Source organism: Streptomyces sp. NPDC056580, assembly GCF_042793175.1.
Classification (GTDB): domain Bacteria; phylum Actinomycetota; class Actinomycetes; order Streptomycetales; family Streptomycetaceae; genus Streptomyces.
Genome location: NZ_JBHTVE010000002.1, coordinates 340,636 through 448,214, shown reverse-complemented (window position 1 = coordinate 448,214; position 107,579 = coordinate 340,636). Strand labels below are relative to the sequence as shown.

The 107,579-nt window shown below is 73.2% G+C and carries 112 protein-coding genes, 1 tRNA gene, 1 other RNA gene, 1 pseudogene and 1 riboswitch (1 of these 116 running past the window's edge); of the genes and pseudogenes, 64 read left to right on the top strand and 51 right to left on the bottom strand.

Features of this window, described 5'->3' with window-relative positions; genetic code table 11:
* Positions 1-79 carry the end of an ABC transporter permease gene (locus ACFQ9Z_RS05780; RefSeq protein WP_383011203.1) on the top strand. The gene continues 797 nt to the left of window position 1, outside the view, so 79 of the gene's 876 nt are visible here — the last part of the coding sequence; its start codon lies beyond the left edge, outside the window; it ends in the stop codon at positions 77-79.
* Between the two features lie 11 nt (positions 80-90).
* Here ACFQ9Z_RS05780 and ACFQ9Z_RS05775 read toward each other — a convergent pair whose 3' ends face one another.
* Positions 91-3,390: a BTAD domain-containing putative transcriptional regulator gene (locus ACFQ9Z_RS05775; protein WP_383011200.1), complete on the bottom strand. Its 3,300-nt coding sequence runs from the start codon at positions 3,388-3,390 to the stop codon at positions 91-93.
* A gap of 14 nt (positions 3,391-3,404) precedes the next feature.
* Entirely contained in the window at positions 3,405-3,884 is a 480-nt protein-coding gene (locus tag ACFQ9Z_RS05770) for a DUF6578 domain-containing protein (protein ID WP_383011197.1), read from the bottom strand.
* 107 nt (positions 3,885-3,991) lie between these two features.
* Between ACFQ9Z_RS05770 and ACFQ9Z_RS05765 the strand changes: the two genes are divergently transcribed.
* Positions 3,992-4,792, top strand: coding sequence for a site-2 protease family protein (locus tag ACFQ9Z_RS05765; RefSeq protein ID WP_383011194.1), 801 nt, complete (start codon positions 3,992-3,994; stop codon positions 4,790-4,792).
* Here the strand turns inward: ACFQ9Z_RS05765 and ACFQ9Z_RS05760 are convergent.
* Together ACFQ9Z_RS05760 and npdG are read right to left on the bottom strand one after the other, a co-directional pair.
* Positions 4,782-5,024, bottom strand: a complete 243-nt coding sequence (locus ACFQ9Z_RS05760) for a hypothetical protein (protein ID WP_383011836.1) — start codon at positions 5,022-5,024, stop codon at positions 4,782-4,784. The genes ACFQ9Z_RS05765 and ACFQ9Z_RS05760 overlap by 11 nt on opposite strands.
* Positions 5,025-5,048: 24 nt before the next feature.
* Positions 5,049-5,762, bottom strand: coding sequence for an NADPH-dependent F420 reductase (gene npdG, locus ACFQ9Z_RS05755; RefSeq protein ID WP_383011190.1), 714 nt, complete (start codon positions 5,760-5,762; stop codon positions 5,049-5,051).
* A 141-nt stretch (positions 5,763-5,903) separates the two neighbouring features.
* On the opposite strand from npdG, the gene ACFQ9Z_RS05750 reads away from it, so the two are divergent.
* Entirely contained in the window at positions 5,904-6,497 is a 594-nt protein-coding gene (locus ACFQ9Z_RS05750) for a hypothetical protein (protein ID WP_383011187.1), read from the top strand.
* A gap of 62 nt (positions 6,498-6,559) precedes the next feature.
* Positions 6,560-7,837 (top strand): MFS transporter, encoded by a 1,278-nt coding sequence (locus tag ACFQ9Z_RS05745; RefSeq protein WP_383011184.1) that lies wholly within the window; start codon positions 6,560-6,562, stop codon positions 7,835-7,837.
* Between the two features lies 1 nt (position 7,838).
* Here the strand turns inward: ACFQ9Z_RS05745 and ACFQ9Z_RS05740 are convergent, their stop codons facing one another.
* Positions 7,839-8,075 carry a hypothetical protein gene (locus ACFQ9Z_RS05740; RefSeq protein WP_383011181.1) on the bottom strand — a complete coding sequence of 79 codons (237 nt, stop codon included), beginning with the start codon at positions 8,073-8,075 and terminating at the stop codon, positions 7,839-7,841.
* 58 nt (positions 8,076-8,133) lie between these two features.
* On the opposite strand from ACFQ9Z_RS05740, the gene map reads away from it, so the two are divergent.
* Both map and ACFQ9Z_RS05730 read left to right on the top strand, forming a co-directional pair.
* The gene (gene map / locus ACFQ9Z_RS05735) at positions 8,134-8,991 is read left to right on the top strand and encodes a type I methionyl aminopeptidase (protein WP_383011178.1); all 858 of its coding nucleotides are present in this window, start codon (positions 8,134-8,136) and stop codon (positions 8,989-8,991) included.
* Between the two features lie 178 nt (positions 8,992-9,169).
* Positions 9,170-9,838 carry a heme oxygenase (biliverdin-producing) gene (locus ACFQ9Z_RS05730; protein WP_383011175.1) on the top strand — a complete coding sequence of 223 codons (669 nt, stop codon included), beginning with the start codon at positions 9,170-9,172 and terminating at the stop codon, positions 9,836-9,838.
* Here ACFQ9Z_RS05730 and ACFQ9Z_RS05725 read toward each other — a convergent pair.
* Positions 9,835-10,524 (bottom strand): PhzF family phenazine biosynthesis protein, encoded by a 690-nt coding sequence (locus ACFQ9Z_RS05725; RefSeq protein WP_383011172.1) that lies wholly within the window; start codon positions 10,522-10,524, stop codon positions 9,835-9,837. The genes ACFQ9Z_RS05730 and ACFQ9Z_RS05725 overlap by 4 nt on opposite strands.
* 185 nt (positions 10,525-10,709) lie before the next feature.
* Between ACFQ9Z_RS05725 and efeO the strand changes: the two genes are divergently transcribed.
* The 4 genes from efeO to ACFQ9Z_RS05705 all read left to right on the top strand — a co-directional run bounded on the left by efeO (position 10,710) and on the right by ACFQ9Z_RS05705 (position 15,095).
* On the top strand, positions 10,710-11,846 hold the full coding sequence (gene efeO / locus ACFQ9Z_RS05720; protein WP_383011169.1) for an iron uptake system protein EfeO: 1,137 nt from the start codon (positions 10,710-10,712) through the stop codon (positions 11,844-11,846).
* A 16-nt stretch (positions 11,847-11,862) separates the two neighbouring features.
* A complete protein-coding gene (efeB, locus tag ACFQ9Z_RS05715) occupies positions 11,863-13,137 on the top strand; it encodes an iron uptake transporter deferrochelatase/peroxidase subunit (RefSeq protein ID WP_383011166.1) in 1,275 nt (424 codons plus the stop codon).
* Positions 13,138-13,140: 3 nt separating this feature from the next.
* Positions 13,141-14,013, top strand: a complete 873-nt coding sequence (gene efeU, locus ACFQ9Z_RS05710; RefSeq protein ID WP_383011163.1) for an iron uptake transporter permease EfeU — start codon at positions 13,141-13,143, stop codon at positions 14,011-14,013.
* 89 nt (positions 14,014-14,102) lie between these two features.
* Positions 14,103-15,095, top strand: a complete 993-nt coding sequence (locus ACFQ9Z_RS05705; RefSeq protein ID WP_383011160.1) for a hypothetical protein — start codon at positions 14,103-14,105, stop codon at positions 15,093-15,095.
* Between the two features lie 31 nt (positions 15,096-15,126).
* Here ACFQ9Z_RS05705 and ACFQ9Z_RS05700 read toward each other — a convergent pair whose 3' ends face one another.
* The 5 genes from ACFQ9Z_RS05700 to ACFQ9Z_RS05680 form a co-directional block, all read right to left on the bottom strand.
* Complete coding sequence (locus ACFQ9Z_RS05700) at positions 15,127-15,855, bottom strand: bifunctional DNA primase/polymerase (protein ID WP_383011157.1); 729 nt, start codon at positions 15,853-15,855, stop codon at positions 15,127-15,129.
* Positions 15,856-15,971: 116 nt separating this feature from the next.
* Positions 15,972-16,586, bottom strand: a complete 615-nt coding sequence (locus ACFQ9Z_RS05695) for a TetR/AcrR family transcriptional regulator (protein WP_383011154.1) — start codon at positions 16,584-16,586, stop codon at positions 15,972-15,974.
* A 26-nt stretch (positions 16,587-16,612) separates the two neighbouring features.
* Positions 16,613-17,608 (bottom strand): small ribosomal subunit Rsm22 family protein, encoded by a 996-nt coding sequence (locus tag ACFQ9Z_RS05690; RefSeq protein ID WP_383011150.1) that lies wholly within the window; start codon positions 17,606-17,608, stop codon positions 16,613-16,615.
* 74 nt (positions 17,609-17,682) lie between these two features.
* Entirely contained in the window at positions 17,683-18,858 is a 1,176-nt protein-coding gene (locus ACFQ9Z_RS05685; protein WP_383011147.1) for a serine hydrolase domain-containing protein, read from the bottom strand.
* Entirely contained in the window at positions 18,810-20,105 is a 1,296-nt protein-coding gene (locus ACFQ9Z_RS05680; RefSeq protein ID WP_383011144.1) for a multidrug effflux MFS transporter, read from the bottom strand. The genes ACFQ9Z_RS05685 and ACFQ9Z_RS05680 overlap by 49 nt, the downstream gene beginning before the upstream one ends.
* Positions 20,106-20,191: 86 nt before the next feature.
* Between ACFQ9Z_RS05680 and ACFQ9Z_RS05675 the strand changes: the two genes are divergently transcribed.
* Both ACFQ9Z_RS05675 and ACFQ9Z_RS05670 read left to right on the top strand, forming a co-directional pair.
* Entirely contained in the window at positions 20,192-21,208 is a 1,017-nt protein-coding gene (locus ACFQ9Z_RS05675; RefSeq protein ID WP_383011140.1) for a Gfo/Idh/MocA family protein, read from the top strand.
* Between the two features lie 59 nt (positions 21,209-21,267).
* Positions 21,268-22,026 (top strand): SDR family oxidoreductase, encoded by a 759-nt coding sequence (locus tag ACFQ9Z_RS05670; protein WP_383011137.1) that lies wholly within the window; start codon positions 21,268-21,270, stop codon positions 22,024-22,026.
* Between the two features lie 245 nt (positions 22,027-22,271).
* Here the strand turns inward: ACFQ9Z_RS05670 and ACFQ9Z_RS05665 are convergent, their stop codons facing one another.
* The gene (locus tag ACFQ9Z_RS05665; RefSeq protein WP_383011134.1) at positions 22,272-23,546 is read right to left on the bottom strand and encodes a D-alanyl-D-alanine carboxypeptidase family protein; all 1,275 of its coding nucleotides are present in this window, start codon (positions 23,544-23,546) and stop codon (positions 22,272-22,274) included.
* Between the two features lie 124 nt (positions 23,547-23,670).
* Here ACFQ9Z_RS05665 and ACFQ9Z_RS05660 point away from each other — a divergent pair.
* Positions 23,671-23,894: pseudogene (locus ACFQ9Z_RS05660) on the top strand (ABC transporter permease); the annotation flags it as partial.
* A 78-nt stretch (positions 23,895-23,972) separates the two neighbouring features.
* Here the strand turns inward: ACFQ9Z_RS05660 and ACFQ9Z_RS05655 are convergent.
* Positions 23,973-24,299, bottom strand: a complete 327-nt coding sequence (locus tag ACFQ9Z_RS05655) for a nuclear transport factor 2 family protein (RefSeq protein ID WP_143631714.1) — start codon at positions 24,297-24,299, stop codon at positions 23,973-23,975.
* 127 nt (positions 24,300-24,426) lie between these two features.
* Between ACFQ9Z_RS05655 and ACFQ9Z_RS05650 the strand changes: the two genes are divergently transcribed.
* Together ACFQ9Z_RS05650 and ACFQ9Z_RS05645 are read left to right on the top strand one after the other, a co-directional pair.
* Positions 24,427-24,972 carry a DoxX family protein gene (locus ACFQ9Z_RS05650; protein ID WP_383011130.1) on the top strand — a complete coding sequence of 182 codons (546 nt, stop codon included), beginning with the start codon at positions 24,427-24,429 and terminating at the stop codon, positions 24,970-24,972.
* A 77-nt stretch (positions 24,973-25,049) separates the two neighbouring features.
* Complete coding sequence (locus ACFQ9Z_RS05645; RefSeq protein ID WP_383011127.1) at positions 25,050-25,406, top strand: MazG-like family protein; 357 nt, start codon at positions 25,050-25,052, stop codon at positions 25,404-25,406.
* A gap of 306 nt (positions 25,407-25,712) precedes the next feature.
* Here the strand turns inward: ACFQ9Z_RS05645 and ACFQ9Z_RS05640 are convergent, their stop codons facing one another.
* Positions 25,713-25,925, bottom strand: a complete 213-nt coding sequence (locus tag ACFQ9Z_RS05640; RefSeq protein ID WP_383011124.1) for a hypothetical protein — start codon at positions 25,923-25,925, stop codon at positions 25,713-25,715.
* A 165-nt stretch (positions 25,926-26,090) separates the two neighbouring features.
* On the opposite strand from ACFQ9Z_RS05640, the gene ACFQ9Z_RS05635 reads away from it, so the two are divergent.
* The 3 genes from ACFQ9Z_RS05635 to ACFQ9Z_RS05625 are packed head-to-tail and all read left to right on the top strand — an operon-like array spanning position 26,091 to position 27,441.
* Positions 26,091-26,618 carry a DUF2795 domain-containing protein gene (locus ACFQ9Z_RS05635; RefSeq protein WP_383011121.1) on the top strand — a complete coding sequence of 176 codons (528 nt, stop codon included), beginning with the start codon at positions 26,091-26,093 and terminating at the stop codon, positions 26,616-26,618.
* A 1-nt stretch (position 26,619) separates the two neighbouring features.
* Positions 26,620-26,871, top strand: coding sequence for a hypothetical protein (locus ACFQ9Z_RS05630; protein WP_383011118.1), 252 nt, complete (start codon positions 26,620-26,622; stop codon positions 26,869-26,871).
* 9 nt (positions 26,872-26,880) lie between these two features.
* Positions 26,881-27,441, top strand: a complete 561-nt coding sequence (locus tag ACFQ9Z_RS05625; RefSeq protein WP_383011833.1) for an erythromycin esterase family protein — start codon at positions 26,881-26,883, stop codon at positions 27,439-27,441.
* Positions 27,442-27,706: 265 nt separating this feature from the next.
* Here the strand turns inward: ACFQ9Z_RS05625 and rnpB are convergent.
* Positions 27,707-28,111: RNase P RNA component class A (gene rnpB / locus ACFQ9Z_RS05620), an RNA gene on the bottom strand.
* Between the two features lie 54 nt (positions 28,112-28,165).
* Complete coding sequence (locus ACFQ9Z_RS05615; protein WP_383011830.1) at positions 28,166-28,744, bottom strand: Uma2 family endonuclease; 579 nt, start codon at positions 28,742-28,744, stop codon at positions 28,166-28,168.
* Between the two features lie 274 nt (positions 28,745-29,018).
* Between ACFQ9Z_RS05615 and yaaA the strand changes: the two genes are divergently transcribed.
* Both yaaA and ACFQ9Z_RS05605 read left to right on the top strand, forming a co-directional pair.
* Positions 29,019-29,801, top strand: coding sequence for a peroxide stress protein YaaA (yaaA, locus tag ACFQ9Z_RS05610; protein WP_383011115.1), 783 nt, complete (start codon positions 29,019-29,021; stop codon positions 29,799-29,801).
* Between the two features lie 85 nt (positions 29,802-29,886).
* Complete coding sequence (locus ACFQ9Z_RS05605) at positions 29,887-30,576, top strand: bifunctional 4-hydroxy-2-oxoglutarate aldolase/2-dehydro-3-deoxy-phosphogluconate aldolase (RefSeq protein WP_383011112.1); 690 nt, start codon at positions 29,887-29,889, stop codon at positions 30,574-30,576.
* Between the two features lie 36 nt (positions 30,577-30,612).
* Here the strand turns inward: ACFQ9Z_RS05605 and ACFQ9Z_RS05600 are convergent, their stop codons facing one another.
* The 3 genes from ACFQ9Z_RS05600 to ACFQ9Z_RS05590 are packed head-to-tail and all read right to left on the bottom strand — an operon-like array spanning position 30,613 to position 33,599.
* Positions 30,613-31,938, bottom strand: coding sequence for a bifunctional RNase H/acid phosphatase (locus tag ACFQ9Z_RS05600; RefSeq protein WP_383011109.1), 1,326 nt, complete (start codon positions 31,936-31,938; stop codon positions 30,613-30,615).
* Positions 31,939-31,950: 12 nt separating this feature from the next.
* On the bottom strand, positions 31,951-32,694 hold the full coding sequence (locus ACFQ9Z_RS05595; RefSeq protein WP_383011827.1) for a zinc ribbon domain-containing protein: 744 nt from the start codon (positions 32,692-32,694) through the stop codon (positions 31,951-31,953).
* Positions 32,691-33,599 carry a Nif3-like dinuclear metal center hexameric protein gene (locus ACFQ9Z_RS05590; RefSeq protein WP_383011106.1) on the bottom strand — a complete coding sequence of 303 codons (909 nt, stop codon included), beginning with the start codon at positions 33,597-33,599 and terminating at the stop codon, positions 32,691-32,693. Before ACFQ9Z_RS05590 ends, ACFQ9Z_RS05595 begins: the two co-directional genes overlap by 4 nt.
* A 186-nt stretch (positions 33,600-33,785) precedes the next feature.
* Between ACFQ9Z_RS05590 and ACFQ9Z_RS05585 the strand changes: the two genes are divergently transcribed.
* A complete protein-coding gene (locus ACFQ9Z_RS05585; RefSeq protein WP_383011102.1) occupies positions 33,786-34,994 on the top strand; it encodes a hypothetical protein in 1,209 nt (402 codons plus the stop codon).
* A 94-nt stretch (positions 34,995-35,088) separates the two neighbouring features.
* The gene (locus ACFQ9Z_RS05580) at positions 35,089-35,247 is read left to right on the top strand and encodes a hypothetical protein (protein WP_383011099.1); all 159 of its coding nucleotides are present in this window, start codon (positions 35,089-35,091) and stop codon (positions 35,245-35,247) included.
* 79 nt (positions 35,248-35,326) lie between these two features.
* Here the strand turns inward: ACFQ9Z_RS05580 and ACFQ9Z_RS05575 are convergent, their stop codons facing one another.
* Positions 35,327-36,184 (bottom strand): MaoC/PaaZ C-terminal domain-containing protein, encoded by an 858-nt coding sequence (locus ACFQ9Z_RS05575; protein ID WP_383011096.1) that lies wholly within the window; start codon positions 36,182-36,184, stop codon positions 35,327-35,329.
* A 243-nt stretch (positions 36,185-36,427) separates the two neighbouring features.
* Here ACFQ9Z_RS05575 and ACFQ9Z_RS05570 point away from each other — a divergent pair, with 243 nt between their 5' ends.
* The 6 genes from ACFQ9Z_RS05570 to ACFQ9Z_RS05545 all read left to right on the top strand — a co-directional run bounded on the left by ACFQ9Z_RS05570 (position 36,428) and on the right by ACFQ9Z_RS05545 (position 43,354).
* A complete protein-coding gene (locus ACFQ9Z_RS05570) occupies positions 36,428-37,729 on the top strand; it encodes a histidine kinase (RefSeq protein WP_383011093.1) in 1,302 nt (433 codons plus the stop codon).
* 156 nt (positions 37,730-37,885) lie between these two features.
* Positions 37,886-38,524 (top strand): response regulator, encoded by a 639-nt coding sequence (locus ACFQ9Z_RS05565; RefSeq protein WP_383011090.1) that lies wholly within the window; start codon positions 37,886-37,888, stop codon positions 38,522-38,524.
* Between the two features lie 168 nt (positions 38,525-38,692).
* Positions 38,693-40,435, top strand: a complete 1,743-nt coding sequence (locus ACFQ9Z_RS05560; RefSeq protein WP_383011087.1) for an MFS transporter — start codon at positions 38,693-38,695, stop codon at positions 40,433-40,435.
* 247 nt (positions 40,436-40,682) lie between these two features.
* Positions 40,683-41,333, top strand: coding sequence for a class I SAM-dependent methyltransferase (locus tag ACFQ9Z_RS05555; protein ID WP_143631765.1), 651 nt, complete (start codon positions 40,683-40,685; stop codon positions 41,331-41,333).
* 90 nt (positions 41,334-41,423) lie between these two features.
* On the top strand, positions 41,424-42,383 hold the full coding sequence (locus tag ACFQ9Z_RS05550) for an N-acetylmuramoyl-L-alanine amidase (RefSeq protein ID WP_383011082.1): 960 nt from the start codon (positions 41,424-41,426) through the stop codon (positions 42,381-42,383).
* Positions 42,384-42,544: 161 nt separating this feature from the next.
* A complete protein-coding gene (locus tag ACFQ9Z_RS05545) occupies positions 42,545-43,354 on the top strand; it encodes a hypothetical protein (RefSeq protein ID WP_383011079.1) in 810 nt (269 codons plus the stop codon).
* A gap of 144 nt (positions 43,355-43,498) precedes the next feature.
* On the opposite strand, the gene ACFQ9Z_RS05540 is transcribed toward ACFQ9Z_RS05545, so the two are convergent.
* The 4 genes from ACFQ9Z_RS05540 to ACFQ9Z_RS05525 form a co-directional block, all read right to left on the bottom strand.
* Positions 43,499-44,062 (bottom strand): hypothetical protein, encoded by a 564-nt coding sequence (locus ACFQ9Z_RS05540; RefSeq protein WP_383011076.1) that lies wholly within the window; start codon positions 44,060-44,062, stop codon positions 43,499-43,501.
* A gap of 161 nt (positions 44,063-44,223) precedes the next feature.
* Positions 44,224-45,294, bottom strand: a complete 1,071-nt coding sequence (locus ACFQ9Z_RS05535; RefSeq protein ID WP_383011073.1) for a prenyltransferase/squalene oxidase repeat-containing protein — start codon at positions 45,292-45,294, stop codon at positions 44,224-44,226.
* Positions 45,291-46,043 (bottom strand): class I SAM-dependent methyltransferase, encoded by a 753-nt coding sequence (locus tag ACFQ9Z_RS05530; protein WP_383011070.1) that lies wholly within the window; start codon positions 46,041-46,043, stop codon positions 45,291-45,293. The genes ACFQ9Z_RS05535 and ACFQ9Z_RS05530 overlap by 4 nt, the downstream gene beginning before the upstream one ends.
* A complete protein-coding gene (locus ACFQ9Z_RS05525) occupies positions 46,037-47,455 on the bottom strand; it encodes a glycosyltransferase family 4 protein (RefSeq protein WP_383011067.1) in 1,419 nt (472 codons plus the stop codon). The genes ACFQ9Z_RS05530 and ACFQ9Z_RS05525 overlap by 7 nt, the downstream gene beginning before the upstream one ends.
* Before the next feature lie 220 nt (positions 47,456-47,675).
* Between ACFQ9Z_RS05525 and ACFQ9Z_RS05520 the strand changes: the two genes are divergently transcribed.
* From ACFQ9Z_RS05520 to ACFQ9Z_RS05475, 10 genes are all read left to right on the top strand, one after another.
* On the top strand, positions 47,676-48,317 hold the full coding sequence (locus ACFQ9Z_RS05520; protein ID WP_383011064.1) for a TetR family transcriptional regulator: 642 nt from the start codon (positions 47,676-47,678) through the stop codon (positions 48,315-48,317).
* Positions 48,318-48,639: 322 nt separating this feature from the next.
* A riboswitch (cobalamin riboswitch) is annotated at positions 48,640-48,715 on the top strand.
* A gap of 133 nt (positions 48,716-48,848) precedes the next feature.
* Positions 48,849-50,078 carry a prenyltransferase/squalene oxidase repeat-containing protein gene (locus ACFQ9Z_RS05515; RefSeq protein WP_383011824.1) on the top strand — a complete coding sequence of 410 codons (1,230 nt, stop codon included), beginning with the start codon at positions 48,849-48,851 and terminating at the stop codon, positions 50,076-50,078.
* Positions 50,075-50,725, top strand: a complete 651-nt coding sequence (locus ACFQ9Z_RS05510; protein ID WP_383011061.1) for an SCO2322 family protein — start codon at positions 50,075-50,077, stop codon at positions 50,723-50,725. Before ACFQ9Z_RS05515 ends, ACFQ9Z_RS05510 begins: the two co-directional genes overlap by 4 nt.
* Before the next feature lie 2 nt (positions 50,726-50,727).
* Entirely contained in the window at positions 50,728-51,996 is a 1,269-nt protein-coding gene (locus ACFQ9Z_RS05505; RefSeq protein ID WP_383011058.1) for an energy-coupling factor transporter transmembrane component T, read from the top strand.
* Positions 51,993-53,720, top strand: coding sequence for an ABC transporter ATP-binding protein (locus tag ACFQ9Z_RS05500; protein ID WP_383011055.1), 1,728 nt, complete (start codon positions 51,993-51,995; stop codon positions 53,718-53,720). Before ACFQ9Z_RS05505 ends, ACFQ9Z_RS05500 begins: the two co-directional genes overlap by 4 nt.
* Positions 53,717-54,568 carry an ECF transporter S component gene (locus ACFQ9Z_RS05495; protein ID WP_383011052.1) on the top strand — a complete coding sequence of 284 codons (852 nt, stop codon included), beginning with the start codon at positions 53,717-53,719 and terminating at the stop codon, positions 54,566-54,568. Before ACFQ9Z_RS05500 ends, ACFQ9Z_RS05495 begins: the two co-directional genes overlap by 4 nt.
* Positions 54,569-54,905: 337 nt before the next feature.
* The gene (locus ACFQ9Z_RS05490; RefSeq protein WP_383011049.1) at positions 54,906-55,082 is read left to right on the top strand and encodes a hypothetical protein; all 177 of its coding nucleotides are present in this window, start codon (positions 54,906-54,908) and stop codon (positions 55,080-55,082) included.
* Positions 55,083-55,157: 75 nt separating this feature from the next.
* The gene (locus ACFQ9Z_RS05485) at positions 55,158-55,844 is read left to right on the top strand and encodes a YoaK family protein (protein WP_383011046.1); all 687 of its coding nucleotides are present in this window, start codon (positions 55,158-55,160) and stop codon (positions 55,842-55,844) included.
* Between the two features lie 330 nt (positions 55,845-56,174).
* Positions 56,175-57,548 carry a glycine betaine/L-proline transporter ProP gene (gene proP / locus ACFQ9Z_RS05480; protein ID WP_383011043.1) on the top strand — a complete coding sequence of 458 codons (1,374 nt, stop codon included), beginning with the start codon at positions 56,175-56,177 and terminating at the stop codon, positions 57,546-57,548.
* A gap of 196 nt (positions 57,549-57,744) precedes the next feature.
* A complete protein-coding gene (locus tag ACFQ9Z_RS05475) occupies positions 57,745-58,413 on the top strand; it encodes an O-methyltransferase (protein ID WP_383011040.1) in 669 nt (222 codons plus the stop codon).
* Between the two features lie 31 nt (positions 58,414-58,444).
* Here ACFQ9Z_RS05475 and ACFQ9Z_RS05470 read toward each other — a convergent pair whose 3' ends face one another.
* Entirely contained in the window at positions 58,445-58,837 is a 393-nt protein-coding gene (locus tag ACFQ9Z_RS05470) for a hypothetical protein (RefSeq protein ID WP_383011037.1), read from the bottom strand.
* Between the two features lie 134 nt (positions 58,838-58,971).
* On the opposite strand from ACFQ9Z_RS05470, the gene ACFQ9Z_RS05465 reads away from it, so the two are divergent.
* Positions 58,972-59,406, top strand: coding sequence for a DUF1992 domain-containing protein (locus ACFQ9Z_RS05465; RefSeq protein ID WP_383011034.1), 435 nt, complete (start codon positions 58,972-58,974; stop codon positions 59,404-59,406).
* Between the two features lie 25 nt (positions 59,407-59,431).
* Here ACFQ9Z_RS05465 and ACFQ9Z_RS05460 read toward each other — a convergent pair whose 3' ends face one another.
* On the bottom strand, positions 59,432-60,178 hold the full coding sequence (locus ACFQ9Z_RS05460) for a hypothetical protein (RefSeq protein ID WP_383011031.1): 747 nt from the start codon (positions 60,176-60,178) through the stop codon (positions 59,432-59,434).
* 3 nt (positions 60,179-60,181) lie between these two features.
* Entirely contained in the window at positions 60,182-60,847 is a 666-nt protein-coding gene (locus tag ACFQ9Z_RS05455) for a hypothetical protein (protein WP_383011028.1), read from the bottom strand.
* A 155-nt stretch (positions 60,848-61,002) separates the two neighbouring features.
* Between ACFQ9Z_RS05455 and ACFQ9Z_RS05450 the strand changes: the two genes are divergently transcribed.
* Positions 61,003-61,512 carry a GNAT family N-acetyltransferase gene (locus ACFQ9Z_RS05450; protein WP_383011025.1) on the top strand — a complete coding sequence of 170 codons (510 nt, stop codon included), beginning with the start codon at positions 61,003-61,005 and terminating at the stop codon, positions 61,510-61,512.
* Here ACFQ9Z_RS05450 and ACFQ9Z_RS05445 read toward each other — a convergent pair.
* The gene (locus tag ACFQ9Z_RS05445) at positions 61,499-63,538 is read right to left on the bottom strand and encodes a DHA2 family efflux MFS transporter permease subunit (RefSeq protein WP_383011022.1); all 2,040 of its coding nucleotides are present in this window, start codon (positions 63,536-63,538) and stop codon (positions 61,499-61,501) included. The genes ACFQ9Z_RS05450 and ACFQ9Z_RS05445 overlap by 14 nt on opposite strands.
* Before the next feature lie 180 nt (positions 63,539-63,718).
* On the opposite strand from ACFQ9Z_RS05445, the gene ACFQ9Z_RS05440 reads away from it, so the two are divergent.
* On the top strand, positions 63,719-64,858 hold the full coding sequence (locus ACFQ9Z_RS05440; protein ID WP_383011018.1) for a peptidoglycan-binding protein: 1,140 nt from the start codon (positions 63,719-63,721) through the stop codon (positions 64,856-64,858).
* Positions 64,859-65,038: 180 nt separating this feature from the next.
* On the opposite strand, the gene ACFQ9Z_RS05435 is transcribed toward ACFQ9Z_RS05440, so the two are convergent.
* Together ACFQ9Z_RS05435 and ACFQ9Z_RS05430 are read right to left on the bottom strand one after the other, a co-directional pair.
* On the bottom strand, positions 65,039-65,707 hold the full coding sequence (locus ACFQ9Z_RS05435) for an HAD-IA family hydrolase (RefSeq protein WP_383011015.1): 669 nt from the start codon (positions 65,705-65,707) through the stop codon (positions 65,039-65,041).
* Between the two features lie 185 nt (positions 65,708-65,892).
* Complete coding sequence (locus ACFQ9Z_RS05430) at positions 65,893-66,474, bottom strand: TMEM165/GDT1 family protein (RefSeq protein WP_383011012.1); 582 nt, start codon at positions 66,472-66,474, stop codon at positions 65,893-65,895.
* Between the two features lie 376 nt (positions 66,475-66,850).
* On the opposite strand from ACFQ9Z_RS05430, the gene ACFQ9Z_RS05425 reads away from it, so the two are divergent.
* Positions 66,851-67,495 carry an HNH endonuclease family protein gene (locus tag ACFQ9Z_RS05425; protein ID WP_143631833.1) on the top strand — a complete coding sequence of 215 codons (645 nt, stop codon included), beginning with the start codon at positions 66,851-66,853 and terminating at the stop codon, positions 67,493-67,495.
* 142 nt (positions 67,496-67,637) lie between these two features.
* Here the strand turns inward: ACFQ9Z_RS05425 and ACFQ9Z_RS05420 are convergent, their stop codons facing one another.
* The 3 genes from ACFQ9Z_RS05420 to ACFQ9Z_RS05410 all read right to left on the bottom strand — a co-directional run bounded on the left by ACFQ9Z_RS05420 (position 67,638) and on the right by ACFQ9Z_RS05410 (position 69,597).
* Positions 67,638-68,261: a DedA family protein gene (locus ACFQ9Z_RS05420; protein WP_383011008.1), complete on the bottom strand. Its 624-nt coding sequence runs from the start codon at positions 68,259-68,261 to the stop codon at positions 67,638-67,640.
* A 222-nt stretch (positions 68,262-68,483) separates the two neighbouring features.
* Positions 68,484-68,939, bottom strand: coding sequence for a DoxX family protein (locus ACFQ9Z_RS05415; RefSeq protein ID WP_383011005.1), 456 nt, complete (start codon positions 68,937-68,939; stop codon positions 68,484-68,486).
* Positions 68,940-69,363: 424 nt separating this feature from the next.
* Entirely contained in the window at positions 69,364-69,597 is a 234-nt protein-coding gene (locus ACFQ9Z_RS05410; protein ID WP_143631842.1) for a DUF2277 domain-containing protein, read from the bottom strand.
* Between the two features lie 92 nt (positions 69,598-69,689).
* Here ACFQ9Z_RS05410 and ACFQ9Z_RS05405 point away from each other — a divergent pair, with 92 nt between their 5' ends.
* On the top strand, positions 69,690-70,724 hold the full coding sequence (locus tag ACFQ9Z_RS05405) for a ketopantoate reductase family protein (protein ID WP_383011001.1): 1,035 nt from the start codon (positions 69,690-69,692) through the stop codon (positions 70,722-70,724).
* Between the two features lie 72 nt (positions 70,725-70,796).
* Positions 70,797-71,147: a hypothetical protein gene (locus ACFQ9Z_RS05400; protein WP_383010998.1), complete on the top strand. Its 351-nt coding sequence runs from the start codon at positions 70,797-70,799 to the stop codon at positions 71,145-71,147.
* A gap of 106 nt (positions 71,148-71,253) precedes the next feature.
* Here the strand turns inward: ACFQ9Z_RS05400 and ACFQ9Z_RS05395 are convergent.
* Positions 71,254-71,328: transfer RNA gene (locus ACFQ9Z_RS05395), tRNA-Val, on the bottom strand.
* 245 nt (positions 71,329-71,573) lie between these two features.
* Between ACFQ9Z_RS05395 and ACFQ9Z_RS05390 the strand changes: the two genes are divergently transcribed.
* From ACFQ9Z_RS05390 to ACFQ9Z_RS05380, 3 genes are all read left to right on the top strand, one after another.
* Positions 71,574-72,971: a hypothetical protein gene (locus ACFQ9Z_RS05390; protein ID WP_383010995.1), complete on the top strand. Its 1,398-nt coding sequence runs from the start codon at positions 71,574-71,576 to the stop codon at positions 72,969-72,971.
* Between the two features lie 423 nt (positions 72,972-73,394).
* Complete coding sequence (locus tag ACFQ9Z_RS05385) at positions 73,395-74,000, top strand: DUF4383 domain-containing protein (RefSeq protein WP_383010992.1); 606 nt, start codon at positions 73,395-73,397, stop codon at positions 73,998-74,000.
* Positions 74,001-74,030: 30 nt separating this feature from the next.
* On the top strand, positions 74,031-74,246 hold the full coding sequence (locus ACFQ9Z_RS05380) for a zinc ribbon domain-containing protein (protein WP_383010989.1): 216 nt from the start codon (positions 74,031-74,033) through the stop codon (positions 74,244-74,246).
* Here ACFQ9Z_RS05380 and ACFQ9Z_RS05375 read toward each other — a convergent pair whose 3' ends face one another.
* Genes ACFQ9Z_RS05375 through ACFQ9Z_RS05365 form a run of 3 tightly spaced genes read right to left on the bottom strand, consistent with a single transcriptional unit; the run spans position 74,247 to position 78,721 of the window.
* Complete coding sequence (locus ACFQ9Z_RS05375) at positions 74,247-75,077, bottom strand: HAD family hydrolase (RefSeq protein ID WP_383010986.1); 831 nt, start codon at positions 75,075-75,077, stop codon at positions 74,247-74,249.
* A complete protein-coding gene (locus ACFQ9Z_RS05370; RefSeq protein WP_383010983.1) occupies positions 75,077-77,533 on the bottom strand; it encodes a phosphoribosyltransferase in 2,457 nt (818 codons plus the stop codon). Before ACFQ9Z_RS05370 ends, ACFQ9Z_RS05375 begins: the two co-directional genes overlap by 1 nt.
* A 21-nt stretch (positions 77,534-77,554) precedes the next feature.
* Positions 77,555-78,721, bottom strand: a complete 1,167-nt coding sequence (locus ACFQ9Z_RS05365) for an HpcH/HpaI aldolase/citrate lyase family protein (protein WP_383010980.1) — start codon at positions 78,719-78,721, stop codon at positions 77,555-77,557.
* A gap of 178 nt (positions 78,722-78,899) precedes the next feature.
* On the opposite strand from ACFQ9Z_RS05365, the gene ACFQ9Z_RS05360 reads away from it, so the two are divergent.
* Positions 78,900-79,703 (top strand): TerD family protein, encoded by an 804-nt coding sequence (locus ACFQ9Z_RS05360; RefSeq protein ID WP_383010977.1) that lies wholly within the window; start codon positions 78,900-78,902, stop codon positions 79,701-79,703.
* Positions 79,704-79,707: 4 nt separating this feature from the next.
* Here ACFQ9Z_RS05360 and ACFQ9Z_RS05355 read toward each other — a convergent pair whose 3' ends face one another.
* The 6 genes from ACFQ9Z_RS05355 to ACFQ9Z_RS05330 all read right to left on the bottom strand — a co-directional run bounded on the left by ACFQ9Z_RS05355 (position 79,708) and on the right by ACFQ9Z_RS05330 (position 84,350).
* On the bottom strand, positions 79,708-80,445 hold the full coding sequence (locus ACFQ9Z_RS05355; protein WP_383010974.1) for a Tellurium resistance: 738 nt from the start codon (positions 80,443-80,445) through the stop codon (positions 79,708-79,710).
* A gap of 178 nt (positions 80,446-80,623) precedes the next feature.
* On the bottom strand, positions 80,624-81,763 hold the full coding sequence (locus ACFQ9Z_RS05350) for a DUF475 domain-containing protein (RefSeq protein ID WP_383010971.1): 1,140 nt from the start codon (positions 81,761-81,763) through the stop codon (positions 80,624-80,626).
* 179 nt (positions 81,764-81,942) lie between these two features.
* Complete coding sequence (locus tag ACFQ9Z_RS05345; RefSeq protein ID WP_383010968.1) at positions 81,943-82,521, bottom strand: TerD family protein; 579 nt, start codon at positions 82,519-82,521, stop codon at positions 81,943-81,945.
* 116 nt (positions 82,522-82,637) lie between these two features.
* On the bottom strand, positions 82,638-83,213 hold the full coding sequence (locus tag ACFQ9Z_RS05340) for a TerD family protein (protein ID WP_383010965.1): 576 nt from the start codon (positions 83,211-83,213) through the stop codon (positions 82,638-82,640).
* Between the two features lie 114 nt (positions 83,214-83,327).
* Positions 83,328-83,786 (bottom strand): peroxiredoxin, encoded by a 459-nt coding sequence (locus ACFQ9Z_RS05335; RefSeq protein WP_383010962.1) that lies wholly within the window; start codon positions 83,784-83,786, stop codon positions 83,328-83,330.
* Positions 83,787-83,912: 126 nt separating this feature from the next.
* The gene (locus ACFQ9Z_RS05330; protein ID WP_174266299.1) at positions 83,913-84,350 is read right to left on the bottom strand and encodes a DUF3052 domain-containing protein; all 438 of its coding nucleotides are present in this window, start codon (positions 84,348-84,350) and stop codon (positions 83,913-83,915) included.
* A gap of 407 nt (positions 84,351-84,757) precedes the next feature.
* On the opposite strand from ACFQ9Z_RS05330, the gene aceE reads away from it, so the two are divergent.
* Both aceE and ACFQ9Z_RS05320 read left to right on the top strand, forming a co-directional pair.
* Positions 84,758-87,505, top strand: coding sequence for a pyruvate dehydrogenase (acetyl-transferring), homodimeric type (aceE, locus tag ACFQ9Z_RS05325; protein WP_383010958.1), 2,748 nt, complete (start codon positions 84,758-84,760; stop codon positions 87,503-87,505).
* An 86-nt stretch (positions 87,506-87,591) separates the two neighbouring features.
* A complete protein-coding gene (locus tag ACFQ9Z_RS05320; protein WP_143631893.1) occupies positions 87,592-88,344 on the top strand; it encodes a potassium channel family protein in 753 nt (250 codons plus the stop codon).
* A 328-nt stretch (positions 88,345-88,672) separates the two neighbouring features.
* Here the strand turns inward: ACFQ9Z_RS05320 and ACFQ9Z_RS05315 are convergent, their stop codons facing one another.
* Both ACFQ9Z_RS05315 and ACFQ9Z_RS05310 read right to left on the bottom strand, forming a co-directional pair.
* Complete coding sequence (locus ACFQ9Z_RS05315) at positions 88,673-88,981, bottom strand: small hydrophobic protein (protein WP_174266320.1); 309 nt, start codon at positions 88,979-88,981, stop codon at positions 88,673-88,675.
* Between the two features lie 236 nt (positions 88,982-89,217).
* Entirely contained in the window at positions 89,218-90,837 is a 1,620-nt protein-coding gene (locus tag ACFQ9Z_RS05310; RefSeq protein WP_383010954.1) for an MFS transporter, read from the bottom strand.
* A gap of 114 nt (positions 90,838-90,951) precedes the next feature.
* On the opposite strand from ACFQ9Z_RS05310, the gene ACFQ9Z_RS05305 reads away from it, so the two are divergent.
* The 3 genes from ACFQ9Z_RS05305 (at position 90,952) to ACFQ9Z_RS05295 (ending at position 93,808) form a co-directional block, all read left to right on the top strand.
* Positions 90,952-91,578 carry a TetR family transcriptional regulator gene (locus ACFQ9Z_RS05305; protein ID WP_383010951.1) on the top strand — a complete coding sequence of 209 codons (627 nt, stop codon included), beginning with the start codon at positions 90,952-90,954 and terminating at the stop codon, positions 91,576-91,578.
* Positions 91,579-91,669: 91 nt separating this feature from the next.
* Complete coding sequence (locus ACFQ9Z_RS05300; protein ID WP_383010948.1) at positions 91,670-92,887, top strand: alpha/beta hydrolase; 1,218 nt, start codon at positions 91,670-91,672, stop codon at positions 92,885-92,887.
* Between the two features lie 66 nt (positions 92,888-92,953).
* Entirely contained in the window at positions 92,954-93,808 is an 855-nt protein-coding gene (locus tag ACFQ9Z_RS05295) for a DUF4429 domain-containing protein (RefSeq protein WP_383010945.1), read from the top strand.
* Between the two features lie 21 nt (positions 93,809-93,829).
* Here the strand turns inward: ACFQ9Z_RS05295 and ACFQ9Z_RS05290 are convergent, their stop codons facing one another.
* The gene (locus ACFQ9Z_RS05290) at positions 93,830-94,285 is read right to left on the bottom strand and encodes a MerR family transcriptional regulator (RefSeq protein ID WP_383010942.1); all 456 of its coding nucleotides are present in this window, start codon (positions 94,283-94,285) and stop codon (positions 93,830-93,832) included.
* A gap of 97 nt (positions 94,286-94,382) precedes the next feature.
* Here ACFQ9Z_RS05290 and ACFQ9Z_RS05285 point away from each other — a divergent pair, with 97 nt between their 5' ends.
* A complete protein-coding gene (locus ACFQ9Z_RS05285; RefSeq protein ID WP_383010939.1) occupies positions 94,383-94,853 on the top strand; it encodes a GNAT family N-acetyltransferase in 471 nt (156 codons plus the stop codon).
* Between the two features lie 18 nt (positions 94,854-94,871).
* Positions 94,872-95,693: a serine hydrolase domain-containing protein gene (locus ACFQ9Z_RS05280; RefSeq protein WP_383010936.1), complete on the top strand. Its 822-nt coding sequence runs from the start codon at positions 94,872-94,874 to the stop codon at positions 95,691-95,693.
* 21 nt (positions 95,694-95,714) lie between these two features.
* Here the strand turns inward: ACFQ9Z_RS05280 and ACFQ9Z_RS05275 are convergent, their stop codons facing one another.
* Entirely contained in the window at positions 95,715-96,368 is a 654-nt protein-coding gene (locus tag ACFQ9Z_RS05275; RefSeq protein ID WP_383011821.1) for a pirin family protein, read from the bottom strand.
* Between the two features lie 75 nt (positions 96,369-96,443).
* On the opposite strand from ACFQ9Z_RS05275, the gene fasR reads away from it, so the two are divergent.
* The 5 genes from fasR (at position 96,444) to fabF (ending at position 101,414) form a co-directional block, all read left to right on the top strand.
* On the top strand, positions 96,444-97,649 hold the full coding sequence (gene fasR, locus ACFQ9Z_RS05270; RefSeq protein WP_383010933.1) for a fatty acid biosynthesis transcriptional regulator FasR: 1,206 nt from the start codon (positions 96,444-96,446) through the stop codon (positions 97,647-97,649).
* An 89-nt stretch (positions 97,650-97,738) separates the two neighbouring features.
* Complete coding sequence (locus ACFQ9Z_RS05265) at positions 97,739-98,686, top strand: ACP S-malonyltransferase (protein WP_143631919.1); 948 nt, start codon at positions 97,739-97,741, stop codon at positions 98,684-98,686.
* Between the two features lie 17 nt (positions 98,687-98,703).
* Positions 98,704-99,735 carry a ketoacyl-ACP synthase III gene (locus tag ACFQ9Z_RS05260; RefSeq protein ID WP_383010929.1) on the top strand — a complete coding sequence of 344 codons (1,032 nt, stop codon included), beginning with the start codon at positions 98,704-98,706 and terminating at the stop codon, positions 99,733-99,735.
* Positions 99,736-99,815: 80 nt separating this feature from the next.
* Positions 99,816-100,064 (top strand): acyl carrier protein, encoded by a 249-nt coding sequence (locus ACFQ9Z_RS05255; RefSeq protein WP_018545314.1) that lies wholly within the window; start codon positions 99,816-99,818, stop codon positions 100,062-100,064.
* Between the two features lie 87 nt (positions 100,065-100,151).
* On the top strand, positions 100,152-101,414 hold the full coding sequence (gene fabF / locus ACFQ9Z_RS05250) for a beta-ketoacyl-ACP synthase II (protein ID WP_383010926.1): 1,263 nt from the start codon (positions 100,152-100,154) through the stop codon (positions 101,412-101,414).
* A gap of 103 nt (positions 101,415-101,517) precedes the next feature.
* Here fabF and ACFQ9Z_RS05245 read toward each other — a convergent pair whose 3' ends face one another.
* Positions 101,518-102,012, bottom strand: coding sequence for a DUF3145 domain-containing protein (locus tag ACFQ9Z_RS05245; RefSeq protein WP_383010923.1), 495 nt, complete (start codon positions 102,010-102,012; stop codon positions 101,518-101,520).
* 257 nt (positions 102,013-102,269) lie between these two features.
* Here ACFQ9Z_RS05245 and ACFQ9Z_RS05240 point away from each other — a divergent pair, with 257 nt between their 5' ends.
* Together ACFQ9Z_RS05240 and ACFQ9Z_RS05235 are read left to right on the top strand one after the other, a co-directional pair.
* Positions 102,270-103,172: an SGNH/GDSL hydrolase family protein gene (locus ACFQ9Z_RS05240; protein ID WP_383010920.1), complete on the top strand. Its 903-nt coding sequence runs from the start codon at positions 102,270-102,272 to the stop codon at positions 103,170-103,172.
* Between the two features lie 14 nt (positions 103,173-103,186).
* Positions 103,187-104,158: an aldose epimerase family protein gene (locus tag ACFQ9Z_RS05235; protein WP_383010917.1), complete on the top strand. Its 972-nt coding sequence runs from the start codon at positions 103,187-103,189 to the stop codon at positions 104,156-104,158.
* 167 nt (positions 104,159-104,325) lie between these two features.
* Here the strand turns inward: ACFQ9Z_RS05235 and ACFQ9Z_RS05230 are convergent, their stop codons facing one another.
* Genes ACFQ9Z_RS05230 through ACFQ9Z_RS05220 form a run of 3 tightly spaced genes read right to left on the bottom strand, consistent with a single transcriptional unit; the run spans position 104,326 to position 105,957 of the window.
* On the bottom strand, positions 104,326-104,658 hold the full coding sequence (locus ACFQ9Z_RS05230) for a YrdB family protein (protein ID WP_383010914.1): 333 nt from the start codon (positions 104,656-104,658) through the stop codon (positions 104,326-104,328).
* Between the two features lie 49 nt (positions 104,659-104,707).
* The gene (locus ACFQ9Z_RS05225) at positions 104,708-105,499 is read right to left on the bottom strand and encodes an EI24 domain-containing protein (protein WP_383010911.1); all 792 of its coding nucleotides are present in this window, start codon (positions 105,497-105,499) and stop codon (positions 104,708-104,710) included.
* Between the two features lie 20 nt (positions 105,500-105,519).
* Positions 105,520-105,957, bottom strand: coding sequence for a MarR family winged helix-turn-helix transcriptional regulator (locus ACFQ9Z_RS05220; protein WP_383010908.1), 438 nt, complete (start codon positions 105,955-105,957; stop codon positions 105,520-105,522).
* An 89-nt stretch (positions 105,958-106,046) separates the two neighbouring features.
* Between ACFQ9Z_RS05220 and ACFQ9Z_RS05215 the strand changes: the two genes are divergently transcribed.
* Entirely contained in the window at positions 106,047-107,045 is a 999-nt protein-coding gene (locus ACFQ9Z_RS05215; protein ID WP_383010905.1) for an NADP-dependent oxidoreductase, read from the top strand.
* Between the two features lie 99 nt (positions 107,046-107,144).
* Positions 107,145-107,567, top strand: a complete 423-nt coding sequence (locus ACFQ9Z_RS05210; protein WP_383010902.1) for an organic hydroperoxide resistance protein — start codon at positions 107,145-107,147, stop codon at positions 107,565-107,567.
* The last annotated feature ends 12 nt before the right edge of the window (positions 107,568-107,579 follow it).

The window sequence follows — 107,579 nt, the reverse complement described above, 5'->3', positions numbered from 1 at the left end:
GGTGACGCTGATCTGGTCGGTGGGGCTCACCGCGGTGATGGCCCCGGTCGCCATCCACAAGTTCCGCACCAAGAGCTGACGCCGGCGATGTCACACCAGGGCGGTGGCCTCCGCGAGGGAGAGGCCACCGCCCTCGGCGTACGCGGCCTCGAACGCCGCCCTGCCGAGGACGGCGAGGACGGCCCCCTCGGCGTGGTCGCGCGTCGCCCGCTCGGCGGTCGTGGTGACATGGCCCGCGGGCAGCAGCGCGTGGGCGGCGCCCAGGCAGCGGGCGGCGTCGGCCGCGCGGCCGCCGCCGTCGGCCTCGGCGAGGGCGGCCGAGGCGATGGTCAGGTACAGGGGCTGCAACTGCGGGGCGATGGCCAGGGACAGCGGGTCGCGGGCGCGCGCCAGCGCCCCGCGGATCCGGCCCAGGGCGTCCTCGGCACGGCCGTCGAGGATGTCCACCCAGGCCTCCTGGCCGAGGATGAGGGCGTCGAAGACGACGAAGTGCGCGATGCCGAAGCCCTCGCGCAGCAGCCGCAGTTGTTCCCGCGCCTCCGCGACCCGGCCGCTCAGGCAGAGCTGGGAGGACAGGAAGAGGCGCGCCATGGGCAGCGCCTCGCTGTTGGTGCCGTCCGTGCGCTCGATGATCTCGCGCAGCAGGCGCTCGCCCTGCTCCGGCTCGCCCGTCTCCAGCAGCGTGGCGCCCAGGCGGATGGCGAGCACCGCCGTCTGGGCGCGGGCGCCGAGGCGCTCGGCGTGCGCGATGGCCGCCCGGAAGTCCGCGGCGGCGGCCTCGTACTCGCCCTTGCGTTCGCGTGACTCGCCGCGTGCGGAGAGCGCCTCGGCGGCGCCCCAGGCGTCCCCGAGGCGCTCGAAGATCTCCAGCGCCTCGTCGGCGTCGCGGGTGGCGTCGCCCGCCCACTCGGTGCGGTTGGCCAGGATGTTGGCGCGCATCTGCAGGGTGCCGGCCAGTTCCCACTCGAACCCGGGGGTCTCCCGGCACGTGCGGACGCAGGAGTCGAGGATGGTGCGCAGCCGGTCGGCGCCGCCGGTCAGCAGCTCGGCGAAGAACCAGAGCATGCCCGGGGCGCGGCAGGTCTGCGGCATGCCGGGTTCGTAGACCTGGGTGATGGCGCGCAACTTGGCCTGGGCCGCGGGGGTCTGCCAGGTGTCCAGTTCCGTGTCCATGCAGGCCAGATGGGCCAGGTGCAGCCCGCGCCGGGCCTCGTCCAGCAGTTCGCCGGTGTAGGGGGGCGGGGTGTCGGTGCAGCGCTGCCACACCGGTGCGGCACGGCGCACGGGCTCCTCGAACGGGTCGGGGCCCAGCGCCATGACCTCACGGCACAGGTTGCGGGCCTCGACGCGCAGGTCGCGCATCTGCCAGTACCAGATCAGGCCGTGGATGATGCAGAGCGCCTCCTGCTCGTCCCGCCCGGCGATGGCGTGCCGCAGGGCGGTGCGCACGTTCTCGTACTCGAGCTGGAGCCGGTCGACGGCGGCGCGCTGCTCCGGGCCGCGCAGCAACGGGTCGGTGGTGCGGGCGAGTTCGCGGTAGTACGTCAGGTGGGCGCGTTCGGCCTCGTCGCGGCGCCCGGTCTCGTCCAGCCGTTCGGCCGCGTACTCGGCGACGGTCTCCAGCAGGCGGTAGCGCATCTGGCCGTCCGCCGAGGGCGCGGCCACCACCAGGGACTTGTCGACCAGGGAGCCGAGCGCGTCCAGGGCGACCGGGCCGCAGACGGCCTCGGCGGCGGCCAGGTCGCAGCCGCCCGCGAACACCGAGAGCCGGCTGAGGACGTCGCGCTCGTCGGTGTCGAGCAGGTCCCAGGACCAGTCCACGACGGCGCGCAGGGTCTGCTGGCGGGGCAGCACGATGCGGCTGCCGCTGGTGAGCAGCCGGAAGCGGTCGTCGAGCCGGTCCGCTATCTGGCGGGGGGTCAGCATGCGCAGCCGGGCGGCCGCCAGCTCGATGGCGAGGGGCAGTCCGTCGAGGCGCCGGCAGATCTCGGCGCACGCCTCCGGGTCGTCCTCGACACGGAACCCGGGCCGCGCCGCCGCGCCCCGGTCGGCGAGCAGCCGCAGCGCGACCGGCTCGGGCAGCGGCTCCACGGGCCGTACCAGCTCGCCCGGCACGCCCAGCGGTTCCCGGCTGGTGGCGAGCAGGGTCAGCCCCGGGCAGTGCGCGAGCAGGCGCCCGGCGAGCCGGGCGGCGGCCTCGACGACGTGCTCGCAGTTGTCCAGGATCAGCACCATCCGGCGCCGGGCGCAGTGCTCCACCAACCGCTCGACCGGGTCGTCGTGCCGGTCGGCGACGGCGCGCATGCTCTCGGCGCCGGCGCCGTGCAGCACGGTCTCGCGGGCGCCGATCGCGGTCAGCACGGCCTGCGGTACGGCGTCCGGGTCGTCCACGGGCGCCAGTTCCGCCAGCCACACCCCGTCCCGGGCGGTGTGCCGCACCGACTCCGCGGCCTCCTGGGACAGCCGGGTCTTCCCGGCTCCGCCGGGCCCGAGCAGGGTCACCAGCCGGGCGGAACCCAGATCGGCGCCGATGGCCGCGATGTCCGGCTCGCGGCCGACGAAGGAGGTGAGCCGGGCCGGCAGGTTGCCGAGCGCGGCGGCGGGCGGCGTGCGGCCGGGTTCCGGCGCTGCGGCGGGCGCCGCGGCCCCGGTTTCGGCGCCCTCGCTGAGCAGCAGCGCGGCGTGGAGCGCGCGCAGCTCGGGCCCCGGGTCGGAGCCGAGCCGGTCGGCGAGCAGTTGCCGTACCTCGTCGTAGGCGGCCAGCGCCTGGGCGGGGCGGCCCAGGTCCCTGAGCGCCCGCAGCCGCAGCGCCTGCAGCGGCTCGTCCAGAGGGTGGCTGTCGCACAGCGCGGCCAGCTCGGGCAGCGACCGCTCGGCGTGGCCGAGGGCGAGGGCGGCGGTGTGCCGGGCGCGCAGGGCGTCCAGGCGGCGGGTCTCCCAGCGGGCCGCCTCGGCGGTGCGGTCGGGCAGGTCGGCGAGGACGGGCCCGCGCCACAGGGCGAGCGCGTCGTCCAGGACGGCGGCGGCCTTGGCCGGGTCGCCGTCGGCCAGGGCGCCGAGCCCCTCGCCGGTCAGCCGGTCGAAGCGGTCGAGGTCGACGTCGTCGGCGGTGGCCACGAGCCGGTAGCCGCCCTCGGCGGAGGCCACGGCGGAGGCGCCGAGCGCCCGGCGCAGCCGGCCGATCAGCGCCTGCAGCGCGCCGGCCGCGTCGGCGGGCGGGTCGGCGCCCCACACCTCGTCCACCAGGACGCCCGCGGGTACGGTACGGCCGGCCCGCAGCGCGAGCACGCTGAGCAGGGCGCGCAGCCGCGCTCCGCCGACCGGGACGGGCGTGCCGTCGGGGCGGAGGGCCTGGGTGGTTCCGAGGAGGCGATAGCGCACGGGGTCCATTCTCTCCGGAGGGCTCAGCGCCGGTCACCGGGTGCACGCGGTGCGCCGTCCGGCACCTCCAGGGCGACGAGGGCGCCGAGTACCCGCCGCACGCGGTGCGGGCCCTGGGGCGGTGCGTAGTCCTCCTCCTCGAACCACTTCGGGCAGTGGTCGACGGGCTCGAACGTCACCGAGCCGGGCACCGGCCGCGGGGAGCTTCCCGAGGGCAGGAGGGTGACCTTGCCGTACGGCGGTGCGGCGCGTCCGAGGTCGCGCAGGTCCAGGTCGACGGTGAACTCCTGGTGCACCAGGTCGATGGCGCGGACCCGGCCGGTGGTGAGGCGGGTGGTGTCCCCGTGGTTCTCCACCCAGGCCTCGGCGCCGTGGCGGCCGCCGTCCCGCGGCCGCTCCTCGTCGAAGGCGACCAGCGGCCAGCGGATCTCGTCGCCCACCGAGAACGGCTCGCCGCAGCAGCCCATCTGCCATTCCTCGTAGAACACCCTCTTCAGTGCCATTCGTCCACCATCCAGGAACCCGACGACGGCCGCTAAGCGTTTTCCCGGCGTGTCCGCCGCCCGGTACGGTCGGCCTTCCCGACCGCCCCGTTCCACAGGAGCCGCCCATGACCACCGCCACCACCAGCCGCGGCGAGCGCCGCGTCAGTCCCGTCTTCGTCGGCATCCTGGCCGTGACGGCGGTGACCGGCTGGGCCACCTGGACCGGCTTCGCCGAGCAGCCGGGTGTCGCGGTGTTCCTGTTCGTGACGGCGGCCTGGATCGTCTCCCTGTGCCTGCACGAGTACGCGCACGCCCGCACCGCGCTGCACTCCGGCGACGTCTCGGTGGGCGAGAAGGGCTACCTCACCCTCAACCCGCTGAAGTACACGCACGCGCTGCTGAGCATCGTGCTGCCCGTGGTGTTCGTGATCATGGGCGGGATCGGTCTGCCCGGCGGCGCGGTGTTCATCGAGCGCGGCCGGATCCGGGGCCGCTGGCGGCACAGCCTGATCTCGGCGGCCGGCCCGCTGACGAACGTGCTGTTCGCCGCGGTGTGCACGGCGCCCTTCTGGCTGCACGCGCTGGACGGCGTCCCCCGCGACTTCCGGTACGCGCTGGCCTTCCTCGCCCTGCTCCAGGTCACGGCGGCGATTCTGAACTTCCTGCCGGTGCCGGGCCTGGACGGCTACGGGGTGATCGAGCCGTGGCTGTCGTACGGCGTGAAGCGGCAGGTGGAGCCGTTCGCCCCGTTCGGGCTGCTGTTCGTGTTCGCGCTGCTGTGGGTGCCGTCGGTGAACATCGCGTTCTTCGACGCCATCGACGCGATCCTGCGCGGCCTCGGGGTCGACGACTTCTCCCAGGCGTGCGGCCGCGAGCTGTACCGCTTCTGGCGCGAGACCCCGGAGCTGTGCGTGATCAGCTCGTGACCGACTTGCCCTGCCCCGCGGCGGCGCGGCCGCGCTTGACGTAGTACCAGGTCATGTTGGACGAGAGGCCCGCCAGAAGCACCCAGACGACGCCCAGCCAGCTGCCCTGGACGAACGAGACGACCGCGGCGGCGACGGCGAGCACGCAGACGACGAGGGTGTACAGGGCGATGCGGGGCATGGGGGTCGGCTCCTTGCGGGGGACACTGCTACGACCACCAGTGTCCCCCACGCCCGTCACGGCTCTCGCGTCGGCTCACACGTCGGTGACGCGGAGCCCTGCGTGCGCCTTGTACCGGCGGTTGATGGAGATCAGGTTGGCGACCAGCGACTCCACCTGGTGGGCGTTGCGCAGCCGCCCGGCGAAGACGCCGCGCATGCCGGGGATGCGGCCGGCCAGCGCCTGCACGGTCTCCACGTCGGCCCGGTCCTCGCCGAGCACCATCACATCGGTGTCGATCCGCTCGATCTCCGGGTCCAGGAGCAGCACGGCGGACAGGTGGTGGAAGGCGGCGGTGACCCGGGAGTCCGGCAGCAGCGCGGCGGCCTGCTCGGCGGCGCTGCCCTCCTCGGGCTTCAGGGCGTAGGCGCCCTTCTTGTCGAAGCCGAGCGGGTTGACGCAGTCCACGACGAGCTTGCCGGCCAGCTCCGCGCGCAGCGACTCGAGGATATCGCCGTGGCCCTCCCAGGGCACGGCGACGATCACGATGTCGCTGCGGCGCGCGGTCTCGGCGTTGTCGGCGCCCTCGACGCCGTTCCCCAGTTCCCCGGCGGCGGCCCGGGCCCGCTCGACGGCCCGGGAGCCGATGATCACCTTCTGGCCGGCCCGGGCGAGCCGGTGGGCGAGGCCCTTGCCCTGCGGGCCGGTGCCGCCGAGCACGCCGACGACCAGCCCGGAGACGTCGGGCAGGTCCCAGGGGTCCTTCGCGGGGGCCTTGGCGGGAGTCTGTGCGCTGTCGGTAGAGGTCATGGGCCGACTCTACGTCCGCACGGGCCACGGCACCGGCCCGGGCGAGTCACAGGAGGGCGGCCGGCCGCCGTGTCCCCGGGTCGGGCGAATCAGGGGCGAACTACGGGTGACGGGCCGAGGGTTGCGGCAGGATGCGGCCGCATGGACGCCGTACGTGTCGCGTTGCTGCGCGAAGTGCTCGCCGGGACCGAGTGGCTGGGGGCGACCCGGCGGTTCGCGGGGGTGCTGCGCGGGTCGGTGGTGTCGCACGGGGGCGGGCTGCTGCTGGTCGGCACGCCGGAGTACGAGCCCTGGCACCTGGCCGCGCACCTGGTGGACGAGGCCGCCTGGTCGGGCACGCCCGAGCTGGCCCCCACGCTGGTCCGGCACCACGCACGCCCCGCCGACCCCGCCCACCTGGCCGTCGGGCCCGGCCGGATCGAGGCGGCCCGGCGCGGCGAGACGCTGCTCGTGGTCGCCCCCGAGGAGCCGGCGGATCTGCTGGAGCGGGTGCACGAGGCCCGCCGGGCCGGGGTGACGGTGCTGGCGCTCGGCGCGGGCGACGGCGAGCTGGCCGCGATGGCGCACGACGCGCTGGCCGTGCCCGAGGGCGCGGAACTGGACCTGGACAGCGTGCAGCACCTGGTGAGCGCGGCGGCAGGCGAGAACACCTCGCCGCGGGTGCGGCGCGGGTTCCGGGACCGGCTGTCCCGGCTGGCGGACATCCTGACGGCGCCGCCCGCCGCTCCCTGGTGAGGCGGACCGGGCCGGCGGAAAACCGGTTGCCCACCGGCCCGGCCCCCGCGCAGCATGCCCGGGTGCCCAAAGCTCTCCTCCCCGATCTCGCCCCCTGGAAGGCCTCCGCCGACTTCCGCAGGCTCTGGGCCTCCGGCCTGGTCAGCAACTTCGGCAGCTTCCTGACCTTCGTGGCGCTCCCGGTCCAGCTCAAGGACCTCACCGGCTCGGCGGCGGCCGTCGGCGCGATCGGCGCCGTGGAACTGGTGCCGCTGATCGTCTTCGGCCTGTACGGCGGCGCGCTCGCCGACGCCCTCGACAAGCGCCGGCTGATCGTGTGGACGGAGGCCGGCCAGGGCCTGCTCAGCGCCGCCCTGCTGATCGACGCGCTCCTGCCGCGCCCCGCCGTCTGGCCGCTGTACCTGATCGCCGCCCTGTCCTCCGCGCTCGTCTCCGTCCAGCGCCCGGCCCTGGACTCCCTGCTCCCGCGGATCGTCGCCCACGAACACCTGCCGGCCGCGGCCTCGCTGAACTCCCTGCGCTGGACGGTCGGCGGGGTGGCCGGCCCGGCGGTCGCGGGCGTGGTCGTCGCCTACGCGGGCCTCGGCTGGGCGTACGCCGCCGACCTGCTGACGTTCGCCGTGTCGCTGGTGTTCGTCGTCCGCATCGCCCCCTCCCCCGCCTCGCACCAGGCGGCGAAGCCGGATCTGCGGGCCGTCGCGGAGGGCGCCCGCTACGCCTGGAGCCGCAAGGAACTCCTCGGCACCTACGCGGTGGACCTGGCGGCGATGTTCCTCGCCATGCCGCTCGCCGTGCTGCCGTTCCTCGCCGACGAACTGCACGCCGAGTGGGCGCTCGGGCTGATGTACGCCACCTTCCCGCTGGGCGCGCTGCTGGTCAGCCTGACCAGCGGCTGGACCTCACGGGTGCACCGGCACGGCCGGATGGTGGTGCTGTCGGCGGCCCTGTGGGGCCTGGCGGTCGCGGCCGCGGGAATGGCGGGCGAGGTCTGGCTGGTGCTGCTGCTCCTGACCGTCGCGGGCGGCTGCGACATGGTCAGCGGGATCTTCCGGGGGGCGATGTGGAACCAGACGATCCCCGACGAGCTGCGCGGCCGGCTCGCCGGCATCGAGCTGCTGTCGTACTCGGTGGGCCCGCAGCTCGGGCAGGTGCGCTCCGGCGGCCTCGCGGCATGGGCGGGCGTGAGGGCGTCCGTGTGGTCGGGCGGGGTGCTGTGCGTGGGCGCGATGGGGCTGCTGGCCCTGTGCCTGCCGGGACTGACGGCGTACGACGCCAGGACCAACGAGCACGCGGTGCGGCTGCGCGAGCAGCGCGCAGCCACCGCGTCGGCGCCGGTGTGAGTCAGTCCTCGTCGGCGTCCCGGCCGCCCGCCGTGGCGTCGTGCCAGCGCGGGTCGTTCTCCCATTCGAGGTTGCGCTCCTGCGCGGTCTCCATCGCGCGCTGCGCCTCCTGCGGGCCGGCGTAGGGCCCGAAGCGGTCCTTGCCCGGGCAGTCCGGGCCCTCCTCGACCTTCTTGTGCTCCAGGCAGTAGTACCACTCGCCCGGCTTGCCGGCGGTGCGCTTCTTGAACAAGGCCATGGACGGCTCCTCTCGCCACGCTCATATTCCCCGATGTCCGCTGGATAGACTCGCTGGCATGTCTGGCCAGTCGCTGCTCGTACCAGGGGAGCTCTCCCCCACCCGTCCGGTACCCGGGAACATCCGCCGACCCGAGTACGTCGGCAAGCCCGCGCCGGCGCCGTACACCGGTCCGGAGGTGCAGACCCCCGAGACGATCGAGGCGATGCGCGTCGCCGGGCGCATCGCCGCGCAGGCGATGGAGGAGGCCGCGAAGCTCATCGCGCCCGGCGTCACCACCGACCTGCTGGACAAGGCCGCGCACGAGTACATGTGCGACCACGGCGCCTACCCCTCGACGCTCGGTTACCGCGGCTTCCCCAAGTCCCTGTGCACCAGCGTCAACGAGGTCATCTGCCACGGCATCCCGGACTCGACGGTCCTCAGGGACGGTGACATCGTCAACCTGGACGTCACCGCGTACATCGGCGGGGTGCACGGCGACAACAACGCCACGTACCTCGTCGGGGACGTGGACGAGGAGTCGCGGCTGCTGGTGGAGCGGACCCGGGAGTCCCTCAACCGCGCCATCAAGGCGGTCAGGCCGGGCCGGCAGATCAACGTCATCGGGCGGGTCATCGAGTCCTACGCCAAGCGCTTCGGCTACGGCGTGGTGCGGGACTTCACCGGTCACGGCATCAGCTCGTCGTTCCACTCCGGCCTGATCATCCCGCACTACGACAGCCCGCACGCGACCACGGTGATGCAGCCGGGCATGACCTTCACCATCGAGCCGATGCTGACGCTGGGGACGCACGAGTACGACATGTGGGACGACGGCTGGACCGTCGTGACCAAGGACCGCAGGCGCACCGCGCAGTTCGAGCACACCCTGGTGGTGACCGAGACGGGCGCGGACATCCTGACCCTGCCGTGACCCGGACCGCCCGGACCCCCTGAAGGCCCGCCCCCACCTGGTGAGGGCGGGCCTTTCGCCGTCCGGACGCTCCCGCCGCCGCTTCCTCCGGCCCGCCGGCGCCTTTCCGACACCCTGTCGGTAACCTTGCCGACAACAGGTCGGCAAAACGCCGCCTGCCGGAGTCCGGGGAGTGTCCATGGAGCCGTTCTCGACCGTCATCCGCACCGCCTCGCACCAGCAGCACGTGGCGGCGGAGACCTCGTCGTTCATGGGCGACCTGCTCGGCGGCCGGCTGGGCGTGGCCGCGTACGCGCGCTACACCGAGCAGCTCTGGTTCGTCTACGAGGCACTGGAGAGCGCGGCCGGGCGGCTGGCGGCGGACCCGGTGGCCGGGCCCTTCGTCCGGCCCGAGCTGCTGCGGCTGCCCGAGCTGGAGCGCGACCTGGCGCATCTGCGCGGCCCGCGCTGGCGCGAGGAGGCGTCCGCCCTGCCCGCGACCGAGGCGTACGCGGAGCGGGTCCGGGAGTGCGCCGAGCGCTGGCCCGGCGGTTACGTAGCCCACCACTACACCCGCTACCTGGGCGATCTGTCCGGCGGTCAGATCATCCGGGACCGGGCGGAGCGGACCTGGGGTTTCGCGCGCAAGGGCGACGGGGTCCGCTTCTACGTCTTCGAGGACATCCCCAACCCCGCCGCGTTCAAGCGGGATTACCGGCAGCGGCTGGACGGGGTCGACGCGGACGAGCTGGAGCGGCAGTGCATCGTGGCGGAGTGCAAGCGGGCGTTCGCCCTCAACACCGCCGTCTTCCAGGCCCTGGGTGAGGAGTTCGCGCGCAGCGCCCAGGGCCTGTCGGACAGCCCTTAGTGTTCGAGGACGACCCGGCCGCCGACCTCCACCCAGCCGTGCGGCTGGGGCGCGGTGAGGATCTGGGAGCCCCTGCCCTGGGTGATGTTCAGGGCGCGGCCCAGTTCCTCGGTGAGCAGCAGCGCCGCGGCCCCCGTCGCCTCGTCCTCGTCGATGCCCCCGGTGCACGCACCGGCTCCACCGGAGCGGCTCCCGCCGCGCTCATCGATTCGCCCGGGGAAGGCGCGGGCCCGGACCCGGCCGGCCGCCTCGTCCTCCCAGGCCCAGGCGTAGATCCACTCGCCGGGCGGCGGCACGTCCAGCGCCTCCACCTCCGCGGCGGTGCCGTACCGGCGCAGGGTGCGCGGCGGGGCCCACTCCGCGCGGGCCTCGATCCAGGTGAACTCGCCGTCCAGCCGGGCGCCCACCACCCCGGCGGGCGTGACGAGTTCGGGCACGTCCAGCAGCCAGGCCGTGCCGACGCAGGGGTGACCGGCGAAGGGCAGGCGCAGGGTGGGCGTGTAGATGTCGATCACCCCGCGCTCGGGGTCGTCCACGAACACGGTCTCGCTGAAGCCGAGTTTGGCGGCCAGCGCCTGCCGGTCGTCCCGCTCGGGCAGCACCGATCCGTCCCGGACGACACCCAGTTCGTTGCCGTAGCCGCCACCGGGTCCGCAGAAGACGCGGAGTACGTCGTAGTCAGTCACGAGGAGATTGAATCACCCCTTGACCTGCCCTTTACCTTCCGATGGCATCCCGTTCGATGTGCCGAGACCAAGCCGTGCCTGTGATCCTTCCGTGAGAGCCGAATCACGACCCGGGTGTGTATCGCTGAGGTAAGCCTCAGTTATGTTAGGTCAGCCTCACCACACCAGATCCGCCTGGAGCCTGCATGCGAGCCGTCCGACCGACCGTCACCGCCGCCGCCACCGTGGCCGCCCTGACCGCGCTCTCGGCCTGCACCGCCAAGAGCGACTCGGGGGACGGCAAGGCCATCGAGGTCACCGCCGCCGACTCCCGATGCGACACCTCGGCCAAGTCCGTGCCGGCCGGCCACGTCACGCTGAAGATAGAGAACAAGGGCTCCAAGGCAACCGAGGTCGAGATCGTCTTCCCGGACGACCGGATCGTCTCCGAGAAGGAGAACATCGGCCCGGGCACGAAGTACACGCTGACCGCCGAGGTGAAGGCCGGTACGTACGAGATCGCCTGCCGCCCCGGCATGAAGGGCCACGGCGTCCGGCAGAAGCTCACCGTCACCGGCGGCGGCAGGACGGCCCAGCGCGACCCCGGGCTGGACAAGGCGGTCGCCGACTACCGCCAGTACGCGCAGGACCAGGCCGACGAGACGCTGCCGCGCGTCGAGACCTTCGTGAAGGCGGTCAAGGCCGGCGACATCGAGGCCGCCAGGAAGGCGTACCCGCTCTCCCGCCTCGGCTGGGAGCGCACCGAGCCGGTCGCCGAGTCCTTCGGCGACATCGACCCCAAGGTCGACGTCCGCGAGGACGGCCTCGAGGAGGGCCAGAAGTGGACCGGCTGGCACCGGCTGGAGAAGGCCCTGTGGAAGGACAGGAAGATCGGCGCCGAGGAGAAGACCCTCGCCGATCAGCTCGTCACCGACCTCGAGGACTGGCAGAAGCGGGTCGGCAAGGCGGAGATCACCCCGTCCTCCATGGCCAACGGCGCCAAGGAGCTGCTGGACGAGGTCGCGACCGGCAAGGTGACCGGTGAGGAGGACCGTTACGCCCACACCGACCTGGTCGACTTCAAGGGCAACGTCGAGGGCGCGCAGAAGGCCTACGAGCTGCTGAAGCCGGTCGCCGCCAAGAACGACCCGGCGCTGGCCAAGGAGCTGGACAAGCAGTTCACCGCCCTGAACGGCGTGCTCGACAAGTACCGCTCCGGCAAGGACTCCTACGAGTTCACCTCCTACGACAAGGTCACCGGCGAGCAGCGCAAGGAGCTCTCGGACGCGGTGAACGCGCTCGCCGAGCCGCTGTCCAAGCTCGCCGCCGCGGTCGTGAAGTGAGCGGGGTGACAGGGCGATGACCGAGACCCAGGAGACCCCGCAGGAGCACGAGGCCGGCGGCGGCAGCCCGTCGCGCCGGGCGCTGATCGGCTGGGGAGGCGCCGGGCTGGCGCTCGGGGCCGCCGCGGCCGGCGGCGGGATGGCGATGGCCAAGGCGGGCGACGACGGCGACCCCGCCGCCGAGTCGGGCGGAGCGGTGGAGTTCCACGGCGCCCATCAGGCCGGCATCGCCACCCCCGTGCAGGACCGGCTGCACTTCGCCGCCTTCGACGTGAAGACCGACGACCGCGAAGCGTTCGTGCAGCTGCTGAAGGACTGGACGGCGGCGGCCCGGCGGATGAGCGCCGGGAAGACCGTCGGCGAGGGCGCCTTCGGCGGGCTCGCCGAGGCGCCGCCCGACGACACCGGCGAGGCGCTCGGACTGAAGCCGTCCCGGCTGACCCTGACCATCGGGTTCGGGCCGTCCTTCTTCGAGAAGTTCGGCCTGCGCGACCGGCGCCCCGAGGCCCTGGTCGACCTGCCCGCCTTCCCCGGCGACAACCTGGACAGGTCCCGCACCGGCGGCGACCTGTGCATCCAGGCCTGCGCGGACGACCCGCAGGTCGCCGTGCACGCCATCCGCAACCTGGCCCGGATCGGCTTCGGCAAGGTCGCCATCCGCTGGTCGCAGCTCGGCTTCGGCAAGACCTCCTCGACCACCCCGGGCGCCCACACCCCGCGCAACCTGTTCGGGTTCAAGGACGGCACCCGCAACATCGCGGGAACCGAGGGCGACCGCCTGAAGAAGTTCGTCTGGGTCGGCGACGGCGACGGACCGGACTGGATGACCGGCGGGTCCTACCTGGTCGCCCGGCGCATCCGCATGAACATCGAGACCTGGGACCGGACCTCGCTGCAGGAGCAGGAGGACGTCTTCGGCCGCGACAAGCGCGAGGGCGCCCCGGTCGGCAAGGCCAAGGAGCACGACGAGCCGTTCCTGAAGGCGCTGAAGCCGGACTCGCACGTGCGGCTCGCGCACCCCGACTCAAACGACGGCATCACCATCCTGCGCCGCGGTTACTCCTTCACGGACGGCACCGACGGCCTCGGGCGCCTGGACGCGGGCCTGTTCTTCCTCGCCTACCAGCGGGACGTGCGCAAGGGGTTCATCCCGCTGCAGCGCAGGCTGTCCGCGCACGACGCGCTCAACGAGTACATCCAGCACGTGGGTTCGGCGGTCTTCGCGGTACCCCCCGGCGTCCGGGACTCCGGCGACTGGTGGGGGCGCTCGCTGTTCCAGAAGGAGGCGTAGCCCGTGTTCTCCAACTACCTGATCGGTCTGCGGGAGGGCCTGGAGGCGTCGCTCGTCGTCTGCATCCTGATCGCCTACCTGGTCAAGACCGGCCGCAGGGACGCCCTGAAGCCGATCTGGATCGGCATCGGCATCGCCATCGCCATCGCGATGGGCTTCGGCTTCGCCCTCGAGTTCGGCTCCCAGGAGATGACGTTCCAGGCGCAGGAGGCGCTCGGCGGCTCGCTGTCCGTCATCGCCGTGGGCCTGGTGACCTGGATGGTGTTCTGGATGCGGCGCACAGCCCGGCACCTGAAGTCGGAGCTGCACGGCAAGCTGGACGCCGCCCTCGCGATGGGCACCGGCGCGCTGGTCGCCACCGCGTTCCTGGCCGTCGGCCGGGAGGGCCTGGAGACCGCCCTGTTCGTGTGGGCCTCGGTGCACGCGGCGAGCGACGGCACCCCGCGCCCGCTGGTCGGCGTGGCCCTGGGCCTGGCCACGGCCGTCCTCCTGGGCTGGTTGTTCTACCGGGGCGCGCTGAAGATCAACCTGGCGAAGTTCTTCACCTGGACCGGCGGCATGCTGGTCGTGGTCGCGGCGGGCGTGCTGGCGTACGGCTTCCACGACCTGCAGGAGGCGAGCTGGATCCCGGGCATCAACCACCTGGCCTTCGACATCAGCGGCGCCATCCCGCCGGACAGCTGGTACGGCACCCTGCTCAAGGGCGTGCTCAACTTCCAGCCGGACCCGACGGTCGTGCAGCTCACGGTGTGGGCGCTCTACCTGGTGCCGACGCTGGCCGTCTTCCTGATCACGCCGGAGTTCCGCGCCCGGCTGCGGGGCGGCCGGAGCGCCGCGCCGGCCGCCGCCGGCGGCAAGGTGCCGGCGTCCGAGTAACGGGACGGCACGGCAGGGGAACCGGCCGTCCGCGCGCCTTCCCGTCCCGGTAGGGTTCGCCTCCGGGAAGGGGAGGGTGAAGGCACCTCATGAGCAGGGATCGCAGTCGTCGCGGGCTTCGCAGGCGTGACCGGAACGCACTGATAGCGGCCTCGCTGACCGCTTTGTCGCTGACGGCGAGCGGATGCATGGTGGTGCACGGGGAGCGCGAGGTGCTGCCGGCCGCCGGCCGCGCCGAGGCCGCCCGGGCCCTGCGGCAGTTCACGGACGCCTACAACAGGGCCGACAAGGCCTACGACCGCTCCCTGGACGCGAAGCACGTCACCGGCGCCCTCGCCGACATCGACGGCGCCCGGCTGACGGCGGGGCACGCCAACAGCCCGTCGGGCAACGCGAACCACTCGCCGCTGGAGCTGACGGACGCGAAGTTCACCATCCCGAAGAAGGCCGGGTGGCCGCGCTGGTTCGTGGCGGACGCCAAGGCCAACAAGGGCGGCGACGCCCGCTGGCTGCTGGTGTTCACCCGGAACGCCCTCGCCGAGCCGTGGCAGGTGGCGTACCTGACGCTGGTCGCGCCCGGTGACGTACCGGAGTTCAAGAAGGACGCGGACGGCTGGGCAGAGGCCGTGCCGGCCGGCGCCAAGGGCCTGGCCGTGCCGCCCGCCGAGCTGAGCAAGGGCTACGCGAGCCATCTGAAGAGCGGCGGGAACGCCTTCGCGGACGGCCCGTACACCAGCACCCTGCGCGCGAACCGCAAGAAGCTGGCGAAACGGCCTGGTCTGGTCCGGCAGTTCATCGACGAGCCGCTGACCGGCGGGGACTACGCGCCGCTCGCGCTGCGCACCGCGGACGGCGGGGCGCTGGTGTTCTTCACCACGCACCACTACGAGAAGCAGACCGCGGCCGCGGGCACGTCGGTGCCGGCCCCGAACCGCGATGTGCAGGCCCTGACCAAGGGCGAGATCAAGCAGTCGCTGACGCTGGAGATCGTCGCCAACGAGGCCGCCCTGGATCCGGCGGGCGGCGGCCGGGTGTCGGTGCTGGGGCGGGTCCAGGGGCTGACGGCGGCGCAGGGCGAGTAGCCGGCCGCACGGCCGCGGACGCCGCGCGGGCTCAGTGCCGCGGGGGCCAGGCGGTGCCCGCGGGGTCGCCGGTGTGGCGGGCGCAGGCGTCGGTCAGCACCTCCAGCAGGCTCAGCGGTTCCGGCAGCGGGTGCTCCGGGCCGCGCAGCCAGCGCAGCCCCCGCTCCCCGTCGCCGGGCAGCCTGGCGGGCGGCACGAGGACGTAGGAGCCGCGGCAGTGCCAGCGCAGGCCGGGGTGCTCGTCCATGGTCTCGGGATGGCAGTCCAGCTCGCAGGGCCACCACTCGTCCTCGTCCTCGGGGGTGCCCCGGGTGAGGGTGAAGAACAGCATGCGGCCGTCGTCGCTCTCGGCGACCGGCCCGACCTCCACACCGGCGTCCAGCAGCCGCTCCAGCGCCTCCCGGCCAGCCTCCAGGGGCACGTCCAGGACGTCGTGCACCATGCCGGTGGCGGTGATGAAGTTGGCCTGCGGCTGGTCCCGGGCCCAGCGCTCGATCTGGGCGCGGTCGGTGGTGGACTGGGTCTGCCAGGCGAACGACACCGGGTGCCGGGCCGGGGTGGGACAGCCGACGCGGTCGCAGGAGCAGCCGTAGCCGGCCCCCGGGTGCGCGGCGGGCGCGAGCGGCAGGCCCGCCGCGGCGGCGGAGAGCAGCAGGGCCTCACGGCCGCCGGGGTCGGCGGTCTCCTTCGGGCGGCGTCCACGCAGCCACTGGGTGAGTCTGCCCTGCCGGCCGCCATGGCCGCCGAACGTCGCGCTCATCTGTCCCCTTCGCCTCGCCTGGTGCGGACAGCATGCCTCATCGCCCCATTCTCCCGCTCTTCGGGGTGTCACCGGGGCCTTCCGGAGAAACCGGACGAGACGCACCGCACAGGAGGTCAGCGCGGGGCCAGGCCGTGCAGTGCGTAGTCGACGAGGGTGTCCGTGTAGTCATGGGTGATCGGGCCGGTGCGCTGCAGCCAGCGCTGGGCCAGCGGGGAGACGAAGAGCTCGAGGCCGATGCGCGGGTCGACGTCGGGGCGTACCGCGCCGGTCTCCTGCGCCGAGCGCAGCCGGTCGACGTAGAGCTGGAGCTGGGGTTCGAGGAGCTTGCCGACGAACTCGCGGCCGAGCTGCTCGTCGACCAGGCCCTCGGCGGCCAGCGCGCGGGCGGGGGCCTCGAAGCGCGGGTCGAGCAGCTCGTCCACGGTGGCCCGCAGCACCGTCTTGAGGTCGGCGGCGAGGTCGCCGGTGTCGGGGAGGGTGTACGGCTGCTGGCCGGCCGCCTGCGCCGCCTGCTCGCCGAGGTCCAGGAACGCCTCCAGCAGCACGTCCGCCTTCGACGACCACCACCGGTAGATGGTCTGCTTGCCGACCCCGGCGCGGGCGGCGATCCCCTCGACGGTGGTCTTCCGGTAGCCGGCCTCGCCGACGAGGGCGAGGGCGGCGGCGTAGATCGCCCGGCGGGACTTCTCGCTGCGGCGGGTGGCGTCGGGGGCGGGCTTCTTGACCATGGGCTGACGCTAACAAGTCCGGGAGGTCAGGCGGCGGGGTCCCGGGGCGGCCAGGCGTCGCCCCAGTCGGTGTCCCGGGCCGCCCGGTACAGGCCGCCGTGGCGCTTGGTGACCGTCGTGCGGCCCAGCCGCTCCTCCGTCTCGCAGAGGTCGAGCAGTACCTGCCCCTTGCGGATCTGCGGGCGCCGGACCACCCGGTTCGGGGCCGGCTCGGCGGGCAGCCGGGTGGCGGCCACGTAGCTGAACTTCTCGTCCTCGTACGCCAGGGAGCCCCCCTTGACCTGCCGGTGCAGCGAGGAGCGGCTGACCCGGGCGGAGAAATGGCACCAGTCCGTGCCGGGGGCGATGGGGCAGGCGGCGCTGTGCGGGCAGGGCGCCGCCACCCGGAACCCGGCGCGGATCAGGCGGTCGCGGGCCTCGATGACGCGCTCGTAGCCCGCCGGGGTGCCCGCCTCCACGATGACGACGGCCTGGGCGGCGGCCGCGGCGGCGTCCACGAGGGCGGTCCGGTCAGCCTCGGCGAGTTCGTTGAGGACGTAGGACACGGTGACGAGGTCGGCGGGGCCGAGGCTGAGCGCCGTGCCGATCCGGGCCCGCTCCCAGCGGGCGTCGCGCAGGGCCGGGTTGGCCGCGGCGATCTCCCGGCCGAGGGCGAGCGCGGGTTCGGCCCAGTCGAGCACGGTCACCGGCCGCGTCCCCTCCCAGGTGGCGGTGACCGCCCAGGTCGCCGCGCCGGTGCCGCCGCCGACGTCCGTGTGGCTGCCGGGCGCCCAACCCGGCACGGTGTCCGCGAACGCCTCGAGCGCCGAGCGGACCGCCTCGAAGGTGGCGGGCATCCGGTAGGCGGCGTACGCGGCCACGTCGGCGCGGTCGCGCAGGATCGGGGCGTGGGTGGGGGTGTCGCCCCGGTAGCTGGCGATCAGCCGTTCCACGGCCGCGGCGGCCTGCGTGGGCGGAAGCCCGTCGAGCAGCGCGGCCACGGAGGCGCGGAGGGCGTCGGCTGGGGAGGCTGGGGCGTTCACCCGGCGATTCTCTCAGCTGTCCGGAGGGGGCCCGCCCGGGGACGGCGGGTCCGCGGCGGGCGCCCGGGGAGGGCTCAGGCCCCGCGGACGGCTCTCGACAGGTGGGTCGCCATGACCGCCCTGGGTCTGCTGTCCGGCAGCCGCCGACGGGGGTGGACCGTGTTGGCCAGCAGCACCAGGAAGGTGTCCGTGGCCGGGTCCAGGACCAGGGAGGTCCCGGTGAACCCGGTGTGGCCCGCCGCGCCCCGGCCCGCCAGCTCGCCCATGAACCAGGGCTGGTCCACGGCGAAGCCCAGGCCGGGCGGGGTCAGCAGGAGTTCCGTGAAGTCGGGGCCGAGGATGCGGGCGGGACCGTAGGCGCCGCCCGCCAGCAGGGCCCGGCAGAGGACCGCGAGGTCCGGGGCGGTGGAGAACAGGCCCGCGTGGCCCGCCACCCCGCCGAGCGCCCAGGCGTTCTCGTCGTGCACCTCGCCGCGCAGCATCCCCCGGTCCGCCTTGGCCCAGGGCCGCCGCTGGTCCTCGGTGGCCGCCGCGCCGGGACGCGGGCCGAAGCCGGTCGCCGTCATCCCGAGCGGCCGGGTGATGCCGTCCTCGATCAGCACGTCCAGGGTCCGGCCGGTGATCCGCTCCAGCACGAACGCGAGCAGGATCATGTTGAGGTCCGAGTAGAGGTAGGTGCCGGGCGCCGCGGCCGGCGCCTCCGCCCGCAGCATGGCCAGCCGGGCGGCGGCGTCCGGGCGGTCGTACAGCGGGAGCTCGGGGCGCAGCCCGGAGGTGTGGGTGAGCAACTGCCGCACGGTGATGCCGTGTTCGGCGGCGGCGGTGAACTCGGGCAGGTAGGCGCCGACCCGGGCGTCCATGCCGAGGGTGCCGCGCTCGATCTGCTGCACGGCGGCGACGGACGTGAACAGCTTGGTCAGGGACGCCAGGTCGAAGGGGGTCCGGACGTCGGCCGGGACCCGTTCGGCGGGCGGCAGCTCGACGCCGGCGCCGGTCTCGGGGTCGTAGCGGGCGTAGCGCACGGCCCAGCCGGCGGCCTCGGCGACGGCGACCACCGGTCCGCGTCCGGCCAGCACGACGGCGCCGGCCGCCCAGGGGCGCACTCCGGCGGTCAGGGCGTGCACCTCGTCGGCCAGGTGCCCGAGTTCCGTGGGGTCGAGCCCGGCTCGTTCGGGTGCGCCGGAGCGCAGTCGCGGCGTGCTCAGTTCCGCTCTCCCTCCGGCCCCGTGGACGGCCTCCAGGGACGGCACAGTCCCACGAAACAGGCCACCGCGACCAACGCACCGGCCAGTTGGACGAGCGCCATGGGCACGGCGGTGTGCTCCCCGGCGACGCCGACCAGCGGGGAGGCGACCGCGCCGATCAGGAAGGAGGAGGTGCCGAGCAGCGCGGAGGCGGAGCCGGCGGCGTGCCGGGTGCGCAGCAGGGCGAGGGACTGGGCGTTGGGCAGGGTGACACCCATCGCCGACATGAGCACGAAGAGCGCGGCGGCGACCGGGACCAGGCCGACCTCGCCGAAGGCCCCGGCGGACATCAGCAGCAGGGCGGCCGCCGCGAGCACGGTCACGGCCAGGCCGGTCGCGAGCACCTTCTCCAGCGCCACCCGGCCGACCAGCAGCTTGCCGTTGACCTGGCCGGTGATCATCAGCCCGACCGAGTTGAGGCCGAAGAGCAGGCTGAAGGTCTGCGGGGAGGCGCCGTAGATCTCCTGGACGACGAACGGCGAGGCGCTCACGTAGGCGAACAGCGAGGCGAAGGCGAAGCCGCCGGCCAGCAGGTAGCCGCTGAACGGCGCGTCGGCGAGCAGGCCGCGCATCGCGCGCAGCGCCTCCCCCACCCCGCCCAGGTGCCGGCGGGCGGGTGGCAGAGTCTCCGGCAGCCGCGCCCAGACCAGGGCGGTGAGCGCGGCGCCGGCGACGGTGAGGACGACGAACACGCCCCGCCAGTCCGTCACCCGCAGGATCTGGCCGCCGATCAGCGGCGCCACGATCGGGGCGACGCCGGAGACCAGCATCAGGCTGGAGAAGAAGCGGGCCATGGCCAGGCCGTCGTACAGGTCGCGCACGACGGCCCGGGCGATGACGATCCCGGCCGAGCCGGCGAGGCCCTGCGCCAGCCGCAGCGCCACCAGGGTCTCGACGTCGGGCGCCAACGCGCACAGCGCGGTGGCGACGAGGTACACGGCGAGGCCGGTCAGCAGCGGCCGGCGGCGTCCCCAGCGGTCGCTCATCGGCCCCACGACGAGCTGTCCGAGGGCCATGCCGGCCAGGCAGGCGGTGAGGGTGAGCTGGACGGTGGCGGCGGGGGCGTGCAGGGTGCGGGTGACCTCCGGCAGCGAGGGGAGGTACATGTCCATCGCCAGCGGGGTGGTGGCGGTGAGGCCGCCCAGGAGGAGGACGAGGAGCGGGCCGGCGGGCCGGGCGGGGCCGTCCGCGGGCCGCATGGCGGCGGACGGGTGCGCCCTCTGGGGTGTCGGTGCCGCCGCGTCCTCGCGCATGTGTCCCTCCCTCTCGCACAGTTCCGGCACCTATGCTCTCAGCTCGTACACACTGCCGAGGTACACATGAGCGAGGGCGGGGCGGGATGGGGCAGCGGAGCGTGCGGTGGGGGATCCTGGCGACGGGCGGCATCGCGGCGGCCTTCGCCGCGGATCTCGTGGACCTGCCGGACGCGGAGATCGTCGCCGTGGCCTCGCGCCGGCCGGAGTCGGCGGAGGCGTTCGCCGAGCGGTTCGGGGTGACCCGGGCCTACGGCGACTGGGAGTCGCTGGCCGCGGACCCGGACGTCGACGTCGTGTACGTCGCCACCCCGCACTCGGCGCACCGGGCCGCCGCCGGGCTGTGCCTGACGGCCGGGCGGAACGTGCTGTGCGAGAAGGCGTTCACGGTCAACGTCCGCGAAGCCGAGGAACTGGTGGCGCTGGCCAAGGAGCACGACCGCTTCCTGATGGAGGCGATGTGGATGTACTGCAACCCGCTGGTACGGCGGCTGAAGGCGCTGGTGGACGACGGGGCGATCGGCGAGGTCCGCACGGTGCAGGCCGACTTCGGCATCGCGGGCCCTTTCCCGGCGTCGCACCGGCTGCGCGACCCGGCGCTCGGCGGCGGCTCGCTGTTGGACCTCGGGGTGTATCCGGTGTCGTTCGCGCAACTGCTGCTCGGTGAGCCGGACTCCGTCACCGCGAGCGCGGTGCTCTCGGCGGAGGGCGTCGACCTGCAGACCGGCGCCCTGCTCTCCTGGGAGAGCGGTGCGCTGGCCTCGCTGCACTGCTCCATCGTCGGCGGCACCGGGACCACCGCGTCGGTCACCGGCTCCCTGGGCCGGATCGACGTACCCGGCGGCTTCTTCCACCCCGAGCGCTTCGTGCTGCACCGGGACGGCCGGGACGGCGAGGAGTTCACCGCGGACCCGGCCGACGGGCCGCGCACCAGCCTGCGGCACGAGGCGGCCGAGGTGATGCGGGCGCTGCGGGCGGGCGAGCGGGAGTCGCCGCTGGTGCCGCTGGACGGCAGCCTCGCGGTGATGCGCACGCTGGACGCGATCCGGGAGCGGATCGGTGTGCGGTACCCCGGGGAGGCGGTGACCGCGGTCGCGCATTAGCAACCGTATGGCGGACAACCGATTCCGCATCGCGGACCCGCCGCCTACGCTGCGGAGCCATGACTGACAGGGAATCGAAGATCGCGGTGGTGACCGGCGCCGGTTCCGGCATCGGGCGGGCCGTCGCCGTGGAACTGCTGCACGCAGGCTGGTCGGTGGTCCTGGCCGGCCGGCGCACCGAGACGCTGGAGGAGACCGCCGCGCTGGCGCCCGAGGGCCCGTGGCTCGCGGTGCGCACCGACGTCTCCCGGCCCGGGGACGTGGAGGCGCTGTTCACGGCCGCCGTCGAGCGGTTCGGGCGGGTGGACATGCTGTTCAACAACGCGGGCACCTTCGGGCCCGGCGGGGTGCCCGTCGAGGACCTGCCCTACGAGGCCTGGCGGCACGTGGTGGACACCAACCTCAACGGGGCTTTCCTGTGCGCTCAGGCGGCGTACCGGCGGATGAAGGAGCAGGACCCGCAGGGCGGCCGGATCATCAACAACGGCTCCGTCTCCGCCCACACGCCCCGGCCGATGTCGGTCGCCTACACGGCGACCAAGCACGCGCTGACCGGCCTGACCAAGTCGCTGTCGCTGGACGGACGGCCGTACCGGATCGCCGTTGGCCAGCTCGACATCGGCAACGCGGCCACCGACATGACGGCCCGGATGCAGACCGGCGCGCTCCAGGCCGACGGGCGTACCGCCCCGGAGCCGGTGATGGACGTGGCGGACGTGGCGCGCACCGTGCGGCACATGGCCGAACTGCCCCTGGAGGCGAACGTGCAGTTCGCGACGGTGCTGGCGACCGCGATGCCCTACATCGGGCGCGGCTGACGCGAGCCGCGCGAACGGCGTCCGGGCATCCGCGGTCTTGCGGCCCTACTGCCGCCTGTGCTCAACTCTCCTTCACAGGAGCTTCACACTTGGGGTGCTGGGGTTCCGCAGCCAAACCGAGGGGGGAGGCGGCAGCCGTTCCACCGGCCGCGGCTCGGGGGTGGACCTGGCGGGCGACCGCGGGGTGCGCACCGGCCGGCGGAGCGGCTGCCGCGATTCGTCCCACGGCCCCGGCGGCAGGGGGTTCAGACCCGGCGGCGCCCGCCGGATCCGCTCTCCGGCCGCGCCTGCGCGGAGGCCGCCCTGCCCCGGGTCAGCCGCCGGCGCACCGCCCAGGCGCCCGCGCCCAGCAGGGCCGCCGAGCCGGCGGCGCCCTCCAGCAGCCGCCACGACGAGGTGTGCCCCGGCCCCGAGCCGGGAGCGCCCGCCGCGGCCTGCGCCGCCCTGCGGGCCGTGCCGGGCGCCGGACTCGCGCTCGCCCCGCCCGCACTGAGCGGTTCCACCAGCGCGCCCACCGCCTGCGCCGAACCGCCGCGCCCGAAGCCCCAGTCGAGCAGCGCGGCGGTCTGCTCGTAGACCGCGTTGCCGCCGACGTGCGGGTGCATCACGGTGACCAGCAGGGTGCGGCCGCCCCGGGTGGCCGCACCGGTGAAGGTGTTCCCGGCATGGCTGGTGTAACCGTTCTTCACGCCGATCAGGCCCTCGTACACCTCGAGGCCCCACGCCCCGGTGAGCAGGCGGTCGGTGTTCTGGATCTGGAAGGTCTTCTTGCCGCCCGCCGGGAAGTCGGCGGTCCTGGTGCCGCAGTAGCCCCGGAAGTCGGCGTCCTTCAGACCGTTCCGGGCGAACAGCGTGAGGTCGTAGGCGGAGGAGAGCTGGCCCTTGTGGTCGAAGCCGTCCGGGCTGACCACCCGGGTGTCCAGGGCCTGCAGGTCCGCCGCCTTGGCCTGCATCTCGGCGACCGTCTTCGCGATGCCGCCGTTCATGTGCGACAGCACGTGCACCGCGTCGTTGCCGGAGCGCAGGAACACGCCCTGCCACAACTGCTCGACGGTGTAGGTGATGCCGGGCTTGATGCCGACCAGGCTGGAGCCGGCCGGGACGTCGGCCAGGTCCTCGTCGGTGACCCGGTACCGCTCGGTGCGGTCGAACTTCTTCAGCACGGTGTCCGCGAAGAGCATCTTCAGCGTGGACGCGGGGGCGAGGCGCCGGTGCGCGTTGAACGAGGCGAGCACCTCGCCGCTGTCGCCGTCGGCGACGAGCCACGCGCGGGCGTCGAGCTTCCTGGGCAGTCCCGAGGCGCCACGCACCTGGACCCCGCCACGCGCCAGCCGCTCACCGCCCACGACGGTGGCGGCGGCGGCCGGGGCGGCCACGGAGAGGGGAAGGGCGGCGGCCGTCAGCCCGAGGGCGGCACGCCGGCTGAGCCTTGAACTATCACGCACCCCGGGACCGTACACCGCGTCGAACAGGGGTTTGTCCGCGGGAGCCGGGGAGACGACCGGAATTTGCCGTCCCATGAGAATGCGGTGAGTCACCCGTCTTCCCAGCCCTTGCACATCCTTTACCCAGGGCTCCTCCAAGGTTCCTCCCCGGCTTGGGGCCGCGCCCGCAGCGGGCGCCGAAAGCCTCTTGGGGAAGGGGATGTTCGGCATCTGTCCCGAGCACGGGCCGAGCCGCCGCAGGAAGGCCGCTCTGGTGTGATCGCGATGGGCCTGGCGCTCGGTATCGCGCTGGTCATCACCGTCAGCTCGGTGTCGGCCGGCATGACGCAGGCTCAGGACAAGGTCCGGAAATCGCTGTACGGCCTCGGCACCGACATGACGGTCACCGGGGCGCGTTCGGCTCCCGGGGCGGGCAGAGGGGGCTTCTGCCGTCATGCCCGTTGACGACAGAAAGCTGAAGCGCACACGAGGACGGGCCCCGGAGACGGCGCCGGCCGCCGGCTACGCCTGCCCGGTCTCGAACCGCGAGATCCGCCCGTCGTCCCCGACGGTGAAGGTCCACCTGGTGCGCATCTCGCCCCAGGTGTCGTTGCGGTAGCGGGCGAGGAGGGTGTGGCCGCCGTTGGACTCGTTGTCGACCTCCATGTGGCCGTGCGAGGAGAAGATCTCCCGGTCGATCCAGTCGGCGAGGTCGCGGTCCGAGCCGTCGTCCGCCATGGTCGCGTCGGGCGCGAGGAGCGACAGGAAGCCCTCGCGGTCGTGGGCGTTCACGGCGTGCACGAACGCCCGGACGGCAGGATCGCGCAGCTTCGCCGGCTGAATGGTCATGGCGTCAGGCTCACACCGGCCCCCCGCACCCGCCACCCGAACGCCATCCAGGACGGGCCCGGCGGGGTGAGGGATGCGACGGTGGGAACGCGGAGGGGGACCTGTCGCCTGCTGATGGAGAGTCACCGTGACGTGTTACGACCGACGCGACGTGGGCCTGCTGCTGCTCCGGCTGGGAACCGGCGGGGTACTGGCCGCGCACGGCGCGCAGAAGCTGTTCGGCTGGTTCGGCGGGCACGGCCTCGAGGGCACCGGCCAGTTCATGGAGTCCGTCGGCTACGCGCCGGGCAAGGCGAGCGCGACGGCGGCCGGCCTGGCGGAGGCGGGCGGCGGCGCGCTGCTGGCGCTGGGCCTGGCGACCCCGGCGGCGGGCGCCGCGGCGGCGGGCGCGATGGCCGGCGCGGCGGCGGTGCACATGCCCAACGGCTTCTTCGCCCAGGAGGGCGGTTACGAGCACGCGGCGTCCCTGGGCCTGACCGCGGCCGGCCTGGCCGTCACCGGCCCCGGCCGCCTCTCCCTCGACCACGCCTTCGGCCACGTCCTCGACCGCGGCTGGATGGTGCCGGTGGCCCTGGGCGTGACGGCGGCGGCGACGGCCGTGGTGGTGGGCGCGCGGAACCGGCGGCTGCGGCAGCGCAAGGAGGGCGAGCAGGAGACCCTGTTCGAGGAGTAGGACTCCTACGAGCGGTCGGGGCCCTGTTCCCGGAACAGCGGGGCGGCGCCGCGCGGCGGCATGGCAGTCTGCGCGGCATGACCCGTCAGGACACCACCAACACCGCCGGCACCGCCCCCGCCCTCTGGCCCGCCGTGGACGAACTCTGGTCCCGTCTGGAGGCCACCAGCGGGCACCCGGGCCCGGAGGGCGTGCTGCTGCGCATCCTCAAACTCTCCGAGGAGGTCGGCGAGGTCGCCGAGGCGGTCCTCGGCACGACCGGCCAGAACCCCCGCAAGGGCGTCACCCACACGTGGGACGACGTCCAGTCGGAACTCTGCGACGTGGCCATCACCGCCCTGGTCGCCCTGCGCACCCTGACACCGGACGCGCAGGGCGTCTTCGAACGCCACCTGACGCGGGTACGCGAGCGGCCGCTGGAACCGCCGGTGTGAGCCGACGGTCTCGGACCGGCACGGCCCGCACACCCGCCGGCCCGCACGCTGGAGCGGGGGCGTGGCGGAGCCCGGGAGTCGTATCCAGCTCCCGGGCCCCTTGGGGTGCCACCCAATTGCGCACGCCGGCGGCGTTCAAGAGGACGGATCAGACATCATGCGGTCGTGTTCTTCCTTTGAACTACCGCAGCACGTGAGAGCTGCAGGCGAGATTCGAACTCGCATCCGACGGCGTTCGTCCGGCCCCGTTCGATCCCGTGATCGAATTCCCGACGCGACCCTGGCGGCCGGTGCCGGGAGCACCGGTCACCGCCCGTCCTCTTCGCCTTCCTCGGTAAAGGGGCGCACCGCCTCCAGCAGAGCCGTCAACGCACCGGTGAGCGTCCCGACCTCGGCGACGCACCGGGCGTACGGGTCCTTCGGGTACTGCCGCTCGGCCTGCTCGGCGGCGTTCGCCAGGATCTGCTCGGCGGTCTGAACCGCGGCGCGCAGGACGGCACGTTCGATATTGCCGGGCATGTGGTCTCCCCTGGATTCCGCCGTGCCGGGCACAGGATTCCCCGGAATGCTTCGATGTCCCCATCAGCCGGTTCTGCCGGGAACGCCACGGGTGGCACGATCCGGTGCGAAGTGGCCCGGAACAACAGCCGAGGAGGAGGCATGTCTTCCACAAGCGTACGGGAGGTGCTGGACGCGCTGCAGGACGTCGACTTCCCTGCGGGCAAAGGGGAGCTGGTCCAGGCCGCCGAGGATTCCGGAGCGCCGGAGGAAGTGGTCAAGGCGCTTCGCGCCGTTCCCCCGGTCGAGTACGGCAACCGGGATGAGGTGGCCAGGTCGATGCGCGTCGACCCGGCATCCGACCTGGACCTGAGCGCGGCGCAGCGCGCGGAGCAGGCCCGGCGCGGCGGCCGCCCCGGGCAGTCGCAGCACCTGCGTGACGTCCCCAAGCCGCCGGTCCGGGGCGAACTCGGCCAGTCCGGATCCGCCCCGCACGGCCGGGTGGACACGGCGGCGGCGTTTTCACCGGAGGGGAGCCCGCGGCCTGCGGGTGTCAGCCGACAGGGCGATCGGGCGTCGGGAGTCACCGTGGCACCGGCAACGGCTCGCCTGGGGCGTCGTCAGGAAAGCGGCGGCCCTCGCGGTACGCACAGCGCCGGGAACCGGACATGTGCCCGGCGGGCGCGATCGCGGGTCTCGTGCCTATGGTCTTGATATGTCTGTCTTCATCAAGCTCGCAGAGGTTGGGAATCCCGACGGATACACCGACCGCACCATCTGGGACGTCGCCTACGAAGATGTGGTGGACGAACTCAGCTACGCCTACGACCTGCACCCCAGCGGAGCTCTGAGGGTGGTCCGGGTGCCGGTCGGACTGCCGGTGGCAGTGGAGTCCGTGTTCAGTCCCGGAGTGTGGTTCAGGGTGCAGGGCCTCTGGCACGGGGCGGGCGGCTCCGGCGCCTCGTGAGGGCGGCGGCTGTCATACGGCGAACGGGTAGGTCTCGGGGACCTCGCCTTCCCGCCACTCGGCCGTGCGCTCCAGGGGTTCGACAGCCACCAGCGGAGCAGCCCCGCCAGGATCGTCGTGTGGGAGCACAACTCCCACCTCGGGGAGGCCCGGGGCACGGAAGCCGCGCTCCGCGGCGAGCTCAACGTCGGCCAGTTGGTGCGGCAGGCGCACCCTGATGACTGCTGCCTGCTGGGCTTCACCACCTACACCGGCACGGTGACAGCCGCGGACGACTGGGGAGGACCGGTCATGCGCAAGGCGGTGCGCCCGGCACTCGTTGACAGGTTGGTCCACGACCTGCCGCTCCCAGGTCTCACCCGCTCCGAAGGCGGCCTCGAACCCCCAGGCCTGGGCGTCGCCGTCGGTGTTGTAGTGATCGAAGCAGGCGTAGCGCTCGCGGGCCCGCTTCGCCGCCTCCGGATCGACGCGCTTCCGAGTGGGGCACCCAGGGCCGTGGCGACCTCGTACGCCACCGGAACACCGCCGCGCGGCAGGCCCAGCGCGATCACATCGGGATCGCCGCGGTAGCGTTCCAGGAGCTTGGCGCCCGATGCGCGGCTCCCGGGATCACGGCGAGCAGGGCACGGGGTCGTCATCGGTGTGTTGAGGTCATGCCCCCAGGTCGTAGGCGCCCTCCGCACCTGTGCGCCAGGGGCTTTTCAGGGACTTTCAGCGGTGCCCGAGGGACTTCCGAGGGACTTTTCGCGGCCTGACACGGCAAGCCCTCGAAAGACCGGAGAGGGCCTCCGACGCAGGTCAAAGGCCCTTTCCGAGGTGAAGCCGCAGGTGGCGGCAGACGAGTCGGGCTGTACGCCGGGTTCTGTTCCCCGGGGTCCTCGCGGGCCCCGGGGCGACGGCCATCCATCTAGGGCCGGTGTTGCCACCGGCCTCGTGCGGTCTACCCGCGGACTCGGGCGGGCAGCCCTCGAACGTCCGCGCAGAGCGCTTTTCACGGCGCTCCTTTTGACCTTGCTCCGGGTGGGGTTTACCTAGCTGCCCAGGTCACCCTGGGCACTGGTGGTCTCTTACACCACCGTTTCACCCTTACCGAGGGCCGGAGCCCCCGGCGGTCTGCTTTCTGTGGCACTGTCCCGCGGGTCACCCCGGGTGGCCGTTAGCCACCACCCTGCCCTGTGGAGCCCGGACGTTCCTCGGGAAGCCCCTCGCGGGAACTTCACGCGGCCGTCCGCCCGGCTCGTCTGCCGTGCCGACCATGGTACCGGGCGCACGGGGCGACCGTTTCCGCCGCCGGTCAGACGAGGTCCGTGGTGTCGAGCTCGAAGGCGAACGGCTCGGGCAGCGACAACGGATCGCCGAAGGAGCGCCGGACCAGCCGCAGGTAGTCCTCCTTCTCCGGCTCGCTGAACAGCGTCACCATGCCGGTCTCGCGGTCGACGAGCAGGTACGCCGGGATGCCCGCGCGGGCGTAGCACCGGCGTTTGGTCTCCCGGCCGGCCTCCGGCTTGCCGGACGTCACCTCCAGGACCATGGCGATGCCGTCGCAGGGCGTCCAGGAGTCGGCACCCCCGAAGAGATCGAGGTTCAGGGCCCCGAACGCGGCGTCCGGGATGACGTGGTTCCTGGGACACGCGCCCCCGCTCTTCAGCCGCAGCCCCTTGTTCCCGGAGAAGTCCATGTCGACCCGCGACCGCTTGATCACTTGCCGCACGATCCGGCTGATGTACTTCTCGTGGTCCCCGTCCGGCGGCGGTGTCACGACGATCTCCCCGCCGATCAGCTCGGCCCGGAAGCCCTCCGGGGTGTCGAGGGACAGGAAGACGTCCAGCAGGCCCTCGGCCGGCGTGGTGGGCTCATGTGCCACGGCGGTCATGTCGCGCCCCGCCTTCGGCCGGTCGCCAGACTGGGACATCCCAAGATCACCTGTCCGAGAGATCGGGAACCGTTCCCTCGATCGTGGCACAGGGGCGGCGCCCTCGTCAGGCGCTGGGCCGTACGCCCGGCGAGCCTGGTGAGAGCGGCCCCGAAGTCCGGACTCCGGGGCCGCCGGGCCCCCGGGTCCCGCGGCCGGGCATGTGGTGTGCGCGGGGCGATGGGGGGTGTGCGGCACCCCGTACGCTGGCGCTGAACCGATCGAAGGAGTACGCGTGCTTGTCCTGCTGCCGCCCTCGGAGGGAAAGGCGTCCTCGGGCCGTGCCGCCCCGCTGAAGCCGGAGTCGCTGTCCCTGCCGGGACTGGCGCCGGCGCGGGAGGCGGTGCTGGCGGAGCTGGTCGAGCTGTGCGCGGCCGACGAGGAGAAGGCGCGCGAGGTGCTCGGGCTCAGCGAGGGACTGCGCGGCGAGGTGGCGAAGAACGCCGGGCTGCGCACGGCCGGGGCCCGCCCGGCCGGGGAGATCTACACCGGCGTGCTGTACGACGCCCTGGACCTCGCCTCGCTGGACGCGGCCGCGAAGAAACGGGCGGCGCGCTCGCTGCTGGTCTTCTCCGGGCTGTGGGGCGCGGTGCGGGTGACGGACCGCATCCCCTCCTACCGCTGCTCGATGGGCGTGAAGCTGCCCGGGCTCGGCGCGCTGGCCGGGCACTGGCGGGCGCCGATGGCCGAGGTGCTGCCCGAGGCGGCCGGCCAGGGCCTGGTGCTGGACCTGCGTTCCGCCGCCTACGCGGCGGCCTGGAAGCCCAAGGGCGAGGTCGCCGGGCGGACCGCGACCGTGAGGGTGCTGCACGCGCCGACCCGGAAGGTCGTCAGCCACTTCAACAAGGCCACGAAGGGCCGGATCGTACGGAGCCTGCTGTCGGCCGGTGCCGCGCCGAAGGACCCCGCCGAGCTGGTGGCGGCGCTGCGGGACCTCGGCTACGTGGTGGAGGCCGGGGAGCCGGGCAGGGCGGGCAGGCCGTGGGCGCTGGACGTGCTGGTGGAGGAGGTCCACTGAGCGCGGCCGGCTGAGGGCCACCGCAGTCGTTGCATCATGCGCAACGGTCGTTGCGGAGGGTGTCGCTCGTGGGCACGATGAGGGCATGACCTCACCGCTGCCCTCCGCTTCGGCTGCCTCCGTGCTGGACTACGCGCCCGTCATGCCGGTCGTGGTGGTGTCGGACGCGTCCCACGCCGTCCCGCTGGCGCGCGCGCTGGTGGCCGGGGGGCTGCCCGCCGTCGAGGTGACACTGCGGACGCCCGCCGCGCTGGACGCCATCCGGGCGATCGCGGACGCGGTGCCGGACGCCGTGGTCGGGGCGGGTACGGTCCTCACGCCGGAGCAGGTGGACGACTGCGTGGCCGCCGGGGCGCGGTTCCTGGTGAGTCCGGGGTGGACGGACGCGCTGCTGGAGGCGATGCGCGGGTCCGGGGTGCCGTTCCTGCCCGGGGTGTCCACGACGTCCGAGGTCGTGGCGCTGCTGGAGCGGGGGGTGCGGGAGATGAAGTTCTTCCCGGCGCAGGCCGCGGGCGGCACCGCATATCTCAGGTCGCTGGCCGGGCCGCTGCCGCAGGCCCGCTTCTGCCCCACGGGCGGGATCGGTCCGGCGACCGCGCCCGAGTATCTGTCCCTGCCCAACGTCGGTTGCGTGGGCGGGAGCTGGATGATCCCGGCGGAGGCGGTGACCGCCGGGGACTGGGGGCGGATCGAGGACCTCGCGCGAAGCGCGGCCGGGCTCGGCGGCGACGCGGGGCGCTCCCGGGCGGGGCTCGGCCAGGCAGGGCTCGACTAGACAGGGCTCGACCGGGCGGCGCTCGGCCGACCGCGCTCAGGGACGCAAGTGGGACGTGTCGTTGAACAGCCGTACGCTCGCGTTGCCGTCCGCGTAGTACGCCACCGCGGACAGGGAGGCGGCGGAGAGTTCCATGCGGAACAGGGCTTTCGGCGGGGCGTCCAGGGCGAGCCGGATCAGGGTCTTGATCGGCGTGACGTGGGTGACCAGCAGGACCGTGCGGCCCGCGTGCGCCGCGACCAGCTTGTCCCGGGTGGCCGCGATCCGGGTGGCGGTCTCCGCGAAGCTCTCGCCGCCGCCGGTGGGGTGGGCCTCCGGGTCGGCGAGCCAGGCGTTCAGGTCGTCCGGGTGGCGCTCGCGGACCTCGCCGAAGGTGAGGCCCTCCCAGGCGCCGAAGTCCGTCTCCCTGAGCCCCTCGTCGACCGTCACGTCCAGGCCGAGGCGGGCGGCGACTATGCGGGCGGTCTCCTGGGTGCGGGCGAGGGGCGAGGCGATGACGGCCTGGACGGTGCCGCGCCGCGCCAGCGCGGCGGCGGCCCGCCGGGCCTGCTCCCTGCCCGCGTCGGAGAGGGAGGGGTCGGTGCCGCCGCTGCCGGAGAAGCGCTTCTGGGGGGTGAGGGGGGTTTCGCCGTGGCGCAGGAGGACGAGGGTGGCGGGGGCGCCGAGGTCGGGGGCGGTGCTCCAGCCCCGTGTCCGCGACCGCTCGGCGCTGCCGGCGGGGCGCCGCTCGCCGGGGGCGGCGGGGCGCCCCTCGCCCGCGGGCGCCGCCGCGTCCCCCCGTGCCGCCCCGGCAGCGGCACTGCCGCCCGCGGCCACGGCGGTGCCGGCCTCCGTCGCGCCGGCGGCCGCGGCGGCGGAATCACCGGCCGCGGACCCCGGTGTCCGCGCCGGAACCGCCGCCTCGCGAACCGCCTCGGCCTCGACGTCGTCGCCGCTCGCCGACCACTGTTCGCCCCGTGCGCCCGCGTCCATGGCCTCGTTGGCGAGGCGGTCGGCGTGGGTGTTCCGGGCGCGGGGAATCCACTCGTAGGTGACCTGGCCGGGCGGGAAGACGCGGTTCGCCTCGGCCGCCAGGGGCTTCATGTCGGGGTGTTTGATCTTCCAGCGGCCCGACATCTGCTCGACGACCAGCTTGGAGTCCATCCGGACGTGCACCCGGGCGGTGGGGTCGAGGGCGTGCGCGGTGCGCAGCCCGGCCAGCAGGCCCCGGTACTCGGCGACGTTGTTCGTGACGACGCCGAGGTACTCGGCCGCCTCGGCCAGGGTCTCCCCCGTCGCCGCGTCGCTCACCACGGCGCCGTAGCCCGCGGGCCCCGGGTTGCCCCGTGAACCGCCGTCCGCCTCGACGATGAACTCCCGCACCGCGCCGGCTCCCTACAGACCCGACTCGGAGGTGCGCACCAGGATCCGGCCGCAGTTCTCGCAGCGGACCACCGTGTCCGGCGCCGCGGCGCGGATCTCGTTCAGTTCGGTGATCGCCAGCTCCTGCCGGCAGCCCTGGCAGGTGCGGGCGTACAGCTTGGCCGCGCCGATGCCGCCCTGCTGACCGCGCAGCTTGTCGTACAGCTTGAGCAGGTCGGCGGGGACGGAGCCGGCGACCACCTCGCGCTCCTTGGTGACGGAGGCGGCCTCGCCGTCGATCTCCTCGAGCGCGGCGTCCCGGCGGCTGGTCGCGTCGTCGATCCTCCCCTGGACGGAGCCGACCCGCTCGGTCAGCTCCGCGACCCGCTCCTGCGCGGACTCGCGGCGCTCCATGACCTCCAGGACGACGTCCTCCAGGTCGCCCTGCCGCTTGGCGAGGGAGGCGATCTCGTGCTGGAGGTTGGACAGGTCCTTGGGCGAGGTGACCGCGCCGGAGTCCAGGCGCTGCTGGTCGCGGGCGGCGCGCTGGCGCACCTGGTCCACGTCCTGCTCGGCCTTGGTCTGCTCGCGGGCGGTGTCGCTCTCCTCGGTCTGCGCGGCCACCAGCAGGTCGCGGAGCTGCGTGAGGTCCTTGTTCAGCGACTCGATCTCGGCGTGCTCGGGCAGAGACTTCCGTTTGTGCGCGAGCTGCTGCAGGCGGACGTCGAGGGCCTGGACGTCGAGGAGTCGGATCTGGTCGGCGGGCGCGGCGTTCAGTTGGGGGCTCCCGTGGAATCGGAAGGGGCGCGCGAAGCGCTCGTTGGAAGGGTGGTGGTGGGCGACGGGTGGGCGGTGCCGGTGGACGCCGCGTGGGCGGTCCAGGGGTCGGTGACCGTCCTGGAGACGTGGACCCGCAGGCCCCAGCCGTGACGGTCGGAGATCTCGTCGAGCTGGGCGGCGGCCAGCTCGCACCAGGGCCACTCGGTGGCCCAGTGCGCCGCGTCGAGCAGCGCGAGAGGACTGTGGGCCACGGCCTCCGAGGCCGGGTGGTGGCGCAGGTCGGCGGTGAGGAAGGCGTCGACGCCGGCCGCGCGGACCTGGTCGAAGAGGCTGTCGCCGGAGCCGCCGCTGACGGCGACGGTGCGGACGACGGCCTCGGGGTCGCCGGCCACCCGGACGCCCTGCGCGGTGGCCGGCAGCCGCTCGGCGACCCTGGCGGCCAGTTCGCGCACGGTGAGCGGGTGGTCGAGTTCGCAGACCCGGCCCAGGCCCCGGCAGCCCGCCGGGTCGGTCGGGTCCGGCACGAGGGGGCGCACGACCCGCAGGTCGAGGGCGCCGGCCAGCGCGTCGGAGACGCCCGGGTCGGCGGTGTCGGCGTTGGTGTGGGCCACGTGCAGCGCGATGTCGTTCTTGATCAGCGTGTGCACGACGCGACCCTTGAAGGTGGACGCCGCGACCGTGGTCGTCCCGCGCAGGTAGAGCGGGTGGTGGGTGACCAGCAGGTCGGCGCCGAGCTCGACGGCCTCGTCGACGATCTCCCGCACGGGGTCGACGGCGAACAGGACCCGGGTGACCTCCTGGTCGGGGTCGCCCACCACCGTGCCGACCGCGTCCCAGGACTCGGCCCGCTCGGCGGGCCACAGGTTCTCCAGCGCGGCGATGACTTCAGACAGACGGGGCACGGGGAAAAGGCTACCTGGCTGTTTCGCGCGGGCGTACCGCGTCCGCCCCGGCCGGACCGCTCAGCACAGGGGCCGCGGTGCCCTCAGCTGAATCGCTTCTGCGCCACCCGTATGTGTGAAGCCGCCGTCCACCGGCCCCCGCCTGTGCGTGCGAAAACTAGCTTCGTCGCCGGAGGTGACCGAACGATGACGGCCTGTGCGATCGAACCCCCTTCGACCGACCGGTCCGGCGAGGGCGACGGTGCGCCGGGGACGGGCTGCGCCATCACGGCGGACGGCGCCTACGCCGCCCGGCTCGCGCCGGACGGTGACTCCTGGTTCCCGGAGCGCTGGACGCTGGACGGCCCGGAGCCGTACGCGGTGCCGCTGCCCGGCCACCGGCCGGAGGAGCCCGGCGCCCAGGTGCAGCCGATGGGCGACGGGCGGGTGCTGATCCACCGGCCGGCGGAGGAGCACGGGCACACCTTCTGCCTGCTCTACCCGACCGGACCCGGCACCGGCGAGCTGCCGCTGGGGACGGTGGAGTGCCCGGAGCCCGGCACCCGGCTCACGCTGCTGCCCCCGGCGCCGGGCGGTGCGCGGGCGTACGCCCTGGCCGTCGGTCCGCGGGCCACGGCGGTGTGGCTGGTGGCGGGCGGCGCGTCCGGGCCCGAGCGGCTGGCCGAGGTCGAGGGGCGCTGCTCGGGCGGGGTGTGGCTGGACGGGGCCGGGCGGCTGCTCGCGCTGGACCGGGAGCTGGCCGGGCGCACCAAGACGGTGGTGGTGGACCTGGGGCGCGGCGGCGAGGTGTCCCCCCTGCTGCAGATCGCGGAGGACAGCGACGACCGGCTGCTGCTGGCCGACCCGGACAGCGGGCTGCTGCTGATCTCCTCGGACGCGCCCTCCCCGGGGCGGGAACGGTTGGGCTGGGGGGTGCTGGGCAGCACGCTGCCGGTGCGCTTCCCGAAGAGCCTGCGCGTCGCGGGCTGCTCGGTGACGCCGTTCGCGATCCAGCCGGGGCAGGTGCTGATGCCGGAGAACTGCGCGGTCGCGCTGCGCGTCGTGGGGCCGGCCGGCGGCTGGGTCGGCACCTGGCGGCCGGCCGAGCGGCGGGTACGTCATCTCCCCGCGCCGCAGGGATGGTTGACCGGGTGCGGGCTGTGGACGCGGGACGGGGTGCTGCGGCTGCCGTACGCCACGGGAGAGGTCCCGTGCGGCGTGGCGGAGCTGACGCCGCCCCGCGGGGAGCCGGGGGGCGCGGGGGCGGCGGGACCGGGGGAGCCGGCCCGGGACGGCACGTCCGCCGGGGCGCCCGAGGCGCCCGGCGGGACGTCGGCGGCGGGTCCCGGGGAGCCGGTGACGGTCCGTCCGGTTCCGCTGCGGGAGGCCCCGCTCGGACGACTTGTAACAAAGTAGTGCCGGTCGGCGTGCCCGCCTGGATCCGGCCGGTGGTGGGTTGGTTACACTCGCCCGGCTGTAAAAGATCATGTTGACGGGGTGAATTCTTCCGATGAGCGACACCAGCACGACTCAGCCGCTGTCTGCCGACTCTCAGGACGCGGACGGCCACGGCCGGCATCGGGGCCCGGTCGCGGCCCAGGACGGTGAGACGGCTCCGCGCGGGCGTCACCGCAAGCCGGCCGAGCAGACCGCCGAGGCGGCTGCCTGACGGCAGTTCGTGAGGAGGGGCTGCCCGTCGTCGGACTGGGAGCCCCTCCTTCGTCTCTCAGGAGTGTTCCCTGCGTCTCTCAGGAGTGTTCGACCACGGTGTCGGCGAGGACGGGGGCATCGTCCCGGTCGGCGGCGGTCACGGCCACCCGGACGGCGCCCTCTCCCCGCCACATGCGGATCCGCAGGGTCTCCCCCGGGTGGACCACTCCCGCGAACCGGGTGGCGTACGAGCGGACCCGGCCCGCGTCGCCGCCGAGCAGCGTGTCGACGACCGCCTTGAGCGTCATGCCGTAGGTGCACAGTCCGTGCAGGACGGGCCGTTCGAACCCGGCGGCCCTGGCGAACTCCGGGTCGGCGTGCAGGGGGTTCCAGTCGCCTGAGAGGCGGTACAGGAGGGCCTGGTCCTCGCGGGTCGGCCGGTCCACGGTCCGGTCGGGCTCGCCCTGGGGCGGGTCGGGGCGGGCGGCGGGGCCGCGGTCGCCGCCCCAGCCGCCCTCACCGCGCAGGAAGATGCCGGCCTCGCTGGTCCACAGCGGGCCGTCGGCGTCGGCGACGTCGGTGCGCAGCACCAGGACGGCCGCCGTGCCCTTGTCGTGGAGGCCGGTGACGCGGGAGGTGGCGGTGGCGGCGCCCCGCACGGGGACGGGGCGGTGCACCGTGAGCGACTGGCCGCCGTGCAGGACGCGGGCCAGGTCGACCTCGACGCCCGGCGTGGACAGGCCGCTGATCACTCCCGGCGGTCCGCCGCCCGCGACGGTGGCGAAGCTGGGCAGGACGTGCAGCCGGGACTCCAGGGTGTAGCGCAGCTCTCCGGGGTCGGTGGCGGGCACGCCGGCGCCGATCCCCAGGTGGTAGAGCTGGACGTCCTTCGCGGTCCAGGCGATCTCACCCGAGCGGGGCTCGGCGGCGAGCACCTTGGCTGCGTCGATCGGCAAAGGGGAACTCCTGACCTGGGGCCTGCGGGCCGGACTGGAACGCGCTGCAGTCCGGCGCCCTCTGTATAGCCGGGCGCCCACGGGTTGTGAAGGTCCGCGGTGCGGCGCCGGGAGCCACACCCGTGACATTCGTCCTGCCGGAGTCCGTACACGCGGACCTGCCGGGAGCGGGCGCCCGGTTCGTACGCTGGCCGTCGTACCGCCGCCACGGGGCGGTGGCCGTCGGACCGGGGGGCGAGGGACATGTCGTGGTGGGCACGGGCGAGAGGCCGTCTGCGGGAACCGTGCGAGGTGCGGGCCGGGGTGAAGCGCCGTCGGACGGCGCGGCGGAACGGCGGGGATCCGGCCGTGGACCACCCGGGCCCGCCGCCCACCGGCTTCTCGCTGCTGCCCTGGCTGCTGATGGGCATGGGGTCCTTCTCCAACCTGCTCCAGGGCGAGACCCCGAACCCGTGGATCGGCGGCCTGGGCCTGCTGGCCTTCAACTCCCTGTACATCTACGTCACCTTCCGCTCCTTCGACCGCGACCGGCGCCGGGCGCCGTCCACCCGGGTGGCGCTGCTGCTGATGGGGCTGCTGACGACGGCCCTGGGACTGGGGTACGGCGGAAGCTGGCTGATGTTCTTCCCGCTGCTCGGGCTCGCCACCGGCGCCACCCTGCGCGGTCCGTGGCTGGGCCGTGCCGGCCTGCTCCTCACGCTGTACGCGGGCGCCGTCTCCGCCCTGCGCGGCGGCTGGTCCGACGCCACGAGCATCGCCTACGCGACCTTCCTGTCCAGCATGGTGACCGCCGCGATCCTCGGTCTGTCCGAGGCGGTGCGGGAGTTGCGCGCCGCCCGGGAGGAACTGGCCACGCAGGCGGTGGAGAAGGAGCGGCTGCGGTTCTCCCGCGATCTGCACGACCTGCTCGGCCACACCCTGTCGGTGATCGTGGTGAAGTCCGAGGCGGCCCGGCGGCTGGCCCCGCGCGACATGGACGCGGCCCTCACCCAGATCGGCGACATCGAGTCGGTGGGCCGGCAGGCCCTCACCGAGATCCGGGAGGCGGTGACCGGCTACCGCGAGGGCAGCCTCGGAACCGAGCTGGCCCGGGCCCGGTCGGCGCTGTCCGCGGCGAGCGTGACACCGGTGGTACGCCGGTCCGGGACGCCGCTCACCCCGGCCACCGAGGCGCTGCTCGGCTGGGTGGTGCGTGAGGCGGTCACCAACGTCGTCCGGCACAGCGACGCCACCAGCTGCGAGATCACCATCGAGGGCGCCGCCGAGCGGGTGCGGCTCACCGTCGCCGACAACGGCACCGGCTCCGGCTCCGGCTCCGGCTCCGGCTCCGGCTCCGGCTCCGGCTCCGGCGGGACCCTCACGCGCCCCGCCGAGGGCATCGGCGGCACCGGTCTGACGGGGCTGACCGAGCGCCTCGCGGCGGCGGGCGGCTCCCTCACGGCCGGCCCGTCGCCGCGCGGCGGATTCTCGGTCACCGCCGAACTGCCGGTGGAACCGGCCCGGGCGGCTGCCGTGGGCGCGGCTACGGCGCCCAGGGAGAGCTGACCGCCCAGCTCACGTCGTCACTCCACGCGGTGGCGCTGTCCCAGGCGTTGGAACCGCCGTCGCTCGCGATGCAGACCGCGTGGTCGTAGTGGCGCAGGTACCGCGTATCGCCGAGGGCCGTCAACCCCTGCGGCAGCGGGGAACTCCGGGTCCCGAATGGGCGGCCCTGGCTACCCTGGGCCCGTGAACGACATCCGAGTCCTGCTCGCCGAGGACCAGGGCATGATGCGCGGGGCCCTCGCCCTGCTGCTCGGCATGGAGGACGACATCGAGGTGGTCGCCCAGGTGTCGACCGGCGACGCGATCGTGGACGCCGCCCTGGCGCACCGGCCGGACGTGGCGCTGCTGGACATCGAACTGCCCGGCATCAGTGGCCTGGACGCGGCGGCCGCGCTGCGCGAGCGGGCACCCGGGTGCCGGGTGCTGATCCTGACCACCTTCGGCCGGCCCGGCTATCTGCGCCGGGCCATGGAGGCCGGGGCGGCCGGCTTCCTCGTCAAGGACGGACCGGTGGAGGAACTGGCCGCCGCCATCAGGCGGGTGCTCGCAGGGGAGACCGTGGTCGATCCGGCACTGGCCGCGGCCGCCCTCAGCGCCGGGCCGAACCCGCTGACGGCACGCGAGCGCGAGGTGCTGACGGCGTCGGTGGACGGGGCGACGGTGGCCGACATCGCCGGCCGGCTCCACCTGTCCGAGTCCACCGTCCGCAACTACCTGTCCGCCGCCATCGGCAAGACCGGCACCCGCAACCGCGCGGAGGCGGTGCGGGAGGCCCGGCAGCAGGGGTGGCTGTGAGCCACGGCCGGAACACCGGCCCGCAACCCGGCGATCCGACTGCTCGCTGACGGGGCGTCAGAAACCCATGTGCGGGTCAAAGATTCGTTAGAGGCTCGAAGCAACGGAATAGTTGCCCGTGCATACGAGGTTTACCCGGCACTGATGTCACCCGGGAGGCCGAACTCAATGACGCACACGACGACCGACCAGCCCCGCCGGGGGGCGGGCGGGGCCGTGGTCCCGGTGCTCGCCTTCGCGGGCATCGTGGTCGCGGTGATGCAGACCCTGCTGGTGCCGGTCATCAAGGATCTGCCGCAACTGCTGGCGACCGCTCCCAGCAACGCCACCTGGGTGCTCACCTCGACCCTGCTGTCCGGCGCCGTGGCCACCCCGATCATGGGCCGGCTCGGCGACCTGTACGGCAAGCGGCGCATGCTGGTCCTCAGCCTCGCCGTGATGGTGGCCGGCGCCCTGGTCAGCGCCCTCACCAGCACCCTGCTCACCATGATCGTCGGCCGTACCCTGCAGGGCTTCGCCATGGGCGCCATCCCGCTGGGCATCGGCCTGATGCGGGACATGCTGCCGCGTGAGCGGCTCGGCTCGGCCATGGCCCTGATGAGTTCCTCCATCGGCGTCGGCGGCGGCCTCGCCCTGCCCGCGGCCGCCGTGGTCGCCCAGCACACCGACTGGCACGCCCTGTTCTACGGCGCGGCGGGACTCGGCGCGCTCGCCATCGCCCTCACCCTGTTCGCCGTGCCCGAGTCCCCGATGCGCGCCAAGGGCTCCTTCGACCTGCTCGGCGCGCTCGGCCTCTCCGCCGGCCTGGTGCTGCTCCTGCTGCCCGTCACCAAGGGCAGCGACTGGGGCTGGTCCTCCGGCACGACGCTCGGCCTGTTCGGCGCCTCGGTCGCCGTGTTCCTCCTGTGGGGCCTGTACGAGCTGCGCGTGCCGGCGCCGCTGGTCGACCTGCGCACCACCGCCCGCCGCGAGGTGCTGCTCACCAACCTGGCGTCGATCATGGTCGGCGTCAGCTTCTACGTCGTCTCGCTGGTCCTGCCCCAGTTGCTCCAGCTCCCCAGCGCCACCGGCTACGGCCTCGGCCGGTCCATGGTGGTCGCGGGTCTGTGCGTGGCCCCGCTGGGCCTGACGATGATGTTCACGGCGCCGGTGTACGCCCGCCTGTCCGCCCGCTACGGCCCGCGGACCACCCTCATCACCGGCCTGCTGATCATCGGCGCCGGCTACGGCGGCGGCCTCGGCCTGATGGACGCCGCCTGGCAGACGATCGTCACCTCCGTCGTGCTCGGCGCCGGCATCGGCCTCGCCTACTCCTCCCTGCCCGCGCTGATCATCGGCGCGGTCCCGGCCTCGGAGACCGGCGCGGCCAACGGGCTCAACACGCTGATGCGGTCCATCGGCACCTCCGTCTCCAGCGCCGTCATCGGGATGGTGCTGGCCAACACGGCGAACGACGTGGGCGGCGTGGCCGTCCCCACCATGCACGGCTTCCACGTCTCGTTCCTGATCGCCACGGCCGCGGTCGCGGTGGGCCTGCTGCTCGCGTTGTTCCTGCCCAGGGCGCCCCGCCCGGCCCAGCACACCCAGCTGCGGGCCAGCAGCGAGGAGGAGGCCGGCATCCGGCACGCCGAGGAGGTCCTGCGCGGCTTCCGCGGCCGGGTGTTGGGCGCCGACGGCACCCCGGTCGCCCGCGCCAAGGTGACCCTGATCGACCGCCGGGGCCGCCAGGCGGGCGCCACGCTCTCCGGGGAGGACGGCTCCTACGCCCTCTCGGTCCCGGCCGAGGGGCCGTACGTGCTGGCCGCCAGGGCCACCGGGCACGGGCCGCTGGCCTCCGCCGCCACGCACGCCGGCGACGACCGTCCGGTCGACCTGGACCTGCCCCTGCCGGGCGGGACGCCCGGCACCTGACCCGGACGCCCGGCCCGGCCGTCGGCCGGGTGCCGGGCGGTTGAGAGGCACGCCATACCCACCCCCTGTCGCCGCGCGGCAGGGGGTGCGGCAGCATGGGGCGCCCACAGGCCCCGCCCGGCCGGGTGCGACCGGGCACCGCCCGGACAGCGCACGACCGGACCGGGAACGGCCGAACCGGGAACGGCCGGGACGAGCACGGACCGGCCGAGCACCACCGATTCACGTACGACCGAGAGGAACACCCATGCCCGCGGCACCCAAGCCCGAGATCCTGGCCGCGTTCGAGGCGGCGAAGGGGTTCATGCCCGCGGACGAGGGGCTGGCGCTGTACGCGGCCGCGGCCGAGGCCGGGCGGCTGGGGCTGCCGCTGCTGGAGGTCGGCACCTACTGCGGGCGCTCCACCGTCCTGCTCGCGGACGCGGCCCGCGAGGCCGGCGTCACCGCGCTGACCGTCGACCACCACCGGGGCAGCGAGGAGCAGCAGCCGGGTTGGGACTACCACGACCCGGAGACGGTCGACCCCGAGATCGGCCTGATGGACACCCTCCCCACCTTCCGCCGCACCCTGCACCGGGCGGGTCTGGAGGAGCACGTGGTCGCCCTGGTCGGCCGTTCCCCGCAGATCGCCGCGATCTGGAACTCCCCGCTCGGCCTGGTCTTCGTCGACGGCGGCCACACCGACGAGCACGCCGGCGCGGACTACGAGGGCTGGGCGCCGCACGTCGCCGAGGGCGGGTTCCTCGTCATCCACGACGTCTTCCCGCACCCCGAGGACGAGTTCACCGGCCAGGCCCCGTACCGGGTCTACCTGCGGGCCCTGGAGTCCGGCGCGTTCACCGAGACGTCGGTCACCGGCTCGCTGCGCGTGCTGCGCCGGACCGGCCCGGGCCTCTGACCCCCTTCCGGTTCCGGCGCGGGGGCCCGGTGCGGCCCCCCGCGCCGCCCGGCGGGCGGGACGTTCGCGGCAGGCCCTAGGGTGGCATGCGTGTCGTACGTAGGACCGGACTTCGATCCCCCGCGTCCGCGCCGGCCCCGGCGCGGACCCCTGACCGTCGCGCTCGCCGCCCTGGTGCCCGGCGCGCTGCTCGGCTGGCTCGTGTACGAGACGGCGGGCGGTCCGGGCGGGTCCGGCGGCGCGGGTCCCGCCTCGCCGGCCGCCTCCTCCGCGCGCGCTTCCGCGCCGCCGGCCGCGCCCGCGGGGGGCGGCGGCTCCGCCCCCGACCCCAAGGACCCCGGCCCGGCGGGCAGTTCGGCCCCCGCCGTCTCCGGCGCGCTCAAGGGCAAGGTCGTCGTGATCGACCCGGGTCACAACCCCGGCAACTACCGGCACCCTGCCGAGATCAACCGCCAGGTGGACATCGGCACCAACCGCAAGGAGTGCGACACCACCGGCACCTCCACCAACTCCGGTTACGCGGAGGCCCGGTTCACGCTGGACGTGGCCCACCGGCTGCGGACCCTGCTGGAGCGGCAGGGCGCCACGGTGAGGCTGACGCACGACGGCGACTCCCCGCCCTGGGGCCCGTGCGTCGACGAGCGCGCCCGCATCGGCAACACCGCGCGCGCGGACGCGGCCGTCTCCATCCACGCCGACGGCTCGGCTCAGGGCAACCGCGGTTTCCACGTCATCCTCCCCGCGCCGGTGCACGCGGGCGGCGCCGACACCCGCGCCATCGCCGGCCCTTCGAAGGACCTGGGCACGCGCATCGCGGGCCGGTACCTGCGCAGCACCGGGGAGCCGCCGTCCAACTACGTCGGCGACGGCACCGGTCTCGTCACGCGGAAGGACCTCGGCGGTCTCAATCTGTCAACGGTTCCCAAGGTGTTCATCGAGTGCGGCAACATGCGCGATAGCAAGGACGCGGCGTTGCTGACCAGCGGCGCCTGGCGGCAGAAGGCGGCGCAGGGGATCTCCGAGGGAATCGTGAGTTTCCTGCGCGGGTAGCGGTCGGCTGGTCCATCCGGGCGGACAGTGTGATCGTGCGGGCGCTAGTGTCGTCCCTACGATGAGGGGCCGCCCCTGCGCTTCGCACCGGGTCCCGGAGACGACTCGGTGACAGCGACGCCTCTTCCGACGACGAGACGACCTACGAAGGACCAGCTGAAGTGAATATCCGCTCCCTCACTCGAGGCGACGGCGTGGTGATCGGAGCAGCGGTGTTGCTGTTCATCGCGTCCTTCCTCGACACGTTCGACAAGTCCGGCAGTGGCGCCCCGAACGCCTGGGACAACCTCGGCCTGGTGATGAGCATGTACGTCGGCGGCATCGCCGGCGCGGTCCTGGTCGTCGTCGCCCGGGCGCTGCCGCAGCCCCGCAAGGTCATCGGGCTCGACCTCGGTCAGGTCGGCGTCGCGCTGACGGTCTTCGCCGCGTGGACGGCGTTCTGGACCATCATCGACCCGCTGGGTTCCTTCAGCGACAGCTTCGACAGCCTCGACGTCGGCGCGGGCGCCGGTCTCATCCTCGGTCTCATCGGCGCCCTGCTGCTGGCCGCCGCGGCCGTCGCCACCCCCCTCGTCCCGGCCCTTCAGGCCTCGCTGGTCCCGGCCCCGAAGCCGGCCGCACCGCAGCCCTACGGCGCCCAGCCGCCCGGTGGTTACGGCTACCCCGGCGCCCAGCCGCAGCCGGGTCAGCCCTACGGCGCCCAGCCGCAGCCGGGTCAGCCGTACGGCCAGGCCCCCGCAGCGGCCGCCGCGGCACCGCAGCCGGCCGGCGGGGACTTCTCGCCGTTCTGGTTCGCGGTGCCGGCGACCCGCCCGCTGTTCGCCGAGGACGGCAGCGCGACCCCGATCGCCGAACTCGCGCCCGGCACCTGGTACCTCGCCGTCGAGCAGCGCGGCGCCGCGCTGGTCGCGCAGACCCAGGACGGCCGCCGCGGCGTCCTGCAGGACACCTCGGGGATCCAGCGCGGCTGAGCCGCCGCCCGCAGCCCCGCGCACGGCCCCTCGCCCCTCCGGGCGGGGGGCCGTCGCCGTTGTTCCGGAGTCTCCACCGCAGTTGACGGCGCGTCAGTTGTGACCGGCAGGCCCTGCCGGGCGGCTGCCGGGTGGACTCCCGTCTCAGGAACCGTTCTTGACCTCGGAGAGGGACGGCACCTTGTTCTTGACCTCGGCGCCCGCGTCCTTCCCGGCGTCCTTCACCTTGTTGATGACGTCGTTGAAGTCGTCGGCCGCCGAGCCGTCGCCCTTGCGGAGCTTGGCGGGCAGGTTCTTCAGCGACTCGATGCCCGCCGTGACGGGGGCCAGCGCCCTGGAGAGCGTGGGATCACCCTGGGCGTTGCGCACCGCGGCCTTGAGCCGGTTGTACGCGAACGCGCCGGCGAGGCCCGCCTTGACCAGGGTCAGCTTGCGTCCGTGCGCGCCCTTCTTGAACTTGCCCGCCTTGTACGGCTTGTAGATCCACTGGTAGACGGCTCCCGCCGCGAGACCCGCGTTCGCCACGAACCTGGTCTTGGCGAACTTCTGCTTCTCGGCGGAGGTGCTGGGGCTGGGCTCGGCCGAGGCGACGGCCACGGCCGGGTCGCGCTGCGAGGCGGCGTGGCCCGCGGCGTAGGCCGTGGAGCCGGCGAGCAGTGCGCAGCAGAGGGTGAGGGCCACGGCGATGTGGCGTATCGGTACGGGCACGGTGTCCTCCCGTGGAGGGTCGCGTAGGGTCCGTGTGCTCCGTCGGGCCGTGTGACCTCACGCACATCACCCGAAACATGGACATGCTGTGCAACATGCGCACATCGGGCCTCAGTTCGGCACGCCGAGTAGCCGACCGTGACTCGGCGTGCCGCCGGCGGTCAGCCGCAGCAGTCCGGATCGAGCCCGGAGGGCAGGTACTCCCCTCCGAAGACCGCGCAGGTGGCTTCGTGGCCGCCGAGCGCGGCGACGGCCAGCAGCAGCGAACCCGCCGTCCAGGTGGTGAGCTCACGGGGCCATATCGCGTCGTCGTCGAAGACGTAGCCCGTCCAGTACAGGCCGCTCCCGGCGTCCCGCAGGTGCTGCACCGACTGCAGGATCTCCAGCGCGCGGTCGGACTCGCCCATCGCCCACAGGGCCAGCGCCAGTTCGCAGGACTCGCCGCCGGTCACCCAGGGGTTGGGGACGACGCAGCGCACGCCGAGGCCCGGCACGACGAAGCGGTCCCAGCCGGCCTCGATGCGCTCCTTCGCCTCCGTCCCGGTGAGCGCGCCGCCGAGGACCGGGTAGTACCAGTCCATCGAGTAGCGGTCCTTGTCGAGGAAGCGCTCGGGGTGCCGGCGGATGGCGTGGCGCAGCGCCCCGGCCGCCAGCTCCCAGTCCGGCTGCGGCTCCTCGCGCTGCTCGGCGACGGCGAGGGCGCAGCGCAGCGCGTGGTGCACGGAGGAGCTGCCGGTGAGCAGGGCGTCGGCCGTGGGGGTGCCGTCGTCGTCGCGGCGCCAGCCGATCTGCCCGCCGGGCCGCTGCAGCCGCAGCACCCACTCGACGGCCGCGTACACGGTGGGCCACATGCGGTCCAGGAACGTGTCGTCGCCGGTGGACAGGTAGTGGTGCCAGACGCCCACCGCCACGTAGGCGACGAAGTTCGACTCGCGGCCGCGGTCGGTGACGTCGTCGTGGGCGCCGTCGGCGTAGGCCGCGTACCAGGAGCCGTCCTCGTTCTGGTGGGCGGCGAGCCAGTCGTACGCCCGCTCGGCGGCCTCGTGCTCGCCGGCCGCGTCCAGGGCCATCGCGGCCTCGGTGTGGTCCCACGGGTCGAGGTGGTGCCCGCGGAACCAGGGGATCGCGCCGTCCTCGCGCTGTACGGAGAGGATGCCGCGTACGGTCGCGGCGGCCTGCTCGGCGGTGAGGACCCCGGGCAGGACGAGGTGTTCTGTCCGGGGGGTGGTCACTTGGCGGCCGCCTCGGAGGTCGCGTCCACCCGCGGGAGGTGGGGCTTGGTGGCGTAGACGACGAAGCTCTTGCCGATGACCGGGTTCAGCGCCTGCTCGGCGATCCGGGTGGCGAGCGGCTTCTTCATGATGTCCCAGACCAGCAGCTTGTGGTACGCCCGCACGGGCAGCGCCTTGTCGTTGTCCACGCCGAACGCGCACTTCAGCCACCAGTACGGCGAGTGCAGGGCGTGCGCGTGATGACTGCCGTACGGCCGCAGGCCAGCCTCGCGGACCTTGCCCACCAGCTCGTCGGCCTTGTAGATGCGGATGTGGCCGCCCTCGACCTCGTGGTAGGCGTCGGACAGGGCCCAGCACACCTTCTCGGGGCCGTAGCGGGGCACGGTGATGGCGATGCGGCCGCCGGGCCGGAGCACGCGCACCATCTCGGCGAGGACGCCCTTGTCGTCGGGGATGTGCTCCATCACCTCGGAGATGATGACGACGTCGAAGGACTCGTCGGGGAAGGGCAGCGCGAGGGCGTCGCCCTCCATGGCGGTGGCGGTCGCGCCGGCCGGCGCCTCGCCGGCCTCCTTCATCGCCGCGAACCACTTGGCGACCTCGCGGATCTCCTCGCCGTTCTGGTCGAGGGCCACGACCTGCGCGCCGCGCCGGTAGCACTCGAAGGCGTGCCGGCCGGCCCCGCAGCCGAGGTCCAGGACACGGTCGCCGGGGGCGAGCGGGAACCGGGAGAAGTCGACGGTCAGCACGTGGCCCTGCTTTCGCGGTCGGAGGTTGCGCGGTCGGAGGCGAGCGGTTCGTGGAACGCGGCGGCGGGTACGGCGCCGGGCCGGTCCTGGGCGCCGGCGCGGACACGGCCGCCGTGGCCGGCGATGGCCTCCCGGTAGCGGGCCACCGTGCCCTCGGCGGCACGGGCCCAGGTGAAGCGGCTGAGCACCCGCTCGCGGCCGGCGCGGCCGAGCCGCTGCCGCAGCAGGGGGTCGCCCAGCAGCCGGGCGAGTCCGGCGGCCAGCGCTCCCGCGTCGCCGGGCGGCACGGCGAGGCAGGTCTCGCTGTCGCGTCCGGCGACCTCGGGGATGGCGCCGCCGGTGGTGGCGACCAGGGGGGTACCGGTGGCCATGGCCTCGGCGGCGGGCAGCGAGAAGCCCTCGTAGAGCGAGGGCACGCAGGCGACCTCGGCCGAGCGGATCAGATCGACCAGTTCGGCGTCGGAGATGCCCTTGACGAACTCGACGGCGTCTTCGAGGCCGTAGCGCTCGATCGCCTGGGCGACCGGGCCCTCGGCCGGGCGCTTGCCCACGACGACGAGGTGGGCGGCCGGATGCTCGGTGCGCACCTTGGCGAGGGCCTCCACGAGGAAGACCAGTCCCTTGAGGGGGACGTCGGCGCTGGAGGTGGTGACGATCCGGCCGGGCACCTCGGCGACGGCGGGATCCGGCGCGAACAGATCGGTGTCGGCGCCGATGTGGACGACGTGGACGCGGTCGTCGCGGACTTTGAGGTGGTCCACGATCTCCTGGCGGGAGCTGCCGGAGACGGTGAGCACCGAGGGCAGGCGGCGGGCGACGCGCTTCTGCATCCGGGTGAAGGCGTACCAGCGGCGCACGGACAGCCGGCGCCGCCGGCTCTCGGCCGCGTCCAGCTCCAGTCGCCGGTCGACCGTGATGGGGTGGTGGATGGTGGTGACCAGGGGGGCGCCGATGTCGCCGAGGAGGCCGTAGCCGAGCGTCTGGTTGTCGTGGACGACGTCGAACTCGCCGCGGCGGGCGCGCAGGTGGCGGCGGGCGCGCAGGGAGAACGTGAGCGGCTCGGGGAAGCCGCCGGTCCACATGGTGGCGACCTCCAGGGCGTCGATCCAGTCCCGGTACTCGTCCCGCCCGGGGGTGCGGAAGGGGTCGGGCTGGCGGTAGAGGTCGAGGCTGGGCAGCTCGGTGAGGCTCAGGCCGTCGTAGCCCTCGTCGAGCACCGCGTAGGGCTGGGCGCCGATGACCTCGACCCGGTGGCCGAGGCGGGCCAGCTCGCGGGAGAGGTGCCGGACGTAGACGCCCTGGCCGCCGCAGAACGGGTTCCCCTTGTAGGTGAGGAGCGCGATGCGCAGCGGTCGGCCGCCGTCGGCCGCCGGCTCCGGACGGGGCCCCGCCTGACTGGCCTCAGCGGTCACTGCGGGCCCCCTTCTCACTGCACTCTCCCGCGACACTATGCCGGGACGCTAATCTAGAACAAGTTTCAGACTTGATCGTCCGGAGGCTCTGAATCTACCGGCAGGTAGGGGCCCTGACAGCAGTGGATCAGGTGATTCACGCCACGGCGCGAACCACCCGCCATGCTGGATGATCACGTGCCCTACCGATGCCCTCACCGACTGTCACGGAGCGGGACCCATGCCTGCGCAATCCAAGCTGGAAGCCGGGAGTGTCCGGCCCCCCACGGCACCGCTGACCGAGCGGCAGGAGGCCCGCCGCCGCCGGATCCTGCACGCGACCGCGCAGCTCGCGAGCCGGGGCGGTTTCGACGCCGTGCAGATGCGGGAGGTCGCCGAGTCCTCGCAGGTCGCCCTCGGCACGCTGTACCGCTACTTCCCGTCGAAGGTGCACCTGCTGGTCGCGACCATGCAGGACCAGCTGGAGCACATGCACGGCACCCTGCGCAAGAAGCCCCCGGCGGGGGACTCGCCGGGCGAGCGGGTCGCACAGACCCTGATGCGGGCGTTCCGGGCGCTGCAGCGCGAGCCGCAACTGGCGGACGCGATGGTCCGCGCCCTCACCTTCGCCGACCGCGGCGTCTCCCCCGAGGTCGACCAGGTCTCCCGCCGGACCACGGCGATCATCCTCGACGCCACGGGCCTCGACCACCCGGCCCCGCGACAGCTCGCCGCGGTCCGCGTCATCGAGCACACCTGGTACTCGGCGCTGATCGCCTGGCTCTCGGGCCGCGCCTCCATCGCCCAGGTCCAGGTCGACATCGAGACGGTGTGCCGGCTGATGGACCTGACGGATCCACAGGCCTCCCCCGGGGCGCCCTGAGGGCGGACCCCGGCGCCGCCCGGAGGCGGCCGCGCCCCCTGTCGCCCCGTCGACCGCACCCCCTGTCGCCCCGTCAGATCGCGTTGACAGTGCGGGAGCGGTGGGTGAGGATCAGGGCACGGAGAGCAAGATCGGCTCGCCTCGGGTGCCGTCCATGGGGGGAGCGGCATCCGAGGTGTCCCCCGCCGCGTGACCGCCTCGGGCGTCAACGCCCCCTCCGGCCGGCCGTGATCCCGGTCACCGGCGCCGTGTGCGCACAGCCACTCACCAGCCCCGGCGGAGCTGCCGGTAAAGTGGCGCCGTCGTCATCACACCCGTACGGGGGGAAGCCGGTGCAATTCCGGCGCTGACCCGCAACCGTGAGCCGCTCGTCACCCCGACGGTGAGCCGGACCACCCCGCACGGGACGTTGACCGGCTCGCGTGCGCGGCGGCCCGCCGCACACGGCACCGTCGAGGTATGCGGAGCCGAGCCGCCCGGGGTGTCTCCCGCGCGCTGCCGGTTCCCCGCAGGGAGAGGCAGTCGCCCACCATGAACGTCCGCCGCAGTGCCGCGGCTCTCGCCGCCATAGGCGTGCTGGCCGCCGCCGCGCCCGCCACGGCCGCCGGCACATCCCCCTCCGCCTCGCCAGAGGTGACGGTCCCGTCCGGGCTGTTCGGCAAGTCCGACCCGACGTACGACGGTGTGTGGCGCCAGTCGCTCGCCCTGCTCGCGCAGCGGACCCTCGGCCTGCGGCCCGCCGCCCGGGCCGTCGACTGGCTGGCGGGGCAGCAGTGCGCCGAGGGCGGCTTCGCCCCGTTCCGTGCGGACACGGCCAAGCCCTGCGGGGGCAAGGGCGGCGCCCAGCCCGACACCAACAGCACGGCCGCCGCCGTCCAGGCCCTGGGCGCGCTCGGCGGACACGGCACCGGGATACGCAAGGCCCTGGTCTGGCTGAAGGACGCGCAGAACGAGGACGGCGGCTGGGGCTACACCCCGGGCAGCCCGAGCGACACCAACTCCACCTCGGTCGTCATCGGCGCCTTCGCCGTCGCCGGGGAGGACCCCGGCAAGCTCCGCGCCGCCAAGGGCACCCCGTACGACCTGCTGAGCGCGCGGGCGCTCGGCTGCGACGAGGACGGCGGTGGCGCCCTCGCCTACCAGCCGGACAAGAAGGGGCGCCTGGTCGCCAACGCGGACGCCACGGCCGCCGCCGTGCTGGGCGCCCTCGGCAAGGGGTTCGTGAACGAGCCCGGCAAGGTCCGCGCCAAGGCCCCCGCCTGCTCCGCCGCCGGCAAGGCCACCCCGGCCCGGGTCGCGGACAACGCCGCCGCGTACCTCGCCCACGCGGTCGCCGGTTCGGGCCACCTCAAGTCGGCGCTGCCCGGCGCCGAGGACCAGCCCGACTACGGCAACACCGCGGACACCGTCGTCGCGCTCGCGGCGGACGGCTGGAACGCGCAGGCGAAGAAGCCGTACGCCTGGCTGGAGAAGAACGCGGCCGGCTGGGCCGGGCAGAGCGGCCCGGCCGCCTACGCCCAGCTCATCCTCGCCGCGCACGCGGTCGGCGCCGACCCCGGTCACTTCGGCGGCACCGACCTGGTGCGGTCGCTCGAGGCCACCGGCCCGGCGCCCGAGCAGGCCGCGCACACGCAGAAGTCGGCCGAGCGGGCCGAGGACGACTCGCACACCGGCGTCTGGTGGATCGTCGGCGTCGGGCTCGTGGCCGGCATCGGCATCGGCTTCCTGCTCAGCGGCCGCCGGAAGAAGCAGCAGCCGTGACCGCCGTCCGCCGTGCCGCCGCCCTGCTCCTCGCCGCGCTCGTCGTCCTGGCCGGCGGGGCGCAGGCCCGGGCCGCCGGGTACCGCTACTGGTCGTTCTGGGAGCGGTCCGGCGGGCACTGGTCGTACGCCACCGAGGGCCCCTCCACCGCCCGCCCCGACGACGGCGCCGTCCAGGGCTTCCGGTTCGCGGTGAGCGAGGACTCGCAGGACGCGACGCGGCCGCGCGGCACGGCGGACTTCGCCACGATCTGCTCCGGCACGCCCGCCGAGGCGGGCACGAAACGGGTGGCCCTCGTCATCGACTTCGGCACCCCGGCGGACGCTCCCTCCGGCGAGACCCCGCCCGAGCGCCGCACGGCCTGTGCCCGGGTCTCCCCCGACGCGACGACGGCCGAGGCGCTGGCCGCCGCCGCCAAGCCCCTGCGCTACGACGCCAACGCCCTGCTGTGCGCGATCGCCGGATACCCGCACAAGGGGTGCGGGGAGCAGGTGTCGGGCCAGGAGAAGCCGGCGCGGGCCGCGAAGAAGGCCGAGCCGGCCGGCGGTCCCTCGCTGGGGCTGCCGATCGGCGCGGGCGTGGTCGCGCTGCTGGCCGGGGCGGCGCTGTGGCGGTCCCGGCGGCGGCGCGGGAATGCGCGGCCGTAAGGATGCGCAGCCGTGACAGCGTGGCCCCGGCGGTGGCGGACGGCCGTGACGGCGCGGCCGGAGGCCGTGACGGCGCGGCAGCCGAAGGCCGTACCGACTCGGCTGCCGGAAGGACGGTGGGCGGCCGTGCCCGGCCGGGCACGGCCGCGCCCCGTGCGGGGCGCGGGCAAGCGGAGGCCGTCCTCGCCCGGCCCCGGCGCGGCAGCGCGCCGCTGCACCCCGGCGCCTGGTGGCTGTGGTCCCTCGGCCTCGGCACCGCCGCCACCCGCACCACCAATCCCCTGCTGCTCGCCCTCCTCATAGCCGCCGCGGGATACGTGGTGGCCACCCACCGCTCCCCCTCCCCCTGGTCACGCTCCTACACCGCCTTCGTCAAGCTCGCCGCCGCCGTGCTCCTCATCCGGCTCGCGTTCACCGTCGCCCTCGGCTCCCCCGTCCCCGGCACCCACGTACTGCTCACCCTCCCCGAGATCCCGCTCCCGCACTGGGCCCAGGGGATCCGGCTCGGCGGCCGGGTCACCGCGGAGGCGCTGCTGTTCGCCGGCTACAACGGCCTGAAGCTGGCCACCCTGCTGATCTGCGTAGGCGCCGCCAACGCCCTCGCCAGCCCGGCCCGGCTGCTGAAGTCACTGCCCGGCGCGCTGTACGAGGCGGGCGTGGCCGTGGTCGTCGCGCTCACCTTCGCGCCGCACCTCATCTCCGACGTCCAGCGCCTGCGCGCGGCCCGCCGGCTGCGCGGACGTCCGGACCGGGGCGTACGGGGCCTGCTGCAGGTCGGACTGCCGGTGCTGGAGGGCGCGTTGGAGCGTTCGGTCGCGCTGGCCGCGGCGATGGACGCCCGCGGCTACGGCCGGACCGCCGAGGTCCCGGCCCGCGTGCGCCGCACGACGACCGCGCTCACCCTGGGCGGCCTGCTCGGCGTGTGCGCGGGGACGTACGGGCTGCTGACCGCGGAGGGCGGTGCGTACGGGGTCCCGGTGCTGTGCGCGGGGGCCGCCGCCGCGCTGGCGGGCCTGCGCCTGGGCGGCCGCCGCTCCCCGCGCACCCGCTACCGGCCGGACCCGTGGGGAGTGCGGGCGTGGCTGGTCGCGGGCTCGGGGGCCGGGGTCGCCGCGCTGCTCACGCTCGCCGCCGCGCACGATCCGGACGCGCTGCACCCCGGTGTGGTCCCGCTGGTGGCGCCCTCCCTCCCCCTGTGGCCGGCCGCGGCGGTCCTGCTCGCGCTGCTGCCCGCCTTCGCCGTACCCGAGCCCGTCGAGGAGCCGTCGTGATCCGCTTCGAGGATGTCAGCGTCACGTACGAGGGGGTGGCCGAACCCACCGTGCGGGGCGTCGACTTCGAGGTGCCGGAGGGTGAACTCGTACTGCTCGTGGGCCCGTCCGGAGTGGGCAAGTCGACCGTGCTGGGCGCGGTCAGCGGGCTGGTGCCGCACTTCACCGGCGGCACCCTGCGCGGGCGCGTCACCGTGGCCGGCCGGGACACCCGCACCCACCAGCCGCGCGAACTCGCCGACGTGGTGGGCACGGTGGGCCAGGACCCGCTGGCGCACTTCGTGACGGACACCGTGGAGGAGGAACTCGCCTACGGCATGGAGTCGTTGGGGCTCGCTCCGGAGGTGATGCGGCGCCGGGTGGAGGAGACCCTGGACCTGCTGGGCCTGGCCGACCTGCGAGACCGCCCGATCGCCACGCTCTCGGGCGGGCAGCGCCAGCGGGTCGCGATCGGCTCGGTCCTCACCCCGCACCCGCGGGTCCTGGTGCTCGACGAGCCGACCTCGGCGCTCGACCCGGCCGCCGCCGAGGAGGTGCTGGCCGTGCTGCAGCGCCTGGTGCACGACCTCGGCACGACGGTGCTGCTGGCCGAGCACCGGCTGGAGCGGGTGATCCAGTACGCCGACCGGGTCGTCCTGCTGCCCGCCCCCGGCGCGGCCCCGCGCTACGGCGACCCGGCCGAGGTGATGGCGGTGTCCCCGGTGTACCCGCCGGTGGTGGGCCTGGGCCGGCTGGCGGGCTGGTCGCCGCTGCCCCTGACGGTCCGGGACGCCCGCCGCCGCGCCGCCGCCCTGCGCGACCGCCTCGCCACCCCCCGGCCCCCGCACGACGAGGAACCACCGGCCGCCTCCCCGGCACCCGAGCCGGCACCCCCCGCCTCCCCGGCACCCGAGCCGGCGCCCCCCGCCTTCCCCTCCCTGCGCCGCCTCTTCCGGCGGGGCTCCGCGCCCCTGGTCGCGCCGTACGCCGCACCGCGGGTCGCCGAGGTCCGGGGCCTCGGGGTTCGGCGGGGGCCGGTCACCGCGCTGCGGCACGTCGATCTGAGCGTGGCGCGTGGTGAGACGGTCGCGCTGATGGGGCGCAACGGCGCCGGGAAGTCCACCCTGCTCGGCTCGCTGGTCGGCCTGGTGGAGCCCACCGCGGGCTCGGTGCGCGTGGGCGGCGCCGTGCCGCACCGCACCCCGCCCCCCGAACTCGTCCGCCGGGTCGGTCTGGTCCCGCAGGAGCCGCGGGACCTGCTGTACGCGGACACGGTGGCCGCCGAGTGCGCGGCCGCCGACCGGGACGCGGGCGCCGAGCCGGGCACCTGCCGGGCCCTGGTGTCCGGGCTGCTGCCCGGCATCGCCGACGGCACCCACCCCCGGGACCTGTCCGAGGGCCAGCGCCTGGCGCTCGCCCTGGCGGTCGTGCTGGCCGCCCGCCCTCCCCTGCTGCTGCTCGACGAGCCGACCCGCGGCCTGGACTACGCGGCCAAGGCCCGGCTGGTCGCCGTGCTGCGCGGGCTGGCCGCCGAGGGGCACGCGATCGTGCTGGCCACGCACGACGTGGAGCTGGCGGCGGAGATCGCGCACCGGGTGGTGCTGCTCGCCGACGGCGAGGTGATCGCCGACGGCCCCACGGCGGAGACAGTGGTCTCGTCGCCGTCGTTCGCCCCGCAGGTGACCAAGATCCTCGCCCCGCAGCGCTGGCTGACGGTGGCGGAGGTCCGGGAGGCCCTCGCATGACGACCGCCTCGGCGCCGCGTCCGGCCCCCACGTCCCGTCCCGTCCGGGCCGTGCGCCTCGGCCCGCGCTCCCTCGCCGCCCTGGGCCTGGTCAGCGCGGTCGGCGTGGTGGCCTTCTTCTGGCCCTTCCTCGCCCCGCCCGCCTCGCGGCTCAGCGCGCACGCCGAGGACGCGCCCTGGCTGTTCGCGGGTCTGCTGCTGCTGATGATCGCGGTCGTGGCCGCGACTATCTCCGAGTCCGGTCTGGGCCCCAAGGCGGTCGCGATGCTGGGCGTGCTGGCCGCGACCGGCGCGGCCCTGCGCCCGGTGGGCGCGGGGACGGCCGGGATCGAGCCGATGTTCTTCCTGATGGTGCTCAGCGGCCGGGTACTGGGCCCGGGGTTCGGCTTCGTCCTCGGCTCGGTGACGATGTTCGCCTCCGCGCTGCTCACCGGCGGGGTCGGGCCCTGGCTGCCGTTCCAGATGCTGGCGATGGGCTGGTTCACCATGGGCGCCGGGCTGCTGCCGGGCCAGGTCCGGCTGCGCGGCCGGGCCGAACTGCTGCTGCTGGCCGGCTACGGCTTCTGCGCGGCCTTCGCCTACGGCACGGTCATGAACCTGGCCGGCTGGCCCTTCATGGGCTCCGGCACCTCGAACATCGCCTTCGACGCGCACGCCTCGGTCCCCGCCAACCTGACCCGGTTCGCCGCCTACTGCCTGGCCACCTCGCTCGGCTGGGACCTTGGCCGGGCCCTGTGCACGGTCGTGCTGACCCTCGCGCTCGGTCCGGCGCTGCTGCGGGCGCTGCGCCGGGCCACGCGGCGCGCCGCTTTCGAGACCGCGGTCACGTTCGACGCACCCGCCGGGTGAGCACTCGCATCCGGGCCGTCAGGCCGCCGGTGAGGCCCCCCACGTGAGGCAGGTCCCCTACGATCCGGGGCCGTACTCCCGTCCGTCCGATTCGCCCGTTTGCACACCCTCTCCGACCTGCACTTCGAGACGCGAGTCACACGAGCGGGCCTTCCCGCCGTTCCGGCCGCAACCAGTAAAAGGGGTCATTGCGGACATCCTCCGGGGCTGCTTCTCTGATCGGCGTCGCCAGGCGCCACCGCCCGAAAGGGGCCGGGGCGCCGACGTACGCGGCCCCCGTGCGAAGGGGGCTCCGGCTTACGGGCGACCCCCCGTCCCCCGACGCAAGAGGTTCTCCGTGCCCGTCTCCTTCGTCCGCCGCATCGCCTCCCCGAAGAAGGCCCTCACGACCGTCGCCGTGGCCGCCGCCTCCGCCGGCCTGGCGAGCCGCCCGCACGTCCGCGAAACACCGCGCGCACCCTCGCCCCGCCCGGCGAGGGTGCGCGCGTGTGTCCGCGCGTTGCGCGGCGCCTGACACAGGGCGCCCGTCGGCCGGGTGAACATGGTGGGCCTGGCACCGCCCCCGTCCGTCCGGCCGACCGGAGGAAGCATGACCACGCCGTCACCGTCCGCGCCGGAGCAGGAGACACGGGGAGTGCGGCTGGTGACCGTGCTGCTGGCGCTGACCGTGGTGAGCGGCCTGATCGACGCGGTGAGCTACCTGGGCCTCGGCCGGGTCTTCACGGCCAACATGACGGGCAACGTGGTGGTCCTGGGCTTCGCCGCCGCGGGCGCTCCCGGCTTCTCGGTCCCGCTCACGGCGACCTCGCTGGCCTGCTTCCTGCTGGGCGCGGTGACCGGCGGCCGGGCGGCGGCACGCTTCGGCGCGGGCCCGCGGCGCGGGTGGGCCCGCCGGATCCTGGCCGTGGAGGCGGCCCTGCTCGGCGGATCGGCCGCGGTCGCCTTCGCCTGGCCGGACACGACCGGCACCCGGTACGCCCTGATCGCCCTGACCGCCTTCGCCCTGGGCCTGCGCAACGCGACCGTCCGCAAGCTGGGCATCGCCGACCTCACCACCACGGTCCTGACGATGACCCTGACCGGCCTGGCCTCCGAGTCCCGCCTGGGTGACGCCACCGGCCGCCGCTCCCCGCGCCGCACGGCCGCGGTGATCGCCATGGTCGCGGGCGCCGCCCTGGGCGCCTGGCTGGTCGTCCACCACGGCCTGGGCGTCCCCCTGCTGCTCGCGGCGGCGGTCTCCGGCGTGCTGGCGGCGGTGACGTCCGGGCGGGAGTGACCTGTTCTCCCGCCTCGCGGCATAAACACCTGAACGTCGATATACAACCTGCATGCCACGTATGCCTCGTTTTGTGTGAGCAGTGAGAGCGGGATCGGGTTTTGGTTGCCCTCATCGGACGCGATAAGGATCACATCGCCCGACAGGCATGACCCGGCCCGATCGGGCAGGAGTACCTGCATACGCGCCCTTTAGCTGCCCTATGCACCTAGTCGCGCACTCGACGTAAGCAGGCGAACTCCGCCTATCGTCGCTTTTCGGCCTGCTGTCCGACATCGCCGTCGCCCGGGCCCTGTCCCCGTCACCGTCGAGAGGTAGGCGAGTCCCGTTTTGGCGACCGTCACTGCAGCCACCCCGCACCTGAAGACCCCGCGGGCCGCCAAGGCCCACGCCGACGTCACCGTCACCGACTCCGCCATGGTGAAGCGCGCCGTGAAGGCGGCCGCGCTCGGCAACGCCATGGAATGGTTCGACTTCGGTGTCTACAGCTACATCGCGGTCACCCTGGGCAAGGTCTTCTTCCCGTCAGGCAACCCGACCGCACAGCTGCTCTCGACGTTCGGCGCCTTCGCCGCGGCCTTCCTGGTCCGCCCGCTGGGCGGCATGGTCTTCGGACCGCTGGGCGACCGCGTGGGCCGCCAGAAGGTCCTCGCCCTCACCATGATCATGATGGCGGCGGGCACGTTCGCGATCGGCCTGATCCCGTCGTACGCCTCGATCGGCGTCGGCGCACCGCTGCTGCTCCTCGCCGCCCGCCTGGTGCAGGGCTTCTCCACCGGCGGCGAGTACGCGGGCGCGTCGACGTTCATCGCCGAGTACGCGCCGGACAAGAAGCGCGGCTTCTTCGGGAGCTGGCTGGAGTTCGGCACGCTGGCCGGCTACATCGGCGGCGCGGGCCTCGTCACCCTCATGACGGCCCTGCTGTCCACGCACGACCTGCTGGCCTGGGGCTGGCGGATCCCGTTCCTGATCGCGGGCCCGATGGGCATCATCGGTCTCTACCTGCGGATGCGCCTGGAGGAGACCCCGGCGTTCGCGGCCGAGGTCGAGAAGGCGGAGGCCACCCGGCCCAAGGTGCCGCTGCGCGAGATGGTGGCGGGCCAGTGGAAGGCGCTGCTGCTGTGCATGGGCCTGGTGCTGGTCTTCAACGTCACCGACTACATGCTGCTGTCGTACATGCCGAGCTACCTGACCAGTGAGCTGAAGTACGACGAGACGCACGGGCTGCTGGTCGTGCTCGGCGTGATGGCCCTGATGATGATCGTCCAGCCGTTCGCCGGCGCGCTCACCGACCGGGTCGGCCGCCGTCCGGTGATCGCCGCGGGCTGCGCGGGCTTCCTGCTGCTGTCCGTCCCGGCCCTGCTGCTGATCCGCCAGGGCAGCCTGGTCGCGGTGGCCCTGGGCATGGGCGCGCTGGGCCTGCTGCTGGTCTGCTTCACCGCCGCCATGCCGGCCGCGCTGCCCGCGCTCTTCCCGACCCGGGTCCGCTACGGCTCCCTGTCCATCGGCTTCAACATCTCGGTGTCCCTGTTCGGCGGTACGACCCCGCTGGTGGTCACCGCCCTGATCGGCGCCACCGGGAACATGATGATGCCCGCGTACTACATGATGGCCGCGGCCGTCGTGGGCGGCTTCGCCGTCTGGCGGATGTCCGAGTCGGCGGGCCGCCCGCTGCCCGGCTCGGCCCCCTCGGTGGAGCGGTAGGTACCGCGACACCCGCCGTACCCGTCCCCACCGGCCCCCGGAGCGCGCGCTCCGGGGGCCGGTGGCGGCTGCGCCGCCGGTGGAGCAACCGCCGCCGCTCCCCCCGTCCGCGTCCTTCGGCTGAGACGATGCAGGGGGAGGGCCAAGGCGTCCCGGGCTGAGACTCGGGCGGACACTCGGGAAAGGCAGCAGACGCATGAGCTCGCAGCTCTGGGACGACGTCGACTTCTACTTCAGCAGCCATCTCGCACCGGAGGACGATGCGCTCCAGGCGGCCCTGCGCGACAGCGAGGTCGCGGGGCTGCCGCACATCAGCGTGACGGCCACCCAGGGCAAGTTCCTCCAGCTGCTCGCGGAGATCCAGGGCGCCCGGACCGTCCTGGAGATCGGCACGCTCGGCGGCTACAGCACCATCTGGCTGGCCCGCGCCCTGCCGGCCGACGGCAGGCTGATCTCGCTGGAGTACAGCGCCAAGCACGCCGAGGTCGCGACCCGCAACATCGCCCGGGCCGGCCTGGAGCGGATCGCGGAGGTGCGGGTGGGCCCCGCCCTGGAGTCGCTGCCCAAGCTCGCCGACGAGAACCCGGCCCCCTTCGACCTCGTCTTCATCGACGCCGACAAGCCCAACAACCCGCACTACGTGGAGTGGGCGCTGCGGCTGAGCCGCACGGGCAGCCTCATCGTCCTGGACAACGTGGTGCGCGGCGGACGGGTCGTCGACGCCGACAGCAGGGAACCGGACATCGTCGGCACCCGTGAGGCCATCGAGCTAATCGCCGCCCACCCCAGGTTGAGCGGCACGGCGGTGCAGACGGTGGGCAGCAAGGGCTACGACGGGTTCGCGGTGGCCCGGGTGCTGGGCTGAACCACCCCGCCCCGCCGCTCCTCGGCGGGGTTCAGACCTCGTGGTAGAAGCCCACGTTCACGCTGCGCGGCGCGGTGCGGTCCTGGACGACGACCTCACCGGCGCCGCCGCGCGGCAGCGCCACGGCGGCGCCGTAGGCCACCGTCTGCGCGTACTCTCCGACGATCAGACGCACTTCGGCGGACGGCTCGGCCTGCGAGCCGCGCAGCCAGGACAGTTGCCAGCCGCCGTCGGGACCGCAGCGGAACTCCAGGTGGGCGCGGGAGACGAAGAGCCAGTCCTCGGGCGTGACCAGCCGGCACACGGACGCGTCCCGGCCCACCCGCAGCACGGCGCCGGGCTCGCTGGGCGCGTCGGCCATCGCCATGCCGGCGGTGGCGCCCGTGTCGGCCCCGGAGACGGTGGCCATGGTCAGTTCGAGCACGTGCGTTCCCCCTGGAGATGCTGCGACGTCGAAGAACCGGCGGCGTCCGGGTCGTTCTCGCGCGGTGGCCGGTTCGCCGCACCGCCGCCGCATGATAAAACGCCCGGCGGCGCCGCGTCCGGCACAATGGGCTCATGACCGAGCGAAAGCCACCGGGTGTTCCGTTCGAGTCCTGGGTCGACAAGCAGATCCGGGACGCGCAGGGGCGCGGGGAGTTCGAGCGGCTGCCGGGCGCGGGCGAGCCGCTGCCCGCCGACCTCGACTCCACGTACGACGAACTGTGGTGGGTCAAGCGGAAGATGGCCCGCGAGGGCCTGGCGGTGCTGCCGCCGGCGCTGGCCCTGCGCAAGGAGGCGGAGGACGCGCTCGTCGCGGCTTACGCGGCGCCCTCGGAGCGCATGGTCCGGAAGATCATCACCGACGTCAACGTGAAGATCCGCGACATGATGTTCAAGCCGCCGCCCGGACCGTACCTGGGCAAGAAGCCGTACGACGTCGAGGAGGTCGTACGCGCGTGGCGGCAGCGCAGGACCGCCGCCACGCGAGCCGAACCGGGCCCGGCGGGCTGAACCGGGCCCGGGGTCCGCGCCCGGTTCAGAGGTGCAGCAGGCGGTCGGCCAGTTCGCGGTAGTCGCGCAGGGCCAGCCGCAGCTGCTCGGTGTCGCTCTCGTGGCCCGGGCCGCCGTCCTCGCCGTTCTGCCAGGACATGCGCAGGCTCCGGCGGCGCCGGGTCACGGCCTCGCCGAACCGGGCGGCGATCTCCTCCAGCGTCCGGTCGGCCTCCTCGACGGCCGAGCGGGGTTCCTCCACGAACCCGGCGAGCGTGTGCCGCAGCCGCTCCTCCCACTGCTCCGACTCCTCGTGCGCGAGGAGCGGGGCGTGCGCCCCGGTGTCCTGCCCCCCGTGCCGTCCGGCGCCGCCCGGCCAGGCGTCCGCCGCGGTCCCGTCCGTCGTCGCGGCCTCGCGTCCGCCGAGCCCGCCGGGGGAGGGCGCTCCCAGTCCGTTGTCGGGCATCGGGTCGTCGTCCACCGCCGTGCCGGACGCCTGCCGGTGCGTGTCCGGCCGCTCGGGCCGGCCCGCGCCGGTGGCCGCCGCGGGCGATGCGGCGCCCTCGCCCGGGACCCGGTCGTCCGCCGTCAGCCCCTCCCGGCCGGGACCGGCCGCTCCGGGCAGCCGCCCGGCCTCGGCCTCCGGCCGGTGGGCCGACTCGTTGCGCACCGGTTCGCCCGGGAGCGGCTCGCCGGGCGACCGCTCGTCGTGCGGCCGGCGGCCGATGCCGGTGATGTCTCCCTCGGCCGGGTACCTCTCGGCGTCCGGCCGTGTCTCCCTGTCCTGCGCCATGGCTCAGCTCTCCCTCGGGCTGCTCTTGTGGAGGAATCCCGTCGTTCGGGGGCCGGTGCGGTGTCCGTCGCCGGCCGTGGCGCCGGCCTCGGCCTTGTCCAGGTGGCGGCCGTCGCCGTCGATGAGGTCGTCGAAGAGGGCGCGGGCGTCCATCAGGGCCGTGCGCAGCTCCTCGGTGCCGGCGCCGGACGCGCCGGTGCCGTCCTCCGCCCCGGTCCGGGCCACCCGGTGCACCCGCCGGTAGCCCTCGACGTGGTCGGCGTGGTGCACGGACAGCGCGGCGAGCTGCTCCTCGTACCGCCCGCCGTCCGGGTAGCCGCGGACGCCCGCCAGCTCCGCGAGGAGCCGGTCGGCCTCGGCCACCGCCTCCCGGGGCGCCTCCACGAACCGCTCCTGCACGGCCGTCCAGCGGACCGTGTACCGCTCGCGCTCGGCCGGCTCCAGCGGGCGTTCACGCAGCTTGCCGTGGCGCTCGAGGCGCTCGGCCAGTTCCCGCTCGGCGGCCTTGGTGTCCCCGTCGTGCCGGGCCACCGTCCGCTGGTACTCGGGCCCGAAGCGCCGCTTCAGGTCCGGCCCGCCGCGCCGGCCGCGGCCGCGGAGGATCAGGGCGGCGGCGAGGACCAGGGCCGCCACGATCACGATCAAAGCGATGATCACGCCTGTGGACATGGTTGCCTTCCGGAGTCGGACCGGCCCCGCTGGCCGGTTCGTCATTCGTGTGACCCGGAACACGGCCCACAAACGGCCGCCCACCGGCCCCGTCCCCCGTGGGCGGCGCATATCGGGTTGCGCGGGCCCCGGGCCCGCAGCGGACAATCCCCGGCATGACGTGGACCATCGCCCAGGAGCCGTACGACTCCCCCGCGGCCACCGCCCTGTGGCGGGCGTACTACACGGAGGTCAGCGACCGCTGGTACCTGCTGCACGAGGGCCGCCGGACCGCGCCGGAGGAGCTGGAACGGGAGATCGCGGCCCGCACCGGCGCCGAACTCGCCCCGCCCACCGGGCGGTTGCTGATCGGCTGGTACGACGGCGAGCCGGCCGGCTCGGCGGGCGTACGGCTGCTCGGCCCGGACACCGCCGAACTCACCCGGGTGTTCGTCCGCGCGGGGATGCGCGGCCGGGGCGGAGCGGCGCTCCTGGTCGCCGCCGCCGAGGAGGCCGCCCGGGCCCTCGGCGCCACGGCCCTGATCCTCGACACCCGCGGCGACCTGGTCGAGGCCCGCGGCCTGTACGCCCGGCTCGGCTACACCGAGACGGCGCCCCACAACGACGACCGGTACGCCGAGCACTGGTTCCGCAAGGACCTGCCCGGCCCCCTCAACCGGCGTTGACCACCGTGCCGTTGTGCGGCCGCTCGCGTTCCGAGCCGCACAGTTCGCCGGTCAGGTCCCGCACCAGGCGGGTGAGGTCGGTGGACCGGCCGGGCCTCCACCAGTCGCCGAGCAGTTCGGACAGGGACTCCTCGCGGGCCTTGGCCAGCCGCTCGGCCACCTCGCGCCCGGACGCGGTCAGCACCAGGTCAGGGCCCGTCCGCTCGGCCAGGCGCCGTTCCTCCACCTGGCGGGCGGCGGCCAGGACGGCCTGCAGCGGCACCGGGCAGCGCTCGGCGAGCACACCGGGCTCCACGATGCCGTACCTGCGGATGCGCAGCAGCAGCCAGCTCGCCGCGGGCAGCAGGTCGTACCCGGCCCGCTCGGTGATGTCCCGGTAGACCTCCCGGCGCCCCTCGCGGGTGCCGAGCACGGACAGCGCGCGGCTCACCTCCTCGTGGGAGGAGCGTTCGACCGGGTTCGGCGGGATGGTCTCGGAGGCGTCCGGTGCGGTGACCGAACCACGCAGCGGGTCCTCCTTCAGGAACCAGGCCAGCAGGAAACCGAGGGCGGCGACCGGGGCGGCGTACAGGAACACGTCGGTGATGGCGGACGCGTACGCGTGCAGCGCCGCCGGGCGCAGCGGGGGCGGCAGGGCGGCGATGCCGCGCGGGTCGGCCTTGAGGGCGGCGGGCGTGGCGCCGGGCGGCAGCCGGACGCCGCGGAAGGCGTCGGCGAGCTTGTCGGCGAGGCGGCTCGCGAAGACGGTGCCGAAGATGGCGACGCCGAAGGAGGCGCCGACGGAGCGGAAGAAGGTGACGCCGGAGGTGGCGACGCCCAGGTCCTCGTAGGACACCGCGTTCTGCACGATGAGGACCAGGACCTGCATCACCAGGCCGAGGCCCAGGCCGAAGACGAAGAAGTAGGCGCTCATCTCGGCGGTCGGACTGTGTTCGTCGAGCCGGTGCAGCAGGAGCAGGCCGATGGCGGTCACGGCGGTGCCGGCGATCGGGAACACCTTCCAGCGGCCGGTGCGGCTGACGATCTGCCCCGAGGCGGTGGAGGCCAGCAGCAGGCCGATCACCATCGGCAGCATGTGGACGCCCGACATGGTCGGGGAGATGCCGTGCACGACCTGGAGGAACGTCGGCAGGTAGGTCATCGCGCCGAACATGGCGAAGCCGACGATGAAGCTGATGACGGCGGCCAGGGTGAAGGTGCGCAGCCGGAACAGTTCGAGCGGCAGAACCGGTTCGGCGGCCCGGCGCTCCACCGCGACGAAGGCGGCGGCGAGCACGACGCCGAGCACGGCGAGCCCGATGATCTGCGGCGAGCCCCAGCCCCAGGTGGTGCCGCCGAGGGAGGCGACCAGCACCAGGCAGGTGGCGACCGCGGCGATCAGGGTGGTGCCGAGGTAGTCGATGACGTGGTGGGCGGCCCGGCGCGGGATGTGCAGGGCGGTGGCGATCACCGCGAGGGCGACGATGCCGAGGGGCAGGTTGACGTAGAACACCCAGCGCCAGCTCAGGTGCTCGGTGAACAGCCCGCCGAGCAGCGGCCCGAGCACGCTCGTGGCGCCGAACACGGCGCCGAACAGGCCCTGGTACCGGCCGCGGTCCCGTGGCGGCACGACGTCGCCGACGATCGCCATCGACAGCACCATCAGCCCGCCGCCGCCGAGCCCCTGAAGCGCCCGGAAGGCGATGAGCTGCGGCATGTCCTGCGCCATTCCGCACAGCGCCGATCCGATGAGGAAGATGACGATCGCGGTCTGGAACAGCTTCTTGCGCCCGTACTGGTCACCGAGTTTGCCCCACAGCGGGGTCGCGGCGGTGGAGGCCAGCAGGTAGGCGGTGACGACCCAGGACAGGTGCTCGAGGCCGCCCAGGTCGCTGACGATCGTGGGCAGCGCGGTCGCCACGATCGTCTGGTCGAGCGCGGCCAGCAGCAGCCCGAGCAGCAGGGCGCCGATCGAGACGAGCGCGTTGCCTGAGACGTGCTCGGCGTCGGTCGCGTCCTTCGCCTCGCCGTGCGTGTCCAGGGCCATGGAGACCTCCCGGGGATCGATGCACCTCTCCCATCCTGAGTGGTGTCACCGCTTATGGCCCGTCGAGTCCCGGATGGACCGTTGGATCCCGCGAATGTGGAGGAACTCTGCACATCCCCTGAAGCTCACGAGGAGACCCGCATATCCTCTGAACCTCGCGAAGCGCCCCGGGGGGACACCATGACGGGATCGAGCGGGCACGCCTGCCCGGAGTGCGGCACACCCAGAGAAGCGGACCGCACACCGTCGTGCGACTGCACGGCACGGGCGTCCGAAGCCCTGCACAGGACACGCACGGCCGACGCGGCGGCGGCGGAGGACTTCGACCCGCTGCGGATACGGCCGTACGTGGAGGCGGGGGACCGGAAGACGGATCCACCGCCGGGTCCGGCGCGGGGCGCGGGCCCGGTGGGCGTGGAGGGCTCGGCGGACCGGGCGGCCCTCGGGGACGAAACGGCCCCGGCGGCGAGATCCGGTCCCAGGGACGAGGCGGCCCCTCCCGCGGAGCCCGACCCCGTGCACGAAGCAGCCCCGACGGCGAAGCCCGACCCCGTGGACGGGCCGGTCGCGGAAGCCCGCCGGACGACCGGGCCGGCGGAGGAGGCCGGACGGGCGAACGGGGCGGCGGTGGGGGCGGCCGCCACGCGGGGCGCCGGGGCTCGCCCGGAGGGCTCCGCGGGGGACTTGCCGCCGTTCGGGGACTTCGGCGCGGAGCCGGTCCCGGCTCCGGTCAGGACCGGCGGCATCACCCGTCGGCGCCGTGCCGCGCTGTTGTGCGTGGCGGGCGCCGGTGTCGTGGTCGTGGCCGCCGCGGGTCTCGCGAGCGGGCTGTTCTCCTACCGGGAACCGACCCGGGACCGCTCGGCGCCCGAGGTACGGGAGAGCGTGCCCGCCGAGGCGCCGACGTCACCGGACTCCGCCTTCTCGGTGCGGCCCGCGTCCGCGTCCGCGTCGCCCGTCCGCCTCCCGGTCACCACGCCTTCCGCGCCGGAACCGGCCGGTTCGGCCGGGCCGCCCGGGGCCACCTCGTCCGCGTCCCGCAGCGCCACCCGCCCGGCTCCGTCGGACACGGCGACCGGCAGCCCGGGCCCGAGCGCCACGGCGAGGGTCCTCCGCCGCGGCGACCAGGGTCTGGAGGTGATCGACCTGCAGACCCGGCTGAGCGCGCTCAACCTCTACACCGACCACATCGACGGCGTGTACACGCGCCCGGTCGAGGACGCCGTACGCACCTACCAGCTGGCCCGCGGCGTCCACGGCGACACGCTCGGGGTCTACGGCGCGGCGACCCGGGCGAAGCTGGAGGCGGAGACCTGGTAGCCGCGGCTGCCGCACCGACACGCGCGGTTACGACCGGGACGCGCGGGTTACGGCCGCCGCGCCGGGACGGGTGACTTCGGCCGGACACGGCCGCCGTGCCGGGACGGGTGACCTGGAGCGGACGCGGATCGGGACGTGCGCGGCCCACGACGGCCGCGCCAGGACCGGGCCGGACGCCGCTCAGCCCAGGCGGAGCCGAATCGTTCCGTCCCCGGCGGGCTCCACAAGGACGCGCGTCAGGTCGGGCACGACGACGTCGGGTGCGTGCTGCGCGGCCCGCTCCCCCACGCCGACGACCCGCATCCCCGCGGCCCGGCCGGCCGCGATGCCGGCCCCGGAGTCCTCGAAGACGACACAGTCCGCGGGGCCCACACCCAGTTCCGCCGCGCCCTTCAGGAACCCCTCGGGGTCGGGCTTGCTGGCCCCCACCGACTCGGCGGTGACCCGCACCTCCGGCAGCGGCAGCCCCGCGGCGGCCATGCGGGCGGTGGACAGGGCCACGTCGGCCGAGGTCACCAGGGCGTGCGGCACGCCGCGCAGGGAGGCGAGGAAGGCGCCGGCGCCGGGCACCTCGACCACGCCGTCCATGTCGGCGGTCTCCTCGGCGAGCATGCGGGCGTTGTCGGCGAGGTTCTGCTCCACCGGCCGCTCGGGCAGCAGCATCGCCATCGACGCGTGGCCCTGCCGGCCGTGCACGACCTTCATCACCTCGTCGCCGTCCAGGCCGTGACGCTCGGCCCAGCGCCGCCAGATGCGCTCGACCACCGCGTCCGAGTTGACGAGGGTGCCGTCCATGTCGAGCAGGAGGGCACGGGCGGTGAGGACGGTGGGCGTGGCGGTGGCCGGCATCGGCAGCTCCTCCCTGGGACTCCCAGAGGAAAGGAATGAGAGGGCGGGACGGTGGGCGGGACGAGGGACAAAACGGCCCCGCCCGCCGGTCAGGGAAAACGAGCGGGAGCCACTTTGTTCCCCCACGGTACAAAACAAGTCGCGGTCCCGCCACCACCGCCGTCGAGGGTTCACCGTCCGTTCGCTCAGCCGGCGACGGCCTCGTACAGGCTCCACACGCCCAGAGCCAGCATCAGCAGCGCCGCGATCTGCGTGATCAGCCGCAGCGGCACCCGCCTCATCAGGGCCTTCCCGCCGACGATGCCGAGCCCGGCGACGGCCCACAGGCCGAGCACCGCGCCGAGGCCGACGGAGATCGGGTCGTCGTAGCGGGCGGCGAGGTTGGCGGTCATGATCTGGGTGAGGTCGCCGAACTCGGCCACCAGGATGAGCATGAAGCCGGTGCCGGCGACCTTCCAGAAGGACTGGTCGGCGGGCTTCTTGACCTCCTCCTCGTCCTCTCCCTTCTTCAGCAGCAGCACCGCCGCGCCGCCGAGGAACAGCACACCCGTGAGCGCGTGCACGAGTCGCTGCGGCAGCAGCGTCAGCACGCTGCCGGCGGCGACGGCGAGCACGACGTGCAGGAGGAAGGCGGCGGCGACGCCCGCGAAGACGTACGAGGCGCGGTAGCGGGTGCCGAGGACGAGGCCGGCGAGCGCGGTCTTGTCCGGCAGTTCGGCGAGGAAGATGACGCCGAAGACGAGCGCCGTCACGGAAATGCTGATCAAGGTTCCTCAATCGGTCGGGGCCGCCCCACCGAGAGTGCTGTACCTCATGGGAGACACCTCGGCACGACAGCGCACTGGGCGCCGGCGCCTCTGAGGCACGGGCGTGCACTGCTTGCCGAAGGTCTCGCTGGGCGGTCCGTGCGGGATCCGCCTCCGGGCGCCGGCTCAGGCTCGCTGAGCAGTATGTCGACGGTCCGGCGAAGAGCTACTCCCCTTCTGCGCCGTCCATCGTACGGGATCGAAAGTTCGACGCTGAACCTTGTCGTGTCATGCACACGACACTAACTTCTAACCGAGCGCTCACCCACCGGCAACACGGCAGCGCGAGCATTCCCACGCCCGCGCCCCAACACCCCCACCCCACAAGGGAGTTCACATGTCCCGGTTCTACGCGCGTCGACGACTGAGCATACTCACCGCCCTCAGCGGACTGGTAGCCTCCGTCGCCCTGTTCAACGCGCCGAGCGCCTCCGCGGCCCTGCCCACCCCGGTCAGCGGCGCCACCGCCCGCAGCTACCTCTCCCAGCTCACCGTGGCCACCGAGAACCGCACCGGCTACAGCCGTGACCTGTTCCCGCACTGGATCACCATCAGCGGCGCCTGCAACACCCGCGAGACGGTCCTGAAGCGGGACGGCTCGAACGTCGTCACCGACTCCTCCTGCGCCGCCACCAGCGGAAGCTGGTACTCCGAGTACGACGGCGCCACCTGGACCGCCGCCTCCGACCTCGACATCGACCACCTGGTGCCGCTGGCCGAGGCCTGGGACTCCGGCGCGAGCAAGTGGACCACCGCCCAGCGGCAGGCCTTCGCCAACGACCTCACCCGTCCGCAGCTCATCGCCGTCACCGACAACGTCAACCAGGCCAAGGGCGACCAGGACCCGGCCACCTGGATGCCGTCCCGCACCGCGTACCGCTGCACGTACGTCCGCGCCTGGGTGCAGGTGAAGTACTACTACAACCTGTCGGTCGACTCGGCGGAGAAGACCGCCCTGACGAACTATCTGGCGAGCTGCTGACCGGCCACCCGGCGAGCCGCTGACCACCGGCCCCCACCCCTCCCCGGCGCCGCGGCCAGGCACCCGGGAGGGCGGCCGTGCGCCGGGGGGCCGGGGGCCGACCCCTACGCGCCGCCCTGCGCCGGAGGCCGGGGCACGACCCCTACGCGCCGCCCTGCACCGGCCGCCGCCGGACCAGGAACCCGGCCGCCGCGCCCGCGCCGATCAGTGCGGCCACCGAGACGCCGGTGGCCAGCCAGGTGGGGCCGAGCCAGCGGGCGCCGAAGTAGCCGAGGGCGACGCTGTAGGCGGCCCAGGACAGACCGGCGAGCGCGGACCAGGGGACGAAGTCACGGGCCCGGCGGTGCGCCGCACCCGCGCAGAAGGACACCACCGAGCGGCCGGCCGGCGCGAAACGGGCCAGCACCACCAGGGCGCCGCCGCCCCGGGACAGCGCCTCGCCGAGACGTTCCTGCGCGACGGTCAGCCGGCGCGAACGGCCTATCGCCCGGTCCAGGCGCTTTCCGCCCCGCCAGGCCAGCCGGTAGGCGGCGAGGTCACCGAGGAGCGAGGCCGTCGCGGCGGAGAGGATCAGGGCGAGGATGTCCGGCACCTCGTGCGGGACCCGCCCCGTCGCGGCGCCCGAACCCGCCGCGGCCGCCGTGGCCGCCGTGATGACGAGGACACCGCTCGGCAGCACCGGCAGGAAGACGTCGAGCAGCACCGACAGGGCCACCGCGGCATAGATCCACGGGCCGGCGGCCAGCGGCCCCAGGCTCTCCCACACGACTGCTCCCCGTCCCCCGTGACTCCCCCGATGACAGCCATACAGCGTACGCGTCGGGTCTGACACGAGGCTGCCAGGGCACGCACGTGATCGTCACCCGGTTTTCACGCCCTCCACGCCGACCGGACCCGGCGGCGCCCCACCCCGCCGCGACGGCGGAGTGGGGCGCCGTGGTCCCGGGCCCCGCCCGGACGCCTCGACGCGGCGCCCCGGGCGAGCCGGTCAGGCCGCTATCGGAGCCTGCTCGGCGGCCGGCCGCCGCGTGGCGGCCGTGCGCCGGGTGACCAGCCGGTCGAGGCCGAAGGCGCCGGAACCGGTGAAGACGAGCAGCAGGAACGACCAGCAGAACAGGACGGACAGCTCGCCGCCGTTCTGGATGGGCCACAGGGCGGCCTGCTGGTGGACGTCGAAGTACGCGAACGCCATCGAGCCCGAGGCGACCAGCGCGGCACCGCGGGTGCCGAGGCCGAGCAGGACGAGGCCGCCGGCGACGAGCTGGATCACCGCCGCGTACCAGCCGGGCCAGGCGCCGGCCTCGACGGTCCCGCCGTGGGTGCCCATGGCGCCGCCGAGGACGCCGAAGAGCGAGGCGGCGCCGTGCACGGTGAACAACAGGCCGACGACCACGCGGAACAGCCCGATGGCGTACGGCTGAGCGGAGTTGAGACGTGCGGACATGAGGGGGTCTCCTGTTCGGTTCTGTCGGGCCGGCCGGGGACGGGCCGGTCGTGGGGGCGGCGGTACCGAATGGAGACCCAGGTTAGGTGCACCTAATCAATGCTTGCAAGTTCAACATTTAGCCACGGTTCAGCGCCCCCGCACGGCGCATTCCCGGCCTTGGCCGCACGTGGCGGGGCCCCCGCCGCCACGACACGAGTCGAAAGTGTGACCGGATCCACTCGTTGCGCATCTACCCACCGCCGCCACCCGGCCCGCACAGGCCACGGAAAACTCCGCACCAACTCCCGGCCGGGCAAAGCGACATGACGGACCCTCAGGCGAACCACCCACCCCCACCCCCGGCCCCGACCCCGACGCGGGCAGCACGGCACACCCGAGCGGCCTCTCCCCCGCCGCCCGGGTCGCCCAGGAACGCGAGCGCCTACTCCGCCGCCGTCCGCACGGCCCGCCCCCGCACCTCAAGCCCCCCGAGCAGCTCCGCCGTGGCCTCCGCCACGGCCTCCACCGCCCGTTCGAACACCTCGCGGTTGTGAGCGGCGGGCGCCCGGAACCCCGAGACCTTCCGCACGTACTGAAGCGCGGCGGCGTGGATGTCGTCCTCGGTGGCCTCGTCGGGCAGCGCGGGCGGACGCAACGTCTTGATACTCCGGCACATGCCCCCAGTCTCACGCACCGCTCCCACCCCTGCGAGGATCACGCCGAAGGCGGCCACCGACCCCCGGGGCCGACCGGCGAGAGGATCCCCTCATGACGAAGCAGCACGCCGAGACGACCGATCAGACCCACGGTCCCCGGCGGACCGGCGACCTCCAGCGGACCGCCGGAGCCGGGCAGGCAGAAGGCTCCGAGCGGACCGCAACGTCCGCCCGGACCCAGCGCCCGGAGCACACCGGACCGACCGTGGCCGTACTGGGCCCCGGCGGCGTCGGCGGTCTCATCGCCGCCCTGCTCTCCCGCTCCGGGCACCGCGTCATCTGCCTGGCCCGCAAGGACACGGCCGACACCCTGCGCACCGACGGCATCCAGGTCCGCAGCCGCCGGTTCGGAGACTTCACCGCACCCGTGGAGGCCGACACCGAACTGCGCGAACCGGTGGACGCCTGCCTCGTCACCGTCAAGCACACCGGCCTCGACGACGCCCTCGCCCGCGTCCCGGCCGCCGCGCTCGGCGACGCCCTCCTCGTACCGTTCCTCAACGGCGTCGAACACCCCGCGGCCCTGCGCGCCCGCTACCGCCCCGCCCTCGTCGCCCCGGCGGTGATCCGGGTGGAGTCGACCCGGACCGCGCCGGGCGTGATCGAACACGGCAGTCCCTTCATGGAGATCGACCTGGCCGGCGACACCGCGCCCCGGGCCCGCCTGGACGCCCTCGCCGCGACCCTGTCGGCGGCCGGCCCCGCCACCCGGGTCGTCGAGGACGAGACGGCGGCACTGTGGGCGAAGATGGCGTTCCTCGCGCCCCTCGCCCTGCTCACCACGCGCTACGGCCTCCCCCTCGGCGAGGTGCGCGACCGGTACGACGGTGAACTGCGCTCGCTCGTCGCCGAGACGGCCGCCGTCAGCCGCGCCTGCGGCGCCCCCGCCGACCCGGCCGCAGCCCTCGCCCGGTACGCCGCCTTCCCGGCCGCCACCAGGTCCTCCATGCAGCGCGACGCCGAGGCGGGACGCCCGCTCGAAGTCGACGCCATCGGCGGGGCGCTGCTGCGCGCGGCGGCCCGGCACGGCGTACCGGTGCCGGTGGCGGCGCGCATCGTCGGGGAACTGCGCGGCGGCGGCCTCTGAGCCGATCACTCGTTCGACTGAACCTCACGAACGGCCTCGCTACTCAAAATCGAACAGGCGTACCATTGCCGTGTGGGTACGTCCTATGAGTTTCCGAGTGATCTGCTCGCCGGCCAGGAAGAGCTGCACCAGGTACGGGCCGAGCTGTCGGCCCTGCTGAGGCGGCTCCCCTGGTCGGTCGAGCCGCTGGACGGCTTCAGCGACGACAACGGGTGGCGCAAGATCGAGCGGCCCGCGTCCCCCGGCTGGACGGAGGACGAACAGGCCGAGGTGGAGAAGCTGCGGCGGCGGGAGCACGAGCTCGCGGTGTTCGTCAGCACCCACCGCCACTGGGCAGCCCTCACCGGCCCGGACCGCGTGAACGCCCGCAGCGGGCTGAAGCACGCCCACGGGACACCCGAGAGGGAACGAACGGAGGGCTGACGCGCACGGCCGCGGGCCCGCCGGGGCCCACGTACGTCGGGGCCAACCACCACCCGACGTGAGAAGGCCCAGCCCCCACGTGGGGGCTGGGCCTTCTCACATCCACTGGTGGGCGCGGACGGTTTCGAACCGCCGACATCCTGCTTGTAAGGCAGGCGCTCTACCCCTGAGCTACGCACCCTGGAATGAGTCGACAGCCTACATTGTCCCGGTGGCGGCCCTGCAAGCCCGCGCGGGCGTGTGGGCAGGCAGGCGGCTCGCCCCGGCTCGAACGGAGCCCCTGCCCGGTGTGCGTTCCAGGCGGCCCGCCGTAGGTGACGGAGTGGAAGTCACCGGGTGTGCGGCGAACTGATCGGCTCGTGTGTTCGTCTTCAACAGGTGGGAGAATGACAGCAGGCAGGGCGGATCACAGCACGGGAGAGGGATGTGACGGCGACACCGGGCACGCCATCCACGCAGTCGTACCCGCCGTCGCCGACCGGACGGACCCGGCGTGGGTCCGGGGTGCGTGACGTCCTGACGCTGATCAGTGTGCCGGTGGTGGTCGCGCTAGTGCTGCCGGCCGCGTTCGCCGGGGGCGGTACCCGGCGGTGGTTCGGCGGGCGGGCGGAGAGCCAGCGGGCCGAGGCACAGGCCGCGAAGGACGCCGCGGCGGCCGCGTTCTACGAACTGGACACCGCCCAGCGGGATCTGAGGATCTCGGTGGAGACCATCACGGCCGTCGACGACTCCCCCGCCGCCCGGCGCGCGGTCGCCGACTTCGCGGCGCTCGGCACGCGGATCGACGAGGCCAGTCAGCAGTACATCCAGGCCGTGGACGCCCATGACCTGGACCGCGACGGTCTGGAGGCGGCCACGGCCGCCCGGGCGCGTGGCGAGCTGACCGCCGCCAAGGACGAACTGGTCCGGGTGAAGCAGGAGCTGGACCGTTTCGGCAGCTCGCTGGGGCCGCTGCTGGGCAAGGCCGAGACACAGCTCGCCCGGCTCGCCCCGGCCGTGGAGCGGGCCCGGCAGGCACTGCTGGGCGCGAGCAACGCGCTGGACGCCGTGCGTGAGAAGGGGCTGGGGGCGGACGATCTCGCCGCCCGGCTGGCCGCGCTGTCCCCGGAGCTGACGAGGCTGAACCAGGGCGCCGGGCAGCACGGGGTGGCGCAGACGCTGGAGCGGGCCGAGCGGGTGCAGCGGGAGGCCGCCGCGATCCGGGCCGAGGCCGAGCGGCTGCCGGAGCGGGCGGCGGAGATCGACCACCGGCTGGTCAGCCTGCGCACCCGCGCGCAGGCGCTGACCACGCGGGCCGGGCAGGTCGATCCGGTGCTGAGCGAGCTGCGGCGGCGGTTCGCGGCCGCGTGCTGGCAGGATCTGCAGCAGGTGCCCGCGCAGGCCGCGCAGAACGTGCGGCAGGCCGAACTGAAGCTGCGCGAGGCGCAGGCGGCGCGGGAGGCGCAGCGGTGGCCGGACGCGACGTCGCTGCTGTCGACGGTGCGGGCGCTGCTGAACAGCACCGACGAGGCCGTGTCGGCCGCGGGTGACCGGCTGGCCCGGCTGAACGCCGTGCAGAAGGATCCGCAGGCGGAGATCGAGCGGACCCGGTTCGCGATCCGGGACGCCCAGCGGCTGGCCATGACGGGGCGTACGACGCCGGATCCGCGGCATGCGCGCCCGCTGGACGACGCGGTGGGCCGGCTGGAGCGGGCGGTCGGGTCGCTGGAGGGCCGGCATCCCGACTACTGGCACTTCCTGACGGAGACGGAGGCGGTGCGGCAGACGGTCGCCGGTGTGGTGTCGCGGATCCGCGAGGAACGCGGGGGCGGCACGGGCCGCTGAACCGCCGCGGAGCGCCGGTCGCCGGCAACGACTTCGGGCCACAGCGCCGGCCGCGCCGGTGGGGCGCCGTGTGCCGGTCACAGGTTGCCCCGCCGCACCGCCGAGCGCCGGCCGCCCCGCCGAAGGGCCGGGCGCCGGTTGCGGCTCCGGACACCCGGTGCCGGCCGCAGTGCCGGACGCCGGTGATGAAGCCGGGCGCCGGTCACGGGTTGCCCCGCCGCAGCGCCGACACGCCCCACCGAAGCGCCGGGCGCCGGTTACGGCTCCGGACACCCGGTGCCGGCCGCTCCGCCGGGGCGTGTCGGGCGGTCCTGTGCCCGGGGAGCCGGCGAGCGCTGATCCGTTTGTGGTAGCGGTTCGGGATGTGGTGGCGGATGCTGGATGGACGGATGGCCTCCGCTAGCGCCCGGAGGAGGCGGACACATGGCCACACACTCAGTGCACACGAGGCCTCGACGGCAGATCCGGTTCGACGAGCACTTGCCCGTCGACCACCGGCTGAACACGGTCTACCGCGTCGGGGCGGGCCTGATCGGCGCGTTCCTGCTGGTCTTCGGCATCCTGGGGGTGATGGACGAGATCGGCTTCTTCAGCACCGGCGGTGACCAGGTCATCGGGCTGAACACCAACGGCACGCTGAGTGTGCTGTCCATCGTGGTCGGGGTGATCCTGCTGGCCGGCATGGTGATCGGCGGGAACGTGGCGTCCACACTGAACATGGTGTTCGGGGTGCTGTTCCTGCTGAACGGCTTCCTGAACCTCGCTCTGCTGGACAGCGACTACAACTTCCTGGCGTTCAAGATCCAGAACGTGCTCTTCAGTTTCGTCGTGGGTCTGCTGCTGATGACCTTCGGCATGTACGGCAGAGTCGGTTCGACCCTGCCGCCCGACAATCCGTATTACCGGGCCCGTCACCCCGATCCGGCGACGGAGCCTCCTGGGCGTGAGCACGCGACCGGCACCCCGCCGGTGACGATGCCGCTGCCGGGCGAGGAGGAGGGCCGGCCGGACCGCCCCGGCCTGGGGTGAGTCCGGGCCGGCGCCGGTTACTCTGGGCGCATGCCTCGCTATGAGTACCGCTGCCGTACCTGCGGCGACACTTTCGAACTGAGCCGTCCGATGGCGGAGTCCGCCGCCCCCGCCGCCTGCCCCGCGGGCCATGACGACACGGTGAAGCTGCTGTCGACGGTGGCCGTCGGCGGCACGGCCGGCGCTCCGGCCGCGGCGCCGAGCGCGGGTGGCGGCGGGTGCTGCGGTGGGGGCTGCTGCGGCTGATCAGCGGGCCTGGCCGGCCGTGGTCCCGCCGCGGGCGGCCCGCAGGAACTCCCGGGTGATCCGTTCGCCGGCCAGCACGCCCCGCTCGGGCAGGGCGGTGATGGCCGGCGCGGTCCACTGGGTTTCGGCCAGTTCGCCGTGTCCGGGCCGCCAGCCCCGGTCGGCGGCGAGGAGCAGGTCGGCGTCCAGGAGGGAGTCTCCGGCCGCCAGGGTCAGCTCCGCTCCGGTGCGCCGGGCGACCTCGCGTACGGCCGCGCTCTTGGTGAGCGGCTTGGGTACGGCGTAGATCTTGCGGCCCTGGAGGGAGACCGTCCAGCCGCGGTTCTCCGCCCAGGCGGCCAGTTCCTTGACCCAGTCCTCGGGGAGCAGTTCGCGCTCGACGACGAGGTAGGCGAAGAGGTCCTCGGCGACGCGGTGCTTGCGTACCCAGACGGGGTCGGCGGTGCGCATCAGGTGTTCGCGGATCTCCTCCAGCGGTGCGCACTCGTCGGCGAGGCGGGCCAGTACGCGCGCGTGCCAGTCGTGGTCCGTGGCGCCGTCGACCAGCAGGTGTCCGCCGTTGGCGCAGATCGCGTAGGCGGGCTCCGGGCCGGGCAGGTTGATGCGCTGGTACTGCTTGCGGGTGCGGGTGGTGGTGGGCACGAAGACGGCCGCGTCGCCGAGGTCGGTGAGCAGTTGGGCGGCCGTCTCGGTCATGTAGGACAGCGGTCTGCTCTCGTGGACCTCCACGCAGAGCAGGCGTGGGGCGCGCGCGTCGGGCATGGTCAGGGCCAGGGCCGCGGCGGAGTAGATCAGTGTGCGGTCGAGGTCGCTCGCCACCAGTACCGGCATCAGGCGTTCACCGCCCGGCCGTCGGCGCCGGTGGCGCCCCGGGTGTACTTGGGGTGGATGAGTCCGACGCAGGTGTAGGGCAGTTCGCCGACCTCCTCGACCGGTACGCCGCGCTGTTCGGCGAGCAGGCGCACATGGTCCAGGTCGGGTCCGGCGCCGGCCTTGGCGAGGATCTTCCAGGGGACTCGGCGCAGCAGTACCCGGGTGGTCTCGCCGACGCCGGGTTTGACGAGGTTCACGTCGTGGATGCCGTACTCCTCGCTGATGCGTTCGACGGCCCGCCAGCCGGCCCAGCTGGGGGTGCGGTCCTCGGTGATCAGCTCCTTGACGGCGCTGTCGACGGTGTCGGCGACTTCCTGGAAGCGGGCGCGGACGGCGTCCAGGAAGGCCGTGGAGACGTCGGCGCCGGCGAGTTCGCGGTAGAACTTCGCGCCGTGGAAGTCGTCGGGTCCGACCAGGTCGGCGCGCAGGACCGTGCGGGAGATCAGGCCGGAGACCGTGGAGTTGAGGCAGGCGGAGGGGATCAGGAAGTCCTCGCGGGTGCCGTAGGTGCGTACGCAGGAGCCCGGGTCGGCGAGTACGGCGATCTCCGGGTCGAACCCGGTGATGCCTTCGGCCTTCTCGAACTCCGCTGTCGCCTGGGCGAGTTCGCGGGCGATGGCGCCCTTGCCGGTCCAGCCGTCGACGAAGACGACGTCCCGGGGGTCGTGGTGGGCGGCCAGCCAGCGCAGCGCGTTGGCGTCGATGCCGCGGCCGCGGACGATGGAGACGGCGTAGTGCGGGAGGTCGAGGCCGTGCCGGAACTGGGCCCAGCGGCGCATCAGGACGCCGACGGGGGTGCCGGCGCGGGCGAGCGAGACCAGTACGGGGCGGGGGGACCGCTCGCTCATGACGGTTTCGGTGACGACTCCGACGGCCTTGGCGATGCGGGCGGCCGAGGTGTCCAGGGCGGCGTGGAAGAGCTGCTGGTACTGCTCGCTGGGCTGGTACTCCACGGGGAGTGACTCGGCGTAGTGGGCCCCGCCGCTCTGGATGGCCTCCTCGCGTTCCTCGGTCGGCGCCTCGAGGGTGACGTCGGAGAGGTCCTGCAGCAGCCAGCCGACCTCGTCGGGCGCGTACGAGGAGAAGGCGGGGCCGCGGAGGGGCTCGGGCAGCATGGCCGGCCTTTCGGGGGTGGTGGCGCGCGGTGCGGGGACGTGGGAGGGGACGACGGCGAGCAGGACGTGCGGGGTGTGCGCGGCGAGGCGGGCCAGGAGGCCGTCTCCGGCGTGCAGTGCGGGGGTGTCGGCGACGGAGTCGACCACGGCGACGACGGTGTCGAAGCCGGCGTCCGCGACGTTGTAGGCGTACCGCTCGCCGGGGCCGTCGGCCGGGTCGTCGTGGGCGGGGAAGACCAGGCGGGTGCGGATCGCGTAGCCGGGGTCGTCGACGGCGAGGACGGGTGAGCGGGTGGTGGTGGAGAAGCGCACCTGGGTGTCCGGGGCGACCTGTTCCAGTTCGCGGGCTAGGCGCAGCGGGGCGTACATGAGTTCCTCGAAGCCGAGGACCAGGACGCGCCGGGCGCCGGTGGGCAGCGCTTCGGCGATCCGGGCCGCCATGGCGGGCAGGGCGGTCTCCAGGCGGGCGCGGTGCGCGGGGGTGAAGCCGTGCCGGCCGCCGTCGGGCAGGCCTTGGGGCCAGCGCAGGTCGACGCGGGTGACGCGGCCGCGGGGCGGTCCGGGCGTGCGGTCGGGCGCGGTCTCGTGCTGTGCGACCAGCCGGCGGCCCCTGTCGAGGACGTCGTCGGGCAGCCGTACGGTGCCGGAGGCCGCGGCGACCAGGTCGACGCGGGCCCCGATGCCGTCGGCGAACCGCTGCAGGCGCGCGGTGTCCTCGGGTGAGCGCATGTCGACCAGGGCGACGACCACGTACCGCTCGCGCGGATGGCGGGCGTGCAGGTCGCGGATGGTGTTGAGGACGGTGTTGCCGGTGGAGAACTCGTCGTCGACCAGGACCAGGGGGCCGTCGCCGGACAGCAGGGCGGGGTCCACGGGGAGCAGCAGGTGGGAGGTGGCGTGGGAGTGCGACTCCTCGAAGCCGCCGGCGGGGGCGACGCCGGTCACGGGGCGGCGGGTGGAGTGCAGGTAGGGGGCGAGGCCCAGGCCGTCGGCGACCGCGTGGCCGAGGCCGGTGGCGGTCTCCGCGTAGCCGAGGACGACGGCGGAGGCGGCCGGCGCCTCGCCGAGCAGCGCGCGGACCCGGCGGCCCAGCCGGATGCCGTAGCCGTAGACCACGGACGGCGACTGGGGGACGTGTTTGCCGAGCACGTTGGAGACCAGCAGGTGGGCCCGCTTGGGGTTGCGGCGCAGCGCGAGTCCGAGCAGGGCCGGCAGCCCGTCGTCGCCCTCGAGTCCGACGCCGAGCCGCTCGGCGACCCAGTTGCCGGACCAGACCTCGTCGTTCACTGCGTTGTTCATGCGTTCCTTGGGTTGGGAAGGTCAGCCGGGTATGCCGGCGGTGAGCAGTTCGACGAAGCCGACGTCCTCGCCGGCCACACCGAACACCTCGGCTCGCAGCAGGGTCCGTTCGGCCCAGGCGCGGTGCGGTTTCACTTCGTTCATCTTGTTGGTGTACGCCGACCGGAGTACACCCCCGCCGCCGCGTTCCGGCCGGAGGATGTCCACCGCGTCGCTGAACTCCTCGTGGCTGACCACGGACAGCGCGTGCACGGGCAGGACGTGGGAGGGGTGGATGCAGGTCTTGCCGAGCAGGCCGTTGGCCTGGTCGAGGGAGATCTCCCGGAGCAGTCCGTCCATCGCGTGCTCGATGAGCCTCTCGCGCAGTTCCACGGCCTGCACTTGCAGGAAGGGGCTCTGGCGCAGTTGTGGCTTGAACATGCGCTCGGGGACGCGGAAGTACTCCCAGACGGGCCCGGTGACGGTGAATCCGCTGCCGTCGGCGCGGCCCAGCATGTTCACCACGTCGGCGATCACGGAGGCGACGACCTGGACGTCGTAGGCGGTCATGTCGGGGGCGCGGCGCAGGCCGTAGGAGGAGCAGAAGTCGGTGACGCCGAGGCGCAGGGCGAGGACCCGGTCGCGGAACTTGCCGACCGCGCGGGCGATGCCCTCCAGGGTGTCCACGCGGCTCTCGCGGTAGAGCAGCTCGGGTGATTCGAGGACGGGCATGGCGAAGAGCCGGCGTCCGCTCTCGGCCTCGGCGAGGGTGAGGGCCTCCAGGAAGGGGGTGCCGCGTTCCTCGGTGAACTTGGGCAGGACGAAGCCGGACAGCAGGCGTACGGAGGGGCCGAGGCGCCGTACGAGGTCGGGGATCTGTTCGGGGACCCGCACCCGGATGAAGAGCAGGGGCGGTTGCGTCGCGGTGCGGGAGGCGAGGTCGGCGAACTGCCGGACGAGGTTCTCCTCGCCGGCGGCGACGTCCGCGTCGCCGATGGAGTCCTCCAGGCACAGCACCATCGAGATCACACCGTTGCCGGCCTGTCTGACGATGTCGTCGGCGAGCCTCGGCCGGGTGGCGGGGCTGTACAGCGTGGCGCCCAGGGCCGCGGAGAGCAGCCGGGCCGGGGAGTCGGCGGTGAATTCGCACGGCTCCTGGTGGAAGAGACGCTTCCGCACTTCGGGGGCGATGTGCCCGAAATGGCGCATACGGCTCCTTAGAGGGTCCCGGGTGGGACCTCCGGATTCGGTAAAGGGTGGCCGGTAATAGTACGTAGGGATCGATGTCGGAGGTTCCCTCCGGACATGAACTTCCGGTAACCGGCCCGCGTCCGCGCCTCCGTACCCCGCATTGTCGTGGACAGGACCCAGAAGGCAGGATGACGGCATGACGCAGGCGATGCTGAAGGGTTCGAACGTCCCGCTCGAGGCCACGACGGTGCGCGCGGTGCTGCGCTGGACGCCCGGGCAGGGGGTTCCGGACGTGGACGCCTCGGCGCTGCTGCTGGGCCGGGACGGCCGTGTGCGCTCCGACGAGGACTTCGTCTTCTACAACCAGCCCCGGCACCCGTCGGGGAAGGTGTGGCGGCTGGGCAAGAAGCGGGTCCCGGAGGGCCTGACCGACACGATCCAGTCGGACCTCGCCGGTGTGGAGCCGGGTGTCGGCCGTGTGCTGCTGGTCGCGTCCGCGGACGGTGTCCCCTTCGACCGGGTCCCGGCCCTGTGCATCCTGCTGTACGACGCCGCCGTCGCCGACGGCGAGCCGCTGGCCCAGTTCGAGATCAAGCCGGAGACGGGGGCGGAGACCGCACTGATCTGCGGTGAGCTGTACCGGCGCGGGGAGGGCTGGAAGTTCCGCGCGCTGGGTGAGGGCTACTCGAACGGCCTGAAGGGCCTGGCCACGGACTTCGGCATCTCGGTGGACGAGTCGGAGGTGGAGGAGCCGCGGCAGGACCCGCCGGAGACGACGTCCCAGCCCCTGCCGCCGGAGCAGCCGACGGTGGTGCCGTCGCAGCCGGCGTACGGCTATCCGCAGACGGCGTCGCCCCGGCAGCCGGCGTACGGCTATCCGCAGCCGGCCTCGGGCACGGCCGGCTACGGCTATCCGCCCCAGCCGCAGCCGGCCGTGGCGGCCGTGCTGGACCCGGACTTCCGGCTGCCGCCCCAGGGGCCGCAGTTCATCGGCCGGTAGGGGGCTACTGCTCCACCTTGGACTTGTAGCCCCGCCCCCAGGTCAGTCCCCATCCGTAGAGCCGGTCCAGTTCGCCCTGGAAGCCGTAGACGAACTTGACCTCGCGCCGGACGACGAGTTCGCCCTTCACGTTCTCGATCATCACGACGGCGCAGGACCGGGCCTGGGGGTGCCGTTCGTCCAGGCCTATCTCGATGCGGGGCCCGTTGCTGGGGTAGAGCGTGACGATGGCGTGCGTGCGGTCGAAGGCCGGGGTGCGGTCGTAGATGTACACGAACACCAGCAGCCGCTTGATGGCGTCGCGGTGGTCCAGGTTGACGTACATGGTCTCGCCGGACGCCGAGCCGAACCGGTCGTCCCCGCTGAGCTTGATGTACGGCGGGGCGTTGACGTCGCCGAGGTAGCCGCCGAGGGGCTGGACGACGCCCTTGGTGCCGTCGGTCAGCTCGTACAGGCAGCCGAGGTCGAGGTCGACGTTGACCATGCTCTGCCCGTGGCCGAGCACCTCCGGTGGTTTCAGCGCCTTGAAGGGGTGCCGGAAGAGGCTGGTGCGCTGGGTGACGTCGAAGTCGGAGGTCCGCATCCGCCAGGTCAGGTTGACGCGGAGGTGGCCGGTGGCCGCGCCCTGTCTGGTGAGGGACACCTGCTGGTGCCGCCGGGTCAGCTCGATCGCGTTGCTCGCGGCGCTGCCCGAGTCGAACTCGGCGGCGCGTCCGCCGCGCAGCCCGTCGAAGAATCCCATCCCGCCCCCAGGTACTCGTCTCGAACGCCGGACGGGGCGGCCGACCACGTCGGCCGCCCCGTTCGAAGCGTTCCTCACCGCGCGGGGCGCCACACCCCGTCACGTCCCTGATCTTGCCCCTGAGGGGCCTCGTCCGGCCTGATCAGGACGAGGCGGCCCCGGGGGCTCGCCGGGGCCGTCAGACCCCGGAGGAGACCTCCGCCCTGTCGTCGGAGCCCTCGCCCGCGGCGGCGAGGGCGCGGTTGCGGCGGACGGAGGACCAGAAGGACCAGGCGATCAGGACGACGCCGACGAGGCCGGTGATGACCTCGTTGATCTGGTACTGGATGGTGACCATGAGGATCACGGCGAGGGCGCCGATGGCGTAGTGGGCGCCGTGCTCGAGGTAGACGTAGTCGTCGAGGGTGCCCTGGCGGACCAGGTACACGGTCAGGGACCGGACGTACATCGCGCCGATGCCGAGGCCGAGCGCCATCAGGACGATGTCGTTGGTGATGGCGAAGGCGCCGATCACACCGTCGAAGGAGAACGACGCGTCCAGCACCTCGAGGTAGAGGAACATGAAGAACGCCGCCTGGCCGGCCAGGACGACCGCGGAGCGCTTCTTCCCGGTGCGCTCGGCCTCTTCCTCCTCCTCGTGCTCGCGTTCCTCCTGCTCCTCCAGGCGGTCCTCGAAGAACCCGGACAGCCCGCCGACGATCATGTAGGTGATCAGGCCGGCGATGCCGGCGATCAGGACCGTCTGCGCCTTGTCGACGTGGGCGCCGCCGTGCTGGTGGGCGTGGGTGGCGAAGGTGAAGGCGGTGACGAGCAGGACGATCAGGGCGATGCAGACCGACAGCATGTCGACCTTGCCGAGCTTGGCGAGCGGCCGCTCGATCCAGCGCAGCCACTGGATGTCCCGGTCCTCGAAGATGAAGTCGAGGAAGATCATCAGCAGGAACATGCCACCGAACGCGGCGATCGCCGGGTGGGCGTCGGTGACGAGTTCCTGGTAGCGGTCCTTGTTGTTGAGCGCGAGGTCGACGGCCTTGACCGGGCCCATCTTGGCGCTGATCGCGACGATGACGACGGGGAAGACCAGCCGCATGCCGAAGACGGCGATGAGGACGCCGACGGTGAGGAAGATCTTCTGCCAGAAGGCGCTCATCTTCTTCAGGATCCCGGCGTTGACCACCGCGTTGTCGAACGACAGCGAGATCTCGAGGATCGCGAGGATCGCCACGATGCCGAAGGCGGTCCACCCTCCGTAGAACGCCGCCGCGACCAGACCGAGCGCGGTGACCGCGAACGACCAGCCGAAGGTTTTCAGAAGCACTGGCTACCCCATCGTGTTGTGGGGGCACCTCCCAGACGTCGTCTGGGGGGCGACTTTCCCCCTCGCCGTACTCGGCTTTGCTAAGTGTTGACCACGAGTCTAGAGGGGCACGCCCCCGGGAGGGACGGCCAGGGCGGCCTCCGCGGGCGGCGGAGGCCGTACGGCCGGGCGGCTGTGCGTCAGGAGACGTTGACCCCGAAGTCCAGGGCGATGCCCCTCAGACCCGACGCGTACCCCTGGCCCACGGCTCGGAACTTCCACTCGCTCTGGTACCGGTACAGCTCGCCGAAGATCATGGCGGTCTCGGTGGAGGCGTCCTCGCTCAGGTCGTAGCGGGCCAGCTCCTGGCCGTCGGCCTGGTTGACCACGCGGATGAAGGCGTTGGAGACCTGGCCGAAGGTCTGGCCGCGCTCGTCGGCGAGGTGGATCGAGACGGGGAAGATGATCTTCTCGCACTGCTGCGGGACCCTGGTCAGGTCCACCAGGATCGACTCGTCGTCGCCCTCGCCCTCACCGGTGAGGTTGTCGCCGGTGTGCTCGACCGAGCCGTCGGGGCTCGTGAGCTGGTTGTAGAACACGAACCACTCGTCGCCCAGCACCCGGTTCCCGGCGCCGCACAGCAGGGCACTGGCGTCCAGGTCGAAGGGGGCGCCGGTGGTGGACCGCGCGTCCCAGCCGAGCCCGATCATGACGTTGGTGAGGTTCGGTGCGGCCTTGGAGAGGGAGACGTTGCCTCCCTTGGCGAGCGTGACGCCCATGATGCTGGTCCTCCCCTAGCGGTGCTTCTTTGGTTGTCCTGCACTCCCCCGAAGGGGGACCCCCAGGCGCCGCCCCGTGAACGGTGCGGCGCCCGATGCCGGTGCGGTCCTGCGTGTCAGACGTTGACGCCGAAGTCCTGCGCGATGCCGCGCAGACCGGAGGCGTACCCCTGGCCGATGGCGCGGAACTTCCACTCCGCGCCGTGCCGGTAGAGCTCGCCGAAGACCATGGCGGTCTCGGTGGAGGCGTCCTCGCTCAGGTCGTAGCGGGCGATCTCCTGCTGGTTGGCCTGGTTGACGACGCGGATGAACGCGTTGCGCACCTGGCCGAAGGACTGCTGGCGGTTCTCGGCGTCGTAGATCGACACCGGGAAGACGATCTTGTCGACGTCGGTCGGGACGCCGGCGAGGTTCACCTTGATCTGCTCGTCGTCGCCCTCGCCCTCACCGGTGAGGTTGTCGCCGGTGTGCTCGACCGAGCCGTCGGGGCTCTTGAGGTTGTTGAAGAAGACGAAGTGCTGGTCGCTCGCGACCTTGCCGGAGTTGTTCAGCAGCAGCGCGCTGGCGTCGAGGTCGAAGTCGGAGCCGGTCGTGGTGCGCACGTCCCACCCCAGACCGACGATGACGGCGGTCAGGCCCGGGGCCTCCTTCGTCAGCGATACGTTGCCGCCCTTGCTGAGGCTGACTCCCACGGGTCCTCCATGTGGTGTCCAGGGGCGGGAAGCCCCGTCGTGCTTCGGATATGGGATCAACGTGCCGATCCTAGTGACGGGTTCCCGCCCTGCGCAGACCGTGGACCCGCAGCGTCAGAGGGTGTCGAGCGCCTTCACGTACTCGTTCAGGTCCCGGGCGTCCGGCAGTCCGTTGACCACGGTCCACCGCACGACGCCCTCCTTGTCGATGATGAAGGTGCCCCGGACGGCGCAGCCCTTGTCCTCGTCGAAGACGCCGTAGGCGCGCGAGACGTTGCCGTGCGGCCAGAAGTCGCTCAGCAGCGGGTACTCGAGGCCCTCCTGCTCGGCGAAGACGCGCAGGGTGTGGATCGAGTCGTTGGAGACGGCGAGCAGCTGGGTGTCGCGGTCGGCGAACTTCGGCAGGTTGTCGCGCAGCTCGCACAGCTCGCCGGTGCACACGCCGGTGAAGGCGAAGGGGTAGAAGAGCAGCACCACGTTCTTCTCGCCGTGGAAGCCGGAGAGGCTGACGGTGCGGCCGTGGTTGTCCTTGAGCTCGAAATCGGGCGCCTTGTCGCCGACCTGGATCGCCATCGTCGTGCATCCCTTCGGTGGACCGTTCGGGTCAGAGCGCGGCAAGCGCTCGCCTCCACCCTACGCAGCGATCACCGGGGGGCCCGCGGCGGCCGGGCCGGACCCTCGGGTCCGGCCCGGCGGCGGTCACTTCTTGGACTTGGCCGCCTTCGGCGTCGCCAGACGGCTGCCGCTCCAGTCCTTGCCGACGCTGACGCTCTTGGACGCGGTCAGGCCGGCGGTCGTCGCGGCCTCCGAGATGTCGCTCGGCTCCACGTATCCGCTGCGGCCGGTCTTCGGCGTGAGCAGCAGGATGGCGCCGCCCTCCTCGATGTACGTGGTGGCATCGACGAGCGCATCGGTGAGATCACCGTCCTCGTCGCGGAACCACAGCACGACGGCGTCGGCCACGTCGTCATATTCCTCGTCCATCAGGTCGCCTCCGACGGCTTCCTCGATGGCCTCGCGGAGTTCCTGGTCGACGTCGTCGTCGTAGCCGATCTCCTGGACCACCTGCCCGGGCTGGAACCCCAGCCTGGCGGCAGGGTTCGTCCGCTCCTCCGCGTGGTCCGCGGTCGCGCTCACGGGTTGCCTCCTGATCATGTCTTGGTGAATATCTCAGCCACGCGCGTGCGCGAAGCATTGGCCGTAGTCCACACGGGCGGGACCGATCGCGCAAGTACCCGGCCGTCCAGACCGCCGAAACGGTGACGATCCGGGCCGTGTCGGCGCAACTCCCGGCACCGCGTCCCGCAGGCTCGTGACCCACATCACACCGTTCTGCCCTCTTTGTTCTCTTCGGAATCATCCAGTCAAACGACTCCCGAACAAGTTTGGCAAGCCTGTCACACCCCGGGCGTATCGTTGCGTTTTGACCGATCCTGTGTGCCGGTTACCCCACGGTAGAGGTGACGTACGCCTTCCCGAGGTACACGATGGGGAACGGTGTAGGCACGAGTGAAAAAGTGGCCCTCCGACAGGTAAGGAACAGCGTGGCTTCCGGATCCGATCGCAATCCGATCATCATTGGCGGCCTTCCGAGTCAGGTTCCTGACTTCGATCCCGAAGAGACCCAGGAGTGGCTCGACTCCCTCGACGCCGCGGTCGACGAACGCGGCCGGGAGCGGGCCCGGTACCTCATGCTCCGCCTGATCGAGCGGGCCCGCGAGCGGCGCGTGGCCGTGCCCGAGATGCGCAGCACGGACTACGTCAACACGATCCCCACCCGCGCCGAGCCGTTCTTCCCCGGCAACGAGGAGATCGAGCGCAGGATCCTGAACGCGACCCGCTGGAACGCGGCCGTGATGGTCTCGCGCGCGCAGCGCCCCGGCATCGGCGTCGGCGGGCACATCGCCACCTTCGCCTCCTCCGCCTCCCTGTACGACGTGGGCTTCAACCACTTCTTCCGCGGCAAGGACGAGGGCGACGGCGGCGACCAGGTCTTCTTCCAGGGCCACGCCTCCCCCGGCATCTACGCGCGCGCGTTCCTGCTCGACCGCCTCTCCGAGAAGCAGCTCGACGGCTTCCGCCAGGAGAAGTCGAAGTACCCCGACGGCCTGTCCAGCTACCCGCACCCGCGCTCCATGCCGGACTTCTGGGAGTTCCCCACGGTCTCCATGGGCCTCGGCCCGCTCGGCGCCATCTACCAGGCGCGGATGAACCGCTACATGCAGGCCCGCGGCATCGCCGACACCTCCAGGTCGCACGTGTGGGCGTTCCTCGGCGACGGCGAGATGGACGAGCCGGAGTCGCTCGGCCAGCTGAGCATCGCGGCGCGCGAGGGCCTGGACAACCTGACCTTCGTGGTCAACTGCAACCTGCAGCGCCTTGACGGCCCGGTGCGCGGCAACGGGAAGATCATCCAGGAGCTGGAGTCGGTCTTCCGGGGCGCCGGCTGGAACGTGATCAAGCTGATCTGGGACCGCTCCTGGGACCCGCTGCTAGCGCAGGACCGGGACGGTGTGCTGGTCAACAAGATGAACACCACTCCGGACGGCCAGTTCCAGACCTACGCGACCGAGACCGGCGCGTACATCCGCGACCACTTCTTCGGCGACGACCACCGGCTGCGCGCGATGGTCGAGAACATGAGCGACCACCAGATCCTGATGCTGGGCCGCGGCGGTCACGACCACCGGAAGATCTACGCGGCGTTCAAGGCCGCCGTGGAGCACAAGGGCCAGCCGACGGTCATCCTGGCCAAGACGGTCAAGGGGTGGACGCTCGGCCCGAACTTCGAGGGCCGCAACGCCACGCACCAGATGAAGAAGCTGACGGTCGACGACCTCAAGCGCTTCCGCGACCGGCTGCACCTGCCGATCTCCGACAAGGAGCTGGAGTCCGGCGCGCCGCCGTACTACCACCCGGGGCGCGACTCCGAGGAGATCCAGTACATGCACGACCGCCGCAAGCAGTGCGGCGGGTACGTGCCGACGCGGGTGGTCCGCGCCGAGCCGCTCGCGCTGCCGGACGACAAGGCGTACGCGACCGTGAAGAAGGGCAGCGGTCAGCAGTCCATCGCCACGACCATGGCGTTCGTGCGGCTGCTGAAGGACCTCATGCGGGACAAGGAGATCGGCAGGCGGTTCGTACTGATCGCGCCGGACGAGTACCGCACGTTCGGCATGGACTCCTTCTTCCCGAGCGCGAAGATCTACAACCCGCTCGGCCAGCAGTACGAGGCGGTCGACCGCGATCTGCTGCTCGCGTACAAGGAGTCGCCGACCGGCCAGATGCTGCACGACGGCATCTCCGAGGCGGGCTGCACGGCCTCGCTGATCGCGGCCGGCTCGGCCTACGCCACGCACGGCGAGCCGCTGATCCCGGTGTACGTCTTCTACTCGATGTTCGGTTTCCAGCGCACCGGCGACCAGTTCTGGCAGATGGCGGACCAGCTCGCGCGCGGCTTCGTCCTGGGCGCGACCGCGGGACGCACCACCCTGACGGGTGAGGGCCTGCAGCACGCGGACGGCCACTCGCAGCTCCTCGCCTCGACCAACCCGGCGTGTGTGGCCTACGACCCGGCCTACGGCTACGAGATCGCGCACATCGTGCAGGACGGCCTGCGCCGGATGTACGGCGGCGACGCCGAGCACCCGCACGGCGAGGACGTCTTCTACTACCTCACCGTCTACAACGAGCCCATCCGGCACCCGGCCGAGCCGGCGAACGTGGACGCCGAGGGCATCGTCAAGGGCGTGTACAAGCTGAGCGAGGGTACGGCCGGCTCGATCCCGGCGCAGATCATGGCGTCGGGTGTCGCGGTGCCGTGGGCGCTGGAGGCGCAGCGGCTCCTGGCCGAGGACTGGAACGTCAGGGCGGACGTCTGGTCGGCGACCTCGTGGAACGAGCTGCGGCGCGAGGCCGTGGCCTGCGAGGAGCACAACCTGCTGCACCCGGAGGAGGAGCAGCGGGTGCCGTACGTGACGCGCAAGCTCGGCGACTCCGAGGGGCCGTTCGTGGCGGTGTCCGACTGGATGCGGTCGGTCCCGGACCAGATCGCGCGCTGGGTGCCGGGGACCTACCAGTCCCTGGGCGCGGACGGCTTCGGATTCGCCGACACCCGGGGTGCGGCGCGGCGGTTCTTCCACATCGACGCGCAGTCGATCGTGGTGGCGGTGCTGACCGAGCTGACCCGGGACGGCAAGATCGACCGGTCCGTGCTGAAGCAGGCCATCGACCGCTACCAGCTGCTGGACGTGTCGGCGGCGGATCCGGGGGCGGCCGGCGGCGACGCGTGACACCGCGCGGCCTGTGACAGGGCCGCGGGTGTGAGGGCGGCGGAGTCATGGACTCCGCCGCCCTTCGTCTTCCCTACGATGCGGGCATGGAGACGAACGCGGCGCAGGCGGCGCAGGCGCGGTGGGAGCGGCTCACACAACGGCCGCTGCTGGCGCTGGCCGTGGCCTTCGCCGTCGCGTACGCCGTGCCCATCGTGGACGGTTCGGCGGGACACTCGCTCACGGCCCTGTGCACGGGGGTGGAGTGGGTGGTGTGGGGCGCCTTCGCCGTGGACTACCTGATGCGGCTGGGGCTCGCGCCCCGGCGCGGTGAGTTCGTGCGGCGGCACTGGCCCGACCTGTTCGCTGTGGTGCTGCCGGTGCTGCAGCCGCTCCGGCTGCTGCGGATGGTCTCCACGCTGCTGCTCGTGGGGCGGCGGGCGCGGATGGCTCCGCAGATCCGGCTGACGACGTATGTCGTGGGCTCGGTGGTCGGGTTGCTGATGTTCGGCTCGCTCGCGGTGCTCTCGGTGGAGCGGGAGTCGCCGGACGGGAACATCAGGACGCTGGGTGACGCCGTGTGGTGGTCCTTCACGACGATGACGACGGTGGGGTACGGGGACCACGCGCCGACCACCGGTCTGGGGCGGATGATCGCGGTCGGGCTGATGCTGTCCGGGATCGCGTTGCTGGGTGTCGTGACGGCGAACATCGCGGCGTGGTTCATCTCGCGGTTCGAGAAGGACGACGTGGAGGAGCGGCGGCAGACGGAGGCGATCGCCGCGCTCACGGAGGAGGTTCGGCTGCTTCGGGCGGAGGTGGCTCGGCTGGCCGGGGAGCGGGAGGGGGAGCGGCGGTAGGGGCGGCGGTGAGGGGCGGCTCCGCCAGGGGCGGTTTGGCTGTGCGGCTGGGGTTCGTCGGGTGTTGGCTCGGCTCCGTTGCATCGGCTCGGGTGTTGTCGCGTGGTGCGTGGGCCGAGTTGACCGGGCGTCCGGTGCTGACGCCGGCCCAGGGCGTTTCCCTTACCCGGGCCTGCGGAGTGCCACCCCCCACCGCCCACCCGTGCCGCCCTGGGGGTGCCCCCAGGCCCTTCAGGCACTGGGGAGGCACGCACGCCCGCAGCCACGTGGGAGAGCCCGCAGTCCGGGGCCTGGGGGCGCGGGGGCTGCGGGCTTGCGGTGGGGCGGGTCAGAGGAGGCCGTGGCCCCAGGTGGCCGCGCCTGCCAGGGCTATGAGGGACAGCAGGGTGTCGATCGCGCCCAGGACGAGGGCGACCACGGCCGGGATGTTGCGGTCGGTGGACCACTTGCGGCCCATGGACTGCCAGCCGCAGAACATCGCCACCGGGCCGAGGATGATGCCCAGCGCGAAGAATCCGGCGACCGCGCAGACCGTACCGATGATCCCGAGCGTCGCACGGTCCGGCCCGGTCCGCTGCCACGAACGGCCGCGTGACCGGGGGTACCCGCGCGTTCCGTGCCCGAAGCCTGCCATCATCAACTCCTCGATGCTCATGGACAGTTCGGCCTCACGAAGCGGGTACCCCGGTTTCCCGCGGACAGACCTGCGCGCGCTGCCCCCCTCCAGCAGCGCGCGCCGCGGCCCGGCGGCCCCCGCATGCCCTGCGGAGGACCTGACCCACTGTGACCTGCGGCGCGCGCCAGGGGCGAGGGATCTTGAGCGGAGTCACCCTGATGGGCGAACTCCGCCCGGATCGGGCATGGCAGCCGGGGTCAGATGTGGCCCACGCCCGCGCCGGCCTCCGCGTTCTGGCCCCGCTTCGTGAGCAGCGCGACGAGGACCGCGAACGCCGCCACGCCGGCCGCGACGAGGGAGGCGAGGCTCATGCCGGAGATGAACGTGTCGTGCGCGACCGAGGTGATCTTCGCGACGAGCTGCTCCGGCATGCCCTTGGCGACCGGGGCCACGCCCACCTGGACCGCCTCGGAGGCCTGGTCGAGTTGCTCCGGGGTCAGCTTCGGCAGTCCCGCGCCGGCCCAGTTGCCGGGCAGGTCGCTGTCGACCTTGGAGGCCATGACCGCGCCCAGCACCGCCGTGCCGAGGCTGCCGCCGATCTGCATGGCCGCCTGCTGCAGGCCGCCCGCCACACCGGACAGCTCCATCGGCGCGTTGCCCACGATCACCTCGGTGGCGCCGACCATGACCGGCGCAAGGCCGAAGCCCAGCAGGGCGAACCAGATCGACATCACACCGCTGCTGGTGTCGGCCTCCAGCGTCGACATGCCGTACATGGCCACCGCGGTGGCCGCCATGCCGCCGGCCAGCGGGATGCGCGGGCCCAGCTTGGTGATCGCGGCGCCCGCGAGCGGGGATCCGACGATCATCATGCCGGTGAGCGGAAGCAGGTGCAGACCCGCGTCGATGGGGCTCATGCCGTGGACGTTCTGCAGGTAGAACGTCACGAAGAACAGGCCGCCCATGAAGGCGATCGCCATCAGGACCATCAGGACGACACCCGCGGACAGCGGGACCGAGCGGAACATGCCCAGCGGGATCAGCGGCTCGGCGACCCGCGTCTCCCAGAGCGCGAACAGGACGAAGAGCAGCGCCGAGGCGCCGATGAAGCCCCAGGTCTTGACGTCGCCCCAGCCCCAGGTCGGGGCCTTGATGAGCGCCCACACCAGGCAGAACATCGCGCCGGAGAGCAGGGCGATGCCCGGCAGGTCGAAGGAGCGCGGGGCGTTCTTCGCGCGGTGGTCCAGCAGGATCAGCAGGCCCAGCAGCAGGGCGAGGGCGCCGACCGGCACGTTGATGAAGAACACCGACTGCCAGTTGACGTGTTCGACCAGGACGCCGCCGAGGATCGGGCCGCCCGCGGTGGAGGCGCCGATGACCATGCCCCAGATGCCGATCGCCATGTTCAGCTTCTCGGCCGGGAAGGTGGCCCGCAGCAGGCCCAGCGCGGCCGGCATCAGCAGCGCGCCGAACAGGCCCTGCAGGACCCGGAAGGTGACGACCGCGGCGATGCTGTTGGACAGGCCGATGGCGCCCGAGGCGGCGGCGAAGCCGGTCACGCCGATCAGGAAGGTCTGGCGGTGGCCGAAGCGGTCACCGAGCTTGCCCGCGGTGATCAGGCAGACCGCGAGGGCGAGGAAGTAGCCGTTGGTGATCCACTGGACGTCGGCGAAGCTCGCGCCCAGGTCCTTCTGGATGGCCGGGTTGGCGATGGCCACGATGGTGCCGTCGAGGGCCACCATCATGACCCCTACGGCGACGGTGATGAGGGTGAGCCATGGGTGGCCGCGCAGCCCCGCGGCCGGGGTCGGCCCCGACGGGTCGGTCGATGCCCGGTCCCCCGGTCCCGTCGTGTCGATGGTGGTCTGACTAGTCATACCGTCGAGGCTAGTGTCAGTCACTGACAGTTGACAAACCAATTCACAAGTCGGTTACTGACACGACATCGGCGCATAGCCTGAGCTTGAGGGACGTTCACCGGGAGAGGCCAGATGGAGACGCTGCGGGACCGCAAGAAGCGGCGCACTCGGGAGGCGCTGCTGCGGGCCGCTCTCGAACTGTTCACCACGCAGGGCTACGAGCACACCACCGTCGACGAGATCGCCGAGGCCGTCGACGTCTCGCAGCGCACCTTCTTCCGTTACTTCGCCGGCAAGGAGGAGGTGGCCTTCGCCGTCCAGGAGATGACGGAGGCCCTCTTCGTGGCGGCCGTCCGGGCCAGGCCGGCGCACGAGGCGCCGATGGAGGCGCTGCGGCAGGCGGTCCTGGAGGGCTGGGACGCGATACGCGAGACGGTCGATTCGGCCGTTCCGGTGGAGCTGTACCTGCGCATGTACCGAACCATAGAGTCGACGCCCGCGCTGCTCGCCGCGCATCTGCGGCGGTCCGTCGCCACCGAGGAGACGATCGCGCGGCTGCTCGCCGAACGGGAGGGCGTCGACGTGGACACCGACCCGCGGCCGCGGCTGGCCGTGGCCGTCTTCGGCGGGGTGATGAGGGTCACCGAACGGCAGTGGTGCACCGGTGACGACTTCAGTCTCGAGGCGATCCGGCGTCTGACGGTGTCGTACCTGGACCAGTTGGGCCCGGCGCTCACCGGCAACTGGCGGGCGGGCTGAGGACGTTACGGACCGTTCGACCTCTACCGAAACGTGATACCCGTCACTCGGTTACCCCGAGACCCTCTCGTTCTCCTAGTGTGTCCTCCCAGTGACTTCCTTCGACACCTCCCCGCAGCTCAACGTCTGGCGCGCCATGCTCGCCCTGGCCGTCGTGTTCGTGATGCTCGCGACCACCGGCTGGACCGCCATGCGCACCCAGCGGGAGTCGACCGCGCTGCAGCACTCCCTCGACAAGTGGGAGCACGGCACGCTGCGCGGCCTGCACCTGCCGGACCCCGAGGCGGCCCCCGCACGGCTCACCCGGTTCTTCGCCTCGCTCACTCCGCACGAGCGCGACCGGCTGGCCCACCGCTATCCCCTGGCGGTCGGCAACATGAACGGCGCCCCCGTCAAGCTGCGCTACCGCGCCAACCGCATCGCGCTGGGCCAGGCGCGTGAGGTCGAGCGGCGCCGCATGCACGACAGCCGGATCAGCAGGGCCGGACAGCAGGACGCGGGCCAGCGGATGGAGCGCTACGCGGCGCTGATGCGGCCGGGCCGGCACATCCTCGCCTTCGACCCCGCGGGCTCGGGCCGGGTCGCGGAGGTGTTCGGCAGCCTCACCAGGGCCGACCGCATCTCCGTCGTCGTGCCCGGTGTCGACACCGACCTGCTCACCTTCCAGCGGACGTACCGCAAGTACAGCGCCCCGGTCGGCATGGCCGAGGCGCTGTACGCCGCCGAGCGGGCGGAGCGGCCCTCGACCCGCACGGCCGTGATCGCCTGGGCCGACTACACCGCGCCGGCCGGACTCGGCGTGGACGCGGCCACCGGTCTGCGCGCCGAGGAGGGCGCCGTCCGCCTGAACGCGCTGCTGCACGGTCTGCCCGGCAGGGCGCCGGTGTCGATGTTCTGCCACAGCTACGGCTCGGTGGTCTGCGGGGTCGCCGCGCACGGCATGCCGGGCCGGGTGACCGACCTGGCGGTGGCGGCGAGCCCCGGGATGCGCGCCGCCAGCGCCTCCCGCCTGGGCACCTCGGCCCGGGTGTGGGCGATGCGGGACGCCAGCGACTGGGTGCAGGACGTGCCGTACCTGGAACTCGGCGGGCTGGGCCACGGGGCCGACCCGGTGTCCTCCGCGTTCGGCGCGCGGGTCCTGTCGGCCCGCGACGCGAAGGGCCACAGCGGCTACTTCCAGCCGGGCACGGACAGCCTGCGCAACCTCGCGCACGTCGGCGTCGGCGCGTACGACGCGGTGACGTGCGCACGCGAAGACGATGCCTGCCGGACGGGTCTGCCCCGCACGACGACGGCCGGACGCGCGTAGAAACAGCAGGAAGTGCGGTCTGCGCGGGTGGCGACGGAGGAGCACGTGCCGCATACGATGAGCCGCATGGGTGACGTACTGGCGGGTTTTCATGCCGTCTGGGAGTTCGAGTCCGACTCCGTGCTCATCCGCTACGAACGGGGGATTCGGACACCCAAGCTGTTCCAGGCGCTGGGCGAGCGGCGCATTCCGCTGGCCGCGGTCGAGGAGGTGACCCTCACTCCCGGCAAGCGCGGCTCGGTGGCACTGCGGCTGCGGCCGCGCCCCGGCGCCGACCCGCTGATGGACGCGGCGGCCGGGCAGTTGCGCGAGGGCTCCGACCCCTACCGGCTGGTGCTGCCGGCCGAGCGGGCGACCCTCGCCGAGTACTACGCCGACGAGCTGAGACCGCTGCTGACCGGGTCCGGGCCGGAGCCCCCCGAGCGCTACCTGGTGGCCGCCCCCGAGGCCCCGCTGCAGTTCAAGGCGTACGACGCGAAGGCGGTCTTCGACGGGACCCGGGTGCACTTCCGCTGGTCGTGGACCGGGGCGTCCTCGGCGAAGTGGAAAGCCGGGGACCAGAGTTGGGCGGTCACCGAGCTCAGCGCGGTGGAGTGGCGCTCGCCGGAGGCCTTCGAGGGGCATCTGCGCCTGGTACCCCGCGACGGCGGTTCCACCCGTCCCGCACAGCCCGACCAGGATCCGGCGGCCGTCGTCTTCGGCCTCGGCTACGGGCCGGTGCACGAGTCCCTGCCGTTCGCCGCCGCCGTCCTCGCGGCGCTGCGGAGCCGGGGGCCGGTGCCGGTGGCCCCGGTGCCGGCACGGCGGGACCCGGCCGACATCGCCGAGCGCATCCGGCATCTCGGCGAACTGCACCAGGCGGGCCTGGTCACCGACGAGGAGTTCTCCTCGAAGAAGGCCGAATTACTGGCCGAGCTGTAGCGGCGCCGCGCGGCGGGCGGGTCAGCGCCCCGTGGCGTAGAAGCTGATCTTCCGGTCCAGCACCGCCAGGGTGCCGTGCAGTTCCGCGATCCGGGCCAGGACGTCCCGGCGGGTCGACTCCAGCAGTTCCTGGCGCTCGGCGTAGGTGCTCTCGCCCTCGCGCACCAGTTCCGCGTACCGGACCATGTCGGCCACCGGCATGCCGGTCAGCCGGAGCTTGTTCACGAACTCCAGCCAGTCCAGGTCGCGGTTGCTGTAGCGGCGCTGACCGGTGTGCGAGCGGTCGACGTGCGGCATCAGGCCGATCCGCTCGTACCAGCGCAGCGTGTGTGCGGTCAGACCGGTGAAGGCGACGACCTCGCTGATCGTGTAGCGGTCCTGGCCTTCGGGGCGGGGGTGGCGCCGGGGCGGGGCGGAGCAGATGTCGGCGGGGGTTGCTCGCCCGGCGGCCGCTGGCGTGGTCTGCATCACCGTCATGTCCCCAACGCTATGGCCTTGGAGTGCACTCCAGGCAAGCGGCTCCGGTGAGAAAAGGGAGAGACGGCCGTCGGGTGCGGTGGTTAGCGTGCGCGGTATGACTCTCGTACGCCGGGCCGGACCCGAGGACGCCGCGGAAGTGCTGCGGCTGCGCCAGGTCATGATCGACTCGATGGCCCTCGCCGACCGGTCCACCGACTGGCACGCCGAGTCCCTGCCCGAACTGCGGGCGAGGCTCGGGGAGCCGGAGGGCGACTTCGCGGCCTTCGTCGTGGACCACCCCGAGCGGCCGGGGGCACTGGCCGCGCTGGTGGCCGGCACGCTCGACTACCGGATCGGACGGGCGGGCAACCCGCTCGGCACGGTCGGGTACGCCTTCAGCGTCGCCACCGACCCGGACGCCCGAAGGCGCGGGTACGCGCGCGCGTGCATGGACACGCTGCTCGGCTGGTTCCGCGAGCGCGGCGCCGACCGGGTGCAGCTCACCACGTCCGCCGAGGGCGCGCCGCTGTACGCCTCGCTCGGCTTCCGGCCCAAGCCCGACCCGTTGCTGGAGCTGTGGCTCTGAGCGCATAGGCTCGGCCTCATGTCGTTGAAGAGCCTGGCGTCGATCGAGAACTGGCCGGTCCCCACCGCCGCGGCGGGCGTGGTGCGCGCGGACGGCACGGTCGTGGGCACCCACGGCCCGGCCGGACAGCGGTTCCCCCTCGCCTCGGTCACCAAGCCGCTGGCGGCCTACGCCGTGCTCGTGGCCTACGAGGAGGGCGCGGTCGAGCTGGACGAGCCGGCCGGGCCGCCCGGCGCCACGGTCCGCCATCTGCTCGCCCACACCTCCGGGCTGGCCTTCGACGAGCACCGGGTGACGGCCCCGCCAGGGGAGCGGCGGCTGTACTCCAACGCGGGGTTCGAGCAGCTCGGCGACCACGTGGCCAAGGCGACCGACATCCCGTTCGCCGAGTACCTGCGGCAGGCGGTGCTGGAGCCGCTGGGGATGACGTCGACCTCGCTGGCGGGGTCGCCGGCCAGGGACGGGGTGTCCACGGTGGAGAACCTGCTGCGGTTCGCGGCCGAGGTGCAGGCGCCGCGACTGCTCGACCCGCGTACGGTGGCCGCCGCGATGAGCGTGCAGTATCCGGGGGTGAAGGGCGTCCTGCCCGGCTACGGGCACCAGAACCCGAACGACTGGGGGCTGGGGTTCGAGATCCGGGACTCCAAGTCGCCGCACTGGACGGGGGCTTCGTCGTCGCCGCGGACGTTCGGGCACTTCGGGCAGTCCGGCACGTTCCTGTGGATCGACCCGGACGCGGAGGCGGCCGGAGTCGCGCTGACGGACAGGGCGTTCGGGCCCTGGGCGGTGGAGGCGTGGCCGGTGTTCACGGACGCGGTGCTGGCGGAGCTGCGGGGCTGAGGCCCGCCGGGGCGCCCGCGGCTACGGCCCCATCTCCCACAGCAGCAGTTCCGACGGCGTGACGCCCACCGCCTCCAGGGACTGCGCGTCCGTGATCCGGGCCGAGTCGCCCGGGCCCAGGGTCTCCGCCGCCAGCGTGATCCCGCCCCGGACCACATGGACGTACACGTGGGCCGCGTCCGGCACCGCCGTCCGCTCCCCCGCCGCCAGGCGGCGGACGTGGAGCATCGCGCCGGCGGCGGGCAGGGCGTAGGGGGTTGAGTCGGCGATGCCGCGGACGGTCTCGTAGGACGGGTCGCCGCCCGGCTCCAGCGGGGCCAGCCACATCTGGACGAAGGTCAGCGGGGTGTCCGCCTCGTTGCGTTCCACGTGCCGGACGCCGGCGGCCGCGGACAGGTGCTGGACGTCGCCGGGGCGCACCTTCGTCTCGTGGCCCGTGGAGTCGCGGTGGGTCAGCTCGCCCTCGACCACCCAGGTGACGATCTCGGTGTGGCTGTGCGGGTGTTCGCCGAAGCCGGCGCCAGGGGCGAGCCGCTCCTCGTTGCAGGCGATCAGCGCGCCGAAGCGCAGGTTGCCGGGGTCGTAGTGCGGGCCGAAGGAGAAGGCGTGGCGGGACGCGATCCCCGCCTCCGGGTCCCCTCCGCGGTAGCGCTCGCCGGCGCGCCGTACGTCCATCACGGGCACCACCGTAGACCGCGCACGGCACCCCGCCGACGCATGGTCCCGTCCCGATAAGGCAGTCTTGTCCCCGTGCCCGAACCCGAAACCCGCAGCGGCGGACCCGCAGCGCACGCCGTCCACCCGCATTCCGCGACCCTGAAGCGGCTGGAGAGGTCCTCCGGGAGCCTCGCCGCGCAGGCCATCGCGCGCATGGACGAGACCCTGCCGTGGTACCGGGCCATGCCGCCGGAGAACCGTTCCTGGATCGGGCTGGTGGCACAGGCGGGCATCGCCGCGTTCACCGAGTGGTTCCGGCACCCCGACGCTCCGCAGGCCATCTCCACGGACGTCTTCGGGACGGCGCCCCGCGAGCTGACCCGGGCCATCACGCTGCGGCAGACCGTGGAGATGGTGCGGACCACCATCGAGGTGATGGAGTCCGCCATCGACGAGGTGGCCGCCCCCGGGGACGAGAGCGTGCTGCGCGAGGCCCTGCTCGTGTACGCCCGGGAGATCGCGTTCGCCACCGCCCAGGTCTACGCCCAGGCCGCCGAGGCACGCGGTGCCTGGGACGCCCGGCTGGAGTCGCTCGTGGTCAACGCCGTGCTCAGCGGGGAGGCCGACGAGGGCGCCGTCAGCCGGGCCGCCGCGCTCGGCTGGAACTCTCCGGACGACGTGTGCGTCGTGCTCGGCACCGCGCCCGACGGTGACAGCGAGCTGACCGTCGAGGCCATCCGGCGCGCCGCGCGCCACGCCAAGCTGCAGGTGCTCACGGGGGTGCTCGGGGACCGTCTCGTGGTGATCGCCGGGGGCAGCCCCAATCCGCTCGCCGTCGCCAAGTCGCTGATCGGGCCGTACGCCGCCGGGCCGGTGGTCGCCGGGCCCGTCGTGCCCGACCTGCTGGCCGCCACCCGGTCCGCGCAGGCCGCCGCGGCGGGCCTGAAGGCGTGTTTCGCCTGGCAGGACGCCCCGCGGCCGGTGCTGGCGGACGATCTGCTGCCGGAGCGGGCCATCGCCGGTGATCCGGGCGCGCGCGAGCAACTGGTGGAGGAGATCTACAGACCGCTGGAGGAGGCGGGGTCGGCGCTCCTGGAAACCTTGAGTGTCTACCTGGAGCAGGCCAGCAGCCTGGAGGGCGCGGCCAGGATGCTGTTCGTTCACCCGAACACCGTGCGCTACCGGCTCCGACGTGTGACAGACGTCACCGGATGGTCGCCCTCGGATGTACGATCCGCGTTCACGCTGCGGATCGCGCTGATCCTGGGGCGTCTGGCCGACGGTGAACCCCAGGCCTAGGGTTTTGTGGGGGGCCCACAAAACCCCTACGTGTTCTTCGTCCCTGTCCCCACGGGCGGCTTCGGCCGTCCCCAAGAGAGAGTGTGAGAGTGCTCGTACTCGTCGCTCCCGGCCAGGGCGCCCAGACGCCCGGCTTCCTGACCCCCTGGCTCGAACTCCCCGGTGCCGCGGACCGCGTCGCCGCGTGGTCGGACGCCATCGGTCTTGACCTGGTCCACTACGGCACCCAGGCCGACGCGGACGCCATTCGCGACACCGCGGTGGCCCAGCCGCTGCTGGTCGCCGCCGGGATCCTGTCCGCCATGGCACTGGGTGACATGGCGGAGATCGCGCCCGGCGCCGTCGCCGGCCACAGCGTCGGCGAGATCACCGCCGCCGCCTTCGCGGGCGTCCTGGACGAGACCGCCGCGCTCGGCCTGGTCCGCCGCCGGGGACTGGCGATGGCGGACGCCGCCGCGATCACCGAGACCGGCATGTCGGCACTGCTCGGCGGTGACCCGGAGACCTCCGTCGCGCACCTGGAGAAGCTGGGCCTGACCCCGGCCAACATCAACGGCGCGGGCCAGATCGTCGCCGCCGGCACGCTGGAGCAGCTCGCCGCGCTGGCCGAGGACAAGCCCGAGGGCGTCCGCAAGGTCGTCCCGCTGAAGGTGGCCGGCGCCTTCCACACGCGCCACATGGCCCCGGCCGTCGAGGCGCTGGCCGAGGCCGCCGCCCGGCTGGCGCCCGCCGACCCCAAGCTCGCCTACGTCTCCAACAAGGACGGCCGCACGGTCGCCTCCGGCGCCGAGGTGCTCGAGCGGCTGGTCGGCCAGGTGGCCAACCCGGTGCGCTGGGACCTGTGCATGGAGACGTTCAAGGAGCTGGGCGTCACCGCGCTCGTCGAGGTGTGCCCCGGCGGCACGCTGACCGGTCTGGCCAAGCGTGCGCTGCCCGGCGTGCGCACGCTCGCCCTGAAGACCCCTGACGACCTCGACGCGGCCCGCACGCTCATCGCCGAGACTGCGACACCTGCCGCTGACGCGGCGAGCGCCTGACAAGGAGCCCAAGACCCATGTCGAAGATCAAGCCCAGCAAGGGCGCCCCGTACGCGCGCATCATCGGCGTCGGCGGCTACCGGCCGACCCGTGTGGTGCCCAACGAGGTGATCCTGGAGACGATCGACTCGTCCGACGAGTGGATCCGTTCGCGCTCCGGCATCGAGACCCGGCACTGGGCGGGCCCCGAGGAGACGGTCGCCGCGATGTCCGTCGAGGCCGCCGGCAAGGCGATCGCCGACGCGGGCATCGACGCCGAGCAGATCGGCGCCGTGGTCGTCTCGACCGTCTCGCACTTCAGCCAGACCCCGGCCGTCGCCACCGAGATCGCCGACAAGCTGGGCACGAACAAGGCCGCCGCCTTCGACATCTCGGCCGGCTGCGCGGGCTTCGGCTACGGCCTGACCCTCGCCAAGGGCATGGTGGTGGAAGGTTCCGCCGAGTACGTGCTCGTCCTCGGGGTGGAGCGGCTCAGCGACCTCACCGACCTGGAGGACCGGGCCACGGCCTTCCTGTTCGGCGACGGCGCCGGCGCGGTCGTCGTCGGCCCCTCGCGGGAGCCGGCCATCGGCCCCACGGTGTGGGGCTCCGAGGGCGACAAGGCCGGCACCATCAAGCAGACGGTTCCCTGGGACCGTTTCCGGGTCGGCGACCTCGCCGAGCTGCCCCTCGACAGGGAGGGCAACGTCAAGTTCCCTGCGATCACGCAGGAGGGCCAGGCGGTGTTCCGCTGGGCCGTGTTCGAGATGGCGAAGGTCGCCCAGCAGGCGCTGGACGCGGCCGGGATCAGCCCGGACGACCTGGACGTCTTCATTCCGCACCAGGCCAACGTGCGGATCATCGACTCGATGGTGAAGACGCTGAAGCTGCCGGAGCACGTCACGGTCGCCCGTGACATCCGCACCACCGGCAACACCTCGGCCGCCTCGATCCCGCTCGCGATGGAGCGGCTCCTGGCGACCGGGGAGGCGAAGAGCGGCGACACCGCGCTCGTCATCGGATTCGGGGCGGGTCTCGTCTACGCCGCCACGGTCGTTACCCTCCCCTAGGCACTCCGTGCCGGATCTTGCTTCCGGCTCGGTGCAAACTGCCACAAACTGTCTGGAATATCGAAGAAGGAGCGCCTGACATGGCCGCCACTCAGGAAGAGATCGTCGCCGGTCTCGCCGAGATCGTGAACGAGATCGCCGGGATCCCCACCGAGGACGTCCAGCTGGACAAGTCCTTCACCGACGACCTGGACGTCGACTCGCTGTCCATGGTCGAGGTCGTCGTCGCCGCCGAGGAGCGCTTCGACGTGAAGATCCCGGACGAGGACGTCAAGAACCTCAAGACCGTCGGTGACGCCACCGACTACATCCTCAAGCACCAGGCCTGAGTCACCCCTTAGGCCGTCAGGCTGCTAGGCCCCGCCACCCGGCGGTGGCGCCGTCGAATCCCGTTTTCCGTTGGAGAAAGAATTCCCGTGAGCCCGACCAATCGCACCGTGGTCGTCACCGGTATCGGCGCAACCACACCGCTGGGTGGCGACGCAGCCTCGTTCTGGGAGGCCCTGCTCGCCGGCAAGTCCGGTGTCGGCCCACTCGAGCAGGAGTGGGCGGCCGAGCTGCCGGTCCGCATCGCCGCGCAGATCGCCGTCGAGCCTGGCGAGATCATCCCCCGCCCGCAGGCCCGCAAGCTGGACCGGTCCGCGCAGTTCGCGCTGATCGCCGCTCAGGAGGCCTGGAAGGACGCCGGATTCACCGCCAGGGCCGGTGAGGACGCGTCCGTCAACCCCGACCGTCTCGGTGCGGTCATCGCCTCCGGCATCGGCGGTGTGACCACGCTCCTGGACCAGTACGACGTGCTCAAGGAGAAGGGCGTACGCCGCGTCTCCCCGCACACCGTGCCGATGCTGATGCCCAACTCCCCGGCGGCCAACGTCGGCATCGAGCTGGGCGCCCGCGCCGGCGTGCACACCCCCGTGTCGGCCTGCGCCTCCGGCGCGGAGGCCATCGGGTACGCGATCGAGATGATCCGCACCGGGCGTGCGGACGTGGTCGTGGCCGGTGGCACCGAGGCCGCCATCCACCCGCTTCCCATCGCCGCCTTCGGCAACATGATGGCGATGTCCAAGAACAACGACGACCCCGAGGGCGCGTCGCGTCCCTACGACGCGGGCCGCGACGGCTTCGTGCTCGGCGAGGGCGCCGGTGTGATCGTCCTGGAGTCCGAGGAGCACGCGAAGGCCCGCGGCGCCCGGATCTACGTCGAGGCGGTCGGCCAGGGCATCTCCGCCGACAGCCACCACATCACGCAGCCGGAGCCGTCCGGCAACGGCATCGCGCACGCGCTGCAGAACCTGCTGGACAACACGGACCTGAAGCCGGCCGAGATCGTGCACGTGAACGCGCACGCCACCTCGACGCCGCAGGGTGACGTAGCCGAGGTCAAGGCGCTGCGGAAGGTGTTCGGCGACGACGTCGACCACATGGCCATCTCCGCCACCAAGTCGATGACGGGTCACCTGCTGGGCGGCGCCGGCGGCATCGAGACCGTGGCCTCGATCCTGGCGCTGGTGAACCGCACGGCCCCGCCGACCATCAACGTGACGAACCTCGACCCCGAGGTCAACGCGGACGTGGTGACCGGTGAGGCCCGCGAGCTGCCCGAGGGGCGGATCGCCGTGCTGAACGACTCGTTCGGCTTCGGCGGGCACAACGTGGTCCTGGCCTTCCGGACCGTCTGAGAACGCGAAGGGGCCCCCACCGGCCGGTGGGGGCCCCTTCGCGTGTCCTGTGGGCTGTCGGGTTCTTCCGGCTGCGGGAGGCGCTCCCCGCGCGTCCGGGGGCTCAGACCACCTGGTGCAGCCAGCGCACCGGCGCGCCCTCGCCCGCGTAGCGGAAGGGTTCGAGCTCGTCGTCCCAGGGCTTGCCGAGGAGCTTGGCGATCTCCGCCTCCAGATCGGTCTCCTCGCGCCGGGAACGCGTCAGCGCCGCGCGCAGCCGGTCCTCGGGGATGAGGATGTCGCCGTGGATGCCGGTGACCGCGTGGAAGATGCCGAGGTCGGGGGTGCAGCTGTAGCGCTCGCCCTCGGCGGTGGCGCAGGGCTCGGCGGTGACCTCGAAACGCAGCAGGTGCCAGCCGCGCAGGGCGGAGGCGAGCTTGGAGGCCGTGCCGGCCTCGCCCTGCCAGGAGAACTCCGAGCGCCAGGTGCCGGGCGCCGCGGGCTGCCGGATCCAGTCGAGGCTGACGCGCGTGCCGAGCACCCCCGCGACGGCCCACTCGACGTGCGGGCACAGCGCGCGCGGCGCGGAGTGCACGTACAGAACTCCACGTGTCGTCACCGGAACCTCCGGGCAGAGCGGGACATCTTGCGGACTGGCTGGGCGGCCAGGCGCGACGGCCGCTTCGATGGCGAGGCTACCGTGCGGCGGGGCGGGGAGTGTGACGTACCGTCGGTCCCGGCGTCAGGAAACCCGCGCCATTCACCCAGGGGGACGCTTGTACGGGGGTGTGGCGTTCCAGGGTCCCCGGTCCGGGAACCCCCGCGCGTTGTCATGGGGGGAGCACACCGCACCGTCGAGCGAAGGGAGCAGCCGAGATGCGCGAGCGAGGCCACCGGGCGCGGAGCGCCGTCGCCGTGATGGCGGCGGCCGTGCTGACGCTGGCGGGCTGTGACGCCTTCGGGGGCGGCGGCGCCGGAGGCAAGAAGGGCCCGGGCACGCCCTCCGCCCGCCCCTCGGCCCGTCCGGCGCCGGTGTGGAACCGCAGCCCGGACTCGATCGCCGCGGTCGGCGACTCCATCACCAGGGGCTTCGACGCGTGCGCGGTGCTCTCCGACTGCCCCGAGGTGTCGTGGGCGACGGGCAGCGACGCCGGGGTGGACAGCCTCGCGGTGCGGCTGCTGGGGGTGCGCGGGGCGGCGGAGCGCAGCCGGAACTACGCGGTGACCGGCGCCCGGATGTCGGACCTGCCGCGGCAGATGGCCGCCGCGGCCGCCGGGCGGCCGGAGCTGGTGACGGTGATGATCGGCGCGAACGACGCCTGCCGCTCGTCGGTCTCGGCGATGACCCCGGCGGCGGAGTTCCGCGCGGACTTCGAGGAGTCGCTCGCCGAGCTGCGCACGGCGCTGCCCAGGACGCAGGTGTACGTGGCGAGCGTGCCGAACCTGCTGCGCCTGTGGTCCCAGGGCCGGACCAACCCGCTGGGCAAGCAGGTGTGGAAGCTCGGCATCTGCCCGTCGATGCTGGCCGAGGCCGACGACCTGACCGGCGCGGCCACGCGGCGCCGGGAGGAGGTGCAGCGGCGGGTGGAGGACTACAACGAGGCGCTGCGGGACGTGTGCGCCAAGGACCGCCGCTGCCGCTTCGACGGCAACGCGGTGTTCGACTTCCGCTTCGGCACCGACCAGCTCAGCCGGTGGGACTGGTTCCACCCGAGCCGCGACGGGCAGGCACGGCTTGCCGAGATCGCGTACCGCACTGTCACCGCACGGGTCCCGTGACTAGGGTTTCCCACATGAGTGAACTTTTCTGCACACTTCCCGACGGCACGCCGGTGCACCGCTGGACGCTGGAGCGGGCCGGGGTGCGGGTGCGGGTGCTGTCGTACGGCGGGATCGTGCAGTCGGTGGAGGTTCCGGACCGGGACGGGCGCACGGCGGACGTGGTGCTGGGCTTCCCCGGGCTCGAGGGCTATCTGGAGCACCCGGAGCCCTATCTCGGCGCGCTGGTCGGGCGTTACGCCAACCGGATCGCGGGCGGCCGCTTCACCCTGGACGGCCGGTCGTACGCGCTGCCGGTGAACGACGGGCCCAACTGCCTGCACGGCGGCGGACGCGGGTTCGACAAGCGGGTGTGGGAGGCGGAGCCGGCCGGGGACGGCGTCCGGCTGCGCCGGGTGAGCGCCGACGGCGAGGAGGGCTTCCCGGGCCGGCTGGAGGTGTCCGCGACGTACACGCTGGACGCCTCCGGGGCGCTGCGGATCGCCTACGAGGCGGTGGCGGACGCGCCGACCGTCGTCAACCTCACCAATCACACGTACTGGAACCTGGGCGGCTCCGGTCCGACGGGGGGTCACGAACTGCGGCTCGCCGCCTCCCGGTTCACCCCGGTGGACGCGGATCTGATCCCCACGGGTGAACTCCGGGACGTGTCCGGCACCCGCTTCGACTTCCGTGCGGCCCGCGAGGTCGGTTCCGGCTACGACCACAACTTCGTGCTGGACAAGGGCCCGACGGGCGCCGCCGAGGAGGTGGCCGAGCTGCACGACCCGGGGTCCGGGCGGGTGCTCACGGTGGCCACGACCGAGCCGGGGCTCCAGTTCTACACCGCCGACCACCTGGCCGCGCCCTTCGCGCCCGGCGAGGGGGTCGCGCTGGAGACCCAGCACTTCCCCGACTCCCCCAACCACCCGGAGTTCCCGGGCACCGTGCTGCGGCCGGGCGAGGTGTTCAGGTCCGAGACGGTGTACGGCTTCTCGACGCGCTGAGCCGGGGCCGAGCCCCGGTCCGGAGGTCAGGTTTCCGGACCGGGGCTGCCCACGGGGGACTCGTCCCGGTCCCGACGTTAATCGCCCGGCCCCCTCCGGGGCGCGCGATGACCGCCCTAGGAGCGATCCCGTACGAACCCTTCACAAACGGCCAGGCCTCCGCCGCGTCACGCCTGCCGGGTCTGGGTCAGGCACTTGCTCGCCACGCACACCAGGGCGAGGACGGCCGCCCAGGCGTGGGCCCCGGCGGCGTACAGCGCGGCGGCCCCCGCGCCGAACCAGAGCAGTTCGAAGACGAGGCGGGCCGTGCCGTGGAGCTTGAACCTCGCCCTCGGCGACGCGAAGAGCCCCCAGAGCTCGGCCAGCAGCCCCGCCCCGCCGATGCCGAAGAGGAGGCCGACCGTGCCGCCACGGGTGATCCCCCAGTACAGAACGGCGCCGAGGACCGCCAGTTCCAGGAGGAAGAGCACGACGAGGTTCACGGCTTTCGCTGTCTTCACGCCCGGCAGTGTCGTCCGGCCGGGCGCGGCGCGACAGGGCGGGCGGGCCTCAGGGTGCGACGGTCTCGTTCGCGTCGTCGGAGGTCCGGCCGGTGGACTCCTCGCCCAGGAGGTCGCGGGCGAGGAGGGTGGCGCCGGCCACCGCGCCGGGCATCAGGAACACCGCGACGAACGGCAGCAGGAAGGCCAGGCCGAGCGGGGTGCCGAAGCCCCAGGCCAGTGTCCTGCGGGAGCGGAGCAGGGCCAGGCGGGCGCGCAACTCGACGCCGCGGCGCTGCAGGGCGATGGAGGTCAGTTCCTCGGTGAGGAAGAACCCGGTGACGAAGAAGCCGATCACCGGGACGACCGTCTGGCCGACCAGGGGCAGGAAGCCGGCGGCGAAGAGCAGCACGCCCCACACCAGGGCCCGGACCAGGATGCGCAGGCTGTCCCGGGCCGATATCCACAGCTCGCGCCAGAGCGGCAGGCCCGACTCGGGTGCCGTGCCGTCGGGCGAGACGTCCTCGTCGACCTTCTGCGAGAGGCTGTCGTAGAAGGGCTGGCCGACCAGCAGGGTGAGGGCCGTGAAGGTGAGCACGGCCAGCAGCAGGCCGAGGGCGAACAGCACGACCGTCAGGAAGCCGCGGAACAGGCCCTGCCAGGGGCTCCCCCAGCCGTCGGCGAACGGGGTGGCCCAGGTGACCGCGTCCTCGCCCCAGACGGCGAGCACGACCAGCGCGGCGGCCCACAGGGCCAGTGTGATCAGGCCGGGCAGCAGGCCGAAGCCGAACTGGTGGCCGTGCCGGGCCACCCAGCGCTGGCCCTTCACGAGATAACCGAAACCCACCCCGAGATCGCGCATGGCGAAGACTTTACTTGTACTCAGGCGTCCAGCATCCGCCGCAGCAGGTCCCGCAGGGACCGCCGTTCCTGATCGGAGAGCCCGGCCAGGGGCTCGCGCGCGAATCGCAGGCCCTCGCGCAGGTCCCGGGCGACCCGGCGGCCCTCGTCGGTGGCGGCGGCCAGCTTCACCCGGCGGTCCGCCGGGTCGGGACGGCGCTCCGCCAGGCCCCGGGACTCCAGGCGGTCCACTATCCCGGTCACGTTGGACGGTTCGCACTTGAGCTTGTGCGCGAGCTTGCGCATCGGCAGCGGCTCCAGCGACAGCAGGCTGAGCAGGCGCGCCTGCGGGCCGGTCAGCGAGTGCCCGGCCGCCGCCTCCTCGTAGTCCGCGTAGAAGCGGGCCACGACGTCCCCGATCAGTTCGACGACCTCCATGGTCAGCTCGTCGGGGCGGGGGGGTCTCGGTGGTGTGGCCATGCCGACCAGGATACCGGGTTACTTGACAGCATGAAATATTAAGGCTCATTGTTGTTTCAGGTACTGAAGTAAATGGAAGGCGACCCCCCATGATCAACCGCGAGTGGCACCTGCTCAGCCGTCCGGTCGGCTGGCCGAAGTCCGAGGACTTCGCCCTGGTGGAGACGCCCGTTCCGACCCCCGGCGAGGGCCAGGTGCTGGTGCGCAACGAGTACCTCTCCGTGGACCCCTACATGCGCGGCAGGATGTCGGCGGCCAAGTCGTACGTCGCCCCGTTCGAGCTGGGCAAGGCCATGCAGGGCGGCGCGGTCGGCGAGGTCGTCGCCTCCGACGCGGAGGGGATCGCCGTCGGCGACCACGTGCTGCACTTCTCCGGCTGGCGCGAGTACGCGGCCGTGGACGCCCGGAACGCCGTCAAGGTCGACCCCGAGGCCGCTCCGCTGTCGACGTACCTCGGGGTGCTCGGCATGACGGGCCTGACGGCGTACGCGGGCCTGCTGCGCACCGCCTCCTTCAAGGAGGGCGACAGCGTCTTCGTGTCCGGCGCCGCCGGCGCGGTCGGCGGCCAGGTGGGGCAGATCGCGAAGCTGAAGGGCGCCTCGCGGGTCATCGGCTCGGCCGGCTCCGACGAGAAGGTCCGGCTGCTGACGGAGGAGTACGGCTTCGACGCCGCCTTCAACTACAAGAACGGCCCGGTGAGCGAGCAGCTCCGGACCGCCGCTCCCGACGGTGTCGACGTGTACTTCGACAACGTCGGCGGCGACCACCTGGAGGCCGCCATCGGGTCGCTGAACCAGGGCGGCCGGATCGCCGTCTGCGGCATGATCTCCGTCTACAACAACACCGAGCCGGCCCCCGGCCCGCGCAACCTGGCCCGCCTCATCCAGACCCGCGGCCGCATCGAGGGCTTCCTGGTCAGCGACCACTACGACCTGCAGCCGCAGTTCGTCCAGGAGGTCGGCCCCTGGGTCGCCTCGGGCGCGCTGAAGTACCGCGAGACCGTGGTCGAGGGCATCGAGAACAACCTGGAGGCCTTCCTCGGAGTGCTGCGCGGCGACAACACCGGGAAGATGATCGTCAAGCTCTGACCCCTGGCCGCGGCTTTCCGGTATGCGGTAACTTCATTCCGAAATCTGCCGTCGATCGTGGGCGCGAGTCACGGCGGACCGAGGAGGAGGACCAACCGCATGCCCATTCAGCAGTCCGACGTCCTGTACACGGCCGTCGCCACCGCCGAGAACGGCCGCGACGGCCGTGTCGCCACCGACGACGGAAAGCTCGACGTCGTCGTGAACCCGCCCAAGGAGATGGGCGGCAGCGGCGCCGGCACCAACCCCGAGCAGCTGTTCGCCGCCGGGTACAGCGCCTGCTTCCAGGGCGCGCTCGGCGTGGTCGCCCGGCAGGAGGGCGCCGACGTCTCCGGTTCGACCGTCACCGCGAAGGTCGGGATCGGCCGCAACGAGGACGGCTTCGGGATCATCGTGGAGATCTCCGCGGACATCCCCGGCGTCGACGCGGCGACCGCGCGGGCGCTGCTGGAGAAGGCGCACCAGGTGTGCCCCTACTCGAAGGCGACGCGCGGCAACGTCACCGTGACGCTGGCCGGGTGACGGTCGTTGCCA

Excerpts from the sequence above, each read along its gene's own strand:
- ACFQ9Z_RS05775 (WP_383011200.1), bottom strand. The coding sequence starts at position 3,390 with ATGGACCCCGTGCGCTATCGCCTCCTCGGAACCACCCAGGCCCTCCGC.
- ACFQ9Z_RS05770 (WP_383011197.1), bottom strand. The coding sequence starts at position 3,884 with ATGGCACTGAAGAGGGTGTTCTACGAGGAATGGCAGATGGGCTGCTGC.
- ACFQ9Z_RS05765 (WP_383011194.1), top strand. The coding sequence starts at position 3,992 with ATGACCACCGCCACCACCAGCCGCGGCGAGCGCCGCGTCAGTCCCGTC.
- npdG (WP_383011190.1), bottom strand. The coding sequence starts at position 5,762 with ATGACCTCTACCGACAGCGCACAGACTCCCGCCAAGGCCCCCGCGAAG.
- ACFQ9Z_RS05750 (WP_383011187.1), top strand. The coding sequence starts at position 5,904 with ATGGACGCCGTACGTGTCGCGTTGCTGCGCGAAGTGCTCGCCGGGACC.
- ACFQ9Z_RS05740 (WP_383011181.1), bottom strand. The coding sequence starts at position 8,075 with ATGGCCTTGTTCAAGAAGCGCACCGCCGGCAAGCCGGGCGAGTGGTAC.
- map (WP_383011178.1), top strand. The coding sequence starts at position 8,134 with ATGTCTGGCCAGTCGCTGCTCGTACCAGGGGAGCTCTCCCCCACCCGT.
- ACFQ9Z_RS05730 (WP_383011175.1), top strand. The coding sequence starts at position 9,170 with ATGGAGCCGTTCTCGACCGTCATCCGCACCGCCTCGCACCAGCAGCAC.
- efeO (WP_383011169.1), top strand. The coding sequence starts at position 10,710 with ATGCGAGCCGTCCGACCGACCGTCACCGCCGCCGCCACCGTGGCCGCC.
- efeB (WP_383011166.1), top strand. The coding sequence starts at position 11,863 with ATGACCGAGACCCAGGAGACCCCGCAGGAGCACGAGGCCGGCGGCGGC.
- ACFQ9Z_RS05705 (WP_383011160.1), top strand. The coding sequence starts at position 14,103 with ATGAGCAGGGATCGCAGTCGTCGCGGGCTTCGCAGGCGTGACCGGAAC.
- ACFQ9Z_RS05700 (WP_383011157.1), bottom strand. The coding sequence starts at position 15,855 with ATGAGCGCGACGTTCGGCGGCCATGGCGGCCGGCAGGGCAGACTCACC.
- ACFQ9Z_RS05695 (WP_383011154.1), bottom strand. The coding sequence starts at position 16,586 with ATGGTCAAGAAGCCCGCCCCCGACGCCACCCGCCGCAGCGAGAAGTCC.
- ACFQ9Z_RS05680 (WP_383011144.1), bottom strand. The coding sequence starts at position 20,105 with ATGCGCGAGGACGCGGCGGCACCGACACCCCAGAGGGCGCACCCGTCC.
- ACFQ9Z_RS05675 (WP_383011140.1), top strand. The coding sequence starts at position 20,192 with ATGGGGCAGCGGAGCGTGCGGTGGGGGATCCTGGCGACGGGCGGCATC.
- ACFQ9Z_RS05670 (WP_383011137.1), top strand. The coding sequence starts at position 21,268 with ATGACTGACAGGGAATCGAAGATCGCGGTGGTGACCGGCGCCGGTTCC.
- ACFQ9Z_RS05665 (WP_383011134.1), bottom strand. The coding sequence starts at position 23,546 with ATGGGACGGCAAATTCCGGTCGTCTCCCCGGCTCCCGCGGACAAACCC.
- ACFQ9Z_RS05655 (WP_143631714.1), bottom strand. The coding sequence starts at position 24,299 with ATGACCATTCAGCCGGCGAAGCTGCGCGATCCTGCCGTCCGGGCGTTC.
- ACFQ9Z_RS05645 (WP_383011127.1), top strand. The coding sequence starts at position 25,050 with ATGACCCGTCAGGACACCACCAACACCGCCGGCACCGCCCCCGCCCTC.
- ACFQ9Z_RS05640 (WP_383011124.1), bottom strand. The coding sequence starts at position 25,925 with ATGCCCGGCAATATCGAACGTGCCGTCCTGCGCGCCGCGGTTCAGACC.
- ACFQ9Z_RS05630 (WP_383011118.1), top strand. The coding sequence starts at position 26,620 with ATGTCTGTCTTCATCAAGCTCGCAGAGGTTGGGAATCCCGACGGATAC.
- ACFQ9Z_RS05615 (WP_383011830.1), bottom strand. The coding sequence starts at position 28,744 with ATGACCGCCGTGGCACATGAGCCCACCACGCCGGCCGAGGGCCTGCTG.
- ACFQ9Z_RS05605 (WP_383011112.1), top strand. The coding sequence starts at position 29,887 with ATGACCTCACCGCTGCCCTCCGCTTCGGCTGCCTCCGTGCTGGACTAC.
- ACFQ9Z_RS05585 (WP_383011102.1), top strand. The coding sequence starts at position 33,786 with ATGACGGCCTGTGCGATCGAACCCCCTTCGACCGACCGGTCCGGCGAG.
- ACFQ9Z_RS05580 (WP_383011099.1), top strand. The coding sequence starts at position 35,089 with ATGAGCGACACCAGCACGACTCAGCCGCTGTCTGCCGACTCTCAGGAC.
- ACFQ9Z_RS05570 (WP_383011093.1), top strand. The coding sequence starts at position 36,428 with ATGTCGTGGTGGGCACGGGCGAGAGGCCGTCTGCGGGAACCGTGCGAG.
- ACFQ9Z_RS05565 (WP_383011090.1), top strand. The coding sequence starts at position 37,886 with ATGGGCGGCCCTGGCTACCCTGGGCCCGTGAACGACATCCGAGTCCTG.
- ACFQ9Z_RS05560 (WP_383011087.1), top strand. The coding sequence starts at position 38,693 with ATGACGCACACGACGACCGACCAGCCCCGCCGGGGGGCGGGCGGGGCC.
- ACFQ9Z_RS05555 (WP_143631765.1), top strand. The coding sequence starts at position 40,683 with ATGCCCGCGGCACCCAAGCCCGAGATCCTGGCCGCGTTCGAGGCGGCG.
- ACFQ9Z_RS05520 (WP_383011064.1), top strand. The coding sequence starts at position 47,676 with ATGCCTGCGCAATCCAAGCTGGAAGCCGGGAGTGTCCGGCCCCCCACG.
- ACFQ9Z_RS05515 (WP_383011824.1), top strand. The coding sequence starts at position 48,849 with ATGAACGTCCGCCGCAGTGCCGCGGCTCTCGCCGCCATAGGCGTGCTG.
- ACFQ9Z_RS05505 (WP_383011058.1), top strand. The coding sequence starts at position 50,728 with ATGCGCAGCCGTGACAGCGTGGCCCCGGCGGTGGCGGACGGCCGTGAC.
- ACFQ9Z_RS05495 (WP_383011052.1), top strand. The coding sequence starts at position 53,717 with ATGACGACCGCCTCGGCGCCGCGTCCGGCCCCCACGTCCCGTCCCGTC.
- ACFQ9Z_RS05485 (WP_383011046.1), top strand. The coding sequence starts at position 55,158 with ATGACCACGCCGTCACCGTCCGCGCCGGAGCAGGAGACACGGGGAGTG.
- ACFQ9Z_RS05475 (WP_383011040.1), top strand. The coding sequence starts at position 57,745 with ATGAGCTCGCAGCTCTGGGACGACGTCGACTTCTACTTCAGCAGCCAT.
- ACFQ9Z_RS05465 (WP_383011034.1), top strand. The coding sequence starts at position 58,972 with ATGACCGAGCGAAAGCCACCGGGTGTTCCGTTCGAGTCCTGGGTCGAC.
- ACFQ9Z_RS05460 (WP_383011031.1), bottom strand. The coding sequence starts at position 60,178 with ATGGCGCAGGACAGGGAGACACGGCCGGACGCCGAGAGGTACCCGGCC.
- ACFQ9Z_RS05455 (WP_383011028.1), bottom strand. The coding sequence starts at position 60,847 with ATGTCCACAGGCGTGATCATCGCTTTGATCGTGATCGTGGCGGCCCTG.
- ACFQ9Z_RS05450 (WP_383011025.1), top strand. The coding sequence starts at position 61,003 with ATGACGTGGACCATCGCCCAGGAGCCGTACGACTCCCCCGCGGCCACC.
- ACFQ9Z_RS05445 (WP_383011022.1), bottom strand. The coding sequence starts at position 63,538 with ATGGCCCTGGACACGCACGGCGAGGCGAAGGACGCGACCGACGCCGAG.
- ACFQ9Z_RS05440 (WP_383011018.1), top strand. The coding sequence starts at position 63,719 with ATGACGGGATCGAGCGGGCACGCCTGCCCGGAGTGCGGCACACCCAGA.
- ACFQ9Z_RS05435 (WP_383011015.1), bottom strand. The coding sequence starts at position 65,707 with ATGCCGGCCACCGCCACGCCCACCGTCCTCACCGCCCGTGCCCTCCTG.
- ACFQ9Z_RS05425 (WP_143631833.1), top strand. The coding sequence starts at position 66,851 with ATGTCCCGGTTCTACGCGCGTCGACGACTGAGCATACTCACCGCCCTC.
- ACFQ9Z_RS05415 (WP_383011005.1), bottom strand. The coding sequence starts at position 68,939 with ATGTCCGCACGTCTCAACTCCGCTCAGCCGTACGCCATCGGGCTGTTC.
- ACFQ9Z_RS05410 (WP_143631842.1), bottom strand. The coding sequence starts at position 69,597 with ATGTGCCGGAGTATCAAGACGTTGCGTCCGCCCGCGCTGCCCGACGAG.
- ACFQ9Z_RS05405 (WP_383011001.1), top strand. The coding sequence starts at position 69,690 with ATGACGAAGCAGCACGCCGAGACGACCGATCAGACCCACGGTCCCCGG.
- ACFQ9Z_RS05385 (WP_383010992.1), top strand. The coding sequence starts at position 73,395 with ATGGCCACACACTCAGTGCACACGAGGCCTCGACGGCAGATCCGGTTC.
- ACFQ9Z_RS05380 (WP_383010989.1), top strand. The coding sequence starts at position 74,031 with ATGCCTCGCTATGAGTACCGCTGCCGTACCTGCGGCGACACTTTCGAA.
- ACFQ9Z_RS05375 (WP_383010986.1), bottom strand. The coding sequence starts at position 75,077 with ATGCCGGTACTGGTGGCGAGCGACCTCGACCGCACACTGATCTACTCC.
- ACFQ9Z_RS05370 (WP_383010983.1), bottom strand. The coding sequence starts at position 77,533 with ATGAACAACGCAGTGAACGACGAGGTCTGGTCCGGCAACTGGGTCGCC.
- ACFQ9Z_RS05365 (WP_383010980.1), bottom strand. The coding sequence starts at position 78,721 with ATGCGCCATTTCGGGCACATCGCCCCCGAAGTGCGGAAGCGTCTCTTC.
- ACFQ9Z_RS05360 (WP_383010977.1), top strand. The coding sequence starts at position 78,900 with ATGACGCAGGCGATGCTGAAGGGTTCGAACGTCCCGCTCGAGGCCACG.
- ACFQ9Z_RS05355 (WP_383010974.1), bottom strand. The coding sequence starts at position 80,445 with ATGGGATTCTTCGACGGGCTGCGCGGCGGACGCGCCGCCGAGTTCGAC.
- ACFQ9Z_RS05345 (WP_383010968.1), bottom strand. The coding sequence starts at position 82,521 with ATGGGCGTCACGCTCGCCAAGGGAGGCAACGTCTCCCTCTCCAAGGCC.
- ACFQ9Z_RS05335 (WP_383010962.1), bottom strand. The coding sequence starts at position 83,786 with ATGGCGATCCAGGTCGGCGACAAGGCGCCCGATTTCGAGCTCAAGGAC.
- ACFQ9Z_RS05320 (WP_143631893.1), top strand. The coding sequence starts at position 87,592 with ATGGAGACGAACGCGGCGCAGGCGGCGCAGGCGCGGTGGGAGCGGCTC.
- ACFQ9Z_RS05315 (WP_174266320.1), bottom strand. The coding sequence starts at position 88,981 with ATGATGGCAGGCTTCGGGCACGGAACGCGCGGGTACCCCCGGTCACGC.
- ACFQ9Z_RS05310 (WP_383010954.1), bottom strand. The coding sequence starts at position 90,837 with ATGACTAGTCAGACCACCATCGACACGACGGGACCGGGGGACCGGGCA.
- ACFQ9Z_RS05305 (WP_383010951.1), top strand. The coding sequence starts at position 90,952 with ATGGAGACGCTGCGGGACCGCAAGAAGCGGCGCACTCGGGAGGCGCTG.
- ACFQ9Z_RS05295 (WP_383010945.1), top strand. The coding sequence starts at position 92,954 with ATGGGTGACGTACTGGCGGGTTTTCATGCCGTCTGGGAGTTCGAGTCC.
- ACFQ9Z_RS05290 (WP_383010942.1), bottom strand. The coding sequence starts at position 94,285 with ATGACGGTGATGCAGACCACGCCAGCGGCCGCCGGGCGAGCAACCCCC.
- ACFQ9Z_RS05285 (WP_383010939.1), top strand. The coding sequence starts at position 94,383 with ATGACTCTCGTACGCCGGGCCGGACCCGAGGACGCCGCGGAAGTGCTG.
- ACFQ9Z_RS05280 (WP_383010936.1), top strand. The coding sequence starts at position 94,872 with ATGTCGTTGAAGAGCCTGGCGTCGATCGAGAACTGGCCGGTCCCCACC.
- ACFQ9Z_RS05275 (WP_383011821.1), bottom strand. The coding sequence starts at position 96,368 with ATGGACGTACGGCGCGCCGGCGAGCGCTACCGCGGAGGGGACCCGGAG.
- ACFQ9Z_RS05260 (WP_383010929.1), top strand. The coding sequence starts at position 98,704 with ATGTCGAAGATCAAGCCCAGCAAGGGCGCCCCGTACGCGCGCATCATC.
- ACFQ9Z_RS05255 (WP_018545314.1), top strand. The coding sequence starts at position 99,816 with ATGGCCGCCACTCAGGAAGAGATCGTCGCCGGTCTCGCCGAGATCGTG.
- ACFQ9Z_RS05240 (WP_383010920.1), top strand. The coding sequence starts at position 102,270 with ATGCGCGAGCGAGGCCACCGGGCGCGGAGCGCCGTCGCCGTGATGGCG.
- ACFQ9Z_RS05235 (WP_383010917.1), top strand. The coding sequence starts at position 103,187 with ATGAGTGAACTTTTCTGCACACTTCCCGACGGCACGCCGGTGCACCGC.
- ACFQ9Z_RS05225 (WP_383010911.1), bottom strand. The coding sequence starts at position 105,499 with ATGCGCGATCTCGGGGTGGGTTTCGGTTATCTCGTGAAGGGCCAGCGC.
- ACFQ9Z_RS05220 (WP_383010908.1), bottom strand. The coding sequence starts at position 105,957 with ATGGCCACACCACCGAGACCCCCCCGCCCCGACGAGCTGACCATGGAG.
- ACFQ9Z_RS05215 (WP_383010905.1), top strand. The coding sequence starts at position 106,047 with ATGATCAACCGCGAGTGGCACCTGCTCAGCCGTCCGGTCGGCTGGCCG.
- ACFQ9Z_RS05210 (WP_383010902.1), top strand. The coding sequence starts at position 107,145 with ATGCCCATTCAGCAGTCCGACGTCCTGTACACGGCCGTCGCCACCGCC.